The 115,343-nt window shown below is 65.5% G+C and carries 92 protein-coding genes, 2 tRNA genes and 7 pseudogenes (2 of these 101 only partly in view); 52 read left to right on the top strand and 49 right to left on the bottom strand.

All coding sequences use genetic code 11. The annotated features are described in order from the left end of the window. Positions 1 to 800, bottom strand: the 5' portion of a protein-coding gene (locus VH569_RS03480; protein ID WP_423314054.1) for a mitochondrial fission ELM1 family protein. 193 nt of this gene lie to the left of the window's left edge; only the first 800 of its 993 coding nucleotides appear in the window; the start codon lies at positions 798 to 800; its stop codon lies off the left edge, out of view. A 173-nt stretch (positions 801 to 973) separates the two neighbouring features. Here VH569_RS03480 and VH569_RS03475 point away from each other — a divergent pair, with 173 nt between their 5' ends. Next, a complete protein-coding gene (locus VH569_RS03475) occupies positions 974 to 1,540 on the top strand; it encodes an Lrp/AsnC family transcriptional regulator (RefSeq protein WP_376957630.1) in 567 nt (188 codons plus the stop codon). 30 nt (positions 1,541 to 1,570) lie between these two features. Here VH569_RS03475 and chrA read toward each other — a convergent pair whose 3' ends face one another. Continuing rightward, the gene (gene chrA, locus VH569_RS03470; protein WP_423314052.1) at positions 1,571 to 2,890 is read right to left on the bottom strand and encodes a chromate efflux transporter; all 1,320 of its coding nucleotides are present in this window, start codon (positions 2,888 to 2,890) and stop codon (positions 1,571 to 1,573) included. 182 nt (positions 2,891 to 3,072) lie between these two features. Between chrA and VH569_RS03465 the strand changes: the two genes are divergently transcribed. Then, entirely contained in the window at positions 3,073 to 4,020 is a 948-nt protein-coding gene (locus VH569_RS03465; protein WP_109051120.1) for a dienelactone hydrolase family protein, read from the top strand. 45 nt (positions 4,021 to 4,065) lie between these two features. On the opposite strand, the gene greA is transcribed toward VH569_RS03465, so the two are convergent. Then, a complete protein-coding gene (greA, locus tag VH569_RS03460) occupies positions 4,066 to 4,539 on the bottom strand; it encodes a transcription elongation factor GreA (RefSeq protein WP_063633617.1) in 474 nt (157 codons plus the stop codon). Positions 4,540 to 4,635: 96 nt separating this feature from the next. Further along, positions 4,636 to 7,884: a carbamoyl-phosphate synthase large subunit gene (gene carB, locus VH569_RS03455; RefSeq protein WP_423314049.1), complete on the bottom strand. Its 3,249-nt coding sequence runs from the start codon at positions 7,882 to 7,884 to the stop codon at positions 4,636 to 4,638. 261 nt (positions 7,885 to 8,145) lie between these two features. On the opposite strand from carB, the gene VH569_RS03450 reads away from it, so the two are divergent. Beyond that, positions 8,146 to 8,976, top strand: a complete 831-nt coding sequence (locus tag VH569_RS03450) for a hypothetical protein (protein WP_109051122.1) — start codon at positions 8,146 to 8,148, stop codon at positions 8,974 to 8,976. 12 nt (positions 8,977 to 8,988) lie between these two features. Further along, entirely contained in the window at positions 8,989 to 9,363 is a 375-nt protein-coding gene (locus VH569_RS03445; protein ID WP_423314046.1) for a hypothetical protein, read from the top strand. A gap of 78 nt (positions 9,364 to 9,441) precedes the next feature. Here the strand turns inward: VH569_RS03445 and VH569_RS03440 are convergent, their stop codons facing one another. The 5 genes from VH569_RS03440 to VH569_RS03420 form a co-directional block, all read right to left on the bottom strand. Beyond that, positions 9,442 to 10,059 carry a cytochrome c3 family protein gene (locus VH569_RS03440; RefSeq protein WP_098738922.1) on the bottom strand — a complete coding sequence of 206 codons (618 nt, stop codon included), beginning with the start codon at positions 10,057 to 10,059 and terminating at the stop codon, positions 9,442 to 9,444. Then, positions 10,056 to 10,580 (bottom strand): nitrate reductase cytochrome c-type subunit, encoded by a 525-nt coding sequence (locus tag VH569_RS03435; RefSeq protein ID WP_199235386.1) that lies wholly within the window; start codon positions 10,578 to 10,580, stop codon positions 10,056 to 10,058. The genes VH569_RS03440 and VH569_RS03435 overlap by 4 nt, the downstream gene beginning before the upstream one ends. Positions 10,581 to 10,594: 14 nt before the next feature. Beyond that, complete coding sequence (gene napA, locus VH569_RS03430) at positions 10,595 to 13,096, bottom strand: nitrate reductase catalytic subunit NapA (protein ID WP_423314043.1); 2,502 nt, start codon at positions 13,094 to 13,096, stop codon at positions 10,595 to 10,597. An 82-nt stretch (positions 13,097 to 13,178) separates the two neighbouring features. After that, positions 13,179 to 13,445 carry a chaperone NapD gene (locus VH569_RS03425; RefSeq protein WP_098738925.1) on the bottom strand — a complete coding sequence of 89 codons (267 nt, stop codon included), beginning with the start codon at positions 13,443 to 13,445 and terminating at the stop codon, positions 13,179 to 13,181. 24 nt (positions 13,446 to 13,469) lie between these two features. Beyond that, positions 13,470 to 13,664, bottom strand: a complete 195-nt coding sequence (locus VH569_RS03420) for a periplasmic nitrate reductase, NapE protein (protein ID WP_098738926.1) — start codon at positions 13,662 to 13,664, stop codon at positions 13,470 to 13,472. A gap of 254 nt (positions 13,665 to 13,918) precedes the next feature. On the opposite strand from VH569_RS03420, the gene VH569_RS03415 reads away from it, so the two are divergent. The 8 genes from VH569_RS03415 (at position 13,919) to VH569_RS03380 (ending at position 23,508) form a co-directional block, all read left to right on the top strand. Continuing rightward, complete coding sequence (locus VH569_RS03415; protein ID WP_423314040.1) at positions 13,919 to 14,248, top strand: MgtC/SapB family protein; 330 nt, start codon at positions 13,919 to 13,921, stop codon at positions 14,246 to 14,248. Between the two features lie 107 nt (positions 14,249 to 14,355). Then, positions 14,356 to 15,618, top strand: a complete 1,263-nt coding sequence (locus tag VH569_RS03410) for a site-specific integrase (RefSeq protein WP_222529428.1) — start codon at positions 14,356 to 14,358, stop codon at positions 15,616 to 15,618. After that, entirely contained in the window at positions 15,606 to 17,144 is a 1,539-nt protein-coding gene (locus VH569_RS03405) for a site-specific integrase (protein WP_423314038.1), read from the top strand. Before VH569_RS03410 ends, VH569_RS03405 begins: the two co-directional genes overlap by 13 nt. Continuing rightward, positions 17,137 to 19,194: a hypothetical protein gene (locus VH569_RS03400; RefSeq protein ID WP_423314036.1), complete on the top strand. Its 2,058-nt coding sequence runs from the start codon at positions 17,137 to 17,139 to the stop codon at positions 19,192 to 19,194. The genes VH569_RS03405 and VH569_RS03400 overlap by 8 nt, the downstream gene beginning before the upstream one ends. Then, positions 19,181 to 19,624 carry a hypothetical protein gene (locus VH569_RS03395; protein ID WP_423314034.1) on the top strand — a complete coding sequence of 148 codons (444 nt, stop codon included), beginning with the start codon at positions 19,181 to 19,183 and terminating at the stop codon, positions 19,622 to 19,624. Before VH569_RS03400 ends, VH569_RS03395 begins: the two co-directional genes overlap by 14 nt. Positions 19,625 to 19,672: 48 nt before the next feature. Beyond that, the gene (locus VH569_RS03390; protein WP_423314032.1) at positions 19,673 to 20,143 is read left to right on the top strand and encodes a hypothetical protein; all 471 of its coding nucleotides are present in this window, start codon (positions 19,673 to 19,675) and stop codon (positions 20,141 to 20,143) included. Next, a complete protein-coding gene (locus tag VH569_RS03385; RefSeq protein ID WP_423314030.1) occupies positions 20,140 to 22,536 on the top strand; it encodes an AAA family ATPase in 2,397 nt (798 codons plus the stop codon). The genes VH569_RS03390 and VH569_RS03385 overlap by 4 nt, the downstream gene beginning before the upstream one ends. A gap of 522 nt (positions 22,537 to 23,058) precedes the next feature. Next, positions 23,059 to 23,508 (top strand): DUF2312 domain-containing protein, encoded by a 450-nt coding sequence (locus tag VH569_RS03380; protein WP_423314028.1) that lies wholly within the window; start codon positions 23,059 to 23,061, stop codon positions 23,506 to 23,508. A gap of 54 nt (positions 23,509 to 23,562) precedes the next feature. Here the strand turns inward: VH569_RS03380 and VH569_RS03375 are convergent, their stop codons facing one another. Both VH569_RS03375 and VH569_RS03370 read right to left on the bottom strand, forming a co-directional pair. Beyond that, positions 23,563 to 23,781: a response regulator gene (locus tag VH569_RS03375; protein WP_423314026.1), complete on the bottom strand. Its 219-nt coding sequence runs from the start codon at positions 23,779 to 23,781 to the stop codon at positions 23,563 to 23,565. Positions 23,782 to 24,059: 278 nt separating this feature from the next. Then, positions 24,060 to 26,981, bottom strand: coding sequence for a zinc dependent phospholipase C family protein (locus tag VH569_RS03370; RefSeq protein ID WP_423314024.1), 2,922 nt, complete (start codon positions 26,979 to 26,981; stop codon positions 24,060 to 24,062). Positions 26,982 to 27,267: 286 nt separating this feature from the next. On the opposite strand from VH569_RS03370, the pseudogene VH569_RS03365 reads away from it, so the two are divergent. Then, positions 27,268 to 27,459: pseudogene (locus VH569_RS03365) on the top strand (transposase); the annotation flags it as partial. 29 nt (positions 27,460 to 27,488) lie between these two features. Here VH569_RS03365 and tnpC (VH569_RS03360) read toward each other — a convergent pair. The 4 genes and pseudogenes from tnpC (VH569_RS03360) to VH569_RS03345 all read right to left on the bottom strand — a co-directional run. Further along, positions 27,489 to 28,955, bottom strand: a pseudogene (gene tnpC / locus VH569_RS03360) (IS66 family transposase); the annotation flags it as partial. Then, a pseudogene (gene tnpB, locus VH569_RS03355) lies at positions 28,922 to 29,062 on the bottom strand (IS66 family insertion sequence element accessory protein TnpB); the annotation flags it as partial. The pseudogenes tnpB (VH569_RS03355) and tnpC (VH569_RS03360), both read right to left, overlap by 34 nt. A gap of 62 nt (positions 29,063 to 29,124) precedes the next feature. Further along, complete coding sequence (gene tnpA / locus VH569_RS03350) at positions 29,125 to 29,529, bottom strand: IS66-like element accessory protein TnpA (RefSeq protein WP_423314022.1); 405 nt, start codon at positions 29,527 to 29,529, stop codon at positions 29,125 to 29,127. A gap of 131 nt (positions 29,530 to 29,660) precedes the next feature. Continuing rightward, a complete protein-coding gene (locus tag VH569_RS03345; protein ID WP_423314020.1) occupies positions 29,661 to 29,909 on the bottom strand; it encodes a hypothetical protein in 249 nt (82 codons plus the stop codon). A gap of 361 nt (positions 29,910 to 30,270) precedes the next feature. Here VH569_RS03345 and VH569_RS03340 point away from each other — a divergent pair, with 361 nt between their 5' ends. After that, the gene (locus VH569_RS03340) at positions 30,271 to 30,900 is read left to right on the top strand and encodes a hypothetical protein (protein WP_423314018.1); all 630 of its coding nucleotides are present in this window, start codon (positions 30,271 to 30,273) and stop codon (positions 30,898 to 30,900) included. Between the two features lie 355 nt (positions 30,901 to 31,255). Here VH569_RS03340 and VH569_RS03335 read toward each other — a convergent pair whose 3' ends face one another. Continuing rightward, positions 31,256 to 31,378, bottom strand: a complete 123-nt coding sequence (locus tag VH569_RS03335) for a hypothetical protein (protein ID WP_423314016.1) — start codon at positions 31,376 to 31,378, stop codon at positions 31,256 to 31,258. A gap of 97 nt (positions 31,379 to 31,475) precedes the next feature. On the opposite strand from VH569_RS03335, the gene VH569_RS03330 reads away from it, so the two are divergent. From VH569_RS03330 to VH569_RS03320, 3 genes are all read left to right on the top strand, one after another. Further along, the gene (locus VH569_RS03330) at positions 31,476 to 31,691 is read left to right on the top strand and encodes a hypothetical protein (protein ID WP_423314014.1); all 216 of its coding nucleotides are present in this window, start codon (positions 31,476 to 31,478) and stop codon (positions 31,689 to 31,691) included. 1,103 nt (positions 31,692 to 32,794) lie between these two features. Then, on the top strand, positions 32,795 to 33,103 hold the full coding sequence (locus VH569_RS03325; RefSeq protein ID WP_423314012.1) for a hypothetical protein: 309 nt from the start codon (positions 32,795 to 32,797) through the stop codon (positions 33,101 to 33,103). After that, positions 33,100 to 33,537 (top strand): hypothetical protein, encoded by a 438-nt coding sequence (locus VH569_RS03320; protein ID WP_423314010.1) that lies wholly within the window; start codon positions 33,100 to 33,102, stop codon positions 33,535 to 33,537. Before VH569_RS03325 ends, VH569_RS03320 begins: the two co-directional genes overlap by 4 nt. 107 nt (positions 33,538 to 33,644) lie before the next feature. Here VH569_RS03320 and VH569_RS03315 read toward each other — a convergent pair whose 3' ends face one another. From VH569_RS03315 to VH569_RS03295, 5 genes and pseudogenes are all read right to left on the bottom strand, one after another. Next, on the bottom strand, positions 33,645 to 33,773 hold the full coding sequence (locus tag VH569_RS03315) for a hypothetical protein (protein ID WP_423314128.1): 129 nt from the start codon (positions 33,771 to 33,773) through the stop codon (positions 33,645 to 33,647). 188 nt (positions 33,774 to 33,961) lie between these two features. Further along, a complete protein-coding gene (locus VH569_RS03310) occupies positions 33,962 to 34,141 on the bottom strand; it encodes a hypothetical protein (protein WP_423314008.1) in 180 nt (59 codons plus the stop codon). A gap of 139 nt (positions 34,142 to 34,280) precedes the next feature. Beyond that, positions 34,281 to 34,703 carry a transposase gene (locus VH569_RS03305; protein ID WP_423314126.1) on the bottom strand — a complete coding sequence of 141 codons (423 nt, stop codon included), beginning with the start codon at positions 34,701 to 34,703 and terminating at the stop codon, positions 34,281 to 34,283. Between the two features lie 31 nt (positions 34,704 to 34,734). Beyond that, on the bottom strand, positions 34,735 to 35,418 hold the full coding sequence (locus VH569_RS03300) for a transposase family protein (RefSeq protein ID WP_423314006.1): 684 nt from the start codon (positions 35,416 to 35,418) through the stop codon (positions 34,735 to 34,737). 71 nt (positions 35,419 to 35,489) lie between these two features. Then, positions 35,490 to 35,812: pseudogene (locus VH569_RS03295) on the bottom strand (IS66 family transposase); the annotation flags it as partial. A gap of 312 nt (positions 35,813 to 36,124) precedes the next feature. Between VH569_RS03295 and VH569_RS03290 the strand changes: the two are divergent. The 11 genes from VH569_RS03290 (at position 36,125) to tnpA (VH569_RS03240) (ending at position 48,250) form a co-directional block, all read left to right on the top strand. Next, entirely contained in the window at positions 36,125 to 38,434 is a 2,310-nt protein-coding gene (locus tag VH569_RS03290) for a DGQHR domain-containing protein (protein ID WP_423314004.1), read from the top strand. A gap of 106 nt (positions 38,435 to 38,540) precedes the next feature. Next, positions 38,541 to 40,184 carry a hypothetical protein gene (locus VH569_RS03285; RefSeq protein WP_423314002.1) on the top strand — a complete coding sequence of 548 codons (1,644 nt, stop codon included), beginning with the start codon at positions 38,541 to 38,543 and terminating at the stop codon, positions 40,182 to 40,184. Positions 40,185 to 40,189: 5 nt separating this feature from the next. Next, on the top strand, positions 40,190 to 41,737 hold the full coding sequence (locus VH569_RS03280) for an ATP-binding protein (RefSeq protein WP_423314000.1): 1,548 nt from the start codon (positions 40,190 to 40,192) through the stop codon (positions 41,735 to 41,737). A gap of 832 nt (positions 41,738 to 42,569) precedes the next feature. Next, positions 42,570 to 43,133, top strand: coding sequence for a transposase (locus tag VH569_RS03275; protein ID WP_423313998.1), 564 nt, complete (start codon positions 42,570 to 42,572; stop codon positions 43,131 to 43,133). After that, positions 43,112 to 44,062 (top strand): ParA family protein, encoded by a 951-nt coding sequence (locus VH569_RS03270; protein WP_423313996.1) that lies wholly within the window; start codon positions 43,112 to 43,114, stop codon positions 44,060 to 44,062. The genes VH569_RS03275 and VH569_RS03270 overlap by 22 nt, the downstream gene beginning before the upstream one ends. Further along, positions 44,059 to 44,583: a hypothetical protein gene (locus tag VH569_RS03265; RefSeq protein ID WP_423313994.1), complete on the top strand. Its 525-nt coding sequence runs from the start codon at positions 44,059 to 44,061 to the stop codon at positions 44,581 to 44,583. The genes VH569_RS03270 and VH569_RS03265 overlap by 4 nt, the downstream gene beginning before the upstream one ends. A gap of 354 nt (positions 44,584 to 44,937) precedes the next feature. Beyond that, the gene (gene tnpA / locus VH569_RS03260) at positions 44,938 to 45,336 is read left to right on the top strand and encodes an IS66-like element accessory protein TnpA (RefSeq protein ID WP_423313992.1); all 399 of its coding nucleotides are present in this window, start codon (positions 44,938 to 44,940) and stop codon (positions 45,334 to 45,336) included. Beyond that, positions 45,333 to 45,680 carry an IS66 family insertion sequence element accessory protein TnpB gene (gene tnpB, locus VH569_RS03255; RefSeq protein WP_012976048.1) on the top strand — a complete coding sequence of 116 codons (348 nt, stop codon included), beginning with the start codon at positions 45,333 to 45,335 and terminating at the stop codon, positions 45,678 to 45,680. The genes tnpA (VH569_RS03260) and tnpB (VH569_RS03255) overlap by 4 nt, the downstream gene beginning before the upstream one ends. Positions 45,681 to 45,764: 84 nt before the next feature. Continuing rightward, positions 45,765 to 47,411 (top strand): IS66 family transposase, encoded by a 1,647-nt coding sequence (gene tnpC, locus VH569_RS03250; protein WP_423313990.1) that lies wholly within the window; start codon positions 45,765 to 45,767, stop codon positions 47,409 to 47,411. Between the two features lie 198 nt (positions 47,412 to 47,609). Next, positions 47,610 to 47,897: a hypothetical protein gene (locus tag VH569_RS03245; protein ID WP_423313988.1), complete on the top strand. Its 288-nt coding sequence runs from the start codon at positions 47,610 to 47,612 to the stop codon at positions 47,895 to 47,897. Between the two features lie 80 nt (positions 47,898 to 47,977). Beyond that, positions 47,978 to 48,250, top strand: a complete 273-nt coding sequence (tnpA, locus tag VH569_RS03240; protein ID WP_423313986.1) for an IS66-like element accessory protein TnpA — start codon at positions 47,978 to 47,980, stop codon at positions 48,248 to 48,250. A gap of 681 nt (positions 48,251 to 48,931) precedes the next feature. On the opposite strand, the gene VH569_RS03235 is transcribed toward tnpA (VH569_RS03240), so the two are convergent. From VH569_RS03235 to VH569_RS03225, 3 genes and pseudogenes are all read right to left on the bottom strand, one after another. Further along, a complete protein-coding gene (locus VH569_RS03235; protein ID WP_423313984.1) occupies positions 48,932 to 49,867 on the bottom strand; it encodes a hypothetical protein in 936 nt (311 codons plus the stop codon). Positions 49,868 to 50,232: 365 nt separating this feature from the next. Continuing rightward, positions 50,233 to 50,688 carry a hypothetical protein gene (locus VH569_RS03230; protein WP_423313982.1) on the bottom strand — a complete coding sequence of 152 codons (456 nt, stop codon included), beginning with the start codon at positions 50,686 to 50,688 and terminating at the stop codon, positions 50,233 to 50,235. Between the two features lie 164 nt (positions 50,689 to 50,852). Beyond that, positions 50,853 to 51,229: pseudogene (locus tag VH569_RS03225) on the bottom strand (transposase); the annotation flags it as partial. Between the two features lie 335 nt (positions 51,230 to 51,564). Between VH569_RS03225 and VH569_RS03220 the strand changes: the two are divergent. After that, positions 51,565 to 52,191, top strand: a complete 627-nt coding sequence (locus VH569_RS03220) for a recombinase family protein (RefSeq protein WP_423313980.1) — start codon at positions 51,565 to 51,567, stop codon at positions 52,189 to 52,191. Between the two features lie 15 nt (positions 52,192 to 52,206). After that, positions 52,207 to 52,275, top strand: a pseudogene (locus VH569_RS03215) (recombinase family protein); the annotation flags it as partial. A gap of 160 nt (positions 52,276 to 52,435) precedes the next feature. Here the strand turns inward: VH569_RS03215 and VH569_RS03210 are convergent. Both VH569_RS03210 and VH569_RS03205 read right to left on the bottom strand, forming a co-directional pair. Then, positions 52,436 to 52,870: a hypothetical protein gene (locus VH569_RS03210; RefSeq protein ID WP_423313978.1), complete on the bottom strand. Its 435-nt coding sequence runs from the start codon at positions 52,868 to 52,870 to the stop codon at positions 52,436 to 52,438. A gap of 6 nt (positions 52,871 to 52,876) precedes the next feature. Further along, positions 52,877 to 53,602: pseudogene (locus VH569_RS03205) on the bottom strand (IS256 family transposase); the annotation flags it as partial. Positions 53,603 to 53,671: 69 nt separating this feature from the next. On the opposite strand from VH569_RS03205, the gene VH569_RS03200 reads away from it, so the two are divergent. From VH569_RS03200 to VH569_RS03190, 3 genes are all read left to right on the top strand, one after another. Further along, entirely contained in the window at positions 53,672 to 54,238 is a 567-nt protein-coding gene (locus VH569_RS03200; protein WP_423314124.1) for an MgtC/SapB family protein, read from the top strand. Between the two features lie 211 nt (positions 54,239 to 54,449). After that, the gene (locus VH569_RS03195) at positions 54,450 to 56,435 is read left to right on the top strand and encodes a sensor histidine kinase (protein WP_423313976.1); all 1,986 of its coding nucleotides are present in this window, start codon (positions 54,450 to 54,452) and stop codon (positions 56,433 to 56,435) included. 284 nt (positions 56,436 to 56,719) lie between these two features. Beyond that, on the top strand, positions 56,720 to 58,657 hold the full coding sequence (locus VH569_RS03190; protein ID WP_423313974.1) for a sensor histidine kinase: 1,938 nt from the start codon (positions 56,720 to 56,722) through the stop codon (positions 58,655 to 58,657). Here VH569_RS03190 and VH569_RS03185 read toward each other — a convergent pair. The 5 genes from VH569_RS03185 to msrA form a co-directional block, all read right to left on the bottom strand. Further along, complete coding sequence (locus VH569_RS03185) at positions 58,651 to 59,265, bottom strand: pyridoxamine 5'-phosphate oxidase family protein (protein ID WP_423313972.1); 615 nt, start codon at positions 59,263 to 59,265, stop codon at positions 58,651 to 58,653. The two genes, VH569_RS03190 and VH569_RS03185, sit on opposite strands and share 7 nt — an antisense overlap. Beyond that, positions 59,262 to 59,762 carry a DinB family protein gene (locus VH569_RS03180; protein WP_423313971.1) on the bottom strand — a complete coding sequence of 167 codons (501 nt, stop codon included), beginning with the start codon at positions 59,760 to 59,762 and terminating at the stop codon, positions 59,262 to 59,264. The genes VH569_RS03185 and VH569_RS03180 overlap by 4 nt, the downstream gene beginning before the upstream one ends. A gap of 82 nt (positions 59,763 to 59,844) precedes the next feature. Further along, positions 59,845 to 61,776, bottom strand: a complete 1,932-nt coding sequence (locus tag VH569_RS03175; RefSeq protein WP_423313969.1) for a DNA translocase FtsK — start codon at positions 61,774 to 61,776, stop codon at positions 59,845 to 59,847. Then, entirely contained in the window at positions 61,773 to 62,318 is a 546-nt protein-coding gene (locus tag VH569_RS03170) for a hypothetical protein (protein ID WP_423313967.1), read from the bottom strand. Before VH569_RS03170 ends, VH569_RS03175 begins: the two co-directional genes overlap by 4 nt. Positions 62,319 to 62,471: 153 nt before the next feature. Next, positions 62,472 to 63,113, bottom strand: coding sequence for a peptide-methionine (S)-S-oxide reductase MsrA (msrA, locus tag VH569_RS03165; RefSeq protein WP_423313965.1), 642 nt, complete (start codon positions 63,111 to 63,113; stop codon positions 62,472 to 62,474). A gap of 143 nt (positions 63,114 to 63,256) precedes the next feature. On the opposite strand from msrA, the gene VH569_RS03160 reads away from it, so the two are divergent. Further along, positions 63,257 to 63,715 carry a hypothetical protein gene (locus VH569_RS03160; RefSeq protein WP_109448557.1) on the top strand — a complete coding sequence of 153 codons (459 nt, stop codon included), beginning with the start codon at positions 63,257 to 63,259 and terminating at the stop codon, positions 63,713 to 63,715. A 9-nt stretch (positions 63,716 to 63,724) separates the two neighbouring features. Here the strand turns inward: VH569_RS03160 and VH569_RS03155 are convergent, their stop codons facing one another. The 8 genes from VH569_RS03155 to VH569_RS03120 form a co-directional block, all read right to left on the bottom strand. Continuing rightward, positions 63,725 to 64,570 (bottom strand): TrmH family RNA methyltransferase, encoded by an 846-nt coding sequence (locus VH569_RS03155; protein ID WP_423313962.1) that lies wholly within the window; start codon positions 64,568 to 64,570, stop codon positions 63,725 to 63,727. A 48-nt stretch (positions 64,571 to 64,618) separates the two neighbouring features. Continuing rightward, positions 64,619 to 65,197: a YqaA family protein gene (locus VH569_RS03150; RefSeq protein ID WP_085090362.1), complete on the bottom strand. Its 579-nt coding sequence runs from the start codon at positions 65,195 to 65,197 to the stop codon at positions 64,619 to 64,621. 145 nt (positions 65,198 to 65,342) lie between these two features. Further along, positions 65,343 to 65,921 carry a YgjV family protein gene (locus tag VH569_RS03145; RefSeq protein WP_423313960.1) on the bottom strand — a complete coding sequence of 193 codons (579 nt, stop codon included), beginning with the start codon at positions 65,919 to 65,921 and terminating at the stop codon, positions 65,343 to 65,345. Positions 65,922 to 66,175: 254 nt separating this feature from the next. After that, entirely contained in the window at positions 66,176 to 67,312 is a 1,137-nt protein-coding gene (locus VH569_RS03140) for an acyltransferase family protein (RefSeq protein WP_423313958.1), read from the bottom strand. A gap of 134 nt (positions 67,313 to 67,446) precedes the next feature. Beyond that, positions 67,447 to 67,839 carry a winged helix-turn-helix domain-containing protein gene (locus VH569_RS03135; RefSeq protein ID WP_423313956.1) on the bottom strand — a complete coding sequence of 131 codons (393 nt, stop codon included), beginning with the start codon at positions 67,837 to 67,839 and terminating at the stop codon, positions 67,447 to 67,449. Positions 67,840 to 68,013: 174 nt separating this feature from the next. Continuing rightward, positions 68,014 to 69,036, bottom strand: a complete 1,023-nt coding sequence (locus VH569_RS03130) for a glucokinase (protein ID WP_423313954.1) — start codon at positions 69,034 to 69,036, stop codon at positions 68,014 to 68,016. Between the two features lie 38 nt (positions 69,037 to 69,074). After that, on the bottom strand, positions 69,075 to 70,484 hold the full coding sequence (gene otsA, locus VH569_RS03125) for an alpha,alpha-trehalose-phosphate synthase (UDP-forming) (RefSeq protein WP_098738939.1): 1,410 nt from the start codon (positions 70,482 to 70,484) through the stop codon (positions 69,075 to 69,077). Between the two features lie 467 nt (positions 70,485 to 70,951). Continuing rightward, positions 70,952 to 71,893 (bottom strand): N-formylglutamate amidohydrolase, encoded by a 942-nt coding sequence (locus tag VH569_RS03120; protein WP_109050405.1) that lies wholly within the window; start codon positions 71,891 to 71,893, stop codon positions 70,952 to 70,954. A 207-nt stretch (positions 71,894 to 72,100) separates the two neighbouring features. On the opposite strand from VH569_RS03120, the gene VH569_RS03115 reads away from it, so the two are divergent. Both VH569_RS03115 and VH569_RS03110 read left to right on the top strand, forming a co-directional pair. Then, positions 72,101 to 72,175, top strand: a tRNA-Val gene (locus VH569_RS03115). 183 nt (positions 72,176 to 72,358) lie between these two features. Beyond that, a complete protein-coding gene (locus VH569_RS03110; RefSeq protein ID WP_423313951.1) occupies positions 72,359 to 73,210 on the top strand; it encodes a transporter substrate-binding domain-containing protein in 852 nt (283 codons plus the stop codon). Between the two features lie 164 nt (positions 73,211 to 73,374). Here VH569_RS03110 and VH569_RS03105 read toward each other — a convergent pair. Beyond that, positions 73,375 to 73,450 (bottom strand) — tRNA-Ala (locus tag VH569_RS03105). 147 nt (positions 73,451 to 73,597) lie between these two features. After that, positions 73,598 to 73,987: a TIGR02300 family protein gene (locus tag VH569_RS03100; protein WP_423313949.1), complete on the bottom strand. Its 390-nt coding sequence runs from the start codon at positions 73,985 to 73,987 to the stop codon at positions 73,598 to 73,600. Between the two features lie 402 nt (positions 73,988 to 74,389). On the opposite strand from VH569_RS03100, the gene aroA reads away from it, so the two are divergent. The 3 genes from aroA (at position 74,390) to rpsA (ending at position 78,339) form a co-directional block, all read left to right on the top strand. Beyond that, the gene (gene aroA / locus VH569_RS03095) at positions 74,390 to 75,739 is read left to right on the top strand and encodes a 3-phosphoshikimate 1-carboxyvinyltransferase (protein WP_423313947.1); all 1,350 of its coding nucleotides are present in this window, start codon (positions 74,390 to 74,392) and stop codon (positions 75,737 to 75,739) included. Positions 75,740 to 75,785: 46 nt separating this feature from the next. After that, positions 75,786 to 76,442 (top strand): (d)CMP kinase, encoded by a 657-nt coding sequence (gene cmk, locus VH569_RS03090; protein WP_423314122.1) that lies wholly within the window; start codon positions 75,786 to 75,788, stop codon positions 76,440 to 76,442. Between the two features lie 190 nt (positions 76,443 to 76,632). After that, positions 76,633 to 78,339, top strand: coding sequence for a 30S ribosomal protein S1 (rpsA, locus tag VH569_RS03085; protein WP_042694362.1), 1,707 nt, complete (start codon positions 76,633 to 76,635; stop codon positions 78,337 to 78,339). A gap of 119 nt (positions 78,340 to 78,458) precedes the next feature. On the opposite strand, the gene VH569_RS03080 is transcribed toward rpsA, so the two are convergent. Continuing rightward, positions 78,459 to 78,914: a PRC-barrel domain-containing protein gene (locus VH569_RS03080; RefSeq protein WP_423313944.1), complete on the bottom strand. Its 456-nt coding sequence runs from the start codon at positions 78,912 to 78,914 to the stop codon at positions 78,459 to 78,461. Between the two features lie 766 nt (positions 78,915 to 79,680). Here VH569_RS03080 and VH569_RS03075 point away from each other — a divergent pair. The 4 genes from VH569_RS03075 (at position 79,681) to VH569_RS03060 (ending at position 92,283) form a co-directional block, all read left to right on the top strand. After that, positions 79,681 to 83,421, top strand: a complete 3,741-nt coding sequence (locus VH569_RS03075; RefSeq protein ID WP_423313942.1) for a vitamin B12-dependent ribonucleotide reductase — start codon at positions 79,681 to 79,683, stop codon at positions 83,419 to 83,421. A 256-nt stretch (positions 83,422 to 83,677) separates the two neighbouring features. Then, entirely contained in the window at positions 83,678 to 85,930 is a 2,253-nt protein-coding gene (locus tag VH569_RS03070) for a putative bifunctional diguanylate cyclase/phosphodiesterase (protein ID WP_423313940.1), read from the top strand. 363 nt (positions 85,931 to 86,293) lie between these two features. Further along, positions 86,294 to 88,987, top strand: coding sequence for a pyruvate, phosphate dikinase (gene ppdK / locus VH569_RS03065; protein WP_423313938.1), 2,694 nt, complete (start codon positions 86,294 to 86,296; stop codon positions 88,985 to 88,987). Between the two features lie 539 nt (positions 88,988 to 89,526). Then, a complete protein-coding gene (locus tag VH569_RS03060; RefSeq protein WP_423313936.1) occupies positions 89,527 to 92,283 on the top strand; it encodes a pentapeptide repeat-containing protein in 2,757 nt (918 codons plus the stop codon). Between the two features lie 33 nt (positions 92,284 to 92,316). Here VH569_RS03060 and glgA read toward each other — a convergent pair whose 3' ends face one another. Continuing rightward, entirely contained in the window at positions 92,317 to 93,783 is a 1,467-nt protein-coding gene (gene glgA / locus VH569_RS03055; protein ID WP_423313934.1) for a glycogen synthase GlgA, read from the bottom strand. A 140-nt stretch (positions 93,784 to 93,923) separates the two neighbouring features. After that, the gene (gene glgC / locus VH569_RS03050; RefSeq protein ID WP_423313932.1) at positions 93,924 to 95,195 is read right to left on the bottom strand and encodes a glucose-1-phosphate adenylyltransferase; all 1,272 of its coding nucleotides are present in this window, start codon (positions 95,193 to 95,195) and stop codon (positions 93,924 to 93,926) included. A gap of 672 nt (positions 95,196 to 95,867) precedes the next feature. On the opposite strand from glgC, the gene VH569_RS03045 reads away from it, so the two are divergent. The 3 genes from VH569_RS03045 (at position 95,868) to VH569_RS03035 (ending at position 98,982) form a co-directional block, all read left to right on the top strand. Further along, positions 95,868 to 97,310, top strand: coding sequence for an ammonium transporter (locus tag VH569_RS03045; RefSeq protein WP_423313930.1), 1,443 nt, complete (start codon positions 95,868 to 95,870; stop codon positions 97,308 to 97,310). A 176-nt stretch (positions 97,311 to 97,486) separates the two neighbouring features. Then, complete coding sequence (locus tag VH569_RS03040; RefSeq protein ID WP_423313927.1) at positions 97,487 to 98,344, top strand: pirin family protein; 858 nt, start codon at positions 97,487 to 97,489, stop codon at positions 98,342 to 98,344. Between the two features lie 95 nt (positions 98,345 to 98,439). Continuing rightward, positions 98,440 to 98,982: a hypothetical protein gene (locus tag VH569_RS03035; protein ID WP_423313925.1), complete on the top strand. Its 543-nt coding sequence runs from the start codon at positions 98,440 to 98,442 to the stop codon at positions 98,980 to 98,982. A 90-nt stretch (positions 98,983 to 99,072) separates the two neighbouring features. On the opposite strand, the gene VH569_RS03030 is transcribed toward VH569_RS03035, so the two are convergent. Continuing rightward, on the bottom strand, positions 99,073 to 100,200 hold the full coding sequence (locus VH569_RS03030; RefSeq protein ID WP_423313923.1) for a catalase family protein: 1,128 nt from the start codon (positions 100,198 to 100,200) through the stop codon (positions 99,073 to 99,075). Between the two features lie 443 nt (positions 100,201 to 100,643). On the opposite strand from VH569_RS03030, the gene VH569_RS03025 reads away from it, so the two are divergent. Then, complete coding sequence (locus tag VH569_RS03025) at positions 100,644 to 103,691, top strand: EAL domain-containing protein (RefSeq protein ID WP_423313921.1); 3,048 nt, start codon at positions 100,644 to 100,646, stop codon at positions 103,689 to 103,691. A gap of 168 nt (positions 103,692 to 103,859) precedes the next feature. Here the strand turns inward: VH569_RS03025 and VH569_RS03020 are convergent, their stop codons facing one another. Together VH569_RS03020 and VH569_RS03015 are read right to left on the bottom strand one after the other, a co-directional pair. Continuing rightward, a complete protein-coding gene (locus tag VH569_RS03020; RefSeq protein ID WP_098738958.1) occupies positions 103,860 to 104,276 on the bottom strand; it encodes a hypothetical protein in 417 nt (138 codons plus the stop codon). A 115-nt stretch (positions 104,277 to 104,391) separates the two neighbouring features. Then, a complete protein-coding gene (locus tag VH569_RS03015) occupies positions 104,392 to 105,306 on the bottom strand; it encodes a pseudouridine-5'-phosphate glycosidase (RefSeq protein WP_423313919.1) in 915 nt (304 codons plus the stop codon). A gap of 39 nt (positions 105,307 to 105,345) precedes the next feature. Between VH569_RS03015 and VH569_RS03010 the strand changes: the two genes are divergently transcribed. Together VH569_RS03010 and VH569_RS03005 are read left to right on the top strand one after the other, a co-directional pair. After that, complete coding sequence (locus VH569_RS03010) at positions 105,346 to 106,437, top strand: ligase-associated DNA damage response exonuclease (RefSeq protein ID WP_423313917.1); 1,092 nt, start codon at positions 105,346 to 105,348, stop codon at positions 106,435 to 106,437. After that, a complete protein-coding gene (locus VH569_RS03005; RefSeq protein WP_423313915.1) occupies positions 106,434 to 108,023 on the top strand; it encodes a cisplatin damage response ATP-dependent DNA ligase in 1,590 nt (529 codons plus the stop codon). The genes VH569_RS03010 and VH569_RS03005 overlap by 4 nt, the downstream gene beginning before the upstream one ends. Before the next feature lie 11 nt (positions 108,024 to 108,034). On the opposite strand, the gene VH569_RS03000 is transcribed toward VH569_RS03005, so the two are convergent. Next, positions 108,035 to 108,241: a hypothetical protein gene (locus VH569_RS03000; RefSeq protein WP_423313913.1), complete on the bottom strand. Its 207-nt coding sequence runs from the start codon at positions 108,239 to 108,241 to the stop codon at positions 108,035 to 108,037. 350 nt (positions 108,242 to 108,591) lie between these two features. Here VH569_RS03000 and VH569_RS02995 point away from each other — a divergent pair, with 350 nt between their 5' ends. Both VH569_RS02995 and VH569_RS02990 read left to right on the top strand, forming a co-directional pair. Further along, on the top strand, positions 108,592 to 109,755 hold the full coding sequence (locus tag VH569_RS02995; RefSeq protein WP_423313911.1) for a DUF3734 domain-containing protein: 1,164 nt from the start codon (positions 108,592 to 108,594) through the stop codon (positions 109,753 to 109,755). A 75-nt stretch (positions 109,756 to 109,830) separates the two neighbouring features. Continuing rightward, positions 109,831 to 110,610, top strand: coding sequence for a 3-hydroxybutyrate dehydrogenase (locus VH569_RS02990; RefSeq protein ID WP_109448610.1), 780 nt, complete (start codon positions 109,831 to 109,833; stop codon positions 110,608 to 110,610). Positions 110,611 to 110,855: 245 nt separating this feature from the next. Here the strand turns inward: VH569_RS02990 and VH569_RS02985 are convergent, their stop codons facing one another. Continuing rightward, positions 110,856 to 113,384: a methyl-accepting chemotaxis protein gene (locus VH569_RS02985; protein WP_423313908.1), complete on the bottom strand. Its 2,529-nt coding sequence runs from the start codon at positions 113,382 to 113,384 to the stop codon at positions 110,856 to 110,858. Between the two features lie 275 nt (positions 113,385 to 113,659). On the opposite strand from VH569_RS02985, the gene VH569_RS02980 reads away from it, so the two are divergent. Next, positions 113,660 to 115,343, top strand: the 5' portion of a protein-coding gene (locus tag VH569_RS02980; protein ID WP_423313906.1) for an ABCB family ABC transporter ATP-binding protein/permease. Its footprint extends 212 nt past the window's final position; only the first 1,684 of its 1,896 coding nucleotides appear in the window; its start codon is at positions 113,660 to 113,662; its stop codon lies beyond the right edge, outside the window.

Raw genomic sequence — 115,343 nt, 5'->3', positions numbered from 1 at the left:
TAGACCGGCTTGCCGGTCGAGCAGGCCTCAGAAATCATCGACACGCTGTCGCAGGTCACCACCACGGCGTCGGCGAGGCCGAGATAGGCGAAGTAAGGATTCTCGCCGGTGCCGTCCCACACCTCCGCCGGCAGCCCGGACAGGCGGGCGCGCAGGATCGCCTCGTTGTCGGCGCCGGTGCGGCGCGACGGGGTGACCATAAGCCCGGCATCATGCGTGCTAGACAGGTTGGCCAGCCGTTCGGCCACATCGCCCATGATGGTGGGCGTCAAGCGGTAGACGCCGTTGTCGCCGCCGATCAGCACGGCGATGCGCGGGTGCGGCAGATGCGCCAGACGCGGGGCGAAGCGTTCGGCCGCGCCGGCCAGGATGGCGGGGGTCACCCGGTGCAGGGCGCCGCGGGTCACCAGCACGTTGTCAGCGCGCAGCTTGTCGTGGCGCGGCACGACGATCAGGTCGAAGTGACGCGGGTTCATCACCGGATCCTGGATCTGGACGGTGAAGGTCCGGCCGCCCGACTGCTGGCGCACCGCCAGCGAGACGGCGATGGACTGCCGCCCGGTGCCGATCAGCAGGTCGGGCCAGGGCGGCTCCACCGGATCGCCGTTGGGGCCGGCGGCGAATCGGTTGCCGATTCGCCAGTAGGGAGTCAGTTGGCGCCAGGGCGTGCGCAGATGCACGCGCTTGACGACCGGCGTCAGGCCAAGCGACTCCGCCAGACCGATGCACTGGTTTTCCATGCCGGCCTTGCCGTCCGACACAACCCAGCAGGTCAGAGGCGCACTGGTCAGAGGTTGCATGAGAACCCGGATCGTTGAAGCTTCGAAGGGAGGGAAGCCCCCGGGTGGGAGGGCTGCGGCGAAAAGACCGTTATCGGGGTTGCTCGCCCTTGCGGGGGTTTCCGTCTTGGCGTAGACACCATGCCCGTGTAATATCCTTTCTCCAAATCATCCCCGGAGCGACCGAGTAAACCATGCGGCGGGTCAAACTCGACCGAATTGACCGTCGGATTCTGCGCGATCTGCAGAACGACGGCCGGATGACCAACGTGGAGCTTGCCCGACGTGCCGGCATCTCCGCTCCGCCCTGCCTGCGCCGCGTCCGCGCGCTGGAGGAGGCGGGATTCATCCGTGGCTACCACGCCGACGTCAACCCCGATGCACTGGGGTTCGGCGTCACGGTGTTCGCCCAGGTCGGCCTCAGCAGCCAGGCCGAAGCGGACCTAAAGAAATTCGAGGAGCTCGTCAACAGCTGGCCGCTCGTGCGTGAGTGCAACATGCTGGCCGGCGAATATGATTTCGTCCTGAAGATCGTGGCGGAGGACTGGGACGACTACCAGCGCTTCCTGACGACCAAGCTGACGGCGGCGCCCAACGTCGCCCATGTGAAGTCGGCCCTGTCGATCCGCACCAGCAAGCATACCCCCGGCGTTCCCATCGACGTCGATTCGCCCGACATCCCGGAAGGGAACGAGGACGACGAGGACGAGGAATACGCCGAGGACGAGGCCCAGACGCCCGCCCGCGCCACCCGGCGCTGAGCGGGCCCAGCTCGCTCGACCCTGTCCGGTCTACAAGGAAGATGCGGCGAGTGCCTGGATCAGGCCCGCCGCCGCTCCCCCCGCCACCACCCAGTGGATGGCCACCCCCCGGCGGGTCAGCGCGTAAAGTGCTGTCAGCATGATTGCCCAGGCCCAGATCAGGCTGCCGGCCGTATGCTGCCCGTCCGGCAGCAGCACCGCCATTCCCAGATAGACGCCCAGGTTCAGGATCACCCCCACCACCGCCGCGGCGATGGCGGCCAGTGCCCCTGCGGCCAGGCGGTTGTGGATCAGCCGCTCCAGATAAGGGGCGCCGGCGAAGATGAACAGGAAGCAGGGCAGGAAGGTGACGTAGGTCGTCAGCGCTGCCCCCAGCGTTCCCGCAAGCGCCGGCGACAGCGCGCCCGGACGGTTCCAGCCGGCGAAGAAGCCGACATATTGCGTGACCAGGATCAGCGGCCCCGGCGTCGTCTCAGCCAGCGCCAGCCCGTCGATCATCTCCCGCGGGCTGAGCCAGCCATAGCTGTCCACCGCCTGTCCGGCGATGTAGGGCAGCACGGCATAGGCGCCGCCGAAGGTGATGAAGGCGGCTTTGGTGAACAGCGCCGCGATGCCGCGCCAGGGATCGGCGCCGAAGGTCAGCAGGACCGCCCCCACCGGCACCGCCCACAGAACCAAGCCCAGCACCAGCAGGGTCAGCAGCCGGCCGGCCTTCGGAGCGGGCTCCGCCGTCAGGTCGATGGCGGAACCGCCGTCGGAGCCATCGTCGCCCGCCGGATGCGGGTGGGCGAACCAGTGGCGGCCCGTGCGCGCCGCCACCCCGCCGATCACCGCCGCAACGCCGACCACCAGCGGGAAGGGCAGGTGCAACGCCGCCAGCGCCAGGAAGGCGGCACCGGCCAGGGCGACGGCGGCCGGCCCCTTCAGCGTGCGGCGCCCCAGGCGCCAGACCGCGGCGGCGATGATCGCCACCACCGCCGGCTTGATGCCGTCGAACAGCGCGCCGACCAGCCCGGTGTCGCCATGGGCGGCGGCGATCCAGGACAGGGCCAGCAGCACCAGCGCACCGGGCAGCACGAACAGCCCGCCCGCCACCAGCCCGCCGCGCCCACCATACATCCGCCAGCCAATGTAGGTGGCGAGCTGCTGCGCCTCCGGCCCCGGCAGCAGCATGCAGAAGTTCAGCGCATGCAGGAACCGGGTCTGGTCGATCCAGCGGCGGCGGTCGACCAGCTCGCTCTGCATCATCGCGATCTGTCCGGCCGGACCGCCGAAGCTGGTCAGCCCCAGCCGCAGCCAGTAGAGGCAGAAGGCACCGAAGGACGGGAGGGGGGAGGGGGAATCGCTCATCGTCCCGCAGCCTAACTCAAACGCGGCGGCAGGGCAGCTTTCGCCATCGGGTTGGAGAGTGGGTGGGCGGGTCCGCGGGGACAAATGCCGGGCGCCCATGGCCTTCCGCATCGCGGAGGTTTAATATTGCAACCGCGAGCGCCGCCGTCGGGGCAGGCGCCGGAGGTCGGGGACGCTGCAGAATGAAGGCTTCCACCCGCGGTCTTGCGGCTGTGTTGGGGGCGGTGCTGTATGCCGGTGCCGGGGGGATCGCGGCGGGCGTGATCGCGGTTGGGGGGCTGACCCTGTCGGCGGCGCCCGCGCAGGCCGCGGTCGGTGTCCATGCCGAGGAGATCGTGCGCTTTCCGTCCGTCGACGGGGATTTGACCGGCGGCACGCCGACGATGCTGAGCGGCCGGCTGCTGCGCCCGGCGGGCAACGGCCCGCACCCGGCGGTGGTGATGCTGCATGGCTGCGGCGGCCTCTATGCCCGCAACGGCCGGGTGTCGCCGCGCCATGTCTGGTGGGCCACCCACCTGCAGCGGCAAGGCTACGAGGTGCTGATGGTCGACAGTTTCGGTCCGCGCGATGTGGAGGAGGTCTGCACCACCGCGCTGAAGGACCGCACCGTCCGTGCCACGGTGGAGCGCAAGCGTGACGCCTGGGCGGCGCTGGCCTTCCTGCGCAAGCGGCCGGAGGTCGACCATGACCGCATCGGTCTGATCGGCTGGTCGCAGGGAGCGAGCACCGTGATGGTCGCTTATGGCGCCGGCGAGGATGGACCGGCCGGGACCGAGGAGGGCGGCTTCCGCGCCGCCGTCGCCTTCTACCCCGGCTGCAAGGCGGCGTTGAGCAAGGAGGACTGGCAGCCCGACGGCCCGCTGCTGCTGCTGGTCGGCGGCAAGGACGACTGGACGCCGCCGGAGAGCTGCGTCGAGCTGTCCGGGCGCGACGGGGTCAAGGGCAAGGTGGATCTGGTGGTCTATCCCGACGCCTATCACGGCTTCGACGCGCCGGACGCGCCGGTGCGCAAGCGCAAGGACCTCGCCACCGCTCCCGGCGGCACCGCCCATGTCGGCACGGACGAAGACGCCCGCTCGGACGCGATCCGGCGGGTGAACGACTTCTTCAGGGAAAAGCTTGGGGGATAAGGGGGCAACCGCCCTCTCCCGGGGTGGGAGAGGGCGGTTGAAACGTCAACGGAACTCGACCGAAACGATCTCGTACAGCTTGGAACCACCGGGGGTGGACACCTCGACGCTGTCGCCGACGGACTTGTTGATCAGGGCGCGGGCCAGCGGCGCCTGGATCGACAGGAGGCGGTTCTTGATGTCGCTCTCGTCCTGGCCGACGATCTGATAGGTCGTCTCCTCGTCCGTGTCCTGGTCGGCCAGGGTCACGGTCGCGCCGAACTTCACGGTGTTGCCGGTCAGCTTGGCCGGGTCGATGACCTCGGCACGGCTGATCTTGTCCTCCAACTCCAGCACGCGGCCTTCGATGAAGCTCTGACGTTCGCGCGCCGCGTGATACTCGGCGTTTTCCGAAAGGTCGCCATGTTCGCGGGCTTCCGCGATGGCTTTGATGACCGCCGGGCGTTCGGTGATCTTAAGGTGCTTCAATTCCTCCTGGAGGCGGTTGAAGCCCGCCGCTGTCATCGGAACTTTTTCCATGTTCGGTCCATCACCGCTTGCAGTCGTTCGACCTGTCCAAAGCGACATCAAGGACGAAGACGGCGCGGAGGAGGTCCGCCGCGCCGTCGTCCGTCCTTAATACGATCCGCTAAGGTACGACTGCAACGGGGCGACTTCAAGGCTGCCGTTCCGGAGTGCGGCAATCGCTTCCACCGCTGCGCGTGCTCCTGCCACCGTCGTATAGTACGGAATGTTGTAGGTCAGCGCGGTGCGACGCAGGCTGAAGCTGTCGGACAGAGCCTGGGCGCCTTCCGTGGTGTTGATGACCAGATGCACGTTGCCGTTGATCATGGCGTCGACGATGTGCGGCTGGCCTTCCACCACCTTGTTGATGGTTTCCGCCGGCACGCCGGCATCGCTCAGCACCTTGGCGGTGCCGGACGTGGCGAGGATGCGGAAGCCCATCTCGTGCAGCTTCTTGGAGATCACCGCCAGCGCCGGCTTGTCGTGGTCCTTGACCGAGACGAAGACGCTGCCCTTGACCGGCAGGGTGACGCCGGCGCCGAGCTGCGCCTTGGCGAAGGCCAGCGCGAAGTTGTGGTCGAGGCCCATGACCTCACCCGTCGACTTCATCTCCGGACCCAGCACGATGTCGACGCCGGGGAAGCGGGCGAAGGGGAAGACCGCTTCCTTGACCGCGGTGTGCGGCGGGGTCGGGCCGTTCAGCGTGAAGGCGGACAGCTTCTCGCCGGCCATGATGCGGGCCGCGATCTTGGCGATGGCGGTGCCGGTGGCCTTGGCGACGAAGGGCACCGTGCGGCTGGCGCGCGGGTTGACCTCCAGGATGTAGACGGTGCCGGCCTTGACCGCGAACTGCACGTTCATCAGGCCGACCACCTTCAGCGCATGGGCGAGCGCGTCCGACTGGCGGTTGATCTCGGCGATGGTGTCGGCCGGCAGCGTGTAGGGCGGCAGGGCGCAGGCGCTGTCGCCGGAATGGATGCCGGCCTCTTCGATATGCTCCATCACGCCGGCGACATAGACGTCGGTGCCGTCGCAGACGACGTCGACATCGACCTCGATGGCGTCCTGGAGATAGCTGTCGATCAGCACCGGGTTCTTGCCCGACACCTGCACGGCGGTGCCCATGTAGCGCTGGAGCCCGGCCATGTCGTGGACGATCTCCATCGCCCGGCCGCCCAGCACATAGGACGGACGGATGACGACCGGGAAGCCGATGCGGCTGGCGACGGCCTCCGCCTCTTCCAGCGAGCGGGCGAGGCCGTTGGCCGGCTGCTTCAGGTTCAGCTCGTGCAGCAGCTTCTGGAAGCGCTCGCGGTCCTCGGCCAGATCGATGGCGTCGGGCGAGGTGCCCAGGATCGGAATGCCGGCGGCCTCCAATGCTGCGGCGAGTTTCAGCGGGGTCTGGCCGCCGAACTGCACGATGCAGCCCAGGACGGTGCCCTTGCGCTGCTCGACCCGCACCAGCTCAACCACGTCCTCGGCCGTCAGCGGCTCGAAATACAGGCGGTCGGCGGTGTCGTAGTCGGTGGAGACGGTCTCCGGGTTGCAGTTGACCATGATGGTCTCGATGCCGGCCTCCTGCAGGGCGTAGACGGCATGGACGCAGCAGTAGTCGAACTCGATGCCCTGGCCGATGCGGTTCGGACCGCCGCCGAGGATGACGACCTTGCGCTTGTCGGTCGGGTCCGATTCGCACTCCGCCTCGCCGGTCCCGTCGGTCTCGTAGGTCGAGTACATGTAGGGGGTGGCGGAGGCGAATTCGGCGGCGCAGGTGTCGATGCGCTTGTAGACCGGGGTGACGCCGGCCATGCGGCGGGCGGCGGCGACGGCGGCCTCGGTGGTCTTGGCCAGTTCGGCCAGACGGGCGTCGGAGAAGCCCATCTGCTTCAGCTTGAGCCAGCCGGCCTTGTCGGTCGGCAGCCCGTCGGCACGGATCGCCGCCTCACGGTCGGTGATCGCCTTGATCTGCTCGAGGAACCACGGGTCGTACTTGGAGACGGCCTGCACCTCGTCCACGGTGAAGCCGTGGCGGAAGGCCTGGGCGATCACCAGCAGGCGGTCGGGGGTCGGGGTGGCGAGCGCACCGCGGATGGCGGTGCGGTCCGGGTTCTCGTCCCCGCCGATCTTCACCTCGTTGAAGCCGGTCAGGCCGGTCTCCATCGAGCGCAGGGCCTTCTGCACCGACTCCTGGAAGGTGCGGCCGATGGACATCGCCTCGCCCACCGACTTCATCGAGGTGGTCAGCAGCGGCTCCGAGCCCTTGAACTTCTCGAAGGTGAAGCGCGGCATCTTGGTGACGACATAGTCGATCGTCGGCTCGAAGCTCGCGGGCGTGGTGCCGGTGATGTCGTTGGTCAGCTCGTCCAGCCGGTAGCCGACGGCCAGCTTGGCGGCGATCTTGGCGATGGGGAAGCCGGTGGCCTTCGACGCCAGCGCCGAGGAGCGCGACACGCGCGGGTTCATCTCGATGACGATCAGGCGGCCGTTGGCCGGGTTGACCGCGAACTGGACGTTCGAGCCGCCGGTGTCGACGCCGATCTCGCGCAGCACGGCGATCGAGGCGTCGCGCATGATCTGGTATTCTTTGTCGGTCAGCGTCAGCGACGGCGCCACGGTGATCGAGTCGCCGGTGTGGACGCCCATCGGGTCGATGTTCTCGATGGCGCAGACGATGATGCAGTTGTCGGCGCCGTCGCGCACGACCTCCATCTCGTATTCCTTCCAGCCCAGCACCGATTCCTCGATCAGCACCTCGCCGACCGGGCTGGCGCGCAGGCCGCCGCGCACGATGTCCTCGAACTCCGCCCGGTTGTAGGCGATGCCGCCGCCGGTGCCGGCCAGCGTGAAGCTGGGACGGATGATGGCGGGCAGACCGACGAGTTCCAGCGCGTCCATCGCCTCGTCCAGCGTGCGGACCATGCGCGACTTCGGCGACTCCAGGCCCAGCTTGTCCATGGCGTCGCGGAACAGGATGCGGTCCTCGGCCTTGGCGATGACGTCGCGCTTGGCGCCGATCATCTCCACGCCGAGCCGCTCCAGCGTGCCGTCGTCGGACAGCGCCATCGCCGTGTTCAGCGCGGTCTGGCCGCCCATCGTCGGCAGCAGGGCGTCGGGACGCTCCTTCTCCAGGATCTTGGCGACGACCGCCGGGGTGATCGGCTCGATGTAGGTGGCGTCGGCCAGACCGGGGTCGGTCATGATGGTGGCCGGGTTGGAGTTGACGAGGATGACCCGGTAGCCTTCCTCGCGCAGCGCCTTGCACGCCTGAACGCCGGAATAGTCGAACTCGCAAGCCTGTCCGATGACGATCGGACCCGCGCCGATGATGCAGATGGATTTGATGTCGGTGCGTTTGGGCATGGGTCCGCTTCTCTGAAATGTGGTCAGCCGAAAACCCCCCGGCACCGGGGGACCGGAGACGGAGAGCGGGATGGGCATGTCGTGCAAGGCCCCCTTATAGGGGGTTCCGGGCCGGGGGGGAAGGGGTGGCATGGATGTCACCCTCGCATGACTGAATCTCGGGCACGGCACCGCCGCCCCATGCGGGTCTTGAACCGCGGGGGAAAGGGACGCATCAATTCCCCTTCTCCCATTTCGCATACCCATTGGAGATACGCCCCGATGAGCCACGCATTCGCCAAGGACAGCCGCGCCTGCGCCGCCTGCGTCTCGTGGGGCGGCGAGCGCGCGCTGTCGGAGGATAACACGCTGGTGCATGTCGCCCGCCACGGGGTGGAGGGGGAATGCCGTACCGCCAGCAGCCAGGACTATCGCCGCATCACCAAGGGCTATCACACCTGCACCGCCTGGGCGCCGCTGCCGATGCTGAAGAAGCATGGCGGCCGGATCGGCCATACGCCGGCGGGGCAGGCGCACACGCTGGTCACCGCCGCGGCCTCGCGGCCAATTCCGCAGCCGGTCTCCCAGCCGGTGCCGGCGGCAGCGGCCTTCGCGTCGGCGCCGGTGGCGACTCCGGTGCTGGACCTGCCGCCGCCGCCCTGCCGGGCCGACGTGATCGATGCGGAGCAGACGCCGCAGGTCCGCATCCTCTACACCCACTGGGTGAGGCTGAAGCGCAAGCGCCGCATGCCGCTGGCAAGCGAGATCGACACCGCCCAGGTGCGGGAAAGCGTGCCGCGCACCGCTCTGATGGAGCCGACCGCCGACGGCAGCGATTTCGTCTACAAGTCCTGCGGCCGTGCCCTGCAACGCCGGCTGGCCGAGCGGCCGACGACGCGGCGGGTGACCGACTGCCACCCGGAGCAGGCGGCGCTGCGCTGGCTGTCCGACCTGCGCGCCTGTCTTGAAAGCGGCGAGCCGCGCTGCCTGCTGGTGCGCGACGACCCGATGCTGCCGGGTGCGAAGTTCGTCGAGCTGCTGCTGCCGCTGGCCGACGTCGAGGGCGGGCCGGCGACGCGCGTGCTTGCCTACCGCCATGTGCCGGGTGGTTGAGGAGGGGCGGCGATGGGCGACACGCAAAGCGGAGAAGGACCGAAGGGAGAAGGGCCCGGCCCGGAGATCGTCGGCGTCTGGCCGGCGGCGGTGTGGATCATCGTCGGCGCCGGGCATTACCTGAACGACCCCGACCATTTCGTCGGCTGGAAGGGTGCCCTGTATTTCGTGCTGGGCACCGGGCTGGTGGCGCTGATCGGCGGCATCGCCAGCCTGTCGGCCCGCCGCACCGTCGCCGGCATCCAGGAACGCCTGCTGAAGGAGGTCCGCCACCGCCGCGATTGGGCGAGCTGGTGGGTGGCGCTGGGCTTGCGCGGGCTGGTCGGGCTGGGTGAGGCGGTGCTGGTGACGCTGCTGGCGTTGTGGGTGGTGGCGATGCTGGGGTGAGGCATCGTCGGTGGTTTCCCCTGAAACACCGACGGCCCCGCTCCTTTCGGAAGCGGGGCCGTTGCAGCAACCTGATCCTTACTTCTGGCTGGTCTTCATGCTCCAGCCCGGCTCGATCCCCTGCATGTCGGGCAGGTGGTGGGCGATGCCCTTGTGGCAGTCGATGCAGGTGTTCTGGCCGGTGAACAGATAGGTCTCGTGCATCTTCGCGGCACGCGGATTCTGCTTGGTGATGTCCATCGAGTCCGCGCTGTGGCAGTTCCGGCATTCCAGCGAGTTGTTCGACTTCAGCCGCGCCCATTCGTGCTCGGCCAGTTCGCGGCGCTTGTCCAGGAACTTCTCGCGGGTGTCGATGGTGCCGAAGATCTTGCCCCAAACCTCCTTCGACGCCTGCATCTTGCGGGCGATCTTGTCGGTCCACTGGTGCGGGACGTGGCAGTCCGGGCAGCTGGCACGCACGCCGGACCGGTTGGTGAAGTGGATGGTCTGCTTCAGCTCCTCATAGGGATTGTCCCGCATCTCGTGGCAGCTGATGCAGAAGGCTTCCTTGTTGGTGGCCTCCAGCGCGGTGTTGAAGCCGCCCCAGAAGACGACGCCGGCGATGAAGCCGCCCAGCGTCAGGAAACCCAGGCTGAAATGGACGCTGGGGCGGGCGAACAGCCGCCACAGGCACAGCACGGCGTCGCGGATTTTCATTTCTGGCCGCCTTGGGCATGGCCCAGGACCGAGTCGAAGTCTTGGAAGCTGTTGGGAACGATCGGCTGCGCGTCGGTCTGCGGCACATGGCACTGGGTGCAGAAGTAGCGGCGCGCCGCCACCGTGCCCAGGGTCTGGCCGTCACGGTCCTGGAAATGGGTGACCGACAGCATGGGCGCCTGCGAGCCGGCCGTGTTGCGGCGGTCGTGGCAGGTCAGGCACTTGTTGATGTTCAGGTCGATCTGATAGTCGCGGATGGCATGCGGGATCAGCGGCGGCTGGTCGGCGTAGTTGCGCACGCGCTTCTGGTCATCGGTGATGTCGCGGTGAGTCGCCTCGGCCGGGACATCCGTGGTGATCGGATGGTTGGTGGAGGGGACCTTGATCCCCCCCACGGTGCCGGTGGCGTCCGCCATCACAACGGGCTTGTCGGCGGCGACAACCCCGGAGGTGACGCCGATGGTCAGGGCCGGGATGCCGGCCAGCAGGGCCAGCGCGGCGATCAGGAAACGGGTCTTCATGATGCCGGCACTCCTCAGGCGTTCACGACGGGCGTGATCTTGACCGCGCATTTCTTGTAGTCGGTCTGCTTGCTGATGGGATCGGTGGCGTCGAGCGTCACCTTGTTGATGAGGACCGTGTGGTCGAAGAAGGGGACGAAGACCAGGCCGCGCGGCGGCTTGTTGCGCCCGCGCGTCTCGACCCGAACCCGAACCTCGCCGCGCCGGGAGGTGACGCGCACCTCCTGGCCACGCCGGACGTTGAGATCCTTGGCGTCGTCGGGGTGCATGAACACCACGGCGTTCGGGAAGGCCTTGCGCAGTTCCGGCACGCGGAGCGTCATCGATCCGCTGTGCCAGTGCTCGATCACGCGGCCGGTGCTGAGCCAGAAGGGATAGTCAGTGTCGGGCGCTTCGGCCGGCGGTTCGTAGGGCAGGGCGAAGACGTTGGCCTTGCCGTCCTTGTTGCCGTAGAAGCGCATGCCCTCGCCGGCCTTCACATACGGGTCGGAGCCCTCGCGGTAGCGCCACTTGGTCTCCTTGCCGTCCACCACCGGCCAGCGCAGGCCGCGCTCCTGGTGGTACTGCTCGAAGGGCGCCAGATCATGGCCATGGCCGCGGCCGAAGGAGGCGTATTCCTCGAACAGGCCCTTCTGGACGTAGAAGCCGGCGTCCTTGGCCTCCTGGTTGTTGTAGTTCTGGTCGAGGTCGGACAGCGGGAAGCGGTCGACCTGGCCGTTGCGGAACAGCACCTCGTACAGGGTCTTGCCGCGCAGCTCCGGCTTCTTGTTCAGCAATTCCTCCGGCCACACCTCCTCGATGCGGAAGCGCTTGGAGAACTCCATGATCTGCCACAGGTCGGACCGCGCGCCGTCGGGCGCATCGACCAGCTGGCGCCACAGCTGGGTGCGGCGCTCGGCGTTGCCGTAGCCGCCCTCCTTCTCCACCCACATGGCGGTGGGCAGGATCAGGTCGGCGGCCAGCGCCGTCACGGTGGGGTAGGGATCGGAGACGACGATGAAGTTTTCCGGGTTGCGGTAGCCGGGGAAGGTCTCCTTCGCCGTGTTCGGGGCCGTCTGCATGTTGTTGTTGCACATGACCCAGTAGGCGTTGAGCTTGCCGTCCTTGAGCATGCGGTCCTGCTGGACGGCGTGGTAGCCGACCTTGTCGGGGATGGTCCCCTCCGGCAGCTTCCAGATTTCCTCGGCGTGGCGGCGGTGCTCGGGGTTGGTCACCACCATGTCGGCCGGCAGCCGGTGCGAGAAGGTGCCGACCTCGCGCGCGGTGCCGCAGGCCGACGGCTGGCCGGTCAGCGAGAAGGGGCCGCAGCCGGGCTGGGAGATTTTGCCGGTCAGCAGGTGGATGTTGTAGCAGAGGTTGTTGGCCCAGACGCCGCGGACATGCTGGTTGAAGCCCATGGTCCAGAAGGACACGACCTTCACCTTGGGATCGGCATACAGCTCGGCCAGCGCCTCCAGCCGGTTCTTCGGCACGCCCGACAGCTCATGCGCCTTGTCCAGCGTGTAGGGCTCGACGAACTTGGCGAACTCGTCGAAGCTGATCGGGTCGGAGTCGTTGGCCTTGTCGGCGTTCTTCGCCTTCTTCTCCAAGGGGTTGTCGGGACGCAGGCCATAGCCGATGTCGTCGCGGCCGCGCTTGAAGTTGCAGTGCTTCTCGATGAACTCCTTGTTCACCCGGCCGGTCTTGATGATGTGGTTGGCGATGTAGTTCAGGATCGCCAGGTCGGAGCCGGGGGTGAAGACGAGGCCGATGTCGGCGAGGTCGAAGCTGCGGTGCTCGTAGGTCGACAGGACGGCGACCTTGCAGCCGGGGTGGCTGAGGCGGCGGTCGGTGACGCGCGTCCACAGGATGGGGTGCATCTCCGCCATGTTGGAGCCCCACAGCACGAAGGCGTCGGCCTGCTCCATGTCGTCGTAGCAGCCCATCGGCTCGTCCATGCCGAAGGTGCGCATGAAGCCGGCCACCGCCGACGCCATGCAGTGGCGGGCGTTCGGGTCGAGGTTGTTGGAGCGCAGGCCGGCCTTCATCAGCTTGGAGGCGGCATAGCCCTCATAGATGGTCCATTGGCCGGAGCCGAACATGCCGACGGCGGTCGGACCCTTCTTTTTCAGGGTCTCCTTCCACTTGGCGGCCATGATGTCGAAGGCGGCGTCCCAGCTGATTGGCTCGAACTCGCCGTCCTTGTCGAACTTCCCGTCCTTCATGCGCAGCAGCGGCTGGTTCAGCCGGTCCTCGCCATACATGATCTTGGACAGGAAATAGCCCTTCACGCAGTTCAGGCCGCGGTTCACCTCGGCCTTCACGTCGCCATGGGTGGCGACGACGCGGCCGTCCTTGACGCCGACCATCACGCCGCAGCCGGTGCCGCAGAACCGGCAGGGAGCCTTCGACCAGGTCAGCTTGGCGCCTTCGCCGGTCAGGATGTTGGCGGCGGACGCGGGCAGCGAGATTCCGGCCGCCGCGGCGGCGGCAGCGGCGGCTTGCGCCTTCAGGTAATCGCGGCGGGACAGAAACATGAGGAGGACTCCAGGTTCGGAGGAAATTCGGTCGGGAAAAGGCGGAAACGGCGCGCCTGGATGACGGTCCGGGGGAGGGGCGTCAGGCTGCGTCGATCGCGTCCGCGGGTTCGTAGTGGTGGTAGACCATGGTGGTGGTGTGAACGCCGGGAATGGCGTTCAGCAGGGCGATGCGGTCGACGACCTCGGCCGCGCTGGCGGTGACCAGCGTCACCACCGCCTTGCCGTTCTCCGCGGCACACCACTCCAGCCCGGCGACGGAGGCCGCCGCCTCGCGCACCGCGTCGGTGCGGTCGGGGCTGTGCTGGATGACGAGGCTGGAGATGTGGACTTCGGGGGCGCGGGGCATGTCGGTCCTGGCGGAGCGCTGGGCTCAGTGGGTGAGGAGCTGGTACATCCAGATCGAGAAGCCGTAGGCGGAGACGGTGCCGACGGCGATCACCGGCCAGACCAGCACTGCCAGCGACAGGAACATCAGCCCTTCGGCCCGGCGGGTCGGGGCCGGTGCGGAGTCGGTCGCCTTCCGGTCGGACGGATGGGACAGGACGGGGGAGGTGATGGGCCTCATGGCGGCACTCTCGGTCGGAGCGGGAACAGGTCGAACCGGTCCCGGTGCCAACCCTTACGGATGGTCCTTAGGTACTGGTTTTCGGCCCTTAGTATCGATACTTTCTGGCGGATGGGAATTGACTCAGGTCAACTGGAGCCATTTGCGGCCTGTGACGGAATGGCGCCTTCCGCCGCGCGGGCGCCACGGGCCGGGCTGCGCTAGACTGCGGTGGAGGTCTTCATCGGAAGCCTCGATCGGGAATGGAATGGGCCATGGATTTGCTGCGCTCCTACTGGTCGCCGGCCGAATTGGCGACCAATGGATTGATCCTGCTGCATCTTTTGGGAGCCTTGGCGGTCGGGCTGCTGCTGGGGTACGAGCGCAGCTATCACGGGCGGGCGGCCGGGATGCGGACCTACGGGCTGGTCTGCCTGGCCTCGGCCGCGCTGACGGTGGTCAACGCCTACCCCTCCATGTGGTATGGCGGCATTGGGACGCAGGGGGCGCCGCACGCGGCCGCCCTGACCGGCGATCCGACGCGGGTGATCCAGGGCATCGTCACCGGCATCGGCTTTTTACTGTTACCCACAAGGACTATGTAAACAATTCCGCTATAAGCCAGACGAAACCTCGATAGAGATGTTGACGCAGGCCTGGGGCGCTGTGAGGATAATGTACGTTAGATACTACCGCTGAGAGATGTCAACAAATGACCTGTCCCTACCGTATCAGGACGGTCAGGTTCCGCACCGGCGAACGGCTGCCGATGTTGGTGCGCCGCAGCGACGGCCTCCCACTGTTCATGCCGACCGTCTACTCCACAACGATGCTGCGTCAGCGCAACTTGGCGTCTAACACGATCCGACAGGCGCTCCGCTCGCTCATGGTCCTCTACCTCCTTGCCGATGAACGGGGGTACGATGTTGAAGCCAGAATACGCGATGGGGAGTTCCTCTCTCTGGGAGACATCACCGCTCTCGTGACCGCGGTGTCCTCGCGTATCGACGAGTCGGATGTTAGCAAGGACGACGTCGGGACCATGGTGGAGCCCGCGACGGCGGCCAGTCGGCTGCGCTACATCCGCGACTATTTGAGTTGGCTTTGCTCCTGGCGCCAGTATCAGCTGTCTTGTGAAACCGACCGCTATCTCGCCTACGACAGGGGGCGGGCGGAGATGATCGGGGCTCTGGAAGCGCGCATTGCCAATCCCAAGGGACGCAATTCGGTGAACCGGCGTGAGGGTTTCTCCGCCGAAGCGGCTCTTCGGATTGCGGAGTTGGTGGATCCGGAATCGCGGAACAATCCCTGGGAGGACAAGACCGTCAGGGTCAGGAACTTCCTGATCATCATGTGGCTGATGGGCCTGGGCATTCGACGGGGCGAACTACTCGGTGTGATGGTTCCGGACATCGACAACCGGCGCCAGACCGTCCTGATCGCGCGACGGCCCGACAATCCGGACGACCCGCGCCGGGATGAACCCAACACGAAGACCCGGGACCGCGTCTTGGCGCTCGATGAGGATTTATTGGCCGCCACGCTCGACTACGTGATCAATGTCCGTGGACCGATCGTCAAGCGGACCCATGCCCGCCACAAGTTCCTGTTCATCGACCACCAGCGCGGTCGCGCGCTATCGTCTGCCGCAATCTCCAAGATGTTCGTCGAGCTAACGGCGGAGCTCCGGAAACTCCGGGTGGATTTTCCGGAAATCCCGGAGCGGGTTAGCGCCCATGTCCTGCGCCACGCGTGGAACGACAGGCTCTCCGAGGAGTCCGACCGCGTGGGGATGTCGCCGGAGGACGAAAAGCGGATCCGGAACGAGAGCATGGGCTGGTCGCAGACTTCGAATACGGCCGCAGACTACCTCCGCCGAACGATCCGCAGACAGGCCGCCAAAGCGGACTTGAACATCCAGAAGGGAATTTTCTCAGGAAATAAGTCTGATTGCGAGAGGGAATGCCTGGAATGACCGGGCCATCGGACTCTGTAACAAGCAGGAAGGTTGGGGGCCACGCCTTCCTGCCTGAGTACGCCGAAACCCGGGATGGATGTAGGTTTCGGCCACGGGATCCCCTGTGGACGATTATCACTATCCGAGTCCGCCGGCACCTCTACTTCGATGGAATCCCAGGCATTACAGAGCTCGTGCGAGACGCCATGAAAGGCGTCGTCCTGTGGTATCTTACGAACCACGCCCCCTCCACTGGGTTCACCGTCTACGAGAACCTGCTCCAATTTGCCCGATGGCACGCGGGAACTGTCTCCAGGGACATTGAGCAGATCGATGCCGCGATGCTGATGAGTTACTACGCGGACCTGAAGGCGCAGGAGCGTCCGTGGTTGATGCATGATATCCGCTGGCCCCTCTTGAAGTGGGCAGGGCTGCGCTACCCCGGACTCTCGGACGGCGTGGCTACCTACCTTAGCGAGATATGCATTCCTGCTGCGCCGAAGGGCGTTGCCGTCGCGACCTGGGATCCCGTAAAGGGGCAGTTCACCGACGTCGAGCTGGAAGCCCTACAGGCCAGCCTGAATGATCGATTCGTGGCCGGCGCGACCGACTTGCAGGGGTTTCTGGTCACCTGGGTGTTCATGTTGCTCGGCGCCCGACCGGCGCAGCTCGCGTTGATGAAGGTTTGTGACGTGATCGCCCCTTCTGGGAACGATGACGACTACGTTCTCCGGGTCCCACGGGCGAAGCAGCCAGGGCAGGCAGACCGTGACGAGTTGAAAGACCGTCCAATCATCCCAGAGATCGGCGCCTTGCTCGTTAAACACGCCAACAACGTCCGGCAGGCGTACGTTGGAGTCCTTTTGGAACCGAACGAGGCACCACTCTTCCCCGATCAGACGCGGACAGAGGCTCCGAAGGGCTTCGAGTTTCACCCGACTACGGACCACCTGCGCGACTGGCTGCGAGCCGCTTTTGGAACGACGCCGCCCCGCTCCGAGCGGACTGGCGAGCCGATGGCAATTTCGCCGATCCGTTTCCGTCGGACCAAGGGCACGCTGGCTGCGAGGGAGGGCTACGGCAAACTCGTCATCGCAGAAATCCTCGACCACAGCGATACCCAGAACGTGGAGGTCTATACCGCCGCGACTCCGGAGTCCCTGGAGCGCGTAGACAAAGCCTTGGCCTTCTGGCTCGCCCCGATGGCGCGGGCTTTCCGTGGCGAGATCATCGATAGGATTGGGCCGGAGGCTGCGGAAGCCCCACGGCAAGTTCTGGCTCCGAAATTTGATCCGACGTTCCGGCCAATAGGCAGTTGCGTCAAGTGCGGGTCCTGCGGTTTGCCAATGCCGATCGCCTGCTACACATGCATCAGCTTCCGTCCGTTCAAAGACGCGCCGCACGAACGGGTCCAGGAGTACGTCATCGCCGAACGTAACCGTCTGGCGGCCGACATTCGGATCGCCTCGATACTGGATCGGACACTCTTGGCAGTGACCCAGGTTATGGCTGATTGCGCCGTTGATGGATCGCTCAATGAGTAATTGCAATGTCATTCAGTTCACCCCCCTCGCCGGGGTCACGGCAAGGAAGAACGTCGAGGCGCTGATCAAGTTGGCTCGCGAGCAGCTTACTGTGTTCGGCGCGGACCTCGATTACGCGTCCGACAAGTGGGATACGCGTATCATCCTAAAGGGGCGACGCAACTCTAAGAGGATGACCTTCTGCGTTCTGGAAACAGCGAGCGAGACGCAAGGCTCGGGATGGGTGTCGCTACCGGAACCGTTCAACGAATTCGCGAAGGCTCTCGTGCGTTACCTCCAAGGGATGAATCCGGTCACGGCTCCCGGAGAGCGTCTGGCGGCACTGCGTTTTCTGGAGGCCGCACTACGCGAGCAGAATACGTCTTTCCCCTGGAAGGCCACTGCCGCGACGTTCAACCGAGCTGCGCAGCTAGCGCGGGAGCAGGGCTCGCCGGCCCAAGCTTACAAGATTGGTCTCAAGCTGGAGGAACTCGCGTCCTTCATGGATCAAAACAAGCTTGTATCCGGATCATTGGCCTGGGCCAATCCGATCCCGGACCCCGGCAAAACCATGAACAAGGTCGGTGAGGAGTTCGACAGGAATCGGAAGGAGAAACTGCCGACGGAAGCGGCCCTCGATGCCCTCCCGAAAATCTTTCGGCTCGCCACGGACCAACCCGATCTAATCATTTCGTCACTTGTCGCTATCCTGATGATGACGCCCGATCGCGTAGGAGAACTCCTCCATCTGCCAGCCTTGTGCGTCCATCGCGGGTTAAAGGGCGAGCTTGGGCTGCGTTGGCTCCCCGAGAAGGGCGGAGCCCCAATGATCAAGTGGGTCATCCCCTTGCTGGCCGATATCGCCGAACAGGCGGTGGATCGGCTTCTCACCGCAACGGCCGAGGGACGGCGGATCGCCAAGTGGTACGAGGACAATCCCGACAGGCTTTACCTGCCGCCGTGTCTCGACGACCTGCGGGGAAAGGAGTACCTGGATTCTGAGGATATTCGTCGCATTCTAGGGATGTCCGATCGCAGGCCGGCGCTGCTATGGGCCAAGAAGAGAGGGCTGCGGATCGAGAGGCCGAGCTATCATGAAAGCTTGATCCGATTCTCGGATGTTGAGAAGGAGGTCTTGAAGGGGCTTCCCCCAGGCTTCCCCGTCCTGAATAGGCGCACTGGCATGCGTTTCAGCCAAGCGCTCTGTGTAGTCAATGCCGGCACCTTCTCGAGTAACGAAGCTCCAAGTTCCTGCATGTTCGAGGCCATTGTCGACCATCACATTCATCAGGCCCTTGGCGGGTTAGGCGAGCGAGGCAACAGCATCTTCGCCAAGCATGGTTTCAGGGAACCCGACGGAAGCCCGATCCGGGTGAGGAGTCATGCCTTCCGGCATCACCTGAACACGCTGGCCCAGCGTGGCGGGTTGAGTCAGATCGACATCGCGAAGTGGAGTGGCCGGAAGAGCGAGCACCAGAACGCGGCCTACGACCATGTGTCATCTGAGGAGACGATGGAGATGGCGAGAGAGCGCCTGGGTCCCGTCGGCAAGGTACCCGGTGCAATCGCCAAGATCCCGAAGGGGACTCTAATCACCCGCACGGAGCTGGCGAAGCTCGGGATCAAGGCCGGGCACACCACCGATTTCGGTTACTGCGTCCACGACTTCGCCATGATGCCATGCCAGCGTTTTCGGGACTGCCTGTCCTGCGACGAGCAGATCTGTGTCAAGGGAGATGAGGAGCAGACCGCCAACCTGCGGCAGCGCCTCGTGGAAGCTGAGGAGATGCTGAAGCACGCCGAGCAGGCCGTCCGGGACGGCCTCTCCGGAGCTGACGAGTGGGAGGTGGCGCACGAGGAAACGGTTTCGCGGCTGCGCGACCTAATCGCCATCCACGATGACCCGTCCGTTCCAATTGGCTCGCTCATCCGCCTGTCCGGTGCTCCGCGCCCCACTCTCCTCGCGCAGGCTATCTCGGATCGCTCGGCACAACTCCCTGCGCCGGCGCCAGCTCTGGCGGTCCGTTCGCTCGTGGGGTCAGTGAAGAGGAATTCCAATGGCCAAGGCTAACACGAGAGGTCCCAACCTGACGGGGGCGAACCTTGATCGGATCGTCAAGGCCATTGACCTGCTTCCGGATCCTATCTCTTGGAACGCTGTCGTGGAGACGGTACGCGGTGTCATGGGGCACGAGTACACCAGGCAGGCACTCAACAAGCACGAGCGCATCCGGACCGCTTTTGACGCGCGAAAGCGCTCCGCGGGGGCGGCCGCCGCCAAAGGCGCGGATTCGCCCTGGGGAATGACGCTCCGTCAGGCACAGCAACGAATCACGAAGCTGGAGGCCGAAAATGCCCGTTTGAGGCTGGAGAACGAGCGGTTTCTCGAGAAATTCTCGCGTTGGTCGTACCACGCATTCTCCGCAAACCTGGACGAAGAGTTCCTGGACAGGCCGCTGCCACCCGTGAACCGCGAGCCCACCAAGGGTGCGCCGCGCTGACGGGTCTCTAACGGCAACGTCACACCACTCTGGCGTTGAGGAGGAGTTATGCCGCCGTCCATCGTTCCCGAAATCCTAGCGCTGCTCCAGCCATACCTCGAAGGCAGGGAGCAAGCTTGGCTGGAGCAGCCCGAAGGTCGCCGCGTTCCGACGCTGCCCGCGACGGCGGACGGGGTCAAGGTCAACGTCCGCGAGATCGTGAAGTCCCTCGGATGCAACCCGAACTGGGAGCAGCATTTCTACCGCAAAGCCGAGCTCTTCGGCTCCATCAACGCGTTGGCGCGCGAGCAGGGCCTGAAGGGCATCGGCAGCCGATCCGCCGAGGCTGAACCCGAAGCCGTCGTGAAGGCGGTCATTGCCCGGCAGGGCAGCGACAACAAGCGGCTGGCCGAACAGCTCGCGGAGGCCCAAGCCGTCATCATCCGGCAGCAGCGCGAAATCGCCAGCCTAAAGGCCCAGCTCGGCCTCGCCCAAGACGCCGGCATCCTGCTGCGCACCGCGCCGGCGAGGACGCGATGAGTGCCATGGTCGTCGGCGTGCCGGAGACGTTGGCCTACGACGTCATCGTCAGCAAAGTTATCAATTTCCGGCTGGGTGGCGTTATCTTCGTAGGCACCGTCGCAGGGCCGTTCGGCGATCCGAGAGAAGGCACGCAGATCCGTGCGATGGTGCCGGGCGGCGTCCTCGCCGGGGCCGAGCCGATTGAGGGCGAGACTTGGCATCTCTGTGGCGCCTGGGCAACCTCGGACCGCTACGGCGAACAGTTCCACGCCAGGATGGCGCGCCGCGCACGGCCGGCAGGACATCTCGTCGTCTCCTACTTGGCCTATCACGTCCCCGGCATCGGGACGGGTCGAGCGAAACGCCTATGGGACGCCTTCGAGGAGCGGCTTCCGGAGGTGCTCGACGCTGGGGACGTCTTGGCTCTGGCTCAAGTCATCGCGCCACGGTTTCCGACCCTTTCTGTCCGCTTGGCGGCCGACGTCGTCACCCAGTGGAAAGAGGCCACGGTCGAACCCGCCGTCATGGCGTGGCTTGACGGGCTGGGGGTTACGGACGCTCGCTTCGTTCGGCGCGCCGTTTGCATACTGGGCGAGCGAACCCGCTCCACTCTGGAGGCGAACCCGTACATCCTGGCGGCCTTCCTCGACCGCTGGAAGCGGGTGGACGAACTCGGCAGGCGGCTGATGGCGGAAGTCGGCACCGCCGACGTTGAGGACCATCCCAACCGACTGGTCGGCGCCGTGGACTTCGTGGTGCGGAAGGCGATCACCGAAGGGGGCCACACGGTCATCGACGAGGCGACGTTGCGTCGAGGTCTGGCGCGCTGCTTCGGCGGGCAGTTGTCGTCCCGCCGGGTCACCGACGCGATCCGGCTTGGTGAGGTCAACGACGCCATCCTCCCCTATGGCCAGGGGAACTGGCGGGCGCCGGGATGCGCGGCGCTCGAAGACGCCCTCGTGGCGCGCTTCCGGGCGATGTGGGACATCCGGGAGCTGACCGCCGTCGAGATACCTTCTGGGAAGGCGTTGGAAGCCTGCCTGAGGGCCTTGGCGCCTTCGGCGTCGTTGCACCCGGAACAGCGCGAGGCCGTTCTACGGTGCATCCAGGCGCCCCTCGCGGTGCTTACTGGCGGCGCCGGGGTGGGCAAGACGACCACCCTTCGCACCATCGTGGATCTCTGGGAGTTCCTGGACGGCAACGTGCAGATGGTGGCGCTCGCGGGCAAGGCGGCGCTTCGTATGTCCCAAGCGACCGGGCGCCCTGCCATGACCATCCACCGCTTCCTCAATGGCCTGCTACTGCGAGAGGCCAGCATCGAGCGGAATGCGGCGAAGGATCAGGCCAACGGGGAGCGCGGGTTGCAGAAGCGGAGTGGCGACCGGCTCTTGAGCGAACTGAGCGAGGAAATTCCAGCAAGCGAGTTCGATGTGGAAGAGGGGCCGTACCTCGACAACAGGTCCCTGTTGGTCGTCGACGAGGCGTCGATGGTCGATCTCGGACAGTGGCACCGCCTCGTCCAGGCGATGCCGCCAGGATGCCGCTTGCTGCTCGTAGGCGATGTCGGCCAATTGCCGCCCATCGGCTTCGGCTTGGTGTTCCACCGACTCGCGCACATCCCCGCTCTGACCGCTGAGCTACAGACGATCCACCGTCAGCGCGAGGGTGGCGGGATACCAGAGGTGTCGAGGGCCATCCGGGCCGGGATCGTCCCCGAGCTTCAGCCGTTCGGCGGACGAGCCGACGGCGTGTTCCTGGTGCCCTGCCCCATGGCGGAAATCCCGTCGCAGATCGAGCGCGTGGTAGCCGATCTGGGAGGCTTCGGCAGCACCCATGCAGTCCAGATTGTCGCTCCCGTCAACCAGGGCGATGCCGGGGTAGACGGGCTGAACGAGCGGTTCCACAACCGCCATCGCGAGGCAACTGGTGCTGGGGTCGTGACCCCGGAATACCCCGAAGTGAAGGAGGTCAAGGGCTTCCTCGGCAACGTCTTCGGCGTCGGCGAGCCCGCCATCCACCGTCGCAACGATTACCAGCGCGGCCTCTTCAACGGCAGCCTCGGCCATGTCGTCAGCGTCGACGTTCAGCGGAGGGCGCTGACGGCGCTGTTCGACGGGGAGCCGCACGAGTTCGTCGGAGACGAGCTGATCGACCTGGCCCTCGCCTACTGTCTGACCTGCCATCGGCTTCAGGGAAGCCAATCCGAGCGCGTCGTGGTGGCGCTATACGACCATCCCCTGGTGGACATCAGCTGGATCTACACCGCGATCACCCGTGCGGAGAGGCAGGTCGTGCTGGTCGGCGATCCCGCGACGCTGGCCGCCGCAGTCAGCCGTCGGCCCGCCTGGACAAACAGGCGCGTCGCGTTTCGCCTTGACCTAGAAAACGTTGAAGGCGGCCCAGAATACTGAGCCGCCCCCATTCACGTCGGCGGTCATCGGGATCCCTCCCTGTACCGCCCGCATAGGTTAGCATAACTCACGCAGGAATCCCCACCCATTCACCGAGCCCAAATATCCTGGGGTGAATGCCGGGCCCTCTGCCTTTCCGGGGTGCTGGTGTTGATGAGCGCCGAGTGTGATAAGCAACGTACCCCTCCGCCGTGTCTGCTAATTATGCAAGCGCGATGGCCAAGACGCGGGGCTAACTTCCATTGCCACGCGAAAGCGAAGCAGATCAGGAGTTTGACCAAGCACAACCGGGGCGGCGAACAGTTTATATGAAAAACCGGGCTACACAACCGAAAGCGAAGAGGGTAGGGCACTCGCGGAACCGCCCCGCCCGGCCGATAAATCGTTACAGCCCGCGTGTAACGCGAAAGTCGCCCGGCCCAACCAGTAATGCGTTACAGGAACTCCGTAACGCGCAAGCCGCTTGCCGGCCCGTCAGTATCGCGTTACGCTTCCTCCTGTAACGCAAAGCCGGAGGGCAGCATGGGCAGGCCGAGGATCGGAACGCCAGAAGAAGCGGCCGAGCGTAAGCGCCAGCAGACCGCCTCCCGCGTCCGCCGCCTGCGCGCCCGCCGCGCCGAGGCCCTGGCCACGACACCGCCGGCCGACGCGCCCCCCGCCCCGGTCGTTCCCGTCTACATGTCCTCCCCCATCGCGTCGATGCGGATCCTCGGCTTCGTCGAGGGGATCGAGCGGCTGGAAACCGAACTGGCTGCCATCCGCAGCCGCAATCCTACCCTGGCCGCCGCCTACGCCACCGAACGCGCGGCGATCCAGTCCGAGCTGAAGGCCGTGTGGAAGGAACTGGAAGATACCGGCTTCTCCGCCGCGGCGACCCGCGAAATCCTCCGGCTGCGCAAGATGGATGACGCCGACCGCCGCGAGCTCGAGGCCACCGTGGCCCTCTACAAGCAAGCCCTTGGCATGGACTGACCGATAGGACCGCACCGGCTTACAATACCGGCAGCCGCCCCAAGGACGGCAGGGTCACGCCGCCCGCCTGATCAAGGTGGGGAGCTTGCTGTGGCATACCTTGGCGATCATCTGGATCAATTTCTTCGGAACGATCGGTTTGACCAGATATCCGCGGGCACCAACTTTCAAAGATGTCGTGACGACAGTCTGTTCCGAATGGGCAGTCAGCATAAGGATCAACGTATCCTTCTTCCCAGGCAGCGGGATGATCGTCACGCTGTCCCACAGCATCTGGAAACCATCGCCCCGCTCGGCGATAATCCCCTCGTCAGCCTGCCCGCCGTGGCCGCCTGACCACCTGGCCAGACCGGTTGGAGAACCTGATGAGCGATCCAGAGGTCCTACACCACGCTTAGCAGGCTGCGGAAAAAGTCGGGCAAAGGAGGTAGGGAACCTGCATGTTGCTGCCTGATTGCCAAGGCGAATACCGCATATTGTAGCCTTTGGCTTCCGACGGGACTTTTTCCGCACGCTGTTAGGGGCACGATCCAACGGTACGGCCGGCAGCGCTACTGCGGTGCGTCCGCCATGTGGATGACGGCGCGGTCTGACCACGCCGGGTTGTCACTCTTCCAGACGAATGTATCCGCCGCGATACCACGCCTGAGAGAGAGAGCCATAGCAGCGGCTGCCTTGTCTTGGGTCGTGCAGGCTGCCAGGAGCACCCCCCAATGCCCTTGTGTCCTGACAGGACGCCACAATGCGGTTTTGAGGTCTGGATAGCGAGCCTCCACCAGCCGGGCGTAACGCCGCGCACCTTGTTCCGTCCTGTACGAGGCTATGAAAGTCCAGTACCTGATCCCCGATCCCGCGGTACCGCATTGCAGGTACGAAGTTGCATATTCTTCGGGCGAAGATGTCTCAAATTCCGCGGCTGGAACGTTTGGGTTGGCTGCATCTACGCAGAGCCGATCTTTCTGCAGGATTTCGCCGGTGAACGAGCTCTGGGTGGAGGGAAACGGGTTGAGCGGGCATTCCGGAAACGGGTAGAGCGGCCAGCTCAGATCACTGCGAGTGCGGGATGATCCCAGTATGCCGGCGGGGAAGAGCTTCAGGAACACCTTCTCCCTTAAATACGGATCAACCCATATCCGAAATCCCATTTGCCGGTTCCGCCAATAGTCGTGGCCGTAATTGTACCGGCCAGGCCCAGACCCCGGGCGCGCCTGATTTCTGGCGTAAGGCAGAGCGTGAGGCTGCCACTGATGATTACCGTCGATGCTGCGCACGGCCATAAACAAGGCACTGAAGTTGCCTGCGTAAGGCGGGTACACGGGCGTTCCGTAGCGCGGCGACACGTAGCCGGCCCCGGCATGGTCCGCGATCAGTTGATTTAGAGCGTCAGGCTGCAAGAGAGACAGCTTTGCGAGCACGACCGCACTATTGAGTGCGGCGAACGCCGCTGGATCGAGCCGGCCACCGGACAGCCCCACATCGGCATCGACTACCGATGCCACATCGCCGAACCGGAGCAAGTTCTTTCCGGAAGTGTCGCCGCCATAGGCCCCGTTCAACCTGTCCCGGCTTGCATTTTTCGGGTCGGATAGCAGGTCAAGGAAGTCACTTGTCGTTTTATCTGTCAGAAAACCGACAATTTCCAAGCCCGCCTTGCGCAGCTCGGGCTTGAGCTTCTTGACAACCTTCTTCTGGGCGGTGCGGCTGGGGAAAGTCAGCCACTGGAGTATCTCTGGCAGGTCTTCAATCGCATCGTCGAACTTCTGGTTTATCTCATCGATGAAATTCTTCACCGCGCAGGTGGCCTCGCCGAACTCGATCGGCGCTGCCGTGTACACGGACCCGTAGCACGAATACCATTCGGTGTATTCGGATAGCGGGTTGCCATCAGACAGGAGCATCTTTATGCCGGCGCGATGACTGGCATCGATATATTTGGCCGTAGCCTGGTCTATGTCACCAAGCCAGTTATCGATCAAGAGTGTAATGCCATTGTACTTATCGATGGCCTTTTTTATCTCATCGACAATGGCCGTTACCTTGTTGAGTTCGCCGGCGATCCGCTCCTGTATCTTTTTTAGCTCTTCGACCGCTTTGCGTGCGGCGGCGACGATCGTCTCCTGGGCTTCCTGCTCTGCCCGCGCGACGTCGACTGCAACTTGATATGTCCCTTGCGCTATCCCCTTAGCGGCCTCTTCGTGCCGTCTCTTCAGGTCCTCAATGGTACGCTTTGTTCCCTCGACATTGGACTTCGCAATATTCGCTGCCTCGTTGGCAGTCGCAACCTGGGCGTTGAGGCCGGAGATGTCGCCTTCGATCTTGGATACCTGGCCGTTGATGTCGCCCGCCGCTTTTTTGCATTCCGCGACGGCCGACGGTAATAAGATGATGTCACAGGCCAAATCTGCAATCTTCCCGCGTAGATCGCTGATCCTGTCGTGAAGTCCCTCTATCTCATTGGCAACACGCGCGGCCGTCTGGGCAGCGAAATTGACCGCGTCCGCGGCAATCTTCAGCTGCTCGGCAAGGAGTCTTTCCTGGAGCGTGAGAAGTTCAGGATAATTCTGGATCAGCTTGTTGGCCGCATCCAGCGCGCCGAGCGCCGCGTCAGTTGCTTGCTTCTTGATCGCAAGAAGGTCTTCCTCGGCGCGCAGTGACGCCGCGGCGGCCTCCAGCGCCTGTTTTCCGGTTGCCAGATCGATCTGTAGTTTCGCCTGCTCCTTGAAGCGATCGGCGCCAAATGTTGTGATGCTCTCAATAAGGTTTTGCGTCTCGTCGCGCGCGATCCGAACACCATTGCGAACATGGTACATCGCCGTGAGATGCGCGCCTGTCTGAGCCGCTTTGAAGTTCTGTGTCGCAACATCCTCGTTAAGGATCAGGCTGTCGCGCAGAAAGTCGGCAGGAGTTCCGAGCGACGCTTCAAAGTCGACCGCATTACCCGCGGCATCCAACGGCGCCGGCGTCAATGACTCAATGTACTTTTCGAGAAGGAAGTGCCGCCGCTCCACATCCCGCTCCCTGTCGGTGAGCAGGAAAATGTCGCCGGCCAGTGCATTGACGTACGTGTGCGCGAAGACATCGCCGGCCGCATGCGCGACAAAGCCGTAGGAAAATGCCAGGTCGGATGGGGAAGAAGAGCGGCCAACAAGCTGCCGCAGCCAATCATCGGTTTGCCATCCGTTTGTGACGCCGGGGTGGGTCGTCATCTGGCCGACTATGGGATCGGGAAAGACGTCCGGGCCTAGATTGCCCATCCGGTACTGATTAGGGTTTGAACGCAGCGCATTGAGAATGGGCGGCGCAACCTCGTAGGACTTGCCCCCAAGCTCAACGCGGCCGTCATCGAGCGCATCGTTGAGCACTTGCTGCCCGATCCAGAAGTGCGTCTTGAGGCTCCAGGCGACAGCGGGGTTTGTGCAGGCAAAGCTACCTGCTATCCCGACTACGGCAGCGATTGCTATTGCACGGTGCATCGGAGGCCTCCTGCAGGAAAAGGCAAGTCACACGAAGCTGGGAACAAAGTAGTCCTTGGCACTAGTGCACTGACTCATTCAGAAGGTGTAGGAAGCCGGGGCTTTGGTGCGCAAATGGGGGTGGTCACGAGCGTGGTGCATGGATGGGGAATTGGCGGGGGACTACGGCTCGGCGTAGACGTCGGGTCCTGTTGATGCCCGCGACGATCGCCGCCCGATGCCGTTCAAACACCTCGCTGGCCACCGCCATCAGTTTCCTCGTGCCCGGTACTACGTAACGAATTGAGTGGCCTATGAGGCTGGCCTACGTCAGCGCGGCAGTTTGCCCATCTGGTTCAGCGCGGAGGCCGTTCAGGCTTGGCGTGCCGCCCCACGCACCACCCGCGGCGGGCAGCCGCGCTACTCGACCGTGGCGATCGAGACGGCGCTGACCCTGCGGACGCTTTTCCGTTTGGCCTTCCGGCAGACCGAAGGGCTGACCCGACATCCTCTTTGTAAGCGGTGTTTTCATGCCACGGCGGGTTCGGCCTGCTGGGCATAGCTCCAGGGCAGCAGCTCATCAAGCCTGGTGATCGGATGTCCGCCGGCGAGTTTGGTCAGGACCTCGGCGAACCAGGCCTGCGGATCGACACCGCTGAGCTTGCAGGTTTCCACCAGCGACGCGATGGTCGCCCAGTGCTCGCCGCCGCCGTCGCTGCCGGCGAACAGAGCATTCTTGCGCGTGAGGGCGAGCGGGCGGATGCTGCGCTCCACGCTGTTGCTGTCGACCTCCACCCGGCCGTCGTCGAGGAACAGCGTCAACCCCTCCCAGCGGCTGAGCGCGTAACGGATCGCCTCGGCCAAAGTCGATTTGCGCGACACGGTCGCCAGTTGCTTTTCCAGCCACGTCTTCAGTTCCGCAATCAGCGGCGTCGAGCGGGCTTGGTGCCCCCGGCGGCGCGCTTCGGAGTGATGGCCGCGGATCTCGGCCTCCACCGCGTACAGCTGGGCGATGCGCCGCAAGGCTTCGCTGGCGGTCGGCGCCGAGCCGCCGGTCTGGAGATAATAGAAGCCGCGGCGGACGTGCGCTCAGCAGAAGGCGAGGCGCACGGCTCCGCCCTCGGCCAGCTTGCGATAGCCGGCATAACCGTCGACCTGGAGCACGCCGGTGAACCCCTGCAGATGCATCACGGGGCGTTCCCCCTTGCGATCGGGAGCATAGACGTAGGCCACCGCCGGCGGCTCCGGTCCGTTCCAGGGGCGATCGTCGCGTGCGTAGGCCCAGAGCTGGCCGGTCTTCGTGCTGCCCCGTCCGGGGGCGAGCACCGGCGCCGTCGTCTCGTCGGCGAACAGCTTGCCCGACGCCTTCAGGCTGGCCAGCAACCGCTCATGCAGGGGCCGCAGGTACCACGCCGCCCGTCCGACCCAGTCGGCCAGGGTGGAGCGGTCGAGATCGACACCCTGACGCGCGTAGATCTGGGCTTGGCGGTAGAGCGGCAGGTGATCGGCGTACTTGGACACCAGCACGTGGGCGATCAGCGCCTCGGTGGGGATGCCGGCGTCCACGATGCGCGCCGGCGCCGCGGCCTGCACGACGCCCTCCTCGCACTGGCGGCAGGCGTATTTCGGCCGGCGGGTCACCAGTACCCGGAAGAGGGCCGGGATGAGATCCAGACGTTGCGAGACATCCTCGCCGATGGGATGCAGCGTGCCGCCGCAACACGGGCAGGTCTTGTCGGCGACATCGATGAGGATCTCCTCGCGCGGCAGAGAGGCCGGCAGGTTGCCGCGATTCACCCGACGCCGTGGCGGCGAAGGGGCCGGCTTGGCCGCCGCGGAGCCGGCGGGCTCGGCCTCCTTGGCGGCCAGCGTCTGCTCCAGGTCCTCCAGCGCCAAGGCCAGCTGGTCCGGATCACGCCGTCGCGGATCGCTGGCCAGCGGAACTGGCCGGCCTCCAATCTCTTCGCGATGAGAACCAGTCCGGTGCCGTCCCAGTGCAGGAGTTTCACCCGGTCGGCTCGCTTGGAGCGGAAGACGTAGATGACCCCGCTGAAGGGATCAGCCCCCAGCTGCTGCTGCACCAGGGCGGCCAGCCCATCCATGCCCTTGCGGAAATCGACCGGCTTGGCGGCGACAAGAACCCGCACCGCGCCTTCGATGCCGATCACCGCGACGCCCTCACCGCGCGCAGCACCGCCTTGACGGTGGCGCTGTCCATGCCGGCCGGCACGCGCACCACCGCATCGCCGACCTGCACTTCGATGGCCGGGAGTTCCTTCGGTGCGGCTGGGGGCGGCGTGGTGTCCAGCACCACCGGCGCGAACACCAACCCCTCTTCCTGAAAGCGGTTGGCGGCACGCGCTTCCCGGCGCCAGTCGAACACCTGCTGGGGCCGCAATCCGTGACGCCGGGCCACTTCGGAGACCACGGCCCCGGGCACCGCCGCCTCGGCCAGGATCCGCGCCTTCTCCTCTGGCGACCAGGTCCGTCGCCCTACATCGCCCGTGATCACCTCCATGCGGCGCACCCGCACGAGCTCCTGGTCAAGCGTAAGGTCGAGCGTAGACACAAACCGTTCTCCCGATCATGCGATCCGGGAGATTCGCTCCGCCCCGATCCCGCCGGAAGGTGGGACCAGAACACCGCTTACTCCTCTTTCCCCGCTGTGCTGCGACCAGCGGAATATTTCATGAACCATGATCACGTCGGATGTGTCGTCACGCAACGCTTACCAACCAAGTTCGATTCGTCACCGTGGACATGACCGTCTACTACCGCGACGCCGGTGGACAGGCCAGCGGCATGGGCGCGCTCCAGGTACTCGGACACGGTGCTGCGCGCGACACCGAGCTGGGCTGCGATCTGGCGATCGCTGGTCGGCAGCAGGCTGCCGAATTTTAGGCGAAATAATTTACGGATCTGCCGCACGGAAAGCCTCAAGGCTGGCATCCGCGCCTCCTGTCGGTTGGATCAGGCGGCGGTGCTTGATAGAAGCCCTCCTCGCACGGAAGACGCCATCATCATGCCGACGATGGTACCGGTCGCCTTCACAGCGGAAGGGTGGCCGGCTTCATGTCGGAATGGTGGCCGCTTTCAGCCGGAATTTACAGGCGTTCGAGGCGACGCTGCGCGCGGTGGAGGCGCAGAATGAGGTTCGACGTGCGCTGGAGCAGTTGCAGGATCTGCGGCAGGCCGCGTAGGGAGATGATTAGGAAGGGCCGCGCAAAATTATGTTTTGCGTGGCCTGGGCAAAACTGTGAAAGCCACCTACCTTCTGGGAGCTGTGCAAGCGGCCAAGGGGGAGGCAGCGATGAAGACCTGGTACATCAGGGAGATTAAGGGCGAAGGCTACGGCCTGGACGGGCGCGAGGTGTCCGTGCAGGATTGGGGGGACGTGCCCGAATTCGAGGTGCGGGATTCGCTGGAGGCGGATGCCAAGCCACGCCAAGTGCGGAGAGACGACATTGAACTGGCGCTGAAGATCGTCGCCGGGGAGAGCCCGGGCTCTATTAGCCACTACGCCGGGGACGGCCAGCACCATACGACGCGCGACGGGACGTTCACGCACCACTACACGGCCGAGCTGATGCGCCTGCTGGTAGCGAAGCAGGCGGAGCTCAAGGCCCGCGGCGGCCGGCATCGTCTCTACCAGACCAACGCAGAGCGTTCCAAAGCGGCCAACCAGAACCGGAAGGCCAAGGGGAAGTGCGTGGTCAAGGTGGTGGCGTCGCCCGAGGAGCGTGAGCTGCTGCGAAGGGTCAGCGGCTACATCCAAGACACGCCGGCGGCGGCGGCGGTGCTGGCGCGGCTGCTGGACAAGCATGTCGCCGATCTCGAGGCGGCGCTGAAGACCGACCGGGCGGAGGCCGCCCGCAGGAAGGTGATGGCGGCGGCGGAGGCGAAGGCCGCGAAGGCGGCGGAGCGCATCCTGAAGGGGTGACGGTTGCCACACTTCAGGGGTGGTTGCCACACTTCGGATCGGGGATCGAAGTGTGGCAGGCCGGACGGCGCGGGAGGCGACTCTCGCGCTGTCTCCGTTGAACGTCTGAACTACTGCCTTGAATGCCTGTGCGAAGGCGACCGTCCTGGTAGCGCGCAGCGCCCGCCAGTTGGCCGGCGACCTGAGCGGACTGTCGCACATCATCGGTCGGGTTCGCACCGGGGACGTCGCACGCGACACAGATGCCGAGGGGGCGGCTGAGGTCGCTTGGTCCGTGCGGCGCGTCGCGGGACGAATCCTCGGAGAGGCTGAGCAGTCCGACGATATGGACTTGCCATTCTGAAAGAGGAGGCAATCAACGCCGGGGCAGGAAATAGACCGCCAACGCCGCCGCCATGATGGCCACGGCGATCGCCGAGAGCAGCATGCCGTCGGACCGTATGGCGAACCAGCAGACACCGAGCGAGGCGAGCGCCAACGCGCACGCGACCTGGGCGCGCACTAGCCATCTGAGGGGGATTTGGTCGGGTAGGGCCATGCGGTACACTCTACAGCGAACGGGAGGGCAGAACGAGATGGACGATCAGGGGACCCACGAATCGCTCATCGCGGACCATGAGCGCGCGAGCCGCCGGCTGCAGGCCCGACTGGCCCTGGTGCAAGGGCACAGTCATGCCACCGGGTGCGACCTCGAGGAGGCGGTCGACGAGGTGATGCTGCCGGCGGAGGCCTACTGCTTCCGGCCTGCGCTTCGGTCGGCGAAGGCGATGGAGGCGCAGCGTGAGGCGTGAGAAATCACGGGCGCAGATTCACCGGCGGATCTTCCCACCATCTGTCTTCGTTGGGCCGCAGGGGCAGTACAGTATCCACCGGCGCTGGCACCGGACGCCGTCCATGTGGGCTAGCAGACAGTGGACGCACTACAGCACGCTGGGTTGGCGGGCGACCCCTGATCTGCGGCGTGAAGGCCCAAGGTGGGCGTGCGGCTGGGGCTTGATGCGCAGGCGACGGCAGGGGCCGCTGATTGCAGGTATTCTCTTCAGAATCCCACCAGAGTTCAGCCTCGTCGAAAGCCTCCGCTCTGGCCGGTACCAGACATCGCCGACAATCGCGGCGGAACTGCTGAGAGAGTCGGACGACTACGCCGAGCTGACCGCCCATGAGCAAGCCGCCGCGCTTCGGGACGTCGTGCGGCGCTATGGTCTGGGGCGGTCCGGATGAGCAGACGCAGACGCCTCTGGCGGCTCAAGCAGCGGATCTTCCCCGGGCGGTACATCGCGGGGCCCTACGGGAGGTTCCGCGCGCCGCGCTGGTCGCCGCCGGTCCTCCGGAAAGGCCCAGGATATCTGGCGTTCTACGCACTCGGGCGGTATCGCACCCTGGCGGAACGAGGCCCGAGGTGGCGGCAAGCCTGGGGGCGGAAGTGGTACAATGCGTGGACGCGGAAGACGTCCAATTCCTTCCTGAGGCGTATCCGCGCCGGCCGATTCCAGACCGCCCCCGCTGTCGCTGTTGAGTTGCTTCTAGAATGCGAGGGCTACCGCAGGCTGACCGCTCACCAGCAGGTCGCAGCGCTGCGCGACGTGGCCCGGCACTACGGCCCGGGGAGAGCGCGCTGATGCGGTGGCTGCGTCTGTTCGATGCCTGGATGTTGGAGGTCGGTGCGGTGCGTGCGGCGGTGCGGTTCGCGGATGCGGATGGGTGCTACCACTAGAGCATGAGTGTGCCAACGCCGTCCGGTCGCCGTAATTTCTGCGGGAACCGGACGGACTCGGTCGCAGAGGCGTTGACAGACGCACGGACTGCAGCCCTGGCGGTGACATACAGCGAGCCGTCAGCTCACGAGTTGGCCGCTCTGGCGTCGGACGAGAGGCGCATCTCACAGGGGGGCACAATGAGCGGGGATGAGGGTGACAGCACGCACTGGAAGGTCGATGCCGTCTCCGGCATCTCTGTGCTCGACGCAGGGGCGTGGCTGGCGCTGGTGGAGCGTAAGCGCGGCGGCTGGTACTATCTGGTCCACAACGTCGAACGCACGGACGGCTTTCGCGGCGCGATGATTCAGAGCCAGCGGGGCTTCCAAAAGTGCGGGGAAGCACAGCAGGCGGCTGAGGCTGTGATGGTGGAGCAGGGAGGCCTGACATCGCACACCGCGGCGGCGCTCGCGCTCGCCAGGGAAAGCACAGGGGAGGGGCAGCAGTGACAGACCTTATTCTGCAGTGGGAGACACTTCGGCACGCGAAGGCGGGCTACATTGTCGCCTGCAGCCGGCCGGAGATGCAGGAAGGATGGTTCCTCTTCGTGGCGCCGCTGGACGGTGGTGCGGGCTGGGTCTGGAGGGCTGACGTGCCGGACCGCCCTGGATTGCAGTCCGGGTGCGCCGAATCGAAAAGGGCAGCGCAAGCCGCGGCCGAGGCGACGCTTCTCGAGATGCTGACAGCGCACGAGCGAGCTTCATTGCTGAGCGAGGTGAAAAGAATGGATAAGAAGACCCGAGAGTACAGCTTGGGCGAGTTTGTCGCAGGAATTACCGACCAGAACGTGCACCCGGAGATCGTCATTGGGCCACAACCGACCCGTGAAGCGGCGGATCCAGGGATTGTATCAAGGGGCGATTCGGCGCCGCCGGCGTCTTGAGCCGACGAAGGAAGCCATTGATTTTCTGAGAAATCCGGCGACATCGTGTTGCGACTGGGTAGAAGTGTAAGTGTTGGCGCCAAGTAGGACTGTCAGTGGGAGCGGCTTCAGCCTGGGCGTGCTTCCTGGTTGCCGGCCTTCTTCGGCATATCTGGCATGGATGCGTTCGGGTTCTGCTCGGCGGCGCTGTCATACTGGCCAACCAGCCCCCGCGTCAACTCGGTTTCCTCCAGCATGATCCGCTTGCGCCCGTAGGGCAGCGTCAGCTGTTGCCCGACATGGCGCTGTTCACGCCAGCACAGAACCTGCCGATTTGGTTCGTACAGGCGCCCCACGCCGGGCGGGGGAGTTGGCGGGCCGGGCGGCGAGGAATCCCCCAGCGGAGTGGCTCCGGGGCAGGCGCCGCCATGGCCGGTAATGACAGTTACCGGCCATGGACCCCGTCCGCCGCGCCGGCGGCCGTGCCGGGCGCCATCGCCTCCAGCAGCGACCAGGACAGGACGAAGGGGTAGAAGAGCAGGTTAGGCCGCCCGACGGGGCCGACCCGCGGCCGCCGGCGGCTGGGCGCCGGCCTCCCGCGGCGCCATTTGGCGCCGGTCGCCAACGCCGTACACCGCCCGCCGACGCAGCGTCGCCAGCGACAGCCCGTTGCCCACCCGGTACAGATCCTTGAGCCAACGGTTGCGGTTCTCAGCGTGGCCCTGCGACGGCCGCGCGCCGTACGCGCCCGCCGGCGCGTCGAACTAGGCGAAGACCTCGACCAGCCAGGCCTCGACCGCGGCGATCGGGCCGGCAAACAGCGCCGCCACGTCGCGGGCCAGCCGGCTCGCCGCGGAGTCGGGATCGTCGTCGGGGGACGGGAACGAGCGCAGCCAGGCGTCGTAGGCGTCGTTCGCCATCGACGAGCTGTGGCAGCGGTTGTAGATCGCGCCGAAGCCTTCCTTCAGGCGGTACGCCTCGGCCAGCAGCAGCGGCGCCGCCGCCAGCAGCCGGTCGAGCGCCCGCCGCTCCCCCTCGGTCAGGGCGTGGCGGCGCCGGCCGACCAGCGTGTGCTGCTCCTTGAGACGCGGGCGTTCGGCCGCCGGCACCGTCCGCAGGAAGCGCTTACGCGCCTCCTGGGCCGCCGCGACGAACAGCTGCAGGACGTGCCAGCGGTCGGCGACGATCGTGGCGGCGGGCAGGACGGCGCGGACTGCGTCACAGGTAGTGGACGGTCATGTCCATGGTGACGATCCGCACCCGGTCGAGGTCGGCCAGCCCGCGCAGCTCCACCTCCACCGTCGCCCGGCGGGTGTCGGCCCCCACCGCTAGAACCCGGTTGCCCTCCGGCACCGAGATCACCAGCAGGCCGCGCTTGCAGTCGTGGCCGACAACGCCGACGGCGGCCCGGCCGAGGTGGACCTCGTCGAGGCCGAGCACCGCCGCCGCGCGCGGGAGGTACGCCGCCTCGAGGGCATCGACGTGCGCCGCGACGAGGCCGGCGACGCTGCTCGCCGCCAGTCCGGTCTCGGCAGCCAGCCGGGCGACAGGGACCCTGAAGGAGCGGGCTTCGATGTAGGCGACCAAGCGCCGCGTCATGCGGCGGCCAGCGGCGAGGATGTCGGGCACGTCCGTGCAGGACGCTCCGCAGGCCACGCAGCGGTAGCGGCGGTAGGTCACGTGCAGCCGCACCGGCCGGCCGTGCCGGGGTTCGTCGGCGACCGCGAGCGCGCGTGTGTCATGGGCGTGCAGGCCGCCGCAGGCCGGGCAGCCCGCCGGCAGGGGGGTGACGACGGCGTCGATCCGCAGGCCGGCCGGACCGCCGCCGTGGCGGGACGGCGCGGCGGCGAGCCCGGGCAGGGCGAGGTAGTCGGGGGCGGCGGGGATAGGCGGGGTGGCCATGCAGGCTCTCCGGAGCGCGGGGGTTAGCCCCGGTCAGCCGCCCGGCCGGCCCCCGCCTCCCGAAGGATGCCTTCGTACAGCCGGTTGTAGCCGCCGAACGCATCGGCCTGCAGGCAGCCCGTAAAGCCGGCCAGATGCCGTTCAAGATGTTCGCCTTGGCGGTCGTGCGAGTAGTAGAACAGCGCTGCTGGTGGTGCTTGGCCGGCGAAGGGCCGGTCATCACGCACATACATCCACGGCCGCAAGGTGTCGTTCTTGCCCTTGGTCAGTACGGACACCGTCGTGTCGTCTCCATGCAGCCGCTCGGCCGTCAGCACATGCGTGGCGGTCAGCCGTGCAGCGGCTTCAGCACTGCGGCGGCGGTGCCCAGTTGGTTGGCCAGAGTGGACAGGCTGCGGCAGCGATCTGTTAGTCGCCACTGACGTCATCCATCATCCGCCACGCGCGCACCCGCGGTCTCAATCTGCCAGACGAGAGAAGTCCGTGGCGTATAGAAGCTTTTGCAGCCAGGCCGCTTCGCCGGACAACACCACGCCCGTGAGTAATATCTCACGATATGCCCACGCATGGCTCAGTTCGCCACAAATTCTAGCGCCTACGCAGCGTAGTAGCCTTTTTTGACGATCAACCATGTGTTACGGTCTGCGCCATAGGCGAACAGAAATATATGCCCACAGCCGAGGGATGCGCTGTCCGGGGGAGATCAATGGCTGAGTTTCCGAATGGTCTTGTCAGAGGCGAAGAAGCGAAAAAAATCTATGTCCAGCGCGCTAAGGGTGTCGACGAGAAAACGGTCACTGCGGCCAAGAAAGAGGCATTAGCGACCAAGGTTCAGGGCGAAGAGCAGGACGGCTGGATCATTGCTAAAAGGAACAAGACCTCGGTTCGCATGTCGAAACCCAAGTTAGTTGACCGCCAGCTTGAGGATGACGTTTGGTGCTTGCTGCATCGCCTTGGGTTCACGGAATTCAACGCCGACCGAAACTTTACCATAAAGCTCGGTCCCACGGCGCCCGGTCGCCAGATCGATATCTTCGCCAAAGATGATGAAACCGTCTTCATCGTCGAGTGCACCCATGCCCAAGAGGCCGGCTCCAAGTCGGTCAAGGGATTGATCGATAAGATCAACGGCATGCGCGATGACATCATCAAGACTATCCATGCCCATTATGGTAAGGAACCAAAACTCAAGGTCAAGTTCTGCATCGCTACCCGGAATGTCGACTGGCGGAAGGCCGATAAAATTCGGGCCGCCGAATCCAGAATCGCCGTTTTGACCGAACAAGATATTGCTTATTATACCAAACTGACCGACCACGTACGCGAGGCTGCCCGCTATCAGTTCCTGGCCCGTTACCTCAAAGGTGAGGGTGTTGACGGCCTGCGCACCGATGTTCCGGCGACCAAGGGGAACATGGGTGGAACCACGTTCTACAACTTCCTTATTTCGCCTTACGAACTGCTGAAGATCGCCTACATCAGCCACAAGGCCACTGGCGTCAACGACCTAGACACCTATCAGCGCATGGTGAAGCCATCGCGCCTGAAGGCGATTGCCAACTATATTGATGAAGATGGGCAATTCCCCACCAATATCGTTATCAACTTTAAGACCAAGCACCCGCTGGAATTTCAGAAGGGGCCAAGCCAGCACGGTTCCTTCGGTACCCTCAAGCTCCCCGGACTCTATGGCTCGGCCTGGGTCATTGATGGCCAGCATCGCCTGTACGGTTTTGCCTTCGCCAAGAAGGGCAAGAAGCATCTCGTGCCGGTGCTCGCTTACGAGAATCTGCCGTCGATGCAGGAGCGCAAGCTGTTCATCGACATCAACAGTGAGCAGGTGAAGGTGCCGAAAAGTCTGCTGCGGGAGATCTATGCTGAACTAGATGCCGACTCCGATGATGTGGGCAAGCGGCTCGAAGCGCAGTACCCGAGGATTGCGCTCCGGCTAGACGAAATGCCCGGTTCGCCGATCCTTGACCGGCTGCAGACATCCTCAAAGCCCGACAAGGACCATCGCCGCTGCCTGACGTTAACTTCGTTGGCGGAGGGCATTAAGGAAAACCGCTTCCTCGGCACCGTCGTCGTGAATCCGGGCGCGACGCCCATGATCCAGCCAGGTTACCTGAGTGACCTGTCCGGCGATTTCGACACCACCGCAGAGAAAGCGGCCGATGTCATCGCCGGGTACTTCAAGATGTTCGCCGACGGTGTGCAGGGGCACTGGGATTTGGGCGCCGCGAAAGGTGGCTTCCTGGCGACCAACAACGGCATCCGCGCGTTGCTGCGCCTGCTAAAGGAGATTCTAACCTTCATCGATCACAACGAGCATGTGAAGCTCGATGCGATGGAAGCTAAGGATATCCTGGAAAAGGTTGAGTACTACATCGAGCCGGTCATCGATTTTTTCAAAAACGCGGGCGAAGCAGAAGTGCAGAACTTTCGCTCTCGCCAAGCATTGGACGGCGTAAAGAAAAATTGCCTGGGCATGATGGGCATCATTGCTGAGAGCAAGCCGGAATTCTCAACTGTTGAGCTTAAGGAGTATATGGATAGCCGCGACAAGGAGGGAACGAGCGTTGCGCGTGATTTGATCGATAAAATTAACGCCATCCTATTTGAGGATGTTCTAACGAACCTGCAGAAACACTACGGCACCGCAAAGGAAAACTGGTGGTGGAAGGGCATCCCGCAGTCCACCCGCGAAAAATGCGACGGCCAAGTGAACCGCGACAACGGAGAAAAGGAGCGCTGGCGCTATCTATCGCTGGCCGATTATCAAGGCATCGTCGTTCATAACGGCAACTGGCCTCTGTTCGAGGGCCGCTACGATTTCGACGGCAAGGGTAATAAGGGCGACCGTGTTCGCTGGATTGGCCGTTTGTGCAAGGTCCGCCAGACCACCCATCATCCCGAGAAAGGTCTTATTTCAAAGGATGATGTTGCCTTCGTGAAGGCGACCTATGCCATGGTGAAGCAGAAGATTCAGAAGCCGGACGAGACCGATGCGGCCTGACCCCAAGCCGGTGGGCGTCGGAATTCCCACAAAGATTTAGGCGTAGATCGACAGCGCGAGGTCAGATAGGTATATTGCCGGCAAGCACGGTCGCAACGGGCATCGAATGGCAAACAAGAACATCCTGCTTATCGAGCCGGGATACCGAAACAAGTATCCTCCGCTGGGTTTGATGAAGATTGCCGCCTACCATGGGCCGGACGGCAAGCGCGACAATGTGCGATTCATCAAGGGTGAGGATAAGTCCGTCCTCGGCACCGGCTGGGACCGCGTTTACGTCACGACCCTGTTCTCGTTCGAGTTTGAGCGTATCTCGCGCGCCATCGACTTTGCCTTGGAGGTTGTACGCGGTCAGGCAAGTAAGGTTTTCGTCGGTGGCATCGCTGCCTCATTGATGAATGGCAGGTTCATCGCCGAACCACGCTGGCGTGGCGTGCGCTTCATCTCTGGCCTGCTCGATAAATCACCGGCCATGGCGTTGCAGCTGGATGAGTTTGAGGAGGAACTTTACGCCGATGACACCGACGGAACGCCGATCGAGTCCTTGGTGCCTGACTATAGCATTCTTGACCACGTGGACTACAAGTACCCGGTTCGGGACGGCTACTTCCTCTATGCATCCCGTGGCTGTATCCGCACTTGCAGCTTTTGCGGCGTTCCCAAGCTGGAAGGTGGTATGCGTGAGACACCATCTATCACCGCTATCGTCCGTGAGATTGAGCGTCGCTACGGCGAGAAGAAAGATCTCATTTTCATGGACAACAACATCACCGCCTCACCCAAGCTGAAGAAAATCATGGATGAAGTGGTAGATTTGGGTTTCGGTCGGGGCGCCACCATCATTCGCCGTGGGGTAGCCATTCAGCGCCGGGTCGACTTCAACCAGGGCGTCGATGCCCGTGAACTGGCGAAGAATCCGGAACTGATGAAGCAGTTGGCGCGCGTATGCGTCAGTCCGCTGCGCATCGCATTCGACCATTTGGGCTTCCGCAAAGAATACACGACGGCTATCCGGCAAGCCGAGGCTAACGGCCTCAAGGATCTGTCCAACTACATGCTCTACAATTTTAAGGAGCCGCCGTCCGATTTGTTTGAGCGCATGTATCTGAATGTGCGCCTCAACGAGGAACTGGGTATCCGCATCTTCAGCTTCCCGATGCGCTATCAGCCTGTCGACCTGATCGACCGTTCACATGTTGGTCCGAAATGGACCCGGCACCAGTTGCGCTCAGTTCAGGTCATTCTCCAGGCCACCCATGGCATCGTATCAGGCACCCCCGATTTCTTCCGGGAAGCCTTTGGCAGCACAACCAATGAATTCATGGACCTGTTGCTCCGACCGCATCACATGATCTTCAACCGCTTTTGGTATAAGCCGGGCGGCGGTGGTGAAGCTGAGTTCTCTGAGTTCCAGACATCTTTCGGCCAGCTCTCCGGGTCCCAGAAATCCGAGATGCTCCACCTTCTATCGGAGGTCATGTTCGACCTTCCCGGCAAGCCCAGGCTGACCCGTGAGCAACTGCGCGAGCGATTTTCCCAAGAGCATGATGACCTGCTGCGCCGGACGCTGGAGTTTTATATTCCACCGACCAAGAATGAGGAGCGCAAGATCTGGGAACTGCAGAAGGTCGCCCGCATGAAAGCGGCTGCTGACGCCAACTTCGGCCTACCTGAGGACGAGGTGGTGGAAGATGCCGGCTTGCAGGAACTCACCGATGTGGCCGAGACCTCGGAAAAGCAAGTAGCTTAGAGATCATGAACAAGCACACTTATGTCTCGTTTCCTGCTGAGATTGTCATTGGCAAGGACGTGCTGGAACTCGTCAGTTCGGCGATGTATATCGATCCACTGACGATTTATCGTGAGTACATTCAGAACGCTGCCGATTCCATAGACGCGGCGCGGATCGCCGGTGTACTGGATCCCGATAACGTCGGCCGGGTTGACATCACTTTCGACCTCAACCATACGACCCGCTCAGTGAAGATCCGTGACAATGGTCTCGGCGTCCCCAACGGCGACTTCGCCAAGCGCCTGACAGCGATTGGCGGTAGCCGCAAGCGCGGCACATCTGCACGGGGTTTCCGTGGCATTGGCCGCCTTGCCGGTCTCGGCTATTGCCAGGAACTGATCTTCCGCTCACGTTCGGTCGGCGACTCGGTGGTTCATGAGCTTCGCTGGGACTGCCGCGTGTTCAAGAAGCTCATGTCAGACGCAACCTATCAGGGCAGCCTACATGACCTAATTCAAGCTGTCGCTCAGGTCATCGAGATCGATCCCAAGGGCTGGCCAGAGCATTTCTACGAGGTCGAACTAGTCAAGCCGGTCCGTATCGGTAAAGACGTCCTTATGAACCGTGAAACCATTGCCAAGTATCTGAGCCGGGTTGCTCCAGTGCCGTTTTCGCCTGAATTCACATTCGGCGCCCAGATTCGGGAGCATCTGGTCCAGCATCTCGGAGAAATGGGCGAGATTCAAATCCACATTGATGGCGCGGAAGAACCGGTCTACCGGCCCTACCGCAACGATTTCGCCTACGGGGAAGGCAGGCGCGACAAATTCAACGACTTTAAGCCCATCATCATCGAAGGCCGCGATGGTGGTGTCGGCGCCGTTGGTTGGTTGCTGCATCATAGCTACTTCGGCGCCATTCCCAGTGCCGAGGGCATCCACGGCTTGCGCGCCCGCAAGGGTAACATCCAGGTAGGTGATCACCGTATTTTCGCTGACGTGTTCCCCGAGCCTCGCTTCGCGTCCTGGACTGTTGGCGAGATACACGTCCTTGAGCCGCGAGTAGTTCCGAACGGTCGCCGTGACGAGTTTGAGCAGAACGTCCACCACGACCACTTGATCAGTCGCTTGCGCGAGACTGGCGACCTCATTGGCCGAATGTGCCGATCCAGTTCGGTGGTCCGCAACCGGATCAAGGTTTTCGATATCGGCGCCCTCAAAGTCGAAGAGCAGTTGAAGATCCTAGAACAGGGCGCCGTCAACGGGTCAACAGCCGAGGCGATCGTCGAGGAGATCCGCAGTGAGATGTTCGAGATCAAGCGGGTGACCGAGGCTAGCGTACTGGCTGAGACCGATCGCACCGGTCTGACCCAGCGTTACAGCCAACTCGAGGAGCGGCTGACCAAGACAAGCGCTACATCTTTCGGAGGCACCGATGCCCTAGGTGCGCTGCCAGAAGGTGAGCGCGCCATTGTTCAGCGAATGATCTCTTTGATTTACGAGTGCTCGGCCAACCGCGTTGCCGCGAAGTCTTTGGTTGACCGCATTCTTGCGCGTCTCGGCGAAAGCTGATGGATAATGTCTGGATGCATGGGAGTATGCAGGCGTCCGTCGCTCCTATGTCACGTCTGATTATCTGAGAGCTCTAACGGCTATCACCTTGCGAGACCGCTGGCCGCATCAGGTCCCCGCGGTCACTTCCCACAGTGCGTACTGAATTTATGCTGCTATATCCACTGCATTTCCGCCGGTTGGTCGGCAGTAAATAGAAGCCCCCCTCACGGTTTGGGGAGCCGGCGGGCGCGGAGCGCGTAAGTTCCCCAGCAGGCTCAAGCGGCGGCCGAAGAACAGCGTCGTCGATGACTGGGACGACGGCCACGGCCGGTAATGGCGGTAACCGGCCATGATGCCTGCTCCCTCGGCCGTGTGCCGATGGCCCGCCGCCGGGCGTCGTTGTCTCCAGTAGCGAGCAGGACAGGCCGAAGGGGTAGGTTGAGGTAGACAGCAGTCGGGCCGTCCGGCATCGTGTCGCGGCTGCCGGCGCACGGGAGTTGGCGTCCCGCGACGCCGGATGGCGCAGGGCGCAGCGTCGCCAACGACAACCCGTTGCCCGCTGGGTACAGATCGTCGAACCAGAGGTTGCGGTTTTCGACATGGCGCTGCAATGGCCATGCGCCGCGCCCGCCCGTCGGCGCGTAAGCATTCGCTAAGAGTGAGGATCAGAACCGATCTGAGGCTGAGGGGAATCAACGCCTTCATCGCCTCAGACCGGGGTTTTGATAGGCACTCTAAGTGTCGCGGTCAGGCGTACGCCTCCGGTGAGGGCCGCCTTGGCAAAACATGGTCTGACGTTTGAGTTTTGCGTTGCGCGTCATCGCGCGGACGCAAACGAGTTGTAAACGTCATGGCTTATCAGCGGGTCGAGGTTTTGACGGGCCGGGAACGGCGGCGGAGCTACACGCCGGCGGAGAAGGTGCGGATGGTGAAGGAGGCGTTCCGCCCCGGCGTAGTGGTGATGGAGGCGGCCCGCCGGCCGGGCGTGCACGAGAGCCTTCTGTATCGCTGGCGGGACCTGATGAAGGCCACGGGGGCCGCCGTGGCCGAACCTCCCAGCTTTGTCGCGGTGACCATCACGCTGGAGCCGAGCGTCACGGAACCGCCGGTCGCGGCGTCATCAGGGCCATTGTCACCTCCGTCGGCGCCGGACATGAGTCGTAAGCATCCGCTGAGTGCCGCGGTCAGGCAGCTACCGGATGTGGCTATTTCTGGCCCGCCGAGTCGCCAGCGGAGGGCTTTAGAACGCCAATCGCGCACCGAGCGCTGCCGCTACATCGAAAGGAGCCTCATGCTGCTAGAAAGTCCGCCGTGGCGAACCTCTCCAGCTTCAGCTAACATGGGATCTCTGATGGACGCTACCTTCATTTCAGCGGCAGCAGGAGAACATCGATGGCGGTCAAGTTATCGGTAATAAATTTCAAGGGCGGGGTTGGGAAGACAACGCTCTCCTTTCATTTGGCAGCATACCTTTCGAATTTTGGAAGAACTCTGTTGGTCGACATCGACCATCAGTCTAGCTTATCTATCGTTCTTCTTAGTGCGCCGAAGTGGGAGGCGTTGGTAAAGTCAGGCAATACTATAAATCGTTTGTTTGAATCGTTTTGTAATAGAAAAGTAAGCAATCCTGGTTCTGCTATCGTTGTTGAGAACGCATTTGGTTACGCCACCAATGGAACCAGCACGGCATTTCCCAATTTAGACTTTGTTTGCTCTCAGTTTGAGCTGGATGACACTGAGATCGATCTTGCTTCTACAAATTTCGGGAACATCAATGTTTCTGATTGGGAGAAGAGAACACTTATTTCTTCATGGCTTGATGCTATTGGGGCGGAGGAGAAATACGACTACATTATATTCGATTGCCCGCCTGCAACCAAGATCGTTAGCCAAAACGCACTTGCGGCGAGTGACTTCTTTGTAATTCCGGTTATACCTGATGATATATCAAGTAGAGGCGTTACTCACTTCAGAAATCTTGTCACTAAAAAGATCGATGGTCGGCTTTCATATCTTCGTGAAACGGCACGCATACCTGAAGCCGACATTCCAAAAAACTTTGTAGACGAGACAAAGCTCGCTGCCATAGTGCCATCTCTGGCGAAAATTGCTCATAATTCGTCCTCTGGTCTTATTAATGTTCATACCGAGCAGATAGCTTCATTGAGGCGTAGATGGAAGAAGAATGTAACTGATACTGTTATTAAGAATCTAGCAGGCGTAACCGAGGCAATGAATGCCGGATGGCCGGTTTGGAACTATGATTCCCGCAACATAGGGTCAGAAGTGAGAGACATGATGACCAATGTCTGTCAGGAAATTAAGGATAGGATCGATCCGTGAGCGATGATCATTCGGCAGACAATGCTCGCCTAAGAGTCTTGTCGTATCTTAAAGCAAATTTGAAGGCGTTGGAGGCAGCTCAAATCGATGAGCCTTTTGCTGAGGCTTATCGTGTCTTTCTTAAGAACGCAGAGACCTTCGCGCGGCGAGCTCAAGGCTCAATCGCGACAAAGTCCAGCCAAAAGAAGGAAGGCGCAACTCGTATCAGAAGATCTCATGAGGACATACGCGGGCTCAGCCTCGATAATGTTGAGAAGATAGTGTCTGATCCTAACGCCTCTCGTAAAGAGTTAGAGGACATTGCAAAAGTGTTTTTTGGAGTATCTCCTGGAACTCTCACCTCGCTGCGTGCTAAGAGCCGCCTTACTAAGAAGTTAATGGAACTAATCGCCGGTGATCGATCCCATCAATCAGTTGCTAGGCTCGCCTCTGGGGAGGCAAGCGAAGCTGGCAGTGCAGATGATCCCGGCATAAATGCCGACAATGAATGTGAGACAAGTTCTGACGGGAAGCTTTTATAGATATATTCTGATTACATATATTTGTTACGGTGGGCGGCGGCACGCATTGCCGCCCATGTATACGCGATTTTTACTTCTGTTTACCCAAGAACTCACGCCGCTGTGTCCACGGAATTTACCGTGATGCTCGGAACCGGCGTTGCTTTCCAGCTCCATTCTGTCTTCGATGTCTGTATCCCTTTAATGTAGGGAACGGGCAGGACCGCAAGCCATGGCGCATACAATGCGCCGCTTGTCAGGGGGCTTGTAACCGTCCGACGATGACCGCCTTGCGAGGAGTGGACGAAGCGGGCTGAGTGAGGACGCCGCGGATGGCCGCGGCTTGGTCCTATGTCCAGCCCCATGGCTATGCTTATGACTTACCAGCGCGTCGAGGTGATCACGGGATCGGAGAAGCGCCGCTTCTATAGCGCCGCGGACAAGGCGGGCTTGGTGGCGGAAGCGTTCCGGCCCGGCGTGGTAGCCTCCGAGGTGGCCCGCCGACACGGCCTCAACGTCAGCCTGCTGTACCGCTGGCGCCGGCAGATCGAGGAGGAGCAGGCGAGCCCGTCGCCTGAACCAGCGGTGAACTTCGTGCCCGTGCGGATCGCCGACGCCCCGCCGTCCATCCCGGACGACAGCACTGCGCCCCTGCCGTCCACCGGGACTGGCATCATCGAGATTGTGCTGTCCAGCGGCCATTGCCTGCGCGTCGATCGCCATGTCGATGCCGCCGCCCTGCGCCGGGTGCTCGCCGTTTTGGGGAGCCGATGATCCCGGTCCCCGCCGGCGTGCGGATCTACCTGGCGATGGGCGCCACCGACATGCGCAAGGGCTTCGATGGCCTCGCGCTGCTGGTCCAGGAGGTTCTCAAGAAGGATCCCTACTCCGGCCATCTCTTCCTGTTCCGGGGGCGCCGAGCCGACAAGATCAAGATCCTCTACTACGACACCAACGGCCTGTGCTTGTTCGCCAAGCGCCTTCAGCGCGGCCGGTTCGTCTGGCCGGTGTCGCGCGAGGGCGTGGTGACGCTGACCCCGGCGGAACTGGCGATGCTCGTGGAAGGGCTGGACTGGCGCGCGGCGGAACGGACCTGGAAGCCCGACTTGGCCGGCTGACCCGGAGCGGACCGGGCGCGACACGGTGACTCAGCCGCCCTCGGGCCGGTCGTCTGGATCCCGGTGTCCTGGTAAGATCGCGCCATGGCTCCCGATCCCGCCCAGCTTCTGGCCGACAACGCGGCGCTGCGTCAGCTCGTCGCCGAGCAGGCGGTCCGGCTGCACGCCCAGGAGGCGGCGTTGCGCGCCAAGGATGCGGCGCTCGGCGCGGCGCTGGAGGGCATCAAGAGCAAGGCGCTGGAAATCGAGAAGCTGAAGCTTCAGCTCGCCCGGCTGCGCCGCATGCACTTCGGCCAATCCTCAGAAAAGCTGGGCCGCACCATCGCTCAGCTGGAACTGGCGCTGGAAGACTTGGAAGCCGCCGAAGGCGAACAGGCCGCCATCGTCGCGGAGGCCGACGCGCCGCCGGAAGATGCCGACACCAAGCGCCGGCCCAAGCGCACGCTGCCGCCCGATCATCTGCCGCGCGAGGAGCGGGTTCATGAACCCAACAGCGGCACCTGCACCTGCGCGCAGTGTGGCGGAGCGCTGCGCCGGCTGGGCGAGGACCGCGCCCGGCAGCTGGAGTACGTGCCGGCGCACTTCAAGGTGGTCGAGCACGTCCGCCCGAAGTTCTCGTGCCGGCGCTGCGAAGCGATCACCCAGGCGCCGGCGTCGCTGCCGATCGAGCGGGGCCTGTTCGGCCCGGGGCTGCTGGCCCACCTGCTGGTGAGCAAATTCGACGATCATCTGCCGCTGTACCGTCAGGCGGAGATCTTCGCCCGCCTGGGCGTGGAACTGAGCCGCTCCACCCTGGCCGATCAGGTCGGCCACGCGGTCCGGCTGCTGCGCCCCCTGATCCAGGCGATCGAGACGAGCGTCACCGGCTCCGCCAAGCTGCACGCCGATGACACGCCGGTTCCGGTGCTGAGCCCGGGGGCCGGGCGGACCAAGACCGGCTATCTGTGGGTCTACCTGCGCGATGATCGCCCTTGGAACGGCCCGTCGCCTCCGGCGGCGCTGTACCGCTACAGCCCGGGGCGCAGCGGCGAGCATCCATGCGGGCGCCTGAAAGATTTCCACGGGGCGCTGCAGGCGGACGGCTATGCCGGGTTCAACGGCCTGTACGAACCGGGCCCCGACGGGTGGGCCCGCATCATTGAGGTGGCCTGCATGGCCCATGGCCGTCGCAAGTTCCACGACGTGGCGGTCTCGGCCAAGGGCAAGGCGCCGATCGCGGCCGAGGCGCTGCGGCGGATCGGCGAGCTGTATGCGGTGGAGGCCGGGATCGCCGGCCAGGATGCCGACGAGCGCCGGCGCGTGCGTCAGGCCGAGGCCGCCCCGAAAATGGCCGCGTTGAAGGCGTGGCTGGAGGAGACGCTGGGCCGGCTCGACAGCAAGTCGGACACGGCCAAGGCGGTGCGCTATATGCTCAACCGCTGGACAGCGCTGACGCGTTACCTGGACGATGGCCGCCTGGAGATCGACAACAACGCCGCCGAACGGGCGCTGCGCGCCATCGTGCTGGGGCGGAAGAACCGGCTGTTCGCCGGAGCCGATGTCGGCGGTGAGCGGGCCGCGGCGATGTACACGCTCATCGAGACGGCCAAGCTCAACGGGCTCGATCCCGAGGCGTACCTGCGGGACGTGATCGCCCGGATCGCCGATCACAAGATCAGCCGCATCGACGAATTGCTGCCCTGGAACTGGACCAAGGCCGCCGACGTCACCGAAAACCACGCCGCCGCGTAGCCTGCCGGACGCTTACGGGGGCTTCGCTCCCGTGGACCCCAAAGAAGCACTAAAGTATGCACATATGTTGCGGCGCAATAAGGAAAGCGCCTGCAAAATCAATGACTTGACCAAAATTGACTGCCATAGACAAGTCATTGATATCAAAGGAGTTTCCGAGATCTGTGCATACTTTAGCAAAGAAGCAGGGAGGGAAAAATGGAGTTTGACAAGGAGGCCGCTGGGCGCTGGCTCATCGTCGAGATGGAAAACCACTTCTGTCGGGCCGAGCGTGCCTGCCTGCCCTTTGACGTAGCCGCCATCGCCACGGCGTACATTTGCTTCAGCGCCCAACTCGGCGTGCTCGCTGGCGACGTGCCGGCCGCCAAGATGGCCGACCATCTGCGAGAGGTAGCCGAACTGCTGGAGGGGGATGTGCCTGCCCTCCCTGTTCTCGCTTGGCTGGATAGTAAGCATCGTACCCCTCCGCCGAGGGCCACCTTGTGACCGAGCGGGGAAGCTGAATCATGGGGCCTGTCCCTATGGCTATCCCTATGGCAGTCCCTATAATTATCCAACGCGTCGAGGTGATCACGGGCCTGGGGCGGCGGCGGCAGTTCAGCGACGAGGAGAAGCTGCGGCTGGTCGAAGAGGCGTTCCAGCCGAGCGTCAAGGCGACCGAAGTCGCCCGGCGCCTGGGCGTGGACGTCAGCCTGCTGTACTGCTGGCGCCGCCAGTTCTTCGGTCAGCAGCCCCGGTTGCCCGCCTTCATGCCGGTCACCGTCACGACCGACGCTCCGGCACCGGAGGAGGTGGCGGAGCCGACAGCAGCGCCAGCGACCCCACCAGCCAGGGCTTGACCGCGGCGATCGGGCCGGCGGACAACGCCGCGACGCCGTGGGCCAGCCGCCCCCCGCCGCGGAGCCGGGGGCGTCGTCGGGTTACGGAAACGAGCGCTGTCATACCGGCAAGCCAATGAACTGACTTACCGTATTGCGTTCAAACGCCACGAAGGCTTTTCCGCGCGCTCATAGGGGCGCGCCACCGCAGTCGAGGCGGCCAGCGAGCGTTGAGACAGGTCAGTTCAAACGCTCGCTGGTATCAGGCGTCGTAGGCGTCGACCGCCGACAAGGAAGACGGTCAAAAGGTCGCAGATCGCGCCGAAGTTCTCCTTTGCGGTATGCCTCACCCTGTAGCAGCGGCGCCGCCAGCAGCTGGCCACGTACCCGCCGCTCCCCGTCGTTCAGGGCGTGGGGGCGCCGCCCGATCAGAGTGTGCAGCTCCTTGAGGCGTGGGCTTTGGTCAGCCGGCGCCGCAGGGAGCGATTGCACGTCACCTGGACCGACTCGACGAACAGCGTCCGGAGGTGCCAGCGGTCAGAGATAATCGTCTTGGTAGGCGTCTTGGCTTGTCCAATGCATCCTAGCGCGACGGCAGACCTACGAAACAACCAAAGATACAACCATGTGCCGAGCCATTCTCGCACACGTCCTTCATACGGCACCGATCCGATGTCCCTGCTGTCGGTGTTGGCTTGCCCCCTAGAGTCGTTCTCTGATGACGACGACCTGATAATCATCACCGACCTTCCAAACATCTTCTAAACCCATTACACTTCCATTGCCGGTAAGCAAATGGCGAATTCCGTCTTGAGTTGCCTCGACGACCTGCAATACCCCTCCTATGGTTTTCCGTCCCTCACTCACGATCTTGTCCAATGCATCAAAGCAGGCATCCGATATCAACTTGCGCTCGCGGGTAATATCTAGCTCAAGATCAAACCACTTCTCAACGTTCTTTTCCCGCTTTCGCTTGTTGCTCAGAAGAGTGATTCTCCTGCGCGCTTTCTCCTTGGCTTCAGATACACTGCTATTCACTTGCATTGCCCCATTTTCGCCAAGAACGAAAATTGCTCGATCCATGTCTACTAGTTCGATCGAATCTACTACCCCGATAGATCTTTCCTCGTTTCCTTTGGGTTGAGGTGGTGCGTTATACCGAATCGTGAATGCGAGTGGCTTGTGAGAGTTCATGCAAAAGCCGAAAATTAAGAAGCTGGTTCGGAAATCACCTAACGGATCAAATTGAACTGATATAGCCTTTACCACTGTGTGGATGTGGTTGGCGATATCCTCCAAGCGCGGCGGTGGCGGCACATCTACATGTGAAGCTTGAGCCGCATCCCAAGTTAGATGACTGAGCGTTTTTTGAAGAACCCCCACTACTTCAAACGCAAGCAGGGGGTCACCCTCATAAGCAATTCCAACTTGAGTCCTATGTACTGTGTCCCTATCTGGATCCGCGCCCAGAGTGTAAGCGCTAATATTTCTCACAATAACCGGAATGATGAAGATTTTTGTTGCAGTGTTTGATATTCTTTTGAAACTGTTTGTTTGCGAAATTCTGCTGTCTGCGACGCAGACAATCCGTGGCTCACCTTTAACAGTCCAATCTTGCCAAGCGGCGACAATGGTCATAATACGGTGTCCTTCACATTTCATCTAGGAGCACAAGCTACTTTTACCTCGGTTCGGTGCATCGACCAAAGCAGATGATAGCCGCGGTTGACAATCTGTATGGCTGGCAACGCCCGCCAAATTGCGGCTGCCGATAGAATTAGCGGACCGAGTTGGATGGATGCCGTCGTTTGCGTGTTAGAAAAAGCACGAAATCCGGCGGTCTCTGCCCAGCTACGTACGTAAAGATCCGCTTGGTTCGGCCCACCTGGGGTGGGCCGAACCAAGCGGATGGTCTTGCTTGTAGCTTAGCGAAAGCGCGGCCTACGGCCGTTCTTGAACTGCTACATATCTAGTGATCCGTCTGGCTCAACCACCAGACAGGATCAGGGGCGAACGACCTTCAGGCTCCCAAGCTCCGTGAACAAGAGCATAATGTGAGTGGTAAACTCACTCGCGGTCCACTGGGCAGGCGTACCACTGATGCGCCGCATGAGGTTCGGTTCGTCGGGGTTGTCAACGCTCGTGACATCCGACTCCAATATCACGCCGGTTACCTTCAAATGTCTATCCGTTTCAGGCATGACAAAGTAACGCCACGACTCATTGTAGAGAACATTAGGAGAGAGTGTCTCGTAATTGCCGTTTGCGGCAGAAGCCGGCTCGCCATCCCACTCGATGACCATTGTCGCCCCACGTTTTGCCGCGAGTGCCTTGGCATCCTTTACATTAGAAGCCATATTCATTAAGCAGTCCGCTGACATGCCTTTGATAGGTCTGAAAATCCCAGTCTGCGCAATACGCAACACGATAACAGGATCGGTGTGGTGATAAAGCCTCAAAACAGTACCCTCATAGCAGAGTTAGAGAAGGCCGAACTCTAGTAGAAATTGAGTTCTAAAAGCATTCCATTTTGTCGCACTCGCTGCATAACCGGATCGTGTCCCGAGTCGTGGTGTAGGAACTGGGGTGCTCATCTGCTGTCCAACAGGTGTGGCCGGGGCCATCATGTGGCCGCAGCGGGCAAAGTGAGGGCGAGATCATCGCGCAGCGGAGCAATGGCTTCCGGGGTCATGTAGCGTGCCCGCTGGACGGCCCATTCAACGTTCTGTTCGAGCAGGATGGCACCGACCAGACGGGTGACCGCCGCCTCGTTGGGAAAAGTGCCGACCACCTCGGTGCGGCCTCGACCTTGCTGTTCAGCTGCTCCAGCGGGTTCGCTGGGTGGATCTTGGCGCGATGCTCCTTGGGAAAGGTTATGAACGCAAACACGTTCTCCTCGGCCACTTGGCGCCACTGCGCCCTGGCGGGGTCGGCGTCATCCTGGGCGAACGTGATGGCGATAAAGGCCGACACAACTCGTCGGCCGCTCCGGCCGGAATGCGGATGTTGCGCATCAAGTGCATGATCCGAACGCAATCGACCGAATCCACTTCACGGCCACGCTGGCGTTCGCTTGACCGCACTTGGCCAAACCGCGCCACCGTCACCGGTGACCGCCGTGGCGGTCTGTTGGGCGGACATCTCCACCACCGAGGTGCCCACCCATGCCGAACAATCGACACCCCCCCGACGCCAGCGACCTGGGCCATCCGCTCCGTTTTCGTCCGGACCCGCGACGAGCCGGACTGGCTGGCCGACACCTACCGCCGTCTTCTCGTCCCCATCGCGACATCACGGCCGGCGGCGACCGCCGGCCCGGCCGAGGGAGAAGCATCATGCATGCCGCCGTCTATGCCCGCGTCTCCACCGAACGCCAGGAGCGCCAGCAGACCATCGACAGCCAGCTCGTCGACCTGCGCGCCTGGGCCGAGTCCAACGGCCACAACCTGAACGACAGCCATGTCTTCCGTGATGAAGGCTACAGCGGCGCCCGGCTAGATCGGCCGGGCCTAGATGCCTTGCGTGATGCGGTGCGTGATGGCGAGGTCGACATCGTCGCCGTCCTGGCCCCGGCTTGTCTGGCGCGGCGCTACGCCTATCAGGTTCTGCTCCTCGAGGAATTCCGCCGGGTCGGCTGCGCCGTCGCCTTCCTCAACCGCGCGATCACCGACGATCCCGGCGACCAGCTCCTGCTTCAGATCCAGGGCGCCGTCGCCGAGTACGAACGCGCCCTCCTCGGGGAGCGGTTCCGCCGCGGCAAACTTCAGAAGGCCCGTGCCGGCCAGATTGTCGGCACCCACCCACCTTACGGGTACCGTTACCTGCCGCGTCAGGAGAAGGCGGCCGGCCAGTGGATCATCGGTGACGCCGAGGCCGAAACCGTGCGCCTGCTCTACGCATGGCTGGTGGAGGAGCGCACGACCTTGCGCCAGATTCTCAAGCGCCTGAACTTCGGGCCCTAGTTCCCCCGCTGCGGTCGGCACCCCTGGTCGCCGTCGACGGTCCACCACATCCTGTCCGAGCCCGCCTACACCGGCACCGCCTAAGCCAACCGCTACGAATTCGTCGCGGCGAAAAAGCCGCGCCCCCGCAAACCAACCTACTCCGGCGTCGGGTGCCGCCGGCTGCGGCCGAAGGACCAGTGGATCCCGATCGCGATGCCCGCCCTCATCGATCAGGATACCTGGGACCGCGCCCAGGCCCAACTCACCCGCAACGCCACGTTGTCGTTCCGCAACAACAGCAAGCATAACTACCTTCTGCGGTGTCTGCTGACCTGTAGCGCTTGCGGCTTGTCCATGCACGGCACGACCCGGCTGGCGGGAAAGCGGGCCGAACGCCTCTACTACCGCTGCGCCGGACATCGAGCGGGCCGTGTGGGAGCATGTCCGCGGTCTGCTGGAAGACCCAGAGCGGCTGATGGCCCAGTTCCATCAGTTCGCCGGCGATGCCGAGCATACCGCCGCCCATGAGCAGCGGGCCGAACAGCGGACCATGGCACGCCTTGCCGGGTTGGCGCGCGCCGACCGGCGTTTGCTCGATGCCTACCAGGCCGACGTCATCAGCCTGGACGAACTGACCGAACGGCGCGGACAGATCGTCGCGCAACGAGGTGCGCTCGACCGCCAGTTGGAACAGCAACGCGCCCTACGCGGCCGGCGCGCCAAGGCGCAGGAGGTCGTCACTGACCTGACGACGTTCTTCGGGCGCATTCGGGGCCGGTTGGCGGATGCCTCGTTCGCCGACAAACAGGCGATCTTGCAACTCATCATCGAGCGCATCATCGTTCATGACGACAGCTTGGAGATCCGCCATGTCATCCCGCTGCACGACCCGCCGCCGGGGCGCGAGCCGGTGCCGACGGCGAATGGTGGATTGCGTTCGGATGGTGTGAACCCGACAGCGCTGCCACGTAGCATGGAATACCCGGGTGACGGCGGCCTTGATCACCTCGTGGGCGTCGGAGACCACCAGCTTCACGCCGGCCAGCCCGTGGCGCTTGAGCTTGTGCAGGAACTCGATCGAGAAGACCTCGGCCTCCAAGGCACCGATGTCCATGCCCAGCACCTCGCGACGGCTGTCGGTGTTCACCGCCACGACAGTGGTAATCGCGACCGAAACGATGCGTCGGTTCTTGCGGACCTTCAGGTAGATGGCGTCGTTCCACAGGTACGGCCAGTCGCCTTCGATGGGGCGCTCCAGAAAGGTCTTTACCCGCTCGTTTGTCTCCTCACACAGTCGGCTGACTTGGCTTTTCGAGATGCTGCTCATGCCGAGCGCTTTGACCAAGTCATCCACCGAGCGCACCGAGATCCCATGCACGTAGGCATCCTGGATCACCGCGGTGAGCGCCTTCTCGGCCATGCGGCGCGGCAATGAGCCTTCCGTGGTGCGAACGATTGGACCTCGCCATGAGGGTGGCGCGTTACGGTTCGGCGGGGTATTAGGTATCAGATCGCGCATATATTTACGCACCGCGACGGATACGTAAATAAAAACATCACGGGAGCCTTTTGTATCAAGCACATTTACATACAGACACAAGCCAGTCGGTGTGCATATGGGTTTCTCGGCGCCGGGGTCATCATGCGCGAGGGGCTGTCGATCCGCGGCCTGTCCACCGCTGCATCGATCTGGGCGACCTCGGCCATCGGCATCGTCATCGGGCTCGGCTTCTATGCGGTCGCCATCGCCGCGGCGCTGTTGACCATCCTGGTGATGAGCCTGCTGCGGCCGGTCGAACGGCTGTTGCCCCACCAGTCGGTGGTCCACCTGACGCTGGTCTTCCCGCGCGACAAGGCTCCGCCGCCGGAGGAGTTGCGGGCGCAGGCCAAGAAACATGGGTTCGAAGTGGTCGACTGGGCCTTCCACCTTGCCAACGGCAGCGGCCAGTTCGAATGCCAGCTGGTGCTTCAGGGGAGAGGCGACCCTGATCCGATGGCGCTCGTCAGCGCCCTTGCCTCCACCGACACAGTGGTGGAGTTCAAGCTGTCCCCTTCGCGCATCTGACGACGGCCAAGAACCAGAAGAGTTGGAAGGACGAGATGCATACAAGCTTAATCTTTTCCTAAAACTTTATCTTTATCGATAGCCTGCGATGATGAAGGACGTGAACAACGGCAGGGAATGGCGGAGCTGGAATCGTCGCCCTTCTGCCCGGCAGAACGGCCGTGACGGGCGCAATGCCGGTTCCCCGACCTCATCCGCTTCCTGTCGTCGGATGGCGGGGCCGATCGGCCTGCTGACGGCGCTCCTGCTGTGGTTCGCCGGCACAGCCGCCGCCACGGTCTCCGGCGTGGAGCCGCTTCGGCTCGCGCCAGCCACCGCCAGCGCCACCCTGGCCGGCCATTTCGCCCGGCTGGTCGATCCCGACCGCAAGCTCGACTTCGCCGCCATCCTGAAGGCCGACGCCGATGGGCAGATGGAGCCGCGTGAGGATTTCCGCGGTGTCGGCCAGACCCGCGACATCCATTGGTACCGCTTCGACGTGATGCGCGAACCCGGTGCGCCGGCGGACTGGCTTCTGGAGATGGGCGAAGCCTATATCGACCATCTTGATCTCTTCATTCCGAGGGTAAACGGAGCCGCGGGCCGGCCGCAGGACCCTGCCGCCTACCGGCTGGTCCGGCTGGGAGACTTCGTTCCCTTCAGCCAGCGGCCGATGAAGACCCGGCTGCACAGCCTGCCGCTGACCCTTCCGGAGGGAAAGCCGGTCTCGCTTTACCTGCGCGTCGATTCGGTCAGCGCCATCCGCCTGTCGGCACGGGTATGGTCTCCCGCCGCCTATGTCAGCCACCAGACCAAGGATCTGCTGTTCCAGGGGTTTTTCCTGGGAGTGCTGGGCATTCTGGTCCTGGGCTATGTCGCGCTGGGCCTGCTTCTGCGTGACGGGGCGCTGCTGTCCTACACCGCCTATGTCGCCACGGTCTTCTGCTATTACCTGTTCGCCAACGGCATCGGCGCATCCTTGCTGCCGGATCTGCCGGGCTGGCTCATGAACATGCTGGTGGGCGGCAGCGGGTTCCTCGGCTTTGCCACGGCCCTGATCATGTGGGTCTATATCCTCGATTTGCAGACCCGGGCGCCGAAGCTGGCGCGTTGCTATCAGGGGCTTGCCCTGCTGGTGCTGCTGGCATCGCCGACGACGGTTTCACCGCTCTACGCCCTGACCAACCCGGTGGTGACCTTGTCGGCGCTGGTCGTGGTGGTGATCGCGCTGGTGCTGACCGCACGCATGGCCTGGCTGAACCCGAGCGATCTCAGCCCGCGCTTCTATCTGGCCAGCACCCTGGTGTCGCTGACCGGGCTGATCATGGCCCAACTGATCCTGCGGGGCGCGCTGCCTGCCGATTTCTTCATCGCCGATCCCTATCAGGTCGCCTCGATGGTGGCGGTGCTGGTGCTGGGCACCGGTCTGGCCCTGCGCATCGGCAGGCTTCAGGCGGAGCGGCTGCGTGCCCGGGAGGAATCGGCCTTCGCCACCAAGCGGGCGGAGGAGCAGCGCAGCTTCGTCGCGATGCTGTCGCACGAATTCCGTACCCCGCTGGCCGCCATCGACAGCGCGGCGCAGATGATCGAACTGTCGGGCGCGGTGGAGTCGCCGTCGGCGCTGACCCGCCTGCAACGCATCCGCAGCACCACCCACAAGATGGCGGAGCTGGTGGATCTTTTCCTGTCCTCCGATGCGCTCGACCAGGGGGCGCTGGCGCTGAAGCCGGAACCGGTGGCGCTGGGCCAGTTGATGGACGAGGTGCTGGATGGCCTGACGGGGACAGAAGCAGAGGAGCGGCTGGAGCTGTCGATCGACGCGCCCGACCGCCCGATGCTGGTCGATGCACCCTTCCTGGGGGTGGCCATCGGCAATCTGGTGCAGAACGCGCTGCGCTACTCGCCGGCGGACACGGCCGTCCGGGTGAGCGCCTTCGATGATGGAGGCGGCATCGTTATCCGCGTCGCCGACCGGGGCCTCGGCATGACCCCGGAGGAGATGGAGCGAATCGGCTCGATCTATTTCCGCGCCTCGTCGTCGCGCGGAACCAAGGGGTCGGGGCTGGGGCTCTACATGACGCAGAAGATCGTCGCCGCCCATGGCGGAACCCTGTCGGTGGAGAGCGTGCGCGACCAGGGCTCCGTCTTCACCATTCTGTTGCCTGTGACGGATGGACCGCCGGAAGCCGGCCATCCCCTGCCGCATGATCGTTTCTGATAACTGCTCGCATTGTGTCCACAGCGTCTTTTGTTATCCTATTCCTTCAGGCTTATCACTTTTGTGCGTGGTTTCGAGCCTTTAGACGAGGGAGGGGGACGATTGTCGACCGGACTGCCAAGCAATGGCTCCTGCCTGTGATCTGCCGAACGGATCTGCTGGCTCCGGCTTTCCGGTATATCCGGCTTTTCGGTCTGATCCTGTGGCTTTTTGCGTTCGTTGTGGCATTTGGCCTGCCGATGGCCGGATGGGCGCAGAGTGGGGCGAAGACGGGGACGCAGACGGTGGCTCCAGCCGAAGTGCAGGCGGCGGAACCCCTGCGTTTGACGGTGTCGACGGACCGTGCATCGCTTGCCGGCCATTTTGCCCGGCTGATCGACCGGGATCATGCGCTCGGCTTCGGCGATGTGCTGAGGGCCGATGCGGAGGGGCGGTTCGAGCCGCAGACAGTCTTCCGCGGGGCGGGGCAGACCCCCGACATCCATTGGTACAGGTTCGATCTGCTGCGTGAGGCCGGCGCACCGGCCGATTGGATCATTGAGCTGGGCGAAGCCTATATCGATCACCTCGACCTTTATGTTCTCGATCGGGCCATGGCCGGCGATGGGGCCGGCTACAGCATCATCCGCATGGGCGATTTCGTTCCCTTCAGCCAGAGGCCGATGAAGACCCGGCTGCACACCACGCGGCTGATCCTGCCGGAGGGCAAGCCGGTTTCCCTCTATCTTCGCGTCGAGTCGGTCAGTTCCATCACCATGCGGGCGGCGGTCTACGCCGTGCCGGACTATGCCGGCCTCCAGGTGACGAACCTGCTGTTCCTGGGGGTGTTCTTCGGTGTGCTGGCGATCCTGATCATGGGGTATGTGTCGCTGGGAATGCTTCTGCGCGACGGGGCTTTGCTGTCCTTCACCGGCTATGCGGGAAGCGTCTTCGTCTTCTACCTGTTCTCGGGCGGGATCGCGTCGATCCTGCTGCCCGATATGCCCGGGTGGCTGCAGAATCTGGTGGTCGGCAGCAGCACCTTTCTCGGTGTCGCCGCATCGGCCTCGATGTGGGACCGCATCCTCGACCTGCGGGTCCGTCATCCGCGTCTGCACCGGTTCTATGTCGGCATCCGCTGGATGGCGCTGCTGTCGCTTCCCAGCGCCGTCTCCTGGACCTATTCGATCACCAATCCGGTTGTGCTGCTGTTTGCCACGGTGGGGACATTGGCCGGCGCCGTCCTGTCGATCGTGCAGGCGGTCAGGAATCCCGCCGACGCCAGCGCCCGCTATTACGCTGTCAGCGGGCTGATCGCGATCGCCGGCAACACCATGACCCAGTTCACGGTGCGCGGAACCCTGCCGGTGGATTGGCTGTTCGCCGATCCCTATCAGATCGCCGTGCTGGGGACGATGCTGTGCCTGGGGGCCGGTCTGGCGCTGCGCATCCGCGACCTGCAACGCGAGCGGGTGCGGGCGCAGGAGGAGTCGGCTTTCGCCACCAAGCGGGCGGAGGAACAGCGCACCTTCATCGCCATGCTGTCGCATGAGTTCCGCACCCCGCTGGCCGCCATCCAGGGAGCGGCCCAGATGATCGAGCTGTCGGGCGAGGTGGGGGTTCCGTCGATGCAAACCCGTGTGCGCCGCATCATCGAAACCACGCGGCGCATGTCCGATCTGGTGGAACTGTTCCTGTCGGCGGATGCGCTGGACCAGGGGGCACTGGCGCTAAAGCCGGAGGTGGTGCCGCTCGACCTGCTGATGGACGAGGCGCTGGACGGGCTGGCCGGAACGGAGAGTGAGAGCAGGCTGTCGGTGACGGTCGAGTCGACAGACCGGATGTTGCGGGTCGACCTGCCCTTCCTCGGGGTGGCGGTTGCCAATCTCGTGCGCAATGCGCTGCGCTATTCGCCGCCCCAGACGGCGGTCAGGGTGACGGCGCACCTGGCGGGGCAAGACCTTGTCATCCGCGTCGCCGACCAGGGCCACGGCATGAGCCCGGAGGAGGTTGAGCGGATCGGCTCGATCTATTTCCGTGCCTCGTCCTCGTGCGGAACCAAGGGGTCCGGTCTCGGGCTTTACATGACGCAGCGGATCGCCGCCGCCCATGGCGGTTCGCTGACGGTGGAAAGCACGCTCGGTGTCGGATCGGTCTTCACCATCCGGTTGCCCGCGGTCGGGGAGCCGGAGAGCGACGATGCCGCCGTCCCGTCAGGGGCGGACCCGTTGACGGTTCAATAGAGCGTTTTCGGGATCCGCTCGGCCAGCGACAGGTCATAGGCGTCGCCGCCTTCGCGCCCGGCGCTGGCTTCCGCCAGCAAGGCCCCCGCCGACGGCAGGCTGCTGCGCTCTATCCGCACCGCCGGGTCCCACAGGCGGGACCGCAGCAGGGCGCGGGCGCATTGGAAGAAGACCGCCTCGATGGTGACGACCAGCACCGACTTCGGCGGCTTGCCGTCGACGGCGCAGCTCTCGCACAAGGCAGGGTCGGTGTCGATCACGGCGCGGCCGTTGACCCGCAGAGTCTCGTTCAGTCCCGGCACCAGGAAGAGCAGACCGACCCGCGGATCGGCCAGGATGTTGCGCAGGCTGTCGATGCGGTTGTTGCCGCGGCGGTCGGGGATCAGCAGGGTACGGTCGTCCGCCACCCGGACGAAGCCGGCTTCGTCGCCGCGCGGCGAGGCATCCAGCCCATCCGGCCCGCTGGTGGCGAGAACGAAGAAGGGCGACGCCTCAATCAGCGCGCGGTAGCCGGGGGTCAGCGCCGGCACTTCCTTGGCGATGGAGGGACCGGCCGGCTCGCCATAGAGGGCTTCCAGAGCCGCGAGGTCGGCGATGGGGCGGCTCATTTCGCCTCCAGCAGGAAATAGACGAAGTCGATCGACGGCGCGTCCAGACCGAACTGGCTCAGCAGCGTGTGGGCCTGCCCACGATGGTGGGTCTGGTGGTTGAAGATATGGGTGACGATCTGGACGAAGGGCAGCTCATGCGGCGTGCCGGCCATGCTGCGGTAGGAGAGGACCGAGTCGAACCGCTCCGCCGGGGTGGCTGCCAGGACGCGCAGGAGCCGCTCGTCCTCCGCCTCGCGGGCGGTGCGCAGGCCGGCGAAGTCGTCATGGAGGATTTCATCGAGCGACGACGGTTTCGGCCCCTCTCCCTCGATCCGCTCCAGCCACACCCGGTCGGCGACCAGGATATGGTTCAGCGTGCCACGGACAGAGCCGAAGAAGGCGCCGCGGTCCTCGCGGAACTGAGCGTCGGAAAGCCGGGCCGCAACCTCGTACAGGCGGCGGTTGGCCCAGCGGTTGTAGCGGGCGAGGCTTTCGAAATGGGGCTTCGGGTCCATGGGAACCTCTTGCTTCCTCTTTTCCCGCATCGGGCGCCGGCCTCCTCTCCCCGGAGGGAGAGGAGCTTGCGTGGAGGGTCGATCACACGCCGGCGCGCTTTGCCGACAGGCCGGCGTGGGACAGCAGGACTTCGCGCTTGCCCTGGTGGTTGGCGGGACCAACGACGCGCTCGGTCTCCATCCGCTCCACCAGACGGGCGGCGCGGTTGTAGCCGATCTGGAGCTGGCGCTGGATGAAGCTGACCGACACCTTGCCCTCGCGGACCACGAGGTTGACGGCCTGCATGTAGAGGTCGTCGCCGGTCGCAACCGAACCGCCGTCCTCATCCTCCACCGCGGCGGCTTCCTCCTCTTCCTCGGTGATGGCGGTGACGTAGTTGGGGGCGCCCTGGGCCTTCACATACTGGACGATCTCCTCGACCTCCGAATCGGAGACGAAGGGACCGTGGACGCGGGTGATGCGGCCGCCGCCCTGCATGTACAGCATGTCGCCCTGGCCCAGCAGTTGCTCCGCCCCGGCTTCGCCGAGGATGGTGCGGCTGTCGATCTTGCTGGTGACCTGGAAGCTGATGCGGGTCGGGAAATTGGCCTTGATGGTGCCGGTGATGACGTCGACCGACGGACGTTGCGTCGCCATGATCAGATGGATGCCGGCGGCGCGCGCCATCTGGGCGAGGCGCTGGATCGCCGCCTCGATCTCCTTGCCGGCGACCAGCATCAGGTCCGCCATCTCGTCGACGATCACGACGATGTAGGGAAGCGGCGTCGGCTCCGACGGCGTCAGGTCGAAGACGTTCTCCGGCTCGCCCGGCGCCGGGGCGCGGCGCGGCATCTTCTCGCCATTGGCGATCATCTCCGCCATGCGGGCGTTGTAGCCCTCGATGTTGCGCACGCCGAGCTTGGACATCGCCTCGTAGCGGCTTTCCATCTCGCGCACGGCCCAGCGCAGGGCGACCACCGCCTTCTTGGGATCGGTGACGACCGGGGTCAGCAGGTGCGGGATGCCGTCATAGACCGACAGCTCCAGCATCTTGGGGTCGACCATGATGAAGCGGCAGCGCTCCGGCGGCAGCCGGTAGAGCAACGACAGGATCATGGTGTTGATCGCCACCGACTTGCCCGAGCCGGTGGTGCCGGCGACCAGCAGATGCGGCATGCGAGCGAGGTCGGCCACCACCGGTTCGCCGCTGATGTCCTTCCCGAGCGCGATGGCGAGCTGGGCCGTGGTGTTGCGGAAGGCGTCGTGGTCGAAGCTTTCGCGCAGGTAGACCATCTCGCGCACCGGATTCGGCAGCTCGACGCCGATGACGCTGCGGCCGGGGACGATGGCGATGCGGGCGGTGACCACGCTCATCGAGCGGGCGATGTCGTCGGTCAGGTTGATGACGGTGGCCGACTTGGTACCGGGCGCCGGCTCGAACTCGTAGAGGGTGACGACCGGGCCGGGACGGACATCCATGATCTCGCCGCGGACGCGGAAGTTCTTCAGGACGGTTTCCAGCATCCGCGCGTTGCGGGCCAGCACCGACTCGTCATGCTGCTGCACCGGGCGCGGCGGCGGGGTCTGAAGCAGCGAGACGGTGGGCAGCGAATAGATGGCGGGATAGTCCGTCGGCGCGGCCGGAGCGGCGGGCGCGCAGGGCACCGGCGGGGCTGCGGCGGGGCCGGGGATGGCGGTTGCCGTTTCCGCCGCCGGGGCGGCTTCGCACGGGGCTGCGGGTGCCTCCGCCTCCGCCGGGTCGCGCGCCTCGTAGGCCCATTCGACGCCCGACAGGAAGGCGAAGCCGGCGACCACCGCCAGCGCCTCGTCCGACAGGTTGGTGGAATAGACCGTCCCGGCGCGCGGGGTGCCGGGCAGAACCTCGACATCCCACATCACGCGGCCGTCGGGGCGCGGGTTGGGGACGAGATTGAACGGGCGGCCGTTCAGTGCGCACCACAGATTGAACTCGTCGGCGGTCACCACGCCCGCCTGGGTCGGCGGGGCGGCGAGATGCGGCATACGCGGGCTCATGCCGAGGCTCCGGGCTTCTGAACGGTGAGGGGGACTGGACCGGAGGAGGAGCCGCCCGGCCCCAGGGACTGCAGGGGAGGACGTGCCGCCAGCTCGCGCGGCGTCATCTCGTAGGCGGCGACCAGCAGCTTGTCGATGCTGACCCCATCGCTGGACATCGGCAGCACCAGCCGTTCGAAGCTGCGGGTGCGCCCGCCGAAGACCGCGGTGTGGACACGGGCGACAGGCAGCCTTTCGCGGCGCACCGTCTCGTATTCCGGCTGAAGCAATGCCCGCTGTTCCGGCGGCAGGTCGTCCAGCGTCGCACCCAGGCGCGACTGGCCGAAGGCGGTGGCCAGCGCCTTGCCGTAATAGGAATAGACGAAGGTGCCGGATTCCTCCCCGATCACCTCGAAGACGGCGATGTTGTCCTTCCACGGCCGCAGGTCGGCCGGGGCGATGCTGCTGGGGACCGGCGGCCGGCCGGCGACGGATTTGGTGAGCCAGAATTCGAGCAGGCCGCTGAGATACGGCGTCGCCAGCTCGGTTCTTTCCTTGGTCATGACAATCGCAGCTGGACGGGCGGCGCTCCCTCGGTCTGACACCGCTGGAGCTTTCAAGAGCCGCCCGAACCATACCCGCAAGGGCCGGTGTGGCGCAACCGCAAGGGCTAAGCCCGTCAGGGGCGCCACACCCCGGCTTTTACCCGCGCTTCATCAGGCGGCGCAGGTGACGCCGGTGCCGCCCAGGCCGCAGTAGCCGTTGGGATTCTTGGCGAGATACTGCTGGTGGTAGCCTTCCGCGAAGTAGAAGGGCGGGGCCTCGCGGATCTCTGTGGTGATAGGGCCGTAACCGGCCTGGGCCAGCCGCTCCTGATAGGCTGCCAGCGTCGCTTCCGCCGCCGCCTGCTGGGCAGGGCTGTGGGTGTAGACGGCCGACCGGTACTGGGTGCCGACGTCGTTGCCCTGGCGCATGCCCTGGGTCGGATCGTGCGACTCCCAGAAGACGCGCAGCAGGTCCTCGGCCTTGACCATCGCCGGGTCGTAGACGACGCGCACCGCCTCGGTATGGCCGGTGCGGCCGGAGCAGACCTCTTCATAGGTCGGGTTCGGGGTATGGCCGCCCTGATAGCCGACGGCGGTCACCCAGACGCCGGGAAGCTGCCAGAATTTGCGCTCCGCCCCCCAGAAGCAGCCGAGTCCGAGGTCGATGACCTCCAGCCCCGGCGGATAGGGGCCGGTCAGGCGATGGCCGTTGACATGGTGCTGTTCGGGAACCGGAACGGGTTGGCTGCGGCCGGGCAGCGCCTCCTCCGGCGTCGGTAGCGTCGCCGGCTTGCGCAGAAAATGCCCCAGCATGGTCGGGTCTCCCATCATGACGATCCGTTGGAGGGACCTCTTATGTCGTGTGGCGGCCGGGCCGCGGCAAGTCGGTGAACCTTCGGAGGAGTTCGCGCGTTTGACCCTGTATCGCGCGAGGATCTTTAAGAAGGAGAGCCATCATGGCCAGCACCACCGACGAGCGCCTGATCCAATCCCTGATCGACCATGGCCGCCGCAACGGCAACCGGCTGAGCGCCGAGGCGCTGGGCGGCATCCTGCCCGTCGACACGATGACGCCGGAGGAAACCGCCGCGGTGATCGAGCGGGTCGAGGCGGCCGGGGTCGAGGTCGAGCTGGACGATTCCCGCCTGATGCAGGGTCGGCCCAATCCGGCGCTGGCCCGGCAGACCGGCGACTATCATCGTGGCGACGGCGTCGTCGACATGGCGAACCCGGCCGCCCCGGCGGTGTCGGCCCCCGGCGCGGTGCCCTCGCGCCACGGCTGGGCCGACGACATTGCGAACGGCCATGTGGGCCACCACAATGCCGTCCCCAGTTGGACGCGCAACGGCGTCGAGCTGCTGCCGCTGGCGTCCGTCGCCCTGGTGGCGGTGGTGCTGATCGCGGCGCTCGGTTAACGGCTGCCCTTACCCGGCGGCCAGCGCGTGGATGAGGATGGCGGCGGTGGCGGCAACGTTCAGCGATTGGACGCGGCCGCTGCCGGGAATGGTCAGCACCGCCTCGCAGGCCGCCAGCGTGGCCGGCGGAATGCCGTCCTCCTCGTTGCCCAGCACGACCGCCGGCGGCTTCGCCCCCTGCTTGCCGCGCCATCCCGTCAGCGCGCCGGCATCGACCGTCGGCCGGGTCTGGTCCAGTGCCGTCCCGAACACCCGGTGGCTGGCGCGCAGCCGCTTCAGCACGGCCGGCAGGGCGGGGGCGCGCTCCAGCGCCACCCACTCGAACCCGCCCTCCGCCACGCGATAGGCGGCCTCGGACGGCGATGCCTGGCCGGGATGGTCGGAGATCAGGACGCGGGGCAGGCCGAAGAAGGCGGCGGTGCGCAGGATGGCGCCCAGATTGTGCGGGTTGCCGACGCCGTCCAGGATCAGCAGCGGCTCCGTCGCCCGGCGTGCGGCCTCGGTGTCGAACAGCGGCAGAGTCCGCGGTGCCATCAGCGCCACCACGCCGCCGTGCAGAACCGTGCCGGCGACTTTCGCCAGCTCCTCCGCCTCCACCATGCGGTAGGGCTTGCGGGCGGCCGCCATCGCCTTGCAGAAGGCGCCGACCGCCGGTTTCAGCCGCTCGTCGAAGAACAGGCGCTCCACCCGCTCCGGCTCATGGGTGAACAGGGCGGAGACGGCGGCCAGCCCGGCCACGCGGAACAGCTTGCGCGATTCGGTGGGCTCCAGGGCTGACGGTGCGGACGAGATGGCGGGGGCGGCGGTCCGGGAACGGGCGCGGCTGGGATGGGGCGGGCGCCCGCGCGGAGGCATGGAGGTCCTGTCTGTCTGGAAAGAGGCGGCCTGGAGAGAATTGGCGGCTTACAGCAGCTTCACCACCAGGAAGCCGCCGATCAGCGCCACTGCGAACACGCTGGTGACGAGGGTCAGCCGCTTTTCGATGAAGGCGCGGATCGGCGGGCCGAAGAAATACAGCAGAGCCGCGACCAGATAGAAGCGGATCGACCGCGAGATGATCGAGGCGCCGATGAACACCCACAGCGGCAGATGCGCCACGCCGGCTGTGATGGTCAGCAGCTTGTAGGGGATCGGCGTCATGCCCTTGATGATCAGGATTTCCGCCCCGTACTCGACGAAGGTGTGGCGCAGCTGCTCGAACTTGTCGGTCAGGTGATAGAACTCGATCACCCAGCGGCCGATCGTCTCGTACAGGAAATAGCCGATCATGTAGCCGGCGATGCCGCCGACCACCGAGGCCAGCGTGCAGATCGTCGCCAGCTTCCACGCCGCCTTGCGGTTGGCGATGACCATCGGCACCAGCAGCAGGTCCGGCGGCAGCGGGAAGAAGGAGCTTTCGGCAAAGGACACCCCGGCCAGCCAGGCGGTCGAATCCTTCGACGCGGCCTTGGCCATGGTCCAGTCGTAAAGACGCTTCAGCATGAATTGGGCCGTCCTTCGTCGCTGCCGTTGCGGTGCACGAGGCCTCTTTTAGGCGCGACGGTGCCGGTGCGCCAGTGCCCAATTCGACCGCCTCCGGACAGGGATAACCCGTCCGGAGGCGTTAGCCCATTCCAGTGAAGCCGGTTCAGGCGGCGGCAGCGCCGGAGGGCAGCGCGTTGGCATTTGCGGCGGGCACCGCTGCCGGAGCCTCGTCCTTGCGCAGCGCGCCGCGCAGGCGCAGCAGGTTCGCGGCGGCACAGAAGGCGTCCGACGCCATGGCGAAGGGCGACATCACCAGCGCGTTGTGGCTGACCCAGAAACCGCCGGCCACCAGCAGGAGAATGCGCATGCGCACCGCGTCCGACTGCCAACGGGCCAGCGTGGAGAAGGTGATGCCCAGGCTGGACAGCGCCGAGGGCAGGCCGGACCAGGTGAACAGCGCGATGGCGGCGACGCCCGGCACCGTCGCCGCGAAGATCGCGGTCTGCCAGCGGCTGCGCCCTTCCGGCAGCGCCGCCAGCGCCTGCGCCACGACCAGCAGGCAAAGCGCCGCGGCGGTGTGCGCGCCCAGCAGCACATAGTGGGTGATGAACATCAGGTTGGTGGCGGCCTGCCCGGCCAGCAGGGCACGGCGCTTCTTCATCAGCGGCCACAGGCACGAACCGGCGAAAGCGGCGGCACCGAAGGCGTCGGCGGCCGTGACGGGCAGGGGGAGGGACAGCATGGCGGGGGGATCGGCTCGGGCAAAGGCATGGCGCTGCGGCGCCGCGGCTGCGGCCCGTCCGGATGCCGGGTGAGGTCGGGAAAAACGGGTTGTTGCCGTACGGTCACGCTGGCGCCGAGCTGCAACAGAGCCATATGTACGGTGCCTCGTCCCGCCGCACCATCGGGCTTCCGGTTGCCCAGGGCTGCACTGCGCGCATGGAAGAAAAAGCGGACGGCGCGCCGCGAAATCGCCATGTCGGGCGAACGGCTGGATCAGGCGGCCATGCGAAATGGCTGTTGCGGTTCGACCATGTATTTCCGGCGCATCTTCATGAACGGTTGTTCGATGGCGAAATAAGTCAGGGTGGAAAGGGCGATCGATGCCGGAAAAACCACGACCGTGCAGATCAGCAGCGCATTGATGTGCGGATTCGGCACCAGCTTAAGGATGTCTCCGTACTTTCCGATCTGGGTGATGACGATGAAGTTGGTCAGATAGATGGAATAGGAGATCGAGCCGATATAGGCCGCCATCCGCGACAGGGCAGGGGAACCGGAAATGCGGATGGACAGATAGGTCACAATGACGAACGCCCAGCCAGCCGCCTCGACGGTGGGCCAGACCGTCTTCCAGGTGGCGATCACCGGATAACCTCCGGCCCGATGAAAAACCGTGATCATGGTCAGCATCAACAGGACTGCGGGCAGGAAGGCCCGCCCGAGCCATAAGGTGCCTCTTGGAGTATCGTTGCAGCGGCGCAGCGCCACGGCCGCAATCATGCCGATCAGGAACTGGTCGATGCGTCCGACGATCGTCCAATAGGCGATTGCGCGGGAATTCGCGCCGAACTGATCGGCGATAAGCCGATAGACGAATGCGCACAGGATCATCAACGCCAGTTGCCGGCACCCCTGCCGGTTCAGGATCGACAGCAGAAAGGGGAAGATCAGATAGAACTGGAACTCGACGGCAACCGTCCAGAACAGGCTGGTGGCTACCCCGTAAGTCGCCTTGTTCCCGGCATTCAGGAATGGAATCGCCATCTCGAGAATTTTGGCCGGATCGACGGCATCCGGCGTCATGGCGATGCCGACAAGGAGAAGCCATGCATAAAGAGGATAGATTCGCAGCAGACGGTTCCGCAGGAAGCCGAAATAAGCGACTTCACGGCCGTTTGCGCCCCATGTGAAGATGAAGCCGGATAAAACCATGAAGAGCGCGACGCCGGTGTGTCCTTCCACCACCATCGCCAGCAATGGATTTTTCGTGTGGACCCAGCCTTCGATCAGATTTCCACCCGCCGATTGAGGAAGGAGCTGAAAAGAATGGTAGTGTAAAACAATAAGTGCTGCAAACGCGCGGAGATGGTCAAGCCGTGGAAGATATGTGATGTTGACGGATTTTTCCATTATTCTACTTTTCGGAATTCTGATTTGGAATCAAGATTTTCTATAACAGTCTGTATGATCTTTTTCTCGAGGAATCTCTTCATCCACGAGGCTGCTGCTCTTTGCGCCGATGGTCGCCCGAAGCGGGCGGCGGCTTATGTCGTGCCGCTGGTATTCGAGTCCGCAGCCTTTCCCCCGTTCTTAACCTCCGTCTCCTTCAGCACCTCGTCAAGCCAGCGCAGATGCGGTTCGGCGGCCTTGCGCGCCTCCTCCTGGGTCTGGCGATACCGGGCGACCACCTCCTGGCCCAGCGGGGTCAGGCCGGCGCCGCCGCCCTCACGCCCGCCGACGCTGGTGCGGATCACCGGTTCGCGGAAGGCGGTGTTCATCGTCTCCACCAGGAACCAGGCGCGGCGGAAGGTCATGTCCAGCGACCGCGCGGCGGCAGAGATCGAGCCGGTACGGTCGATGGCCTCCAGCAGGGCGATCTTGCCGGGGCCGATGGCGCCCGACGGGTGCAGGAAACGGACACGAAGGTCGGCAGGCATGGTGTTCCGATGCAAATCCGAAAGAGAGGGGAACAACCATGTGGAGGCCGGCCCGCCGGTTCAAGCGACAAGTCGGGCAATAGGGGGAACCACCGATGGGATGCGCAATCGGCCGCACCCCTCCAGTGGCTTCCCGGCATAGCGTCCCAGGGCGGCTCCCCGCCGTCGCGGAAGTTACTCCGCCCCGGCCGCCTCGGCGAGGCCCAGGAAGGCGGGCAGCTCGTGGGTGATGACATAGGTGGGGATCGGCGCCAGGAAGTCGCGCATCCGGCCCTTCTCCATGAAGCGCTTGCGGAAGCGGGAGTGGGTGAACAGCGTGCCCAGCTTCGGCACGATGCCGCCGGCGATGTAGATGCCGCCGCGCGCGCCGAGCGTCAAAGCGAGGTTGCCGGCGACGGTGCCCAGCATGGCGCAGAACATCTCCACCGCCTCTATGCAATGGGCCTCGCTGCCGTTCAGGGCGTTGTCGGCCACCTGCGCAGGCGTGAGGGCGGCCGGTTCCCGCCCGTCCAGGATCGACAGCGCGCCGTAGAGGTTGACGAGGCCGGGACCGGACAGCACCCGCTCCGCCGAGACATGCTCGAAGTTCTTGCGCAGCTGGCCGAGCACGGCGCTCTCGCGTTCGCTGATCGGCGCCATGGTGACATGGCCACCCTCACCCGACAGGGCGGTCCAGCGGTTGTTGGCGCCCGGCACCAGACCGGACACGCCCAGCCCGCTGCCCGGCCCCAGCACGCCGACGACGGCACCCGCCTGCGGCGCGCCCTCGCCGATCTGGCGGCGGTCCTCCTCGGCCAGACGCGGCACCGACAGGGCGACGGCGGTGAAGTCGTTGATGACGACCAGCCCGTCCAGCCCCAGCGCGTCCCGCACCCGGTTGACGGAGAACTGCCAGACCAGATTGGTCATGGCGATGCGGTCGCCGGTAACCGGCCCGGCCACCGCGAAGGCGCCGCGCCGCGGCCGGCCGGGGGTACCAACCGCCGCCAGCCCGACCGCCGTCAGATAGGCGGTGGCCGCATCCTCGATCGAGGCGTAATCGGCACAGCGCAGCACGCGGGTGTCGCGGACGATACGACCGTCGATCAGGCCGAAGCGGGCATTGGTGCCGCCGATGTCGGCAACCAGAATGGGGGCCGGAATGGGGGCAGCGTTACCGGCGGTGCCGGGAATGGCGGGGGAGAGGTCGGCGGCCATGGATCCGGATCTGCGGTGTTGGTGGGCCGAGCGGATGCTCAGGTGACCGGAAAGTCATACGGTGCCCGCGTCAATGCGTCTACATAGCTTTCGCGCCACCAGTTGATGTCCTGCCGCCGCAGGGTCTGCATCAGGGCGGCGTGGCGTTCCTTGCGCTCTCCCAGCGGCATGGTCAGCGCCCGCTGCAACGCGTCGCCAACGCCCTCGATGTCGAACGGGTTGACGATCAGCGCCTCGCCCATCTCGTGGGCGGCACCGGCGAACTGGGACAGCACCAGCACGCCCGGATTGTCGGCGTCCTGGCAGGCGACATACTCCTTGGCGACCAGATTCATGCCGTCGCGCAGCGGCGTCACCAGCCCGACATTGGCCAGCCGGTAGAAACCGGCCAGAACGCGCTGGCCGAAGCTGCGGTTCAGGTAGCGGATCGGCTGCCAGTCGAACTCGGCGAATCGACCGTTGATGCGGCCGGCCATTTCCGACAATTCGCGGCGGATGGCGATGTATTCCGGCACATCCTCCCGGCTTGGCGGGGCGACCTGCAGGAAGGAGACGCGGTTGCAGTGCTCCGGGTAGCTTTCCAGGAGCTGTTCGAAGGCGGCGAAGCGCTGCGGCAGGCCCTTGGAATAATCGAGCCGGTCGACGCCGATGATCAGCCGGCGCCCCACCAGGCTTTCGCGCAGCCGTTCGGCCTGGCGCGAGCGGCCGGCGGTGCGGGCCAGGCTTTCCAGCGCCGGAGTGTCGATGCTTATGGGGAACACCTTCGCCATCAGGGTGCGGCCGAAGGCGCGGATCATCGCCGTGCCGTAGGCGCCGCGCTGTTCCACCGTGCCGTCGGTCTCGGTGCGGATGTAGTCGCAGAAGCCGCGCAGGTCGGTGGCGGTGTGGAAGCCGACCAGATCGTAGGCGCATAGCTCGCGGATCAGGTCGCGGTGGTTGGGCAGGGCGGTCAGCAGTTCCGGCGGCGGGAAGGGCGTGTGCAGGAAGAAGCCCATGCGCTGCGAGCAGCCGCGTCGGCGCAACTCGTCGCCGAAGGGGATCAGGTGATAGTCGTGGACCCAGACCATGTCGTCCGGGCGCAGCAGCGGCTCCAGCTTGTCGGCGAAATAGGCGTTGACCCTGGAATAGCCCTCGCGCGTGCGCCGGTTCACCGAGATCAGCCCCAGGCGGTAGTGGAACAGCGGCCATAAGGTCTGGTTGGCGAAACCGTTGTAATATTCCTCATGATCGCGGCGGCCCAGATCCAGCGTGGCGTAGGTCAGCTTGCCGGCCTCCGTCTTGGTCGGCTCCGCCTGGGACTCGCCGTCGACGACCGTTCCGCTCCATCCGAACCAGATGCCTCCGGTCTTCTTCAAGGCTGCCAGGATGGCGACGGCGAGACCGCCTGCGGCCTGCTTGCCCTCTTCCATAAGGGCGACCCGGTTGGATACGACGACGAGCCTGCTCACGATCTTCTTCTCCTTATTGGCCGCCGGCAGGGCGTTCCGCAGTCCGCATCTTCAGGGCCGCCGTAGCGGACACCCGGTATTGGACCACTGCGAAACGACAAAGGGCGGCCTTGGTTCCGAACCCCCGCCGTCACGCTCACGATAGCGGTCCGAAGGTACGGCACCCTTTGTCCTTTAGGGCAGGCTGTTTCACGAAAGGTTATGCTGCGATGCAACATACTCTGCTGAACCCTATCCGGTTCGCGGTATCTCCTGTTTCGATTAACGTGATGTAATGAATGAGAAATTCTTTTTGGGCTTGAAGGCGAGGAGCCACGCGCTCATATTGTGCAGTGCGGCAACGGTCGCGCCTCGGCGTGGACGTTGGCGTAACGCACTTCTTGGGCGTTTCCTCCCTAGACTAAAGGCCGCGGGTCCGCCCGCGGCCCTTTTTTTGGCCTGACGGTCGGGTTGATGGGACCGGAGGGTCAGCGTGGACCAAGCCCGTCGGGCGGCAACAGGCCCAGCGTGTCGACCAGTTCGGTCATGTGGCGGGCCAGGGTGCCCAGATAGGGCAGGCGGGTCAGCGCCGCCTCGTCCATGTAGAGGTCGCGGGCGATTTCGATTTGAAGCGTGTGGATGCCCTGGCGCGGCCGGCCGTAATGGCGGGTGGTATAGCCGCCGGCATAGGGATTGTTGCGGCTGACCGCATAGCCCAGCCCACGCAGGTAATCCTCCGCCGCGTCGATCACCGCCGGGGCGCAGGCGTTGCCGAAACAGTCGCCCAGCACGATGTCGGGGTGGGTGCCGCCGCGCCCGCTTCCCCGTCCACCGGTGGTGACGCTGCCCGACGGCATGGAATGGCAGTCGATCAGCAGGACATGGCCGAAGGCGTCGCGGGTGCCGTCCACCAGCTGGCGCAGCGCGTTGTGATAGGGGGTGTAGCAGCGGCTGACGCGGTCCAGCGCCTCGGCGAAGCGCAGCTTGCCCTTGTAGATGTCCTCGCCGTTGGCGACCACGCGGGCGATGGTGCCCAGCCCGGCCGCCACCCGGGGGGAGCGGGTGTTGACATAGGCCGGCAGCGGATCGGCGAACATCTCCGGGTCCAGCTCGTAGGCCTCGCGGTTGACGTCCAGATAGGCGCGCGGGAACAGGGCGCGGATCAGCGGCACGCCGAAGCCGGGGGCGAAGGCGAAGATCTCGTCGACGAAGCAGTCCTCCGACTTGCGCAGCGCTCGGGCATCCAGGCGGGACGAGGCGAGGAACTCTGCGGAATACGCGTTGCCGCTGTGCGGCGACGCCAGCACGAGCGGCAGCCTCTGGCTCTGCGGGGCCAGAATTTCGAAGGCCGGGGCGTTGGGCAGCGGAGCGTTGGCGGCCGGGTCGGCACCGGCACCAGCGCCGCGTTGCGCGTCGAAGGAGGCGTCCATGATCGAATGATGTAATGGACGCCGGCCCCGGTGTCACGGAACCTCTGTCACGGAAGCATCTGCGATGGGGCTGGCCATCCTGCCGCCGGCGGATAAAAAAAGCGGATGGGTGGTACGAAAGGGCTTGCGTGTCGGCAAGGAGGTCGGTATACACCCGCCCACGCCGGACGGAACGACGCCAAGTGCTTCTCCGCCGGCCGCTACAGTGGGCGGTTAGCTCAGCGGGAGAGCACTACGTTGACATCGTAGGGGTCACTGGTTCAATCCCAGTACCGCCCACCATTCTGAAGGCCGCGGACCGGAACGGGTTCGCGGCCTTCGCCGTTTCGGGGCTGCTTTTGGGGGCTGCCGCACCTCTTCGGCGGCTGCATATCTGAACTCCGCCCGTCCGGGCCGCGGCCTCTCGCCACAATCCTCCCTGCGCCGTACCATCCGGTCGGCAAACAAAGCATCGGGAGGATCTTCATGCCTGTCCATACCCTGCGCCGCAGCGGCCGGAGCCTTGCCGCAGCCGTCGGCGCGGTGCTGGTCTGTGCCGTCACCGCCCTGTCGTCCGCCGGTGCGCTGGCGCAGACCGCTCCATCGGCATCGGCCGCTTCACAGCCCGCCGAAAGCTCGCGCCTGGATGCCGTTCTGTCTGCCGGCACGCTGCGCGTCGGCACCACCGGCGACTACAAGCCCTTCACCTATCTGAACCCGCAGACCCAGAAGTTCGAGGGCATGGACATCGACCTTGCCGAAGCGATGGGCAAGGCGCTGGGCGTGAAGGTGGAGTTCGTGAAGACCAGTTGGAGCAACCTGCTGCCCGACCTGCTGGCGGACAAGTACGACATCGCCGTCGGCGGCGTCTCCGTCACGCTGGAGCGGCAGAAGAAGGCGCTGTTCTCCGATCCGCTGATGCGCGACGGCAAGACGCCGATCACCCGCTGCGAGAACAAGGACCGCTTCCAGACCGTCGCCGACATCGACAAACCCGGCGTCCGCCTGATCGTCAACCCCGGCGGCACCAACGAGAAGTTCGCCCGCGCCAACATCCGCACGGCGCAGATCGAGGTCCATCCGGACAACGTCACCATCTTCGAACAGATCGTCGCCGGCAAGGCCGACCTGATGATCACCGACGCGGTGGAGACACGGCTTCAGCAGAAGCTGCATCCCGAACTGTGCGCCGTCCATCCGGACCAGCCCTTCGACTTCTCCGAAAAGGCCTTCCTGCTACCGCGCGACATCGTGCTGAAGCTGTGGGTCGACCAGTGGCTGCACCAGGCCGTCGCCACCGGCCAGTATCAGGCCGTGTTCGATCGCTGGCTGAAGTAGCTGGTCCCGACAACTGGAGATGCCGTCGTGCCATCCGCAGCGCGGCGGCATTTCCATGCGGCCGGATGGAGTTCCGCAACTATGCACCGAACCGGCGTTTTATCCGGCGCCCGGTGCAAATGCACCAAGGGCCCGGCGATTGCTCGCCGAGCCCTTGATCGATTTGGTGGAGCCAAGCGGGATCGAACCGCTGACCTCTACAATGCCATTGTAGCGCTCTCCCAGCTGAGCTATGGCCCCTTAACTCTGGGGGCCGGTCGTTTCCGTCCGGCCTTGGTGGAGCGGGATAATAGTCAGGCAGCGGAGTGATGCAAGCGGAAAATTCGTCCTTTCGCGCTTTTTTCACGGCCCCGCCGCCCGTCCCGCTGCCACCGGGAAGGGCGCCGGTCAGCGCTCCTCCTCGTCCTCGCCCTCGACGTCGACAACCTCGTCCATGTCGTCCTCGCCCAGTTCGGACGTGTCCTCGATCAGGACATCGTCCTCGTCCTCGGCGGTGTCGTCGGCTTCCTCGATGTCGTCGACCGACATTTCGTCCTCGGCATCCTCCAGCTCCGGAGTCTCGGCCTCGGTCTCGGCCTCTTCCTCGTCCTCGGCCACGACAGCCACCTTCTTGGTGTCGTCGACCGGGGCCGGACGGGCCTTGCGGGACTTCAGCAGAGCCTCGGGATCGAACTGCGCGCCACAGCTCGGGCAGACCGGCGGGTCCTTGCGCATGTCATAGTAACGAGCGCCACAGCTCGGGCAGATGCGCTTGACGCCCCATTCGGGTTTGGCCACGCCACGTCCTCCGTCACAAAAATCAGGGGGGTTCTCAAGAGGCGCCCTTTGCCACGCCCTGCGGCGCTTGTCAAAAAAAAGATGAGACGAGCCGGCCGCCGCAGCGTCGCAGCACCGGCGGGAAAGTGGTATCCCGCCCGGGCAGGGGTTGCCTTTACGCGACGTTAACCATAACTCGCTAGAACGGACCTGCACACCGTGCAACTCCTCCATTTGGTTTCCTCCTTGAACTCGGGGCCGCTTTCGGGCGGCCTCTTTTCATTTGCGCAAGGCGGAGGCTGCCGGGTGGGCGGCCAGGATGCTGATGCGGGCGGCGATTTGGCTCCTCTCGCATCGGGGCGGGGGCTGTGATAGGAACGGCGGCCACAACCGCTTCCCGTTCCGATCCGAAGGACCCGTCCCATGACGCACGCAAGGCCGCTGCGCTCCACCACCACCGGCGCGATCCGGGGCAGCATCCGCGTGCCCGGCGACAAGTCGATCTCGCACCGGTCGCTGATGCTGGGCGCCATCGCCGTGGGCGAGACGGTGATCCACGGCCTGCTCGAAGGCGAGGATGTGCTGCACACCGCGGCTGCCATGCGTCTGCTGGGGGCCGAGGCGGAGCGGAGCGACGATGGCCAGGGGGGCGGCGTCTGGCGCGTGCGCGGCGTCGGGCTGGGAGCGTTGCAGGAACCGGCGCAGGTGCTGGACATGGGCAACAGCGGCACCGCCGCCCGCCTGTTGATGGGGCTGGTCGCCGGCCATCCGATCACCTGTGTCTTCACCGGCGACGCCTCGCTGAACAAGCGGCCGATGGCCCGCGTCACCAAGCCGCTGGAGGAGATGGGCGCCCGCTTCGTCGGCCGCTCCGGCGGACGTCTGCCGCTGACCGTGGTCGGCAGCGGCGAGCTGGTTCCGATCGCCTACCGCCTGCCGGTGGCCTCCGCCCAGGTCAAGTCGGCGATCCTGCTCGCCGGCCTCAACACCGCCGGCGCCACCACGGTGATCGAGGCGGAGCCGACGCGCGACCACACCGAGCTGATGCTGCGCCATTTCGGCGCCACCGTGACCACCGAGCGGCTGGAGGACGGCGCGCTGGCCGTCACCGTCACCGGCCAGCCGGAGCTGACCGGCCGCAGCATCCATGTGCCGGCCGATCCCAGCAGCGCCGCCTTCCCGGCGGTCGCCGCCCTGTTGCGGCCGGGCTCCGAACTGCTGCTGAACGACGTCGGCATGAACCCGCGCCGCACCGGCCTCTACGACACGCTGGTCGAGATGGGCGCCGACATCGCCTTCGAGAACCGCCGCGACCAGGCGGGTGAGCCGGTGGCCGACCTGCGGGTGAAACACAGCGCCTTGAAGGGCATCGTGGTGCCGGCGGATCGCGCGCCCAGCATGATCGACGAATATCCGGTCCTGGCCGCCGCCGCCGCCTGTGCCGAGGGCACCACGGTGATGCTGGGGCTGAAGGAACTGCGGGTGAAGGAGAGCGACCGCCTCGCCATGGTGGCGGAGGGGCTGACCCGCTGCGGCGTGTCGGTGGAGGTCGGTGCCGACGACAGCCTGACGGTCCATGGCACCGGCAAGCCGCCGAAGGGCGGCGCCACCGTACTCACCGCCATGGACCATCGCATCGCCATGAGCTTCCTGGTTCTGGGCATGGCGACCGAACAGCCGGTGTCGGTCGACGACGGTGCCTTCATCGACACCAGCTTCCCCGATTTCGTCGGGCTGATGAACGGGCTCGGCGCCGCGATCGTGGAGGCGTGAGACCATGACGCAGCCGCTTTCCAACCAGGGCGCTCCGGCCGGGACCGTGGTCGTCGCCATCGACGGCCCGGCCGCCAGCGGCAAGGGCACCCTGTCGCAGCGCATCGCCGATGCCTTCGGCTTCGCCCACCTCGACACCGGCGTGCTGTACCGCGCGGTCGGCGTGTCGGTGCTGCGGGCCGGCGGCGATCCCGCCGACAATGCGGCGGCGGCGCATGCGGCCTATGACCTGCACCCCGAACACCCGATCCTGCGGGAGGTGGCTCTGCGCACCGACGAGGCGGCGCAGGCGGCCAGCAAGGTGGCGGCGGTGCCGGAGGTGCGCGCGGCGCTGCTCGACTTCCAGCGGCGCTTCGCGACCCACCCGCCGGGCGGCGCGGCGGGGGCGGTTCTGGACGGGCGCGACATCGGCACGGTGGTCTGTCCCGATGCCCAGGCCAAACTGTTCGTTACCGCTTCGGTGGAGGTCAGGGCCGAACGGCGACTCAAGGAGTTGCAGAGGCGGGGGATTCCGGCTATATCCTCCGATGTCCTGGAGGACATGAAGGCTCGTGATGCGCGCGACAGCCAGAGAGCGGTGGCCCCGCTCCGTCCGGCTGCCGACGCTTTTGTGCTTGATACGTCCGCTCTCGATGCCGATCAGGTGTTCTCGATGGCGGTCGCCCACATCGGTTCGAAAACCGGTCTGAAGCCCACGGCGTAACGCCGCCGCTTCCGACTTCCGTTGACGGGCCGCCGGTGGCGGCGCGAACGGGTCCGACTCCCTCCAAGGAAAACCATCAACCAAGTCGCCGGGCGTGGTGCCCGGCGCGGCGGTTCGGTCGAGGTCCCACCCGTTTTGCCGCGGGAGGGACCGGAACGGGGCCGCTTTCGCGCCACCTTTAGGAGTTTCAATGGCACAGTCACTGGCCCGCACGGTCGAAAAGGAAAGCTTCGCGTCTCTGCTTGAAGAGTCGTTGGGCGCGGCCGAGTCGCTCGAAGGTACGGTCGTCAAGGGACGCGTCGTCGCCGTCGAGAACGACATGGTCACCATCGACGTCGGTCTGAAGTCGGAAGGCCGCGTCGCGCTGAAGGAATTCGCCGTTGCCGGCCAGCCGCCCGAGCTGAAGGCGGGCGACACCGTCGAGGTCTACCTCGAGCGGATGGAAGACAAGAACGGCGAGGCGATGCTGAGCCGTGAGAAGGCGAAGCGCGAAGAAGCCTGGGCCCTGCTGGAGAAGTCGTTCAACGACCAGACCCGCGTCACGGGCGTCATCTTCGGCCGCGTCAAGGGTGGCTTCACGGTCGACCTGTCGGGCGCCGTTGCCTTCCTGCCGGGTTCGCAGGTCGACATCCGTCCGGTCCGCGACATCTCCCCGCTGCTGGGCACCCCGCAGCCGTTCCAGATCCTGAAGATGGACCGCTCGCGCGGCAACATCGTCGTGTCGCGCCGCGCCGTGCTCGAAGAGAGCCGTGCGGAGGCCCGTTCGGAGCTGGTGGCCAACCTCAAGGAAGGCCAGATCCTCCAGGGCGTCGTCAAGAACATCACCGACTACGGTGCGTTCGTCGACCTGGGCGGCGTCGATGGCCTGCTGCACGTCACCGACATCGCGTGGCGCCGCATCAACCATCCGTCGGAAGCCCTGCAGATCGGCCAGACCGTCACGGTCCAGGTCATCCGCTTCAACCCGGAAACCCAGCGCATCAGCCTGGGCATGAAGCAGCTCGAAGCCGACCCGTGGGAAGGTGTCGAGGCCAAGTATCCGGTCGGCGCGAAGTTCAAGGGCCGCGTCACCAACATCACCGACTACGGCGCCTTCGTGGAGCTGGAGCCGGGGATCGAGGGCCTGGTCCACGTTTCGGAAATGTCCTGGACCAAGAAGAACGTCCATCCGGGCAAGATCGTGTCGACTTCGCAGGAAGTCGAGGTCATGGTCCTGGACGTCGATCCGCAGAAGCGCCGCATCAGCCTCGGCCTGAAGCAGTGCCTGGACAACCCGTGGGAGACCTTCACCGACAAGTTCGGTCCCGGCACCGAGCTGGAAGGCGAAGTCAAGAACATCACCGAGTTCGGTCTGTTCGTCGGCCTCCCGGGCGACATCGACGGCATGGTCCACATGTCCGATCTCGACTGGAACAAGTCGGGTGAAGAGGCGATCGCCGAGTACAAGAAGGGCGACCGCGTCAAGGTCAAGGTTCTCGACGTCGACGTCGAGAAGGAGCGCATCAGCCTCGGCATCAAGCAGCTGGCCAGCGACCCGTTCGAGTCGGCCACCGCCGGCCTGAAGAAGAACGAAGTCGTGACCTGCACCGTGACGCAGGTGACGGACGGCGGCATCGAAGTGACCGTCGGCGAGGGCTACACCGGCTTCATCCGCAAGTCGGACCTGTCCCGCGACCGTTCGGAACAGCGCCCGGACCGTTTCGCCGTCGGCGAGAAGGTCGATGCCAAGGTTACCCAGATCGATCGCGCTTCCCGCCGCATCTCGCTGTCCATCAAGGCCCGCGAGATGGAGGAAGAGAAGCAGGCGATGGCCGAGTTCGGTTCGTCCGACTCGGGCGCCTCGCTGGGCGACATCCTGGGCGCCGCTCTGAAGCGCAAGCAGCAGAACGACGAGTGATCGCCTGACGCCGTTCTCCCCTGCGTCGCCGCAGGGGAGGGGGCTTAGCGATCTCCCGGAAGGGTAAGAAAAAGGCCGCGTCCCGGTTGGGGCGCGGCCTTTTTCGTCGCTCCATTTTGCTAATGCCGCCGCGGTTCCGGGCTGCGGGTCAGCGACGTGATGCTGTCGTCGTAGCGGAATTCGGGCATGTCGCGGACGCTGGCGGCCGTCACCTCGCGCAGATGGATCGCCTCGGTGCCGGTCCGCAGGTCGGCCAGGGTCAGGTCGGCCGCGATGTTCTTGCCGCCGAAGCCCAGAATGCCGCCGGAATGGATGACGATGTATTGGGCCTCGCCCTTGTCGTTGAGGATCACGTCGGTGACGGTGCCGATCTTCGATCCGTCGGCACCGAGGACGCTGCGGTCCATCAGCTGGTCGACGCTGGGGCCGGTCTTGCGTTCCACCGCCGCACCGACGGCCGGCGTCGAGCCGTTGATGATGACGCTCTGGGCAGCCGCGCCCGGCGGAGTCGTCATGCCGACAAGCAGTGTCAGTGCCGGCAATGCGAACCACATCTTGTGGGTGATCTTCAGCATGGGCGCTTCTCCTCCCCCAAGGATCTATGGGATCGCGCGGGATCCATCTTGGCTCCACCCGCCTTAACCGGGGACGCTTGAAATAGTTGCGGGGAGGCTGCCCTTACCCCTCTTCCGTGTCGATCCCCAGGCCGGCCGACGGCGACTCGGGGGCTCCTCCGGCCCGCTTTTTCGAGTCGCCCCTTGAATTCCGCCAATTTGCCGCGAGTCGAGGCGTAGCGAATCGGTGGTGTGTGCAATGGGGCACAGGCAACAAGATGTTGATTTTTACCGCAACGAAGCGCTGGTGATCGGCCGCGTTTTGCGCTCTAATCGGGGCGTGGCGCCGTCCGATCCGGCATCGGCGGTGATTTGAGTGCCTACAGTTTGTGCCTCACGACCGCGATGCGGTCCGCCACCGCCCCCGAAAAAATTGCTTGGCAGGCGGGAACAGGATCCCCGGTGACGGGTTGAACACCACAAGATCAAGGTTTTGAGGGGTTCGGTGATGTCAACCACAATATCTAGCAGAGTGGGGCTTGCTTGCCCCGGTCGCGCTGGCTAGGATGCCGCTCACGTGACCCGGCCGGCCTCCAGCGGCGGCCCCGGTCGGCAGCACAGCGGCGACGGCGGACAGCAGGGCATCGAGCCCCCTGTTTGTACGGCGCCATCTGCGTTGCCGGGCCGGACGGCGGATGAAGACCGCCAGCCGCTTCGACGGGACGGGTCGCACCACATTTCCATTTGAGCGCGCCGCGGCGCGCTCCAAGCAAGGGACAGTCTCATCATGCGGATTGAGCGTCGTTTCACGCACGAAGGCCAGGACGCCTACGCCAGCCTCGGTTTCCGCCAGGCGACCAGCGAGATCCGCAACCCGGATGGGACGATCGTCTTCCAGCAGACCGGCATCGAGGTGCCGGACAACTTCTCGCAGGTCGCCAGCGACATCCTGGCCCAGAAGTATTTCCGCAAGGCCGGCGTCCCCGCAGCGCTCCGCGCCGTGGAGGAGAACACCGTCCCGTCCTGGCTGTGGCGCAAGGAGGCGGACCAGGAGAAGCTGGCCGCCCTGCCGAAGGAAAAGCGTTTCGTCGGCGAGCATTCGGCCAAGCAGGTCTTCGACCGTCTGGCCGGCACCTGGACCTATTGGGGCTGGAAGGGCGGCTATTTCGACACCGAGGCCGACGCGCACACCTTCTTCGACGAGATGCGCTTCATGCTGGCCGCCCAGATGGCGGCCCCGAACAGCCCGCAGTGGTTCAACACCGGCCTGCACTGGGCCTACGGCATCGACGGCCCGAGCCAGGGCCACTTCTACGTCGATTTCAAGACCGGCCTGCTGACCTCGTCCGCCTCGGCCTACGAGCATCCGCAGCCGCACGCCTGCTTCATCCAGTCCGTCGCCGACGATCTGGTGAACGAGGGCGGCATCATGGACCTGTGGGTGCGTGAGGCCCGCCTGTTCAAGTACGGCTCGGGCACCGGCTCCAACTTCTCCCGCCTGCGCGGCGAGGGCGAGAAGCTGGCCGGCGGCGGCAAGTCGTCGGGCCTGATGAGCTTCCTGAAGATCGGCGACCGCGCGGCGGGCGCCATCAAGTCGGGCGGCACCACCCGCCGTGCGGCCAAGATGGTCACGGTGGACATGGACCACCCGGACATCGAAGGCTACATCGACTGGAAGGTGAACGAGGAGCAGAAGGTCGCGGCACTCGTGACCGGCTCCAGGATCTGCCAGAAGCACCTGACCTCGGTGATGGCCGCCGCCCAGTCGGGCCTGGACCCGAAGGAGAACAAGGAGCTCAAGAAGGCGATCCTCGCCGCCCGCAAGGATCAGGTCTCTGAGAACTACATCCAGCGCGTGATCCAGTTCGCCGGCCAGGGCTTCACCTCCATCGAGTTCAAGACCTACAATACCGACTGGGATTCGGAAGCCTACCTGACGGTCTCCGGCCAGAACTCCAACAACTCCGTGCGCATCTCCAACGAGTTCGTGCAGGCGGTGCTGGACGATGCCGACTGGAACCTGATCGGCCGCACCAACAACAAGGTGATGAAGACCGTCCGTGCCCGCGACCTGTGGGACAAGGTCGGCTACGCCGCCTGGGCCTGCGCCGATCCGGGCGTGCAGTTCGACAGCACCATCAACGAGTGGCACACCTGCCCGGCCTCGGGGCGCATCAACGCCTCGAACCCGTGCTCGGAATACATGTTCCTCGACGACACCGCCTGCAATCTGGCGTCGCTGAACCTGATGTCGTTCCGTCTGAAGGACGGTTCCTTCGACGTCGAGGCGTTCGAGCACGCCTGCCGGCTGTGGACCATCGTGCTGGAAATCTCCGTGCTGATGGCGCAGTTCCCGTCGAAGGAAATCGCCCAGCTCTCCTACGAGTTCCGCACGCTGGGCCTCGGCTTCGCCAACCTCGGCGGCCTGCTGATGGCGTCCGGCCTGTCCTACGACTCGGACGAGGGCCGCGCCTACTGCGCCGGCATCTCTGCCGTCATGACCGGCGTCGCCTATGCCACCTCGGCCGAGATGGCGCAGGAGCTGGGCACCTTCCCGGGCTTCGAGGCCAACCGCGACCACATGCTGCGGGTCATCCGCAACCATCGCCGCGCCGCCAACGGCGAGATGAACGGCTATGAGGGTCTGGCGGTCGAGCCGGTGCCGTTCGTCGCCGACCTCTGCCCGGACCAGGAACTGGCGCTCGCCGCCGTCCGCGTGTGGGACGAGGCGCTGGAACTGGGCGAGGCCCACGGCTATCGCAACGCCCAGGCCACCGTGGTCGCCCCGACCGGCACCATCGGTCTGGTGATGGACTGCGACACCACCGGCATCGAGCCCGACTTCGCCCTGGTGAAGTTCAAGAAGCTGGCCGGCGGCGGCTACTTCAAGATCGTCAACCGTCTGGTGCCGGAGGCGTTGAAGACGCTCGGCTACACCCCGGACCAGATCGAGCAGATCGCGCTCTATGCCGTCGGCCACGGCACGCTGAAGAACGCCCCGGGCGTGAACCACGAGGCGCTGAAGGCCAAGGGCTTCACCGACGAGCTGCTGGAGCGGCTGGAGGGCAACCTCGCCACCGCCTTCGACATCAAGTTCGTCTTCAACCGCTGGACCATCGGCGCCGACTTCTGCACCCAGACGCTGGGCATCCCGGCCGAGACGCTGGACGCCCCGGGCTTCGACCTGCTGAGCCACATCGGCTTCAGCAAGTCGCAGATCGAGCTGGCCAACACCTTCTGCTGCGGCGCCATGACCTTGGAGGGTGCTCCCTTCCTGAAGGACGAGCATCTGTCGGTGTTCGACTGCGCCAACCCCTGCGGCCGCATCGGCAAGCGCTTCCTGTCCTGGGAATCGCACATCACGATGATGGCGGCGGCGCAGCCCTTCATCTCCGGCGCCATCTCCAAGACCATCAACATGCCGAACACGGCGACGGTCGACGAGTGCAAGGACGCCTACCTGATGTCCTGGCGCCTGGGCCTGAAGGCGAACGCGCTCTACCGCGACGGCTCCAAGCTGAGCCAGCCGCTGCAGGCCGCCCTGCTCGACGACGAGGAGAATGGCGAGGCGGTCGAGGCGGTGATCGAGGCGCCGGCCGCCGTTCGCGCCCAGATGATCACCGAGCGCATCGTCGAGAAGGTGATCGAGCGGGTGGTCGAGCGGAAGAGCAGCTCGCGCGAGCGTCTGCCGCACCGCCGCAAGGGCTACACCCAGAAGGCCAATGTCGGCGGCCACAAGGTGTATCTGCGCACCGGCGAGTATGAGGACGGCCGCCTGGGCGAGATCTTCATCGACATGCACAAGGAAGGTGCCGCCTTCCGGTCGCTGATGAACAACTTCGCCATCGCGGTGTCGATCGGCCTGCAGTATGGCGTGCCGCTCGAGGAGTTCGTGGAGGCCTTCACCTTCACGCGCTTCGAGCCGTCGGGCATGGTGACCGGCAACGACACCATCAAGATGGCGACGTCGATCATCGACTACATCTTCCGCGAGATCGCTATCTCCTACCTGAACCGCACCGATCTGGCGCACGCCACGCCGGAGGATCTGGTGCCGTCGACGGTCGGCAGCGGCGACAAGCAGGGCGACCTGCCGGACACCCAGGTGCAGCCGTCCGACATCGTCCGCCGCATCGCGTCGACCGGCTATGTCCGCAACAACCTGCGCGTCCTGCATGGCGGCCAGACCCAGCGCGCCAGCGCCGCGGCGGCCTTCGCCGCCACCGGCACCGACACCGCTGCCGTGAGCGTCACCGCGTCGGCGGGCACGCAGGTGTCCGCCCAGGCGGCCATGTCGGCCAGCCCGGCGGTCGCCGCCGCCACTGCGCAGGGCCATGTCGCCGCCACCGCGGCCACCGGTACGGCCTATGGCGGCAGCACCAACGACCAGCGCTTCGACCGCATCCGCGAGGCCCGCGCCCGCGGCTATGAGGGCGATCCCTGCGGCGAGTGCGGCAACATGACCCTGGTCCGCAACGGCACCTGCCTGAAGTGCGACAGCTGCGGGTCGACCACCGGCTGCAGCTGATCCTGAGGACGGCGCTCCTGCCGGGGGCGCCATCCGAAGGCCAATGACGATGGGGAGGGAGTGGGAAACCACTTCCTCCCTTTTTGTTGTGCACGAACGGTTTCAGCGATGGCGGATTAGAACCGTTCTCGTGTAGCTGCAACGGCTTGGTCGAAGCGTGAGGAGCCTTGACCGTGCCGCGTGTGTTCATGTTAGCTGACTCTCCCGGGGGCGCCGACGCGGCGTTCCCGAAGCATGTCCGGAGGGATCAGGGGTCATGGATTCGGCCGCGACCGCGCTGGACGACCGTCTGCCGTCCGATCGCCTGTTGCGGGCAACCGCCGCGCAATGGAACGCTGCCTTGGTCTGGACATCGGCCGACGGCACTATCGTCGGTGCCAACCCCGGCTTTGCCCGGCTGGCCGGCCTCCCTCTGGAGACGCTGGTCGGCCGCACGCTGCCCAGCCTGCTCGATCTCGGCGGACGTGACTGGCAAGCGGTGTGGGACGGTGCGCGGGGGGATCATCCGCCGCCCGGTGCCGGCGCCCTGCGGATCCTGCGCCACGATCCGGTCCCGGTCGATCTGTTTTGGCAGCATCTGACCGACGGGGACGATGAGCTGCTTCTGTGTGAGATGCGCAGCTATGACGAGCGTGAGCGGGCGGAGGCGGTGGCCCGCCTGCAGCAAAATGTTCTGGAGCTGGTGGCGACCGGCCGGTCGCTGAAGCAGGTCCTGGACTTCCTCTGTCGGCAAGTGGAGGCCTGCGCGCCGAATGTCGCCTGTTCGGTGATGCTGCGCGATGACGAAAACCACATGCGGGTGGCGGCTGCTCCGTCGCTGCCCGCCGCTTACATCGCCATCATCGAAGGCTTTCCGATCGGGCCGGATGTCGGGTCCTGCGGCAGCGCGATGAGCCGGGGCGTGGCGGTCATGTCGGCGGATATCGCCGCCGATCCGCATTGGGCGCCGTTCCAGGCGCAGACGCTGGCCCATGGGCTGGCGGCCTGCTGGTCCAACCCGATCAAGGGGCGGGATGCCCGCATGCTGGGCAGCTTCGCGCTCTATTACCGCGAGCCGCGCGCCGCTGCCCCCTTTCATCGCCGGCTGGTGGAAGCCTGCGTTCATCTATGCGCGCTCGCCATCGAACATGACCGGGCGCGGGCGGAGATCAACCGGCTGGCCTACTTCGACACGCTGACCGGGCTGCCCAACCGTCAGCTTCTGGCCGACCGCGCCACCGCGGCGCTGGCGCTGGCCGGGCGCACCCGGCAGCCGGTGACGCTGATGTTCCTGGACATCGACCGCTTCAAGACCATCAACGACTCGCTGGGGCATGCGGTCGGCGACCGGCTGCTGGTGGAGGTGGCGACCCGGCTGAAGCAGCTGTTCATCGAGGGCGACACGCTGGCCCGGCTGGGTGGCGACGAGTTCGTGGCGTTGCTGCCGGGCTGCGATGCGGCACACGCCTCGCTGCTGGCCGAGCGGGTGCTCGCCGCCCTGGCGGTGCCGGTGACGGTGGCCGATCTGACGCTGACCCCGACCGCCAGCATCGGCATCGCCGTGCATCCCGACGACGGCATGGATTTCGACACGCTGCTGCGCCAGGCCGACGCGGCGATGTACCGGGCCAAGCAGGCGGGCCGCAACCGCTGCCACTTCTTCCGCCGCGACATGAACGAACAGGCGGTGCGCCGGCTGGAGATGGAGGCGGCGCTGCGCGAGGCGCTGGACCGCCAGGAGGCGGGCTGTCCCGAGGACGAGGCACCGTTCGAGCTGTATTACCAGCCCCAGCTGCGGTTGAAGCCGAACTGCCTGCACCGGGTGGAGGCGTTGATCCGCTGGACCCACCCGCGCTGGGGGGCGGTGTCGCCGGCGGAGTTCGTGCCGCTGGCCGAGGAGTGCGGGCTGATCGACCGGCTGGACAGCTGGGTGTTGCAGACATCGGTGGCGCAACTCGGCCGCTGGCGCGCGGCGGGGGTGCCGGTGCCCGGGCTGGCGGTGAACGTCTCCGCTGTCCGCTTCGCCCGCGGCGACCTGCCGGATCAGGTCCGCGCCGCGCTGGCCACCAACGGCATCCCGGCCAACGATCTGACGCTGGAGATCACCGAACGGCTGATGATGACGGAAGAGATCGGCGTCCATGACGCGCTGGATGCCCTGCACGCGCTGGGCGTCACCCTGTCCATCGACGATTTCGGCACCGGCTATTCGTCCCTGAGCTATCTGAAGCGTTTCCCGGTCGGCGAACTGAAGATCGACCGCAGCTTCGTCAAGGAGCTGGACATCGACGCCGCCAACCGGCCACTGGTCCGCGCCATCATCCAGATCGGCGAGGCGCTGGGCCTGACCGTCGTCGCGGAGGGGGTGGAGCGTGAGGCCCAGCACCGCATGCTGGAGGCGGAAGGCTGCGCCATCGGCCAGGGTTATCTGTTCGCCCGGCCGATGCCGTCGGCGGCGCTCGTGAGCTGGCTGGCGGGTGGGGGCAAGCACTGGGTCGAATGTCCGGCCGCCGCCTGCTTCAGCATCTGAAACATTTGCAGGGGAAATGGTCCCGTTTTTCTTTGGATTTACGGGGTACTTCGGGCGCAATTCACCGTTCGAATCGGTATTATGCGGATCCGCCGGAGTAATGGAGATGCGGGCAAGGATCTGGGCAATACGATATAGCCGCAACGCTCCTTTGCCGGCGAAGCGCAGGTCATCCTGTTCTAGACCACGCGACTGTCTTGTGTCCCAACGTTTGGGGCGATAGAAGGTCCACTCAGCGGCATGTGCGGTCAAGCAAACTGACCACGGTGTTCCGCCTTGCGGATTTCCGCCGGGTGGAATGTCCGGGGGACACAAGGGGAGCACCCGCACGCCGGACGACCATGGGGCGAGAGGAAATCCGCAATGGCGAGCCAGGGTGAATCCAAGTGGGTCTACAGCTTCGGGGCCGGTGCCACCGAAGGACGGGCCGAGATGAAGAACCTGCTGGGCGGCAAGGGCGCCAATCTGGCCGAAATGGCCAATCTTGGCCTGCCCGTTCCGCCGGGCTTCACGATCACCACCGAGCTGTGCACCTATTTCTACGCCAACGGACGCTCCTATCCGCCGGAGCTGACGACGCAGGTGAACGCCGCCATCACGCGGCTGGAAACGGCGATGGACGCCAAGTTCGGCGATCAGGCCAACCCGCTGCTGGTGTCGGTCCGGTCCGGCGCCCGCGCGTCGATGCCGGGCATGATGGACACCGTCCTCAACCTGGGCCTGAACGACGCGACCGCCGCCGGCCTCGCCAAGCGGTCGGGCGACGGCCGCTTCGCCTACGACAGCTACCGCCGCTTCATCCAGATGTACTCCAACGTCGTGCTCGACGTTGAGCATCACCATTTCGAGGACATCCTCGACAACCACAAGCGCGACAAGTCCTACAACCTCGACACTGACCTGTCGGCCGAGGATTGGCAGGCGGTGATCGAGGACTACAAGAAGGCGGTCGAGCGCGAGCTGGGCCGGCCCTTCCCGCAGGACGTGCAGGAGCAGTTGTGGGGCGCCATCGGCGCCGTCTTCGATTCGTGGATGAACGCCCGCGCCATCACCTACCGCAAGCTGCACGACATCCCGGCCGCCTGGGGCACCGCGGTCAACGTGCAGTGCATGGTCTTCGGCAACATGGGCAACGACTGCGCCACCGGCGTGGCCTTCACCCGCAACCCGTCGACCGGCGAGAACGCCTTCTACGGCGAGTATCTGGTCAATGCCCAGGGCGAGGACGTCGTCGCCGGCATCCGCACGCCGCAGCACCTGACCGTCGCCGGCAAGATCGCCAACAAGTCCGACCTCCCCGCCATGGAAGAGGTGATGCCGGAGGTGTTCAACCAGCTGAACGAGGTCCGCCTCAAGCTGGAAAAGCACTACCGCGACATGCAGGACATCGAGTTCACGGTCCAGCAGAACAAGCTGTTCATGCTGCAGACCCGCAACGGCAAGCGCACGGCGCCTGCGGCGCTGAAGATCGCGGTGGATCTGGCGAGCGAGGGCGTCATCGACCAGAACGAGGCGGTCCGCCGCATCGATCCGGCCTCGCTCGACCAGCTGCTGCACCCGACGCTGGACCCCAAGGCCGACCGCAAGATCATCGCCAAGGGCCTGCCGGCTTCCCCCGGTGCGGCGTCGGGCAAGGTGGTCTTCACCGCCGACGAGGCCGAGCAGATGGCTGGCAAGGGCGAGTCGGTGATCCTCTGCCGCATCGAGACCTCGCCTGAGGACATCCACGGCATGCACGCCGCCCGCGGCATCCTGACCAGCCGCGGCGGCATGACCAGCCACGCGGCGGTGGTTGCCCGCGGCATGGGCCGTGCCTGCGTGTCGGGCGCCGGCGACCTGCGCATCGACTACAAGACCAGGCAGATGTCGGTCCGCGGCGTCGCCGTCAAGGAAGGCGACATCCTGACCATCGACGGCTCCACCGGCGAGGTGATGCTGGGCGAGGTTCCGACGATCCAGCCGGAGCTGTCGGGTGACTTCGCCACCCTGATGGGCTGGGCCGACAAGATCCGCCGGATGAAGGTCCGCGCCAACGCCGAGACCCCGCTGGATGCCCGCACCGCGCGGAAGTTCGGTGCCGAGGGCATCGGCCTGTCGCGCACCGAGCACATGTTCTTCGACCCGGAGCGCATCCTGGCTGTCCGCGAGATGATCCTGGCGGAGGACGAGGCCGGCCGCCGCAAGGCGCTCGCCAAGCTGGAGCCCTTCCAGAAGAAGGACTTCGTCGATCTGTTCACGATCATGGCCGGCCTGCCGGTGACGATCCGCCTGCTCGATCCGCCGCTGCACGAGTTCCTGCCGAACACCGAAGAGGACATGGCGGAGGTCGCCCAGGCCACCGGCACCGATCCGCTGCGGGTTCGCCACCGCACCATCCAGCTGCATGAAGCGAACCCGATGCTGGGCCATCGCGGCTGCCGTCTGGGCATCTCGTACCCCGAGATCTACGAGATGCAGGCCCGCGCCATCTTCGCCGCTGCCGCCGAGGTCGCCAAGACCACCGGCGAGGCCGTCATTCCCGAAGTGATGATCCCGCTGATCATCACCCGCAAGGAGTTCGACATCCTCAAGGCGGTGATCGACCGCGCCGCCGAGCAGGTGAAGACCGAGACCGGCGTGACGGTGGAGTATCTGACCGGCACGATGATCGAGATCCCGCGCGCGGCCCTGAAGGCCGGCGAGATCGCCGAGTCGGCCGAGTTCTTCAGCTACGGTACCAACGACCTGACCCAGACCACGCTGGGCCTGTCGCGCGACGACGCCGGCAGCTTCCTGCCGGAGTACCAGCGCCAGGGCATCCTGGAGCAGGACCCGTTCCAGTCGCTGGACGTCAGCGGCGTCGGCGAACTGGTGGAGATCGCCACCGAGCGCGGCCGCAAGGTCCGTCCGGACATCAAGCTCGGCATCTGCGGCGAGCATGGCGGCGACCCGGCCTCGATCTCCTTCTGCGAGAAGGTCGGGCTGACCTATGTCTCCTGCTCGCCCTACCGCGTGCCGATCGCCCGTCTGGCGGCGGCGCAGGCGGCGCTGAACAGCGACACGGTCAAGCGCGACTGAGCCGAACCGGGTAGCTGAAACGACGACGGCCCTCTTCCCGCAAGGGAAGGGGGCCGTTTCGTTTTGGCGGCGGGGTTGGGCGGGTGGAACGGTGTGGAACAGGTTTTGGGGGCGTGTTCACTGTTCCACGTGGCGCCACCGGGCATGGCTGGCGGTGGTCAGATGGAACGTTTGGAACAGGTTGGAACGGTTTTCGCGGGTGTGTTCAGTGTTCACTCCTACCGTGGATGGACTCCGGGAAGGTGGCGCCTGGGATTATAAGCTGAGCGTGGCAGAATGCCCATCTTGATCTCCAAAGGGTAGAAAGTGGAGAGTGGAGGACACGGTAAGAAGGCTGAAGGTCAGGCGATGTGCGATCGTTTCCTCTACCATTCCGGTACCATCCTCCATGAGGAGGCGAATGGGCGCCGCACTGCGCCAGGACCCTTGACCGTGGGGAGCCCAGCCGCGCTGCTAAAGCCGGAGCGAGAGTAGGCCGCTCTCCATGGCGGACACCGGAAGGCAGTGAAAAGCAATATCGGGGACATCGGGAGCAAACCATGGTTGCGGTTGAGCGGGCCAGCCTTGCGCGGGCGTTCGGCAAGGTGGCGGTTGATCTGGCCGATCTGAAATTCGCCAGCGCGATCAAGGGGGTGATCGACGCCACCGGCGCCTTCAAAGCCGATCCGAAAAGCCCTCCCACGGCGGAGGAGGGGGCGAAGCTGCTGCTTCAGCGCGCCGCCTATGCCGCCGCCATCCGCACCATCCAGGCGGAGGTGCGCAACGCCCCGGTGATGGTGACGGAGGCTGATCCGCAGGAGATCGAGGCGGCGATCCTGGGTGCGACCGCCGATATTTCCCTAGACCTGACCGAACTGGCATTAACCGATCCAGAGCGTTGGCCGGGTTTGGAAACGCTGCTCACCTTGTTTGACTGGTTCATGCGGGCCTGTGAGGTACTTGACGTCAATCGGCTACTGATCCGCCGCGCCTTCGCTGCTGCGTTGCCGCTCGCGCTGGCCGGAGAGTGGCGGAATCCAGAGCGAGAAAAGGACTATCAAGCGCTACGGGCGGCGTTGGAACCGACACCATTCGATCTGGCGGCGCAGCGCTCGCTGCAGTGGAATGCCTACCGCGACCGTCTGGTTAAAGCGATAGATGCGCCGTTGAGGGCTCTAAACCCGGAAAAGATCCGCTGTTCCCTCAACAACCTTTACATTCCTCTGCGGGCCGCGATAGGCGATCCAGAGGCGCCGGAGCGGACAAGCGGAGAGCGGCGCAAACAGCCCCTCGTTTGGCTGGACGACACGCTTTACGGCTGGGTGACCCAGACCGACCATGGCCCTTCTGACCGGATTCGTGTGCTGTCCGGAGAACCCGGTGCTGGCAAATCAAGCGCCTGCATGAAACTTGCTGCCCGGCTGGCAGCAGAAAAGTGGAAAGTGCTGCTGGTGCCGCTCACCCGGCTCAACATTGCTAAAGGCTCGCTTGAGGAGTTGGCGCGCTATTTGGTCGGCGACCTTGGACATGATCCCTTCAATTCTCTGTCAGCTGCCGAGCCGTTGGTGCTGATCCTGGATGGGCTGGATGAGCTTGCCAAGGCAGGTCAAGGGGCCACGGTGCTGCTAAGTGGCTTCATTACCGATTTGGGACAGCGCGTGTCGGAGTGGAACCGTGAAGGTCCACGCGTCCTGCTGCTGCTTGCTGGCCGGCCGGGTGCCACCGGTGCCGCCGTAGCTACCGGGGCTATCGGCCGCGGTGACGACGCTCGTCTGCATGTGCTGCGCTATCGCATCGCCGTGCATGACCGGTACAGTTACGAGCCAGAAGAATTGGTTGACCTCGATCAGCGGTGGAACTGGTGGGATCGCTTCGATCCGAAAGGTGGGATGCCGGAGCCGTTGAAACGCGACGACCCGCATATCGACTCGCTGACTGAGCAGCCGCTGTTGAATTGGCTACTGGCACAGATTCTGACAGAGGAAGGGCCGGAACGGGCCGCCACCATTAGCGATGTCCATGACCTCTACACTCGTTTGTTTGGCCATGTCCTCGACCGTATCCATCGGCGGCTTCCGGGAGACGGTAGCACTGAGGCCATCGATCCTGTTCGCGACCGGCTGGAACAAATGCTGGAGGAGGTTGCTGTGGCGGCATGGCATGCCGGCACTAACCGAGCTGTACCTTTGAATGATGTGGAAAAGCGGCTCGCCGACAACAGGCTATCTGGCGAGTTAAGGTTGCTTTCCAATAACACCGATGCGGCCCTGACTACGCTACTCGACAGCTTTTTCTGCCGTGCCCACCAAGGGGTAGAACATCGGCTGGTCGAATTTACCCATAAAAGCTTCGGTCAATTCCTGACCGCCCGCCGGGTGGTTCGCTTATTGCCGGAGATGCCGAACTCGCAGGAGGTCCGGCGCAACAGAACGGACGCTGCATTGAAGGATTGGCTGGAATTGTGTGGTCCGGCGGCTATGGATTGGTCAACTTACGTTTTTCTGTCCGCGCAAGTGGCTACCGAAGCCAATCGCGCTCCTCTGAAGGTTGCTCAATGGTGGAGCGCCATGTCTAGTCTACTGGTGGAATGTCTAGAAGTGGGCATGCCTTTACCGGACGGCGGGATGCGCTCGCGAGACAGTGAAAGACTAATTCGCAACGCTGAAATCGCTATGCTCTGCGCCGTCGCGGCAGTGTCTGGTGCGCTGATAGAAAAACCTAATCCTATCCGTATTGACCCCGCAATTCTGGCAGAAACCCTCCATCGCCTTGCTGGTCGTGTGACGGACTGGTCCATCGCTCGGGAAACATTCCACATCTTTGACCTGAGTGGCGCTGACCTGAGGAGCGTCGACTTGGCGAACGCCAACCTAACGGGCGCCAACCTGACGGATGCCGACCTGAGGGGAGCGAACTTGACGGGCGCCAACCTTGCGGGCGCTGACCTAAGGGGCGCTGACCTGACAGATGCTTACCTAATGGACGCTTATTTGACGGGAGCCGCCTTAATAGGCGCCGACCTGCTGGGCGCTGACCTGCTGGGCGCCGACCTGAGGGATGCCACCCTAACCGGTGCTTATCTGCCGGGTGCCAATCTAATGCGCGTCGATTTGACGAACGCCAATCTGACGGGCGCCGACCTGAGAGAAGCTGACCTAACAAACGCTAACCTGACGAATGCCGACCTGACGAACGCCAACTTGACGCGCGCTGACCTGACGGACGCCAACCTAACGAACGCCAACTTGACGCGCGCCGATCTACAACCAGAACAACTGACACCGAAGCAACTTACCGCCTGCTATCGAACACCATGAACTAAAGAGGCGCCAGGGCAGAGCCTCGCTCTATTATCTCGCCACCCCCCGATACAGTTCCATGTACTCCTCCGCCGGCCCGTGCCAGCCGAAGTCCCGGGTCATGGCGCGGCGCTGCATCGCCTGCCAGCGGTCGGGCTTGCGGTAGACGCTCATCGCCCGGCGCAGCGCCCACACCAGCTCCTGGCCCGTCGCGTTGACGAACTGGAAGCCCGTCGCGCTGCCGTCGGCGCTGGCGGCCGGGTTGGCGTCGATCACCGTGTCGGCGAGGCCGCCGGTGCGGCGGACCAGCGGCAGGGTGCCGTATTTCAGGGCGTAGAGCTGGGTCAGGCCGCAAGGCTCCGAGCGGGACGGCACCAGGAACAGGTCGGCACCGGCCTGGATGCGGTGGGACAGCGGCTCGTCATAGCCGATGCGGACGCCGATGGATTGCGGATGCCACTGGGCAAGCTGGCGGAAACCGGCCTCGCTGGAGGCGTCGCCGCTGCCCAGAACCACCAGCTGGCCGCCCCAGGACACCCATTGGCCGGCGGCTTCCAGAACCAGATCGAGGCCCTTGTGCCAAGTCAGGCGGCTGACCACAGCGGCCAGCGGGGCGTCGGGGCGGCGGTCCAGGCCGAAGGCGGATTGCAGGTCGGCCTTGCAGGCGTCCTTTCCGCCGAGGTCGTCGGGGGTGTAGCGGGCGGGCAGATGCGGGTCGGTCGCCGGATCCCACACCGCGTAATCGACGCCGTTCAGGATGCCGGTCAGCACGTCGGAGCGGGTGGCGAGCAGGCCCTGCAGGCCGGTGCCGTGCTCCGCCGTCTGGATTTCGTTGGCGTAGGTCGGGCTGACCGTGGTCAGGCGGTCGGCATAGAAGCAACCGGCCTTCAGGAAGCTGACGTTGCCGTAATACTCGACGCCATCGACGCGGAAGCTGGAGGAGGGCAGGCCGAGGTCGCCCATCATCCAGGGGCCGAAGAGGCCCTGATAGGCGATGTTGTGGATGGTCAGCACCGTGCCCGGCCGGAAGGGGCCGGCGAAGCGGTCGGGGCGCAGGGTCAGATAGGCGGGGATCAGCGCCGCCTGCCAGTCATGGCCGTGCAGGATGTCGGGCCGCCACCAGGGATCGTAGGAGGTCTCCGCCGCGAAGCCGGCGGCGACCCAGGCGAGTGCGGCGAAGCGCAGGGCGTTGTCGGCCCAGTCCTTGCCGTCCGGTCCCAGATAGGGGTTGCCGGGACGGTCGTACAGCGACGGCGCCTTCAGCGCATAGGCGAGAACCCCGTCGGCGGTGCGGCCGATGCACAGCTGGGCGCGGTCGCAGCCGGGCAGGTCGGTGATCAGGTCGCCGACCTCGTGCAGGTTCTGCAGGCTGTTCAGAACGGCGGGATAGCCCGGCAGCAGCAGGCGGACATCGGCGCCGGCGGCGTTCAGGGCCGGCGGCAGGGCGGCGGACACGTCCGCCAGCCCCCCCGTCTTGACCATCGGGTAGCATTCGGACGTGACGTAGAGGACGCGCATCGGGAAGGCACTCGGATGAAAGGCGGGAGGGGTGAAAGGCAGGAGGGTGCAGGCATGTTATAGCGCCGATGCGGATCCGGTGGGGAGCCGGACCGCATCGGCGCGGGCCATGGTGCAGGGGAGGGCGGCGAAATGCCGCCTTACTCCTTCGGCAGCTTCTCGATCATCTCGCGGGTGATCAGGACGACGCCGCCCTCGCTGCGGTGGAAGCGCCTGGCGTCCAGCTCCGCGTCCTCGCCGACGACGAGGCCGTTGGGGATGCTGACGCCGCGGTCGATCACCACCTTCTTCAGGCGGCAATGGCGGCCGATGTCGCATTCCGGCAGCACCACCGCCTCGTGCAGCTCGCTGTAGGAGTTGACGCGGACCGAGCTGAACAGCAGCGAGCGGCGCACGGTCGAGCCGGAGATGATGCAGCCGCCCGACACCAGGCTGTCGATCGCCGTGCCGCGGCGGTTCTCGTCATCGAAGACGAACTTGGCGGGGGGAAGCTGCTCCTGATAGGTGAAGATCGGCCAGTCGCGGTTGTACATGTTCAACTGCGGCGTGACGTGGCAGAGGTCGAGGTTGGCCTCCCAATAGGCGTCGATGGTGCCGACGTCGCGCCAGTAGGGGGCGTCGTCCGGCGCGTCGATGATGGCGCTGTCGGCATAGTCGTGGGCGATGATCCGCGCCCCGGTCTTCACCAGATGCGGGATGATGTCCTTGCCGAAATCGCGGCTGGAGCCGGGGGTGGCGACGTCGCGCTCCAGCTGGTCGTAGAGGAACTGGGCGTTGAAGACGTAGATGCCCATGCTGGCCAGCGCCATGTCGGGGCGGCCGGGCATCGGCGGCGGGTCGGCCGGCTTCTCGACGAAGTCGATGATGCGGCGCTCCTCGTCGATGTGCATGACGCCGAAGCCGCTCGCCTGTTCGCGCGGGACCGCGATGCAGGGGACGGTGACGTCGGCCTTGCGGTCGATGTGGTCGAGCAGCAGCGCGCCGTAATCCATCTTGTAGATGTGGTCGCCGGCCAGGATCAGGACATATTCCGGCTCGTGGTCGCGCAGGATGTCGAGGTTCTGGAAAACGGCGTCGGCGGTGCCCTGGTACCACTCGGTCTCGCTGACGCGCTGCTGGGCCGGCAGCAGGTCGCAGAACTCGTTCATCTCGCCGCGGAAGACGTTCCAGCCGCGCTGGAGATGGCGCAGAAGGCTGTGAGACTTGTACTGCGTCAGCACGCCGATGCGGCGGAAGCCGGAGTTGACGCAGTTGGACAGCGCGAAGTCGATGATGCGGTACTTGCCGCCGAAATATGTCGCCGGCTTGGCCCGCCGGTCGGTCAGCTGCTTCAGACGGCTTCCGCGTCCCCCGGCCAGCACCAGCGCCACCGCACGTCGCGGTGCGAGGCGCAGATCCCGTTTGTCGAGCATGGCCGTTACCCCCTTTGCCTTATTCTTGCGGCCGCTCGGCTGCGGCCATTCCATATGGAGGCGTTGACGGTGCCACATCTCGCCGCCATGTCCAATAGGCGCGGCGGAAGGGTCGCATCGGCTTACCCGCCGCAAGAGTGCTTCCCAGTCCTAGGAGGAAAGAGGGGCGTATGCGCCACCCCTCCGAACGGACTGGATGGAAGAGGTAGGGTGTTGGGCCGGCGCCGCCGCGATGCCGCCGCAATGGGCGTCTTGCGGGCCATGGAGTGCCCAAATTTTCATCATTTGCCGGAATGACAGCCAGAGTGCCGGGCAGAGGCGGGCCGAAATCGGGCTGCCGACCCTGCCGTTCGGTCGAAAGCCCGGAATTTGCGGCGAAATGTCGGTTCCGAAATCTGCCTATTTCCTATGCAAACACCGGGTGCGACTCGTAGGAGGGTGCCCGTTCGGGGGTCCCGGCCCGAGACAACCCTGACGATTCCAAGCCGTTTTCGACTGGCACGCTTCTTGTAACGGTGGAGGCGTCCTTGGTCCCGTCCGCCGCCCCGTCTTTGCCGGGGACGGGGCGACCGGGACGGGGTCGCCCCAGTGCGGTGGCTTGAGCGCGGAACACCTCCGGTGCCGCGCCGGCCGCAAGGGGGTGGGAGCGATTTTGGAGAAAGAGGAGCCTCGATGAACCGTCTGTTCCTTATGGCCGCACCGATGATGGCGGTTGCTCTGGGCGCGGTCGGCATGCCGGCCGCAGCCCTTGCCCAGGATCCGGCGGCTGCCGCCGCTGCCGCGGCTGCGGCTGCGGCTGCCGCCGCTGCTGCTGCCGCACCGGCGGCTCCGGCGCTGAATGGCGGCGACACCGCCTGGATGCTCATCTCCACCGCGCTGGTGCTGATGATGACCATCCCCGGCTTGGCGCTGTTCTACGGCGGCATGGTCCGCAAGATGAACGTGCTGTCGACGGTGATGCAGAGCTTCGCCATCACCTGCCTGATCAGCGTCCTGTGGTACGTCATCGGCTACAGCCTGGCCTTCACCGGCACCGGTGCCTATGTCGGCGGTCTCGACCGGCTGTTCCTCAACGGGCTCGACTTCACGAAGGCCTTCGTGCTGGGCGAGGCGACGGGGTCGGGCGTCCCGACGACGATCCCCGAGCCGGTCTTCATGATGTTCCAGATGACCTTCGCGATCATCACCCCGGCCCTGATCACCGGCGCCTTCGCCGACCGCATGAAGTTCTCCTCCCTGCTGGTCTTCACCGCGCTGTGGTCGATCGTGGTCTATGCGCCGATCGCCCACTGGGTCTGGTACCCGTCGGGCTTCCTGTTCGGCCTGGGCGTGCTGGACTTCGCCGGCGGCACGGTCGTGCACATCAACGCGGGCGTCGCCGGCCTGGTCGCCGCGCTGGTGATCGGCAAGCGCAAGGGCTATCCGAAGGAAGCCTTCATGCCGCACAACCTGGTGCTGTCGCTGATCGGCGCCTCGCTGCTGTGGGTTGGCTGGTTCGGCTTCAACGCCGGTTCGGCCCTGACCGCCGGTCCGCGCGCCGGCATGGCGCTGGCCGCCACGCACATCGCCACCGCCGGTGCCGCCATGGGCTGGCTGTTCGCGGAGTGGATCGTCAAGGGCAAGCCGTCGATCCTCGGCATCATCTCCGGCGCCGTCGCCGGCCTGGTCGCGGTGACCCCGGCCGCCGGCTTCGTCGACCCGACGGGCGCCATTGTCATCGGCATCGTCGCCGGCGTGGTCTGCTTCTGGTCGGCCACCAGCCTCAAGCACATGCTGGGCTATGACGACAGCCTGGACGCCTTCGGCGTGCACGGTGTCGGCGGCCTGATCGGCGCCATCCTGACCGGCGTCTTCGCCAAGATGTCGGTGTCCAACAGCGAAGGCGGCTTCGCCTCCGTCCTCCAGGCCGACCCGAAGGCCACGCTGGGCCTGCTGGAAGGCAACGCCGCCGCCGTCTGGATCCAGGTCCAGGGCGTCCTCTACACCATGGTCTGGTGCGCCGTCGCCACCTTCGTCCTGCTGAAGGTCGTCGATGTGGTCATGGGCCTGCGCGTCGAGGAAGATGTGGAGCGCGACGGTCTCGACCTCGCCCTGCATGGCGAGAGCATCCACTAAGAACATCCCTTTCCCACGGGTCTCTCGCGAAAGGCCGCCGGTTTTCCGGCGGCCTTTTTCGCGTGCGATTGTTGCGCGGAGCGGAACGCTGTGGCGCGGGCGGGCTGGCTTCACGGCGGGGCTGCGAGGGACTACCTGTGGTGCATCGCCCTTATGTCCGCTCAGGAGTTGCCGCCATGTCCGTCACGTCCGCCATTCCCGCTGTCCGCCCGGTGCTTGCCGCCGTCGAGGGCATGGCGACCTCCGACGGCGCCGGGGTCAGCATGACCCGCATGCTGGGCTCGCCGCGCCTGCGCACGCTCGACCCCTTCCTGATGCTGGACCTGTTCGGGTCCGACCGGCCGACCGACTATCTCGCCGGCTTCCCCGACCATCCCCACCGCGGGTTCGAGACGGTGACCTACATGCTGGCCGGCCGCATGCGCCATGCCGACAACCACGGGCATGAGGGCGTGATCGAGACCGGCGGCGTGCAGTGGATGACCGCCGGCCGCGGCCTGATCCATTCGGAGATGCCGGAGCAGACCGAAGGGCTGATGCGCGGCTTCCAGCTGTGGATCAACCTGCCGGCCCGCCTGAAGATGACCGAGCCGCGCTATCAGGAGTTCCCGGCCGCCTCCATCCCGGTGGAGCGGCGCGAGGACGGCGCGACCGTCACCGTCATCGCCGGCGACACCGCCCGCGGCACGGCGGGCCCGGTGCGGGCCGAGGCGACCGACGCCCGCTATTTCGACGTGGCGCTGCCGCCGTCGGTGTCCTTTGCCGAGCCGCTGCCGGCCGGCCACACCGCCTTCCTGGTGCTGTTCGAAGGCACGCTGGCTGTGGGGGGCGAAGCTCCGCTTTCCGGGCCGCGGGTGATCGTGCTGGGCGACGGCGAGCGGGTGGAAGCGGCCGCCGGGCCGGAGGGCGCGCGCTTCCTGCTGCTGGCCGGCCAGCCCATCGGCGAGCCCATCGCCTGGGCCGGTCCCTTCGTCATGAACACGCGGGAAGAGGTGATGCAGGCCTTCCGCGACTTCGAGGAAGGCCGCATCTGATCCCTGGTGCGCGGCATCTCGTGCCTTGCACCCCCGCCACCGCCGGTTATCATGGCGCATTCCGTGTTAACACGAACGATGGCGGGGACGGGGCGATGCGTGCAAAGGGGCTGTTGGGTGGGGTCAAGGCGGCGGTCGGCGCGGCGCTGCTGGCCGTGACGATGATCGTAGCCCCGATGAGGGCCAAGCCCGCCGCCGCGGCGGACGTCTCCAAGGCCGCGGCGGATTTCGGGCCGGAGGGCGCCTGGACCAACCAGTGCGACATCGACCGGATGACCGACAGCAAGACCTGCCGGCTGATGATCTACCGCCTGTTCGACGACGGGAAGGATGTCGGCTTCGTTGCGCTCAGCATCATTCCGACCGGCAACGACTTCCACCTGTTCCTGACCACCAGCCAGGGTCTGATCGACCGCTGCGCCATCCGCGTCGACCGCCAGCCGCGCATCGAATCGCATGTCGCGACGCTGAACATGTGCATGTTCCCGAACTTCGTGTCCGGCCGCGTCGCCGACCAGTTCCGCAACGGCTCGACCATCCTGGTCCGCGTCAACTCCCGCGTCGGCAAGCGCGACATCGATTTCCCGCTGAACGGCTTCTCCCGCACCTTCGAGGAGATGCAGCGCAGCCTGCAATGAGGGTGATGCACAGGGAGGATTTTCGGGTGAGGCACGCAGTGTGCCCCCTCACCCTAACCCTCTCCCCGCGGGGGAGAGGGGATTGTGTGCCTACCCCGGCAGCCGGTAGCCCGCCGCCGGTTCATGCATCGGGCAGCCGTTCCGCTCCATGCGGAATTCGGCGGAGCGGTCGTAGGCAAGGCGCCGGGCGCGCATGATCGAGCCCAGCGGCCGGTGCGCCGCCAGCCCATGCCAGGGGCTGAAGGACAGCCGGTCGTCGCCGGCGCGCGACCGTTCCTCGCTCCAGGCCGTCTGCGGCGGCACGGTGATGCGGGCGATGGTGCGGTAGGGGCTGAGATCCTCCGGCCACACCACGCTGGCATCCTCCACCGGCATGCGCTCCTCGTCGGTGCGCAGCTGGGCGCGCAGCTCCCAGACGGCCTCGTGGTCGCGGAAGAACTCCGTCACCGCCTCGCGCAGGCCGTTCGGCTTGCCGCTGAGGTTCAGCGGTGCGTTCTCCAGCGCGGTCAGGTTCGGCGAGACCGGGACGATCGACAGCTTGGCGATGTGGGCGCCATGGCGCAATGCTGCCTGGCTGTAGAAGGTTTCGCCCAGGATGTGGGTTTCCGGGTGGCCGCCCAGCGTCTTCAACGTCGCGCTTTCGCCGCCGAAGGCCTCCACCACCTGTTCGGCGACGCGCAGGCCGGCCGACAACACCTTCTTCGCGGTTTCCGCCCGGTCGGTGGTGGCAGCCAGCAGCTTCAGCGTCGACAGGAACCGCCTGGCATCGGGAGCCGAGAAGGCGGGTGCGTTGGCCATGACAAAATCCTGCGTGGCCTCGCCCTCCGACCCCGGCAGCCGCTCGCCGGACACGCCCAGCACCTTCACCGCCAGACCGCGCGGGGTCGAGACGCTGTCGGGCAGGATGTCGCCCGGCGTCGTCGACAGCCGCAGGATCGCCGGATAGCTCTCCGCCTTCGCGAACAGTCCCTGGGCCAGTTCGGCCGGCAGATCGTCCAGCACATCCAGCCGGCCGATCAGCAGCCCGTGGCTCTTGGCATGGACGCTGCGGCTGGCATGGCCGCTGTCCTCGAAGGTCTTGGCGCTGATCGACAGCATCGTCTCGGCCAGATCGTTGAAGACCTGGGCTTCATCGGGGCCCGGATTCTCGACCGACGGCGTATAGGCCAGGGGCCTGGCAGTGCGCCGGGGGGTGGGCTGGGTGGAGGCAGCGGACACGGGCGGGGCTCCCGAAGAGGAGGAAAGGGCGGAGTGCAGCCGGGACAACAGCCGCGCACTGTCCTCTGTTCCGCAACGACGCGGCAGTGCTCTCCTGCAGCGCCGGCGCGAGTGGGCCGCCGGCAAGGATCCGCGATATTCCGGCTGGTTGTTGTGCAGGTGCGAGAAGAGCCAGCGGCTGTCGCGGTTTGCACCGCAAAACGAGAGGCGGGCCTGCACAAATAATCGGTCGCGCCTCATGCGCGAGGATTTTGTAACTTCTCCAATCTCCTATGGAAAATTAACCATGACTTCCGGGGAAGTCCTTAGCAAAAGACTCTGGCGCCGAAATGACTGCGCTGCTTATCCTTTTGTCAGGAAAGGCCAAACCTCTTTACGCCTCCCGCGGCTTCCCGACACGCGGCCATCGGGGGGCGGCCGGACAAGCGAGCGAAGGGTGTCTCATGACCGGACGGAGCGTCATCTGGTCCTCCATAGGGATGCGCAGCGGCGTCCTGCTGCTGGGGCTGCTTGTGCTGGCGACCCTGTCGGTGCCGGCGCGCGGGCGGGCGACGCCGCCCAACAGGACGGTGCTGGTCCTGCACTCCTACCACCAGGGCTATGAGTGGACCGACGGGCAGGCCGACGGCATCTCCGCCATGCTGGCCTCGGCGGCGCCCAATGCGCTGGCGATCCCCTATTATCTCGACTGGAAGCGCTTTCCCGACCCCGCCGGGATCGAGCGGCTGCGGGCGCTGATCGCCTACCGCCACCCCAAGGGCACCGTCGACGCCATCGTCTCCACCGACGATGCCGCATTGTCCTTCGCCCTGGATTTGCGGCACGAGATTTACGGGCCGGTGCCGCTGGTGCATGGCGGCGTGCTGCCGATCTCGGCGCGGCGGCTGACCGAGCGCGAGGCCAATGTCGTCGGCATCGACGAGGCCAAGGACATCGAGGGCACCGTGCGCATGGCGATGGCGGCCAATCCGCGGCTGCAACGCCTGTTCATCCTGCATGACGACACCGAGACGGGCCTGGGGCTGGACGCCGAGATCGAGGCGCTGGCCGCCGCCGGCCGCTTCCCCGCCGGGGTGGAGCGGCAGACCCTGCCGGCGCTGCCCTTCGCCCGGCTGGAGGAGCGGCTGGCCGCCCTGCCGCCGGACAGCGCGGTGCTGCTGGGCACCTATGCCACCGACCCCGAAGGCCTGGTCCTGCCGCCCGAGCAGTTCCTGGAACTGATGAGCGAGAAAAGCAGCGTGCCGATCTACGGCTTGCAGGAATTCCTGCTGGGCCATGGCATCGCCGGCGGCAGCCTGCTGAGCGGGCAGGAGCATGGCCGCGCGGTCGGTCGGCTGGCCGCCGCCCTGGTGAACGGCGCGTCCATCGCCGGCCTGCCGGCGGAGCAACGCCAGTCGGTCGTCCGGGCCGCCGATTATGGCCGGATTCAGCGCTACGGGATCGATCCCGCGCGGCTGATGCCGCTCGACCGGCTGGTCGACAAGCCCTTCTCCTTCATGGAGACCTACCGCTGGCTGGTGGTGACGGTCGGCGGCGTGCTGCTGCTGCTGTTCGGCATGGTTCTGGTGCTGTCCCTCACGCTGCGCAGCCGGCGGAAGACCGAGGCGGCGTTGCAGCGGAGCAACGAGGCGCTGACCGAGTCGCGCCGGCAGTTGCAGGCCAAGGTCGTCGAACTGATCGCCAGCAAGGATGCGCTGCGCGAACGCGGGCGGTGGATGCGGCTGGTGGCGGAGGCATCGCGCGACATCATCTGGACCTGGGACATCGTCAACGACGTCCGCGTCCTGTCCGGCCGGGTCGAGGAGCTGCTGGGCGTCGATGCCGCCAGCATCGACTCCCGCGCGGCCTGGCTCGGCCGCATCCATCCCGAGGACCGGCCGCAGGCGGAGGAGGCGTTGCAGCGCCACCTGTCGGGCGAACTGCCGGAATACCGGGTGGAATACCGGGTCCGCCACCGCGACGGCAATTACCTGTGGCTCTACGCCACCGGCAAGATCCTGTTCGATGGGGACGGCCAGGGCGGGACGGGAGGGCGGGGGAAGCCGGTGATGATGGGCGGCTCCTACACCGACATCACCGCGCAGAAGCGGCAGCAGGCATGGCTGGACCATCTGGCCCATTACGATTCCCTGACCGGCCTGCCCAACCGGCTGACGCTGGAACAGCATGTCGACCGGCTGATCGCCGACACCAAGGCATCCGGCAAAGCCGGGCCACTGGCGTTGCTGTTCCTCGACATGGACAATTTCAAGTTCATCAACGACGGCTTCGGCCACAAGGCCGGCGACGAGCTGCTGATGATGCTGGGGCTGCGCATCCGCAAGGGTGCGGGCGACGGGCTGTTCATTGCGCGGCTGGGCGGCGACGAGTTCGTGGTGGTCGTCCAGGGGGACGAGGCCGGCGAGCCGGCGGAGGTGGCGCAGCGGCTGGAACAGGCATTCGCCGCCCCCTTCCTGGTCGAGGGACAGCATTTCTTCGTCACATGCAGCGTCGGCATCGCCCGCTATCCCTGGGATGGCCGTTGTTTCGACGATCTGTTGCAGAACGCCGACACCGCCATGTACCGGGCCAAGGACAGCGGGCGCGGGCGCATCTGCACCTTCACCGCCGACATGAACCTGAAGGTGGTGGAGCGCATGCGGCTGCTCAGCCGGGCCCGGCTGGCCTTCGACCGCCAGGCCTTCACCGTGCATTACCAGCCGCAGGTGGCGACGCGCGACGGCCGGGTCCGCGGTTTCGAGGCGCTGGTCCGCTGGACCGACTCAGAACTGGGGCCGGTGTCGCCCGACCGCTTCATTCCGGTCTGCGAGGATTCCGGCCTGATCGTCCCGCTCGGCCTGTGGGTGCTGGAGACCGCTTGCGTCGAGGCGGCGGGGCTGGCCTGCCGCGGGGCCGGCGACGTGACGATGAGCGTCAACATGTCGGCGGTCCAGCTGGCCCAGCATGATTTCGTGCCGCGGGTTCTGGAGATTCTGGACCGCACCGGCCTGCCGGCGAACCGGCTGGAACTGGAAATCACCGAGTCGCAGATGATCGGCTCGCTCGACGCCGCCATCGGCAAGCTGAACGCGCTGCGGAAGGCCGGCATCCACATCGCGCTGGACGATTTCGGCACCGGCTATTCGTCGCTGACCTATCTGCGGACGCTGCCGATCAACACGCTGAAGCTGGACAAGGCCTTCATCGACGATGTCCACCGGCGGCCCGATGCACGCAGCATGGTGTCGTCCATCTCGCGCATCGCCCACGACCTGAGCCGCAGCGTGGTGGCGGAAGGAGTCGAAGAGGCGGCCCAGTGGGAGGTGCTGTCGCTGATGGGCTGCGACCTGATCCAGGGTTACTTCGTCAGCCGCCCGCTGCCGGCCGACCGCATCGACGCCTTCCTGGCTGCCTGGGAGGACCGGCGGGCCAGCCTGCCGGTGATCCGCGACGATGTGGTGGTCGGCATGCCCACCCCTGGGGCGAACCGGCCGTCCCTGCCGATTTCGTAGGGTCGGAAGAAGGCTGTGATCCGAACCGGCGCGAAGCGGCCGGCCTGAAGCTCATCCGGCAAGGCACCTGACGGCTCTCAAATACTGAACGGGCAAACGCGAAACGCCCCGCAGGCTGGCTGCGGGGCGCTTTTGAACGCAGGGCTTTTGGGGCCGGAGGCGCCGGGCTCAGTGCCGCGTGCGGGCCGGGGTGATGTAGACGCCGTCCCAATCGACGCCGAACAGGGCGTCATCGCCGGCCTCTTCGACCAGATCGTCATATTCGTGGGCCTCGATCAGCCCGAAGATGGAGGCGGTGCCGGAGGCGTCGAGGTCGCAGGTCACCACATGGCCGCCCACCTCGACGGAGGTGAAGAACACTTCCGGCAGCTCCATGCTGTCCAGGTCGGCGGTGACGGCGGCTTCGATCTCGTGGATGGAGCGGGCCGACAGCGACACGCGCAGCTTGGCCGCCTGGGAGGCCCAGACGATGCGCTTGACGTGTGCGGGTTCCTTCATCTCCGCGACGCCCGCCGCCTCGTCGCCTTGGCCGGCCATCGCAATCATCCGGGAAACCAGGGTCGAGGTGCTGCTGGGTGCGCGCATGAAAGCCTCCGCTCGTTCGATGACGACAGATTTGCGCGCAGGCGGTTAACGGGGGCTTAAGCCGGTACCGGGGCTAAAGCCTTACCACCGGGGGAGTAGTCCTATCCAATCGGTTTTATGTGTTTGCAAATGCAGCGGCCACCCCCGCCGCAACCCGCGCGTTGTTGCGGATCAGCGCGATGTTGGCGGTCAGGCTGCGGCCGCCGGTGATGGCCTCCAGCGCCGCCAGCAGGTGCGGGGTGATGTCCTTTCCCTTGATCCGCTTGGCATCCGCATCGACCAGCGCCTGGGCGACCGCCGCCTCCATCGCGTCGGCGTCGAGTTCGTCGGCGGCCGGGATCGGGGTGGCGAGCAGCACGCCGCCCTCCAGCCCAAGCTGCCATTTCGTCCGCAGGATTTCCGCAATCTCCTGCACGGTGTCGCAGCGATGATCGACGGAGAGGCCGCTGCGGCGGCTGTAGAAGGCGGGGAATTCCTCCGTGCCGAAGCCCAGGACCGGCACGCCGCGGGTTTCCAGCAGCTCCAGCGTCTTGGGCAGGTCGAGAATCGACTTGGCCCCGGCGCAGACCACGCAGACCGACGTGCGGGCCAGTTCGTCAAGGTCGGCGGAAATGTCGAAGCTGGTCTCCGCCCCGCGATGGACGCCGCCGATGCCGCCGGTGGCGAAGACGGAGATGCCGGCCAGCCGCGCCCCGATCATCGTCGCCGCCACCGTGGTGGCGCCCAGGGCTTTGGTCGCCAGGGCGACGGGCAGGTCGCGGCGGCTCAGCTTGCGCGCGGCATGGCCGGCGGTCGCCAGCCGTTCCAGCGCCTCGTCGTCCAGCCCGATGCGGATGCGGCCGTCCATCACCGCGATGGTGGCGGGGAGGGCGCCGGCGGCCCGCACCTCCGCCTCCAGCGCGCGGGCGGTCTCCAGATTGCGCGGATAGGGCATGCCGTGGGAGATCACGGTCGACTCGAGCGCCACCACCGGGTGCCCCATGGCGAGCGCGTCGGCGATTTCGGGGGTCGGCAGCAGGATCGGGTGCATGCGCTGGGTCTCCGCTTGGAACGCCCTATATTAGGACGCATGTCCGCTGCACACCAATCCAATCAGGGCGCGTCCAATCCAGGCCGCCCGCACCCCGACACCTGGATCAAGGTCCTGCCCGAGGGGCTGTATGTCGAGCCGGGGGGCTTCTACATCGATCCGGTGCGCCCGGTGGAGCGCGCGGTCGTCACCCACGGCCATTCCGACCATGCAAGGCCCGGCAACCGCAGCGTGCTGGCGACGTCGGGCACGCTCGCCATCATGCGCCAGCGGATGGGCGAAGGGGTGGGCGGCAGCCTGCAGGTGCTGGACTATGGCGAGACCCTGCGCATCGGCGACGTGACGGTGCGCATGGTGCCGGCCGGCCATGTGCTGGGCAGCGCCCAGGTGGTGATGGAGCATGCCGGGTCGCGCGTCGTCGTGTCGGGCGACTACAAGCGCCGGCTCGACCGCACCTGTGCGCCGTTCGAGCCGGTGCCCTGCGACGTCTTCGTGACCGAGGCGACCTTCGGCCTGCCGGTGTTCCGCCATCCGCCCGATCTGGGGGAGGTGGGGAAGCTGCTGCATTCGATGGCGCTGTTCCCGGAGCGCAGCCATGTCGTCGGCGTCTATGCGCTCGGCAAATGCCAGCGGCTGATCACGCTGCTGCGGGCGGCGGGATACGACCGGCCGATCTGGCTGCATGGCGCGCTGGAGCCCTTGTGCCGACTCTACAGCAGTCTGGGGGTGGAACTGGGGGAGCTGCGGCCGGCGACGGTGGCGGCGAAGGAGGAGTTGAAGGGCGCCCTGGTGCTGGCCCCGCCGGCGGCGGTGGCCGACCGCTGGGCCCGGCGCCTGGCCGACCCGGTGGTGGCGGTGGCGTCGGGCTGGATGCGGGTGCGCCAGCGCGCCCGCCAGCGCGGGGTGGAGCTGCCGCTGGTGATCTCCGACCATGCCGACTGGGACGAGCTGTGCCAGACGCTGGAGGATGTCGGTGCGCCGGAGGTCTGGGTGACCCATGGCCGGGAGGAGGCGCTGGTCCATTATGCCACCGGCCGCGGCATCCGCGCCCGCGCGCTGGCGCTGATCGGCTTCGAGGACGAGGACTCGGAGGGGATGCCGGAGAAGGCCGGGGAAGGGGAGGCGTCGTGAACCGCTTTGCCGCGCTGATCGACGCGCTGGTCTTCATGCCGTCGCGCAACGGCAAGATCCGCCTGCTGGTCGAGCATTTCGCCACCGCGCCCGACCCGGAGCGCGGCTGGGCGCTGGCGGCGCTGACCGGGGCGCTCAGCTTCCGCGAGGCCAAGCCGGCGGCGATCCGCGAACTGGCGGCGACCAGGGTCGATCCGGAGCTGCTGGCACTGTCCTACGACTATGTCGGCGATCTGGCGGAGACGGTGGCGCTGATCTGGCCGGAGCGTCCGGAGCGGGCCAACAGCCTGCCGCCCAGCCTGGACGAGGTGGTGGAGGCGCTGCGGGCCGCCAAGCGCGGGCAGGTGATCGGGCTGGTGGAGGGTTGGCTCGACACGCTCGACTCGTCGGGGCGCTTCGCCCTCTTGAAGCTGATCACCGGGGCGCTGCGCATCGGCGTCTCGGCCCGGCTCGCCAAGACGGCGCTGGCGGAATGGGGCAAGGCGGCGCGGCCGGAGGTGAGCGTCGACGACGTGGAGGAGGTCTGGCACGGGCTGAACGCCCCCTATGTGGAACTGTTCGCCTGGCTGGAGGGGCGATTGGGGCGGCCGGCGACCGGTGCCGGTGCCGGCTTCCGCCCGATGATGCTGTCCCACCCGCTGGAGGAGGAGGACCGCGCCGGGCTCGATCCCGCCGCCTATGCCGCGGAATGGAAATGGGACGGCATCCGCGTGCAGATGGTGGCGCGCGGGGGAGAGCGGCGGCTCTACAGCCGCACCGGCGACGACGTGTCGGGGGCCTTTCCGGACATCGTCGATCACATGAGCTTCGACGCGGTGCTGGACGGCGAGCTGCTGGTGGCGCGCGACGGGGTGGTGGCGCCCTTCAACGATCTGCAACAGCGCCTCAACCGCAAGACGGTGACGGCGCAGATGTTGCGCGACGGGCCGGCCTGGGTGAGGCTCTACGATATCCTGTTCGACGGCGAGGAGGATCTGCGCGGCCTGTCCTTCGTCGAGCGGCGCGCCCGGCTGGAGCGCTGGTTCGAGGCGGTGCAGCCGCGCCGGATGGATCTGTCGCCGCTGGTGCCGTTCGACCGATGGGACGAGCTGGTCGCCTTGCGCGAGGGCGCGCGGGAGAACGGCATCGAGGGGCTGATGCTGAAGCGGCGCGACAGCGCCTATCTCGCCGGGCGGCCGAAGGGGCCGTGGTTCAAGTGGAAGCGCGGGGCGCTGACGCTCGACACCGTGATGATGTACGCCCAGCGCGGCCACGGGAAGCGGTCGAGCTATTATTCGGACTACACGTTCGGCGTCTGGCGCGGTGAGGAGTTGGTGCCGGTCGGCAAGGCCTATTCCGGCTTCACCGACGCCGAACTGGTCGAGCTGGACCGCTGGGTTCGCAACCACACCACCCGCCGCTACGGCCCGGTGCGCGAGGTGGAGGCCGGGCTGGTGCTGGAGGTCGCCTTCGACAGCGTGCACCCGTCGAACCGGCACAAGAGCGGGCTCGCCATGCGCTTCCCCCGCATCCACCGCATCCGCTGGGACAAGCCGGCGCACGAGGCCGACCGGCTGGAGACGCTGGCGGCGATGGTGGCGGGGTAGGGCGGGACGTTCTACCGCAGCGGAGCGGTCACCACGTCGACGGAGGTTTCCGCCACGGTGCCGACCACGTCGACGGCAGTGCCGGCGATGCTGGCGGCACCGCTGGCCACGCCGGTGACGGCACCGCAGCCGGTCAGCGAACCGCCGAGCAGCAGCAGGGCGGCGAGCGGCAGAAGACGGCGCGGGGCGGGGCGGCGGGACGTGGAGCGGCGGGACATGGCGTCCTCCAAAAAACCGGAAACGGATATGGTGGCGATTGCAGCACGCAATTCCGACCGAAAGGTTAATTCCGGCATTTGGCGCAAGAGCGGTGAATTCCGCCGCCGCACGGCGCGGCGTCTTTTCAGGTCAGCGCCGAGTATTACAAGTAATTCATGGTGGTGTAATACCTTGATGTAGGTTCTCGCAAGGGCGCGGACGGGTTAAGGGAGGTAGGCATGGCTGTCATGAAGAATTCTCCGTTTCACGGGGACGTTTCTGCATAGCCGTATTCGCTTCCGGTCCCATATCTGGCTTGCCGACCGAGGAAAGATGTCTGCAATCGATTGACTGGTTGGGAAAGACACAGATGCGCGACGGATCCTTTGCCGATCTTATTGCCCCCTATGACCGGGTGGCGCTCGTCCTTCAGGGTGGCGGCGCGCTCGGCGCCTATCAGGCGGGCGTCGTCGAAGGGCTGTTCGAACACGACATCCATCCGACCTGGGTGGCCGGCGTGTCGATCGGCGCCATCAACGCGGCACTGATCGCCGGCAACCCGCCGGAGCGGCGCTGCGCCGCGCTGTCGGAGTTCTGGAGCCGCATCGCCCCGCCCTCGCCTTGGGAAGGGGCGGAGGCGCTGTGGCGGCGGCTCGATCCCGACGGGCCGTCGATCTCGGTCCTCAACCAGTGGAGCGCGTGGCGGACGGCGCTGTCCGGGCAGCCCGGCTTCTTCCGGCCGCGGCCGGCGGTGGAATGGGCGGCGGCCGGACCCTTCGCCGGGCCGACCAGCTTCTACGACACGGCACCGCTGAAGAAGACGCTGGAGGACCTGATCGACTTCGACCGGATCAACCGGGGCGACATCCGGCTGTCGCTGGGTGCGGTCGATGTGCTGACCGGCAACTCGATCTATTTCGACACCGAGACCCACCGGATCGGGCCGGAGCATGTGATGGCGAGCGGCGCCCTGCCGCCCGGCTTCGCCCCCGTCGAGATCGACGGCGGCTTCTACTGGGACGGCGGGCTGGTGTCCAACACGCCGCTCGACCATGTGCTGGAGGACCAGCCGCGCCGCGACACGCTGGTCTTCCAGGTCGATCTGTGGAGCGCCGTCGGCCAGGTGCCGCGCGGCATGTCGGAGGTGCTGGAGCGGCAGAAGGACATCACCTATTCCAGCCGCACCCGCTTCAACACCGACAAGGTCACCTATGAGCAGACCCTGCGCAACCAGCTGGTGACGCTGCTCGACCGGCTGCCGGAGGATCTGCGGGACACGCCGGAGGCGGAGGCGTTGCGGCACGCCGCCTGCGGGGCTGCGGTCAACATCATCCACCTGATCTACCGCCGCAAAAGCTACGAACGCGACAGCAAGGACTACGAGTTCTCCAACGCCGGCATGCGGGAGCATTGGGAAAGCGGCCTTGCCGACACGCTTGCCACGCTTGCCCACCCGGACTGGCTGGCGATGCCGCCGCGGCTGGGCGGACCCGTCACGCACGACCTGCTGCGCGACGATGGAAAGCCGGACTGACCGGCCCTCTCTGCCGGAAACGATCTCTGCCAGGAACAACCTTTACCGACCTTTCGACCGAACAGGAGCGGACCCATGCGCTTGCAGGACAAAGTTGCCGTCATCACCGGGGCGGCGAGCGGAATCGGGCTGGAGATCGCCCGGACCTTCGCCCGAGAGGGCGCCAAAATCGTCATCGCCGACCTGAACCAGGCCGGTGCCGATGCCGCCGCGGCCAGCCTGGACCCCACGGGCAAGCGGGCTCTCGGCGTTGCCATGGACGTGACCGACGAGGCCCAGGTCGATGCCGGCATGGCCCGTGCCGCCGACGCCTTCGGCCGCATCGACATCCTGGTCAGCAATGCCGGCATCCAGACCGTGGCGCCGGTCGAGCAGTTCGAGTTCGCCAAGTGGAAGCAACTCCTGTCCATCCATCTGGACGGCGCCTTCCTGACCACGCGCGCTGCCCTGCGGACGATGTATAAGCAGGGGAGCGGCAGCATCATCTATATGGGGTCGGTCCATTCCAAGGAGGCCTCGGCGCTGAAGGCGCCGTACGTCACCGCCAAGCATGGGCTGATCGGCCTTGCCAAGGTGGTCGCCAAGGAAGGGGCGGCGCATGGCGTGCGCGCCAACGTGATCTGCCCCGGCTTCGTCCGCACCCCGCTGGTCGAGAAGCAGATCCCCGAGCAGGCCAAGGAGCTCGGCATCTCCGAAGAGGACGTGGTGAAGAAGGTGATGCTGAAGGAGACCGTCGACGGCGAGTTCACCACGGTCGAGGACGTCGCCCAGGCCGCCCTGTTCTTCGCGTCCTTCGAGTCCAACGCGCTGACCGGCCAGTCGCTGGTCGTCAGCCACGGCTGGTTCATGCAATAGGCGTAAACTGTGATAAACGCCCTCTCCCGCCTCTCGCACAAACTTTGTTTGTGCTGACGGCGTCAGGCGGATCGAAGATCCGCTGAGAGCCCCGGGAGAGGGAGGGGACCCGCCGAAGGCGGGGAGGGTGAGGGGCTATCCGAACATGGATTCCTGATCCTTGGATTACCCCTCACCCTTCCCAAGCTCCGCTTGGGTCCCTTCCCTCTCCCGGGGCGGGAGAGGGAGCCTTATGAGGGGCTTTCTCAGAATTCCTTCCAGTCGTCGTCGTCGCTGGTGCTGTGCTTCAGGACCGGGACCGCGGCTGTGGTGCGGGTGGAGGAGTCGCCGCGGGCGGGCGGCTTGGCCGTCGCGTGGACCGTCGCATGGGCCGTGCCGTTGCCGCGGGCGGCGGGCTTCGCCGCCGGCTTGGCGGTGGTGCGGGTGGGAGCCGGAGCGCGGCGGGTGGTGGTGACCGCCGGTGCGGCCTGGACCGCCGCCATCGCGCGCGGCGCCTGGGCATAACCGAAGCCAGCCGCGCCGAAACCGGCCGCCTGATCGAATTTGAAGAAGCCGACCAGCGACTTCAGGTCGGTGGCCTGTCCGCTCATCGCCTGGGCGGCGGCGGTGGTCTCCTCCACCAGGGCGGCGTTCTTCTGGGTCATCTCGTCCATGTTGGCGACGGTCGAGTTGATCTCGTCCAGCGCCGTCGCCTGCTCGGCCGAGGCCGAGGCCATTTCGGCGATCAGCGTCGCCACCTGCTGCACCCCGGACACGATGCCCTGCAACGCGTCGCCGGCCTTGCTGACCAGATCGACGCCGTCCTTCACCTGGGCGTCGCTGTCGAGGATCAGGCCCTTGATCTCCTTCGACGCCTGGGCGGAGCGCTGGGCGAGCTGCCGCACCTCCTGCGCCACCACGGCGAAGCCGCGCCCGGCGTCGCCGGCCCGTGCCGCCTCCACCGCCGCGTTCAGCGCCAGCAGGTTGGTCTGGAAGGCGATCTCGTCGATCACGCCGATGATGTCGGTGATCTTGCGGCTGGATTCCTCGATCCGGCGCATCGCCTCGATGGCGGAGCCGGCGACGCCGCCGCCCGATTCGGCGGACCCGCGGGCCTGGGCCGCCATCACGTTGGCGCGCTGGGCGTTCTCGGCGTTGGACCGCACGGTCGCCCCCAGCTCCTCCATGCTGGCCGCGGTCTCTTCCAGCGAGGAGGCCTGCTGTTCGGTGCGGTCAGCGAGGTCGGAGGAGCCGAGCGACACTTCCGCGGCGGCGGCGGCGATGGTCTCGGCGGCCTGGGTGATCTGGCCGACGATCTCAGCCAGCCGGGTGGAGGTGGTGTTGACGTCGGTCTTCACCCGCTCGAAGGCGCCCTGGTAGTCGCGGGTGACGCGGCGGTTCAGGTCGCCCTGGGCCAGGGCCGACAGCACCTCGCCCAGGTCGGCGATCACCGCCTCCACCGTGTCGGTCAGGCGGTTGATGCCTTCCGACATGGTCCTGTAGAAGCCGTCCTTGCCGCCCAGATCGATGCGGCGTTCCAGGTCGCCCTTCGACACGGCGTCGATCAGGGTGGCGATCTCCTCGCCGATGGCCTGCTCGCGGGCGCGCTGGGCCTCGGCGGCACGGCGTTCGGCCTCCAGCCTTTCGCGCTCCGCCTCGTCCATCCGCTTCTTCTCGATGGCGTTCTCCTTGAACACCAGCACGGCCTTGGCCATGCTGCCGATCTCGTCGCGGTTGGCGAGCGCGGGCACGTCCACCGTGAGGTTGCCGGCGGCCAGTTCCGTCATCGTGCCGGTCATCTGCACCACCGGGCGGACGATGGACCGGGCGGTGACCAGCGCCACCAGGATGCCGATCGCGAAGGCGCCCACCGCCATGCCGATCAGCAGGCTGCGGGTATTCTCCATGTCGCTCTGCGACGAGGACAGCACGGCTCCGCGCGCCTCGGCCTGGGACGCGATGGTCTTGTCGACCAGGGCGGCGAATTCCTCCGCCTCGCCGGTCATGACGCGGAAGGCCAGGGTCTGGGCGTCGTTGACCGCCGCCACAACCCGGTTGAAGCTGTCCAGATAGCGGTTGGAGAGCTGAACCGTCTCCTCGACGTCGCGCTTCTGCACCGGGTCGGCGATGCGGGCCGACAGCGGGCCGGCCGCCTTGAGGAAGGCGTCCATCCGGCCGCGCGTCTCGTCCGCCGACTTCGCCGACTGGTCCGTCAGGAAGCGCTGGGCGCTGAGGCGGGCGAGGACCAGCATCTCCTGCACCTGTCCGGCGCGCGCCGCATTCTCGAAATCGCCGGCGGCGATGCCGGCGGCAATCGTCCGGCTCAACCCTTCCCGCGCCTTCAGGCCGGCCGGCACCAGCTCGTCCGCCACCAGCCGGTCACGCTGCTCGCGCAGCTTGACCAGCTGGGCGAAGTTGGCGGTGTAGCTGTCGAACTGCCGGATCATCGCCTCCAGATTGGCGCGGCGGCCAGGATCCTGCGTGGCGTCGCGGATGGAGCGCAGCATCTCGCCGAGCTTCTTCTGCTGCGCCTGGATCGGAGCGATCAGGGCGCTGTTGCCGGAGAAGGAGTAGTTGACCGCGTTGCGGCGCATGTCGGAGACCGAGCCGTCCACGTCGGACAGCCGCAGCGAACCGTCGGAGATCGTCGCGTAACGGGTGAAGCCATCCTCCACCGTCGACAGGGACCGGACGCCCAGCGCTGCCACCAGGACGAGGAGGGCGAGGATCAGAAGGAAACCCACCTGGATGCGGGTGCCCACCTTGAAACGGCCGGCGAAGCTGGCGTTCTGCATGGTCAAATGCCTTGGTCTGCGGATCGGATCGAACGCGATACGCCCGGCAGGGTAGAGGAAAGTGGTTTCCAGTCCGTTGCCATGGCGCAAGGAAATGCGCGGAAAGCGCCCCTGGGGCGCGGCAAAATCGTGTCAAAGCCGTGACCCGGGGCTTTGACGATGCGGCAGCGGTCCCTAGGTTACGTCGCCTGCACAGCATTCGGGTGACGGTCCTTCGCGGGGCCGGTTTCCCTTAGGTCCGCAGACTTCACATTATGAGGCTACTGAAAAATCCGATGCGCCGCAGCCTCCCGCCGACCTCCGACACCAGTGCCTTCACCCGTCCGTCCGGCGACCTGCGGGCCGCGATCCGCTCGCTCGGCCCCTACATCTGGCCGCGGGATTCCGTGGAAACACGGGTGCGGGTGGTGCTGGCGATGCTGCTGCTGATCGGCGCCAAGGTCGCCAACGTCTATGTGCCGATCTTCTACAAGCATGCGGTGGACGCGCTGACCCCCGCCAGCGCCGGCGGCAGTGTCGGGCCCGGGGCTGCGGTGACCATCCCGCTGGGGCTGATCGTCGCCTACGGCCTTGCCCGCGTCACCTCGCTGGTCTTCGCCGAGCTGCGCGACGCCGTCTTCGCCACGGTGGCGCAGCGGACCATCCGCCGGGTGGCGCTGTCGGTGTTCCGGCACCTGCACGCGCTGTCGCTGCGCTTCCATCTGGAACGCCAGACCGGCGGACTGACCCGCTCGCTGGAGCGCGGAACCCGCGCCATCGAGTCGCTGCTGCGCTACACCCTGTTCTCCATCGTGCCGACGCTGGTGGAGATCGCGCTGGTCTGCGCCATCCTGTGGAAGCTGTTCAGCGTCTGGTTCGCGCTGGCGACCTTCGTCACGGTGATGGGCTACATCCTCTACACCTTCTTCGTGTCGGAATGGCGCATCAAGTTCCGCCGCCTGATGAACGACACCGACAGCAAGGCCAACACCAAGGCGATCGACAGCCTGCTGAACTACGAGACGGTCAAGTATTTCGGCAACGAGGAGCATGAGGCCCGCCGCTACGACGGCGCGCTGCAAAGCTACGAGAAGGCGGCGGTGCGCAGCCAGCAGAGCCTGTCGCTGTTGAATGTCGGGCAGTCGGCGATCATCTCGCTGGGGCTGGCGGCGGTGATGGGCATGGCCGCCAAGGGCATCGTCGACGGCAGCATGTCGCTGGGCGACTTCGTTCTGGTGAACACCTATCTGTTGCAGCTCTACCAGCCGCTGAACTTCTTCGGCGTCGTCTATCGCGAGATCAAGCAGTCGCTGATCGACATCGAATCGATGGTAACCCTGCTGGCGGTCGACCGCGAGGTGGCCGACGGCCCCGATGCGAAGCCGCTGGCGGTCGATGGGGCGGAGCTGCGCTTCGAGGGGGTGGAGTTCGGCTATGACCCGCGCCGGCCGATCCTGAAGGATGTCAGCTTCACCGTGCCGGCCGGCAGGACGGTCGCCATCGTCGGCCCGTCGGGGGCCGGCAAGTCCACCATCAGCCGGTTGCTGTTCCGCTTCTACGACGTCAATGGCGGGCGGGTGCTGATCGACGGGCAGGACATCCGCGGGGTGACCCAGGCGTCGTTGCGCGGCTCCATCGGCATCGTCCCGCAGGACACGGTGCTGTTCAACGACACCGTCTTCTACAACATCGCCTATGGCCGCCCCGGCGCCGGCCCGGCGGAGGTCGAGCGGGCGGCGCGGCTGGCCCACATCCACGACTTCATCATGGCGCTGCCCGACGGCTACCAGACCACGGTGGGCGAGCGCGGGCTGAAGCTGTCGGGAGGCGAGAAGCAGCGCGTCGCCATCGCCCGCACCATCCTGAAGGACCCGGCGATCCTGCTGTTCGACGAGGCGACCAGCGCGCTCGACACCCACACCGAGCGGGAAATCCAGGCCAACCTGCGCGAGGTCAGCCGCGGCCGCACCACGCTGGTGA

The sequence above is a fragment of the Azospirillum sp. 11R-A genome (genome assembly GCF_049472615.1).
GTDB classification, from domain to species: Bacteria; Pseudomonadota; Alphaproteobacteria; order Azospirillales; family Azospirillaceae; genus Azospirillum; species Azospirillum palustre.
Note: the sequence above shows the minus strand (reverse complement) of the source record. Positions and strands in the feature narration are given on the sequence as shown.

What these genes read in the sequence shown, in the direction of transcription:
- VH569_RS03445 (WP_423314046.1), top strand. Translation starts at nt 8,989, where the DNA reads ATGGGCGACACGCAAAGCGGAGAAGGACCGAAGGGAGAAGGGCCCGGC.
- VH569_RS02985 (WP_423313908.1), bottom strand. Translation starts at nt 113,384, where the DNA reads ATGCAGAACGCCAGCTTCGCCGGCCGTTTCAAGGTGGGCACCCGCATC.
- VH569_RS03080 (WP_423313944.1), bottom strand. Translation starts at nt 78,914, where the DNA reads ATGCTGAAGATCACCCACAAGATGTGGTTCGCATTGCCGGCACTGACA.
- VH569_RS03175 (WP_423313969.1), bottom strand. Translation starts at nt 61,776, where the DNA reads ATGAGCCCGCGTATGCCGCATCTCGCCGCCCCGCCGACCCAGGCGGGC.
- msrA (WP_423313965.1), bottom strand. Translation starts at nt 63,113, where the DNA reads ATGCTGGGGCATTTTCTGCGCAAGCCGGCGACGCTACCGACGCCGGAG.
- VH569_RS03220 (WP_423313980.1), top strand. Translation starts at nt 51,565, where the DNA reads ATGCATGCCGCCGTCTATGCCCGCGTCTCCACCGAACGCCAGGAGCGC.
- VH569_RS03195 (WP_423313976.1), top strand. Translation starts at nt 54,450, where the DNA reads ATGGCGGGGCCGATCGGCCTGCTGACGGCGCTCCTGCTGTGGTTCGCC.
- VH569_RS03180 (WP_423313971.1), bottom strand. Translation starts at nt 59,762, where the DNA reads ATGGACCCGAAGCCCCATTTCGAAAGCCTCGCCCGCTACAACCGCTGG.
- VH569_RS03040 (WP_423313927.1), top strand. Translation starts at nt 97,487, where the DNA reads ATGTCCGTCACGTCCGCCATTCCCGCTGTCCGCCCGGTGCTTGCCGCC.
- VH569_RS03390 (WP_423314032.1), top strand. Translation starts at nt 19,673, where the DNA reads ATGCCGCCGTCCATCGTTCCCGAAATCCTAGCGCTGCTCCAGCCATAC.
- VH569_RS03275 (WP_423313998.1), top strand. Translation starts at nt 42,570, where the DNA reads ATGGCTTATCAGCGGGTCGAGGTTTTGACGGGCCGGGAACGGCGGCGG.
- VH569_RS03070 (WP_423313940.1), top strand. Translation starts at nt 83,678, where the DNA reads ATGGATTCGGCCGCGACCGCGCTGGACGACCGTCTGCCGTCCGATCGC.
- VH569_RS03380 (WP_423314028.1), top strand. Translation starts at nt 23,059, where the DNA reads ATGGGCAGGCCGAGGATCGGAACGCCAGAAGAAGCGGCCGAGCGTAAG.
- VH569_RS03135 (WP_423313956.1), bottom strand. Translation starts at nt 67,839, where the DNA reads ATGCCTGCCGACCTTCGTGTCCGTTTCCTGCACCCGTCGGGCGCCATC.
- VH569_RS03020 (WP_098738958.1), bottom strand. Translation starts at nt 104,276, where the DNA reads ATGCGCGCACCCAGCAGCACCTCGACCCTGGTTTCCCGGATGATTGCG.
- VH569_RS03370 (WP_423314024.1), bottom strand. Translation starts at nt 26,981, where the DNA reads ATGCACCGTGCAATAGCAATCGCTGCCGTAGTCGGGATAGCAGGTAGC.
- VH569_RS03325 (WP_423314012.1), top strand. Translation starts at nt 32,795, where the DNA reads ATGAGCGGGGATGAGGGTGACAGCACGCACTGGAAGGTCGATGCCGTC.
- VH569_RS03150 (WP_085090362.1), bottom strand. Translation starts at nt 65,197, where the DNA reads ATGCTGAAGCGTCTTTACGACTGGACCATGGCCAAGGCCGCGTCGAAG.
- VH569_RS03035 (WP_423313925.1), top strand. Translation starts at nt 98,440, where the DNA reads ATGCGTGCAAAGGGGCTGTTGGGTGGGGTCAAGGCGGCGGTCGGCGCG.
- tnpB (WP_012976048.1), top strand. Translation starts at nt 45,333, where the DNA reads ATGATCCCGGTCCCCGCCGGCGTGCGGATCTACCTGGCGATGGGCGCC.
- VH569_RS03435 (WP_199235386.1), bottom strand. Translation starts at nt 10,580, where the DNA reads ATGAAGACCCGTTTCCTGATCGCCGCGCTGGCCCTGCTGGCCGGCATC.
- VH569_RS03000 (WP_423313913.1), bottom strand. Translation starts at nt 108,241, where the DNA reads ATGTCCCGCCGCTCCACGTCCCGCCGCCCCGCCCCGCGCCGTCTTCTG.
- VH569_RS03410 (WP_222529428.1), top strand. Translation starts at nt 14,356, where the DNA reads ATGACCTGTCCCTACCGTATCAGGACGGTCAGGTTCCGCACCGGCGAA.
- VH569_RS03340 (WP_423314018.1), top strand. Translation starts at nt 30,271, where the DNA reads ATGAAGACCTGGTACATCAGGGAGATTAAGGGCGAAGGCTACGGCCTG.
- VH569_RS03400 (WP_423314036.1), top strand. Translation starts at nt 17,137, where the DNA reads ATGAGTAATTGCAATGTCATTCAGTTCACCCCCCTCGCCGGGGTCACG.
- VH569_RS03465 (WP_109051120.1), top strand. Translation starts at nt 3,073, where the DNA reads ATGAAGGCTTCCACCCGCGGTCTTGCGGCTGTGTTGGGGGCGGTGCTG.
- VH569_RS03185 (WP_423313972.1), bottom strand. Translation starts at nt 59,265, where the DNA reads ATGAGCCGCCCCATCGCCGACCTCGCGGCTCTGGAAGCCCTCTATGGC.
- VH569_RS03145 (WP_423313960.1), bottom strand. Translation starts at nt 65,921, where the DNA reads ATGCTGTCCCTCCCCCTGCCCGTCACGGCCGCCGACGCCTTCGGTGCC.
- ppdK (WP_423313938.1), top strand. Translation starts at nt 86,294, where the DNA reads ATGGCGAGCCAGGGTGAATCCAAGTGGGTCTACAGCTTCGGGGCCGGT.
- VH569_RS03120 (WP_109050405.1), bottom strand. Translation starts at nt 71,893, where the DNA reads ATGGACGCCTCCTTCGACGCGCAACGCGGCGCTGGTGCCGGTGCCGAC.
- VH569_RS03110 (WP_423313951.1), top strand. Translation starts at nt 72,359, where the DNA reads ATGCCTGTCCATACCCTGCGCCGCAGCGGCCGGAGCCTTGCCGCAGCC.
- aroA (WP_423313947.1), top strand. Translation starts at nt 74,390, where the DNA reads ATGACGCACGCAAGGCCGCTGCGCTCCACCACCACCGGCGCGATCCGG.
- tnpC (WP_423313990.1), top strand. Translation starts at nt 45,765, where the DNA reads ATGGCTCCCGATCCCGCCCAGCTTCTGGCCGACAACGCGGCGCTGCGT.
- VH569_RS03315 (WP_423314128.1), bottom strand. Translation starts at nt 33,773, where the DNA reads ATGCTGGAGGAAACCGAGTTGACGCGGGGGCTGGTTGGCCAGTATGAC.
- chrA (WP_423314052.1), bottom strand. Translation starts at nt 2,890, where the DNA reads ATGAGCGATTCCCCCTCCCCCCTCCCGTCCTTCGGTGCCTTCTGCCTC.
- VH569_RS03375 (WP_423314026.1), bottom strand. Translation starts at nt 23,781, where the DNA reads ATGCTGTGGGACAGCGTGACGATCATCCCGCTGCCTGGGAAGAAGGAT.
- VH569_RS02995 (WP_423313911.1), top strand. Translation starts at nt 108,592, where the DNA reads ATGCGCGACGGATCCTTTGCCGATCTTATTGCCCCCTATGACCGGGTG.
- VH569_RS03425 (WP_098738925.1), bottom strand. Translation starts at nt 13,445, where the DNA reads ATGCCCCGCGCCCCCGAAGTCCACATCTCCAGCCTCGTCATCCAGCAC.
- napA (WP_423314043.1), bottom strand. Translation starts at nt 13,096, where the DNA reads ATGTTTCTGTCCCGCCGCGATTACCTGAAGGCGCAAGCCGCCGCTGCC.
- VH569_RS03420 (WP_098738926.1), bottom strand. Translation starts at nt 13,664, where the DNA reads ATGAGGCCCATCACCTCCCCCGTCCTGTCCCATCCGTCCGACCGGAAG.
- VH569_RS03270 (WP_423313996.1), top strand. Translation starts at nt 43,112, where the DNA reads ATGGCGGTCAAGTTATCGGTAATAAATTTCAAGGGCGGGGTTGGGAAG.
- VH569_RS03010 (WP_423313917.1), top strand. Translation starts at nt 105,346, where the DNA reads ATGTCCGCTGCACACCAATCCAATCAGGGCGCGTCCAATCCAGGCCGC.
- VH569_RS03395 (WP_423314034.1), top strand. Translation starts at nt 19,181, where the DNA reads ATGGCCAAGGCTAACACGAGAGGTCCCAACCTGACGGGGGCGAACCTT.
- VH569_RS03060 (WP_423313936.1), top strand. Translation starts at nt 89,527, where the DNA reads ATGGTTGCGGTTGAGCGGGCCAGCCTTGCGCGGGCGTTCGGCAAGGTG.
- VH569_RS03475 (WP_376957630.1), top strand. Translation starts at nt 974, where the DNA reads ATGCGGCGGGTCAAACTCGACCGAATTGACCGTCGGATTCTGCGCGAT.
- VH569_RS03290 (WP_423314004.1), top strand. Translation starts at nt 36,125, where the DNA reads ATGGCTGAGTTTCCGAATGGTCTTGTCAGAGGCGAAGAAGCGAAAAAA.
- VH569_RS03300 (WP_423314006.1), bottom strand. Translation starts at nt 35,418, where the DNA reads ATGGCCACCCCGCCTATCCCCGCCGCCCCCGACTACCTCGCCCTGCCC.
- VH569_RS03245 (WP_423313988.1), top strand. Translation starts at nt 47,610, where the DNA reads ATGGAGTTTGACAAGGAGGCCGCTGGGCGCTGGCTCATCGTCGAGATG.
- glgC (WP_423313932.1), bottom strand. Translation starts at nt 95,195, where the DNA reads ATGCTCGACAAACGGGATCTGCGCCTCGCACCGCGACGTGCGGTGGCG.
- VH569_RS03280 (WP_423314000.1), top strand. Translation starts at nt 40,190, where the DNA reads ATGAACAAGCACACTTATGTCTCGTTTCCTGCTGAGATTGTCATTGGC.
- VH569_RS03130 (WP_423313954.1), bottom strand. Translation starts at nt 69,036, where the DNA reads ATGGCCGCCGACCTCTCCCCCGCCATTCCCGGCACCGCCGGTAACGCT.
- VH569_RS03160 (WP_109448557.1), top strand. Translation starts at nt 63,257, where the DNA reads ATGGCCAGCACCACCGACGAGCGCCTGATCCAATCCCTGATCGACCAT.
- greA (WP_063633617.1), bottom strand. Translation starts at nt 4,539, where the DNA reads ATGGAAAAAGTTCCGATGACAGCGGCGGGCTTCAACCGCCTCCAGGAG.
- VH569_RS03405 (WP_423314038.1), top strand. Translation starts at nt 15,606, where the DNA reads ATGCCTGGAATGACCGGGCCATCGGACTCTGTAACAAGCAGGAAGGTT.
- VH569_RS03140 (WP_423313958.1), bottom strand. Translation starts at nt 67,312, where the DNA reads ATGGAAAAATCCGTCAACATCACATATCTTCCACGGCTTGACCATCTC.
- VH569_RS03045 (WP_423313930.1), top strand. Translation starts at nt 95,868, where the DNA reads ATGAACCGTCTGTTCCTTATGGCCGCACCGATGATGGCGGTTGCTCTG.
- VH569_RS03170 (WP_423313967.1), bottom strand. Translation starts at nt 62,318, where the DNA reads ATGACCAAGGAAAGAACCGAGCTGGCGACGCCGTATCTCAGCGGCCTG.
- rpsA (WP_042694362.1), top strand. Translation starts at nt 76,633, where the DNA reads ATGGCACAGTCACTGGCCCGCACGGTCGAAAAGGAAAGCTTCGCGTCT.
- tnpA (WP_423313992.1), top strand. Translation starts at nt 44,938, where the DNA reads ATGACTTACCAGCGCGTCGAGGTGATCACGGGATCGGAGAAGCGCCGC.
- VH569_RS03345 (WP_423314020.1), bottom strand. Translation starts at nt 29,909, where the DNA reads ATGCCAGCCTTGAGGCTTTCCGTGCGGCAGATCCGTAAATTATTTCGC.
- VH569_RS03330 (WP_423314014.1), top strand. Translation starts at nt 31,476, where the DNA reads ATGGACGATCAGGGGACCCACGAATCGCTCATCGCGGACCATGAGCGC.
- VH569_RS03025 (WP_423313921.1), top strand. Translation starts at nt 100,644, where the DNA reads ATGACCGGACGGAGCGTCATCTGGTCCTCCATAGGGATGCGCAGCGGC.
- VH569_RS03450 (WP_109051122.1), top strand. Translation starts at nt 8,146, where the DNA reads ATGAGCCACGCATTCGCCAAGGACAGCCGCGCCTGCGCCGCCTGCGTC.
- VH569_RS03285 (WP_423314002.1), top strand. Translation starts at nt 38,541, where the DNA reads ATGGCAAACAAGAACATCCTGCTTATCGAGCCGGGATACCGAAACAAG.
- VH569_RS03415 (WP_423314040.1), top strand. Translation starts at nt 13,919, where the DNA reads ATGGATTTGCTGCGCTCCTACTGGTCGCCGGCCGAATTGGCGACCAAT.
- carB (WP_423314049.1), bottom strand. Translation starts at nt 7,884, where the DNA reads ATGCCCAAACGCACCGACATCAAATCCATCTGCATCATCGGCGCGGGT.
- VH569_RS03075 (WP_423313942.1), top strand. Translation starts at nt 79,681, where the DNA reads ATGCGGATTGAGCGTCGTTTCACGCACGAAGGCCAGGACGCCTACGCC.
- VH569_RS03235 (WP_423313984.1), bottom strand. Translation starts at nt 49,867, where the DNA reads ATGACCATTGTCGCCGCTTGGCAAGATTGGACTGTTAAAGGTGAGCCA.
- glgA (WP_423313934.1), bottom strand. Translation starts at nt 93,783, where the DNA reads ATGCGCGTCCTCTACGTCACGTCCGAATGCTACCCGATGGTCAAGACG.
- VH569_RS03385 (WP_423314030.1), top strand. Translation starts at nt 20,140, where the DNA reads ATGAGTGCCATGGTCGTCGGCGTGCCGGAGACGTTGGCCTACGACGTC.
- VH569_RS03440 (WP_098738922.1), bottom strand. Translation starts at nt 10,059, where the DNA reads ATGAAAATCCGCGACGCCGTGCTGTGCCTGTGGCGGCTGTTCGCCCGC.
- VH569_RS03015 (WP_423313919.1), bottom strand. Translation starts at nt 105,306, where the DNA reads ATGCACCCGATCCTGCTGCCGACCCCCGAAATCGCCGACGCGCTCGCC.
- VH569_RS02990 (WP_109448610.1), top strand. Translation starts at nt 109,831, where the DNA reads ATGCGCTTGCAGGACAAAGTTGCCGTCATCACCGGGGCGGCGAGCGGA.
- VH569_RS03155 (WP_423313962.1), bottom strand. Translation starts at nt 64,570, where the DNA reads ATGCCTCCGCGCGGGCGCCCGCCCCATCCCAGCCGCGCCCGTTCCCGG.